This window comes from Legionella nigrisilvae (assembly GCF_977063395.2).
In genome coordinates, this window is record NZ_CDRUGZ020000027.1 from 634,388 (window position 1) to 749,730 (window position 115,343).

A 115,343-nucleotide genomic window follows, 5' to 3' on the forward strand; every position below is an offset into this window, starting at 1 on the left:
TTGGCATTTAACTTATCTTGCATGTAATTCACCAAAATACCATTTTCAATCAACGTAGTGCATTGTGAAGGAGTGCCCTCGTCATCAATAGTTATAGAACCACGTCTGTCTTTTAAAGTTCCGTCATCAACTACCGTAACTCCTGGAGCTGCAACTTGTTGTCCAATACGGCCAGAAAATGCCGATAATCCTTTACGATTGAAATCTCCTTCCAAACCGTGTCCTACAGCTTCATGTAATAAAACACCCGGCCAACCCGGGCCCAAAACCACTGGCATTGTCCCAGCTGGTGCAGGTTGTGCTCCCAGATTAATCAAGGCTTCGCGCACTGCCTCTCGAGCATAACTCAAGGCATTTTCTTTTTCATAAAAATAGGAATAAGGTACTCTCCCACCCCCACCAGAGCGTGCTGACTCCCTTCGTCCATTTTTGTCCTCTACAATAACGCTTACATTAATACTCACTAGGGGTCTGACATCAGCAATCATTTGGCCATTCATTCCAGCCACCATAACAACTTCATAGCAACCACTTAATGAAGCGTTAACCTGAATTACACGAGGATCAATACTACGCGCTTCTTTATCAATCGCTTCTAACAAAGCAATTTTTTCTTGCTTACTCATGCCTTCAATTGGATTTAAACCTTGATAACGACTTACAGCCGCTCCTTTTACTTGAATGGCTTGAATTGGTTTAGAACCAGTCAGTGCAATAGAACGGGCTGCATCAGCAGCTCGCAACATCGAAGGTAATAAAATATCATCACAATAAGCAAATCCTGTTTTATCACCGCTAACGGCGCGAATTCCTACGCCTCGATCTAAGGAGTAGCTCCCGCTTTTCACTACTGAATCTTCCAAATACCAAGATTCATAACTGCAACTTTGAAAATAAAGATCGGCATCATCAATATGATGATTCATCATTGTTTTGAATAATTTTTCTATACCCGTTTCATCCAGTGCTGCAGGAGCTAGTAAAATCTTTTTTGCTGTAGTAAGGGCTTCTGTCATTTAATTACCTTAATAAATAAAAATAGTGTCTCTTAGTTTTGCGATCAAAAAAATAGTATCTACCTATAAGTTTAATACATGATGATCGATACAGGGAAATTTTCGACGTATTTCCTTTTGGTTTTGTAAATCAATATCTGCTGTCACCACTCCGGTACCCGTTTCTTTTTGAGTGAGGATTTTCCCCCAAGGGTCAACAATCATGCTATGACCAAAAGTGGTTCGTCCATTTTCATGACGCCCTCCTTGATTTGCTGCTAAGACATAACATAAATTTTCAATGGCTCTGGCTCGCAATAATACCTCCCAGTGTGCAAGGCCGGTTAGAGCTGTAAAGGCAGAAGGAACCGTAAAGACTTGCGCTCCTTGCAACATTAGCTGCTGGTAGAGTTCAGGAAAACGTAGATCATAACAAACCGTTAATCCTATTTTTCCAACTGGAGTGTCAACAAGAGCCAGTTGGTGCCCGCGTTCAATGGACATTGACTCCTGATATGCTTCAGTTGGTGAGACGTTTACATCAAATAAATGAATCTTATCATAGCGTGCTACACATTTACCTTGATTATCATACACCAGGCAACTGGCACGTACTTTGGATCCTGAACTTTTAAGAGGAATAGTCCCCGCAATTACCCATAACCCTAATTTTTTTGCCAATTGACTGATTTTTTGTTGTATAGATCCCACGCCAAATCTTTCACCAACTTGCAATTTATCTTTTTCATGAAGTCCCATAAATGCAAAATTCTCAGGCAAGAGTACAAGTTCAGCTTGCTCTTCACGAGATTGAATCATTAATTGTTCGACTTGGTGTAAGTTATCAGCAACTCCTGCTGAGGAAACCATTTGTACTAATGCTGCTCGTGCCATAATAAATCCTAAAATTTATGACATCAAAAATGTCGAGATTTTCCGCGTATTCTGGTAACTGGACCCTAAAGGATCGCGATCATTAAGTTAAGAATTTTTTGTCATCCTGGGATCTATTCTTAAATTATCAATACGCCCTGCCCGTAATGGGTATCCACCTTAGAGGGGACGACAGATTTTCATAATTTAAGGGAATTGCCCTTAAGACAATGATCAGCCTACACACCTTACTCAAAATTTATTTATAATACTACTATAGTACTGTAGAACCTCAAAACAAAAATAATTCGTTTTAAACTTGAAATATGGGAAACTAACCCATAGATATGCTAGACTAAATATAAACATAGAGGAGCTCTAAACAATGAACCGAAATAATGTCACTATTCTGACGCGAAGTAATGAGTCTGCACTCTCAAGCAATAAGGTACTGCGTAATACTTATTTATTACTCGGTTTGACATTTTTGTTCAGTGCATTTATGGCCGTTTTATCTCTTACAAGCGGCGCACGACCAATGAATCCTCTCTTGATGATAGTTGGTGTTTATGGGTTAATGTTTTTGACTCAAGCATTACGAAATAGCGTTTGGGGACTCGTCAGCGTTTTTGCCTTCACGGGCTTTCTGGGTTATACCTTAGGTCCTGTGCTGAACTTTTATATCAGCCATTTTTCTAATGGTCCACAAATAATTGCAACCGCTCTAGGTGGTACTGGAATTATTTTCTTCGCACTCTCTGGTTATGCATTAACTACTAAGAAAGATTTTAGCTTCCTAGGTGGGTTTCTTTTTGTTGGTGTAATGGTTGCTTTATTGGCAATGATAGCAGGAATTTTCATTCAAATTCCGGCGCTCCAATTAGCCATTTCAGCCATTTTTATACTTATTTCTTCAGGATTAATTCTCATGCAAACAAGTGCAATTATCCATGAAGGTGAAACGAATTACATTTCCGCTACAGTAGGTCTTTTTGTATCAATTTATAACTTGTTCGTCAGCTTGCTTAATATACTAAGTGCATTTTCAGGCCGCGACTAGTTATCGTTCTCCTCTACCTAAATCCCGGTTCGTTTTTGCCGGGATTTTTTTTGGGTGTAAATATCCACTGGTGGATAGGCTACGTGTTCACCAGTGGGTATTTCCTGACGTTAGTACTCGTAGCGCTCTATTTAACTTTGTTGCCAAGTAGCTTTTGCCCTGAATAGTTCCGGTAAGTCATTTACAGTCTTTTTGACTTCTTGAGGAAGAGCAAACACATCTCGAGTTTTTTGATAATAAATCCCCAAAGGAACGGGATACTCAGGAAAAGATAGGGAAGCGAGTCGTATCGCCGCGGCGAAGCTAGTTGGGTCATGTCGATAAAGACCAGTTTCTTCTGCTGAAACACGAGCGAACTCTTCTGCTTTTACATTCAAAGCTTTCTCTTTTTGCGCACCATAAACTAAAGGTTGCCCTTCTTCTAATAGGACTGTGTTCTCGGCACGATTACTTTTCAGCGCAAACTCATCGAAAGCACCATGATTGAAAATATTACAATCTTGATAAATTTCAACAAAAGAACAGCCTTGGTGTTCCTGTGCTTTTTTTAATATTGAACCCAAATGAACGGGATCCTTATCTACTCCACGAGCTATAAAACTAGCCCCCGCTGCTAGGGCTAAAGTAAGCGGATTCACAGGTTCATTAACCACCCCTTTTGGCGAGGTTTTCGTTACTTGGCCCTTTTGTGATGTGGGAGAGAACTGTCCTTTAGTTAAACCATATACTTGATTATTAAATAATAAAATATTTACGTTTACATTACGTCGCAAAATATGGATCAGATGATTGCCTCCAATACTTAAAGCATCCCCATCTCCAGTAATGACCCAAACACACAGATCATCCCTTAACGCTTTTAACCCCGTTGCCACCGCAGTTGCTCGACCATGAATGGTATGAAAACCATACGTATTCATATAGTAAGGTAAGCGGCCCGCACAACCTATTCCGGAAATAAACACATGCTGTTCTGGTGGTAAGCCTAACTCAGGTAATATTTTTTGCAGAGCCATTAAAATTGCATAATCACCACAGCCTGGACACCAGCGAACCTCATTTGCATTGGCAAAATCTTCACGTTTATAGTTGTTGTTCATAGTTGGCTTCCGATTTTATAGTGTTCACCAGATGACTGACGGTAAATGGCTGTCCATTCGATTGACTGATTGCACGTGCATCAACCAAATAACTGGCACGAATAATTTGGCATAGTTGTCCAGAGTTTAATTCTGCGACGAATATCCTATCGTACTTTTTCAAAATAGAGCCTAAATCATTCGGCAAAGGATTCAGATGACGTAAATGCACGTAAGCAATCGCCAACCCTTCTGCCAAACATTGCTGCACCGCTGATTTTAAACTGCCATAGGTACTACCCCAGCCAATTAAAATGAGGGTTGCATTAGCATCCCCTTCAATTGTCAACGGGGCATACTCTTGTGCAATTCCATCGATTTTCTGCTGACGTAAATGAACCATTTTTTGGTGATTCTCAGCATCATAGCTTACCCGTCCCTCTTCACCTTGTTTTTCTAACCCCCCCAATTGGTGAATGTATCCTGGAGTACCGGGCTTATTCCAACTACGACTCAAAAACTCATCCCGAGTAAACGGTTTTGGAAAACGGTTAAATTCAACTTGAGGTAATTTTAAAGAAGATACATCTGGGATTTTCCACGGCTCAGCAGCATTTGCCAGATAAGCATCCAATAGAACAATTACTGGAGTCATGAATTTAATGGCTAAATAAAATGCTTCTAAAGTCGTATAAAAACAATCGGCTGCGGATTGTGCTGCTAGCACCGGCAAAGGCGCTTCACCATGACGTCCATAAAGTGCTTGTCGCAAGTCACTTTGACTTGTTTTGGTGGGTAAGCCCGTCGAAGCTCCAGCTCGTTGTACATCAAGCAAAACCAAAGGTAATTCAGCAACTACAGCCAAACCCAAACTTTCACTTTTTAGATCCAATCCAGGACCGGAGGTTGTAGTTAAAGCCAACCTTCCGCCATATGCAGCGCCAATACAAGCACAAATTGCAGCAATTTCATCTTCTGCTTGTAGAAGTTGTACTCCAAAATCAGATAAGCGGGCACATTCATGCAGGATTGCTGAAGAAGGAGTAATTGGATATCCCGAAACTAAGGTCGGTATTTGTGTCGACGTAGCAAGAGTTGCGAGTGCTAATCCCACTGCCTCAACCCCTGTAATTTGCCGATAATCCCCCACATCTCGATTCACTTCACCTAGCATATAACCGCGGCGAGTTAATTCTAAAGTCATTGCATAATTATATCCAGCCAATAACGCCAATTGATTGGCTTTAGCAACAACAGCGTTTGCTTTGAATTTTTTAGCTATAAACGACTCGCATGCAGTAGTGTGCAAATCAAATAACCACAAAACCAAACCCAAAACATAAAAATTTTTGGTTTTGGTGGCTTGCGGTTTAGTTAATTCCAGCGAAGACACGGCCTGTAGAGTCTGGGTGATTAAAGGAAATGAAACAATTTGATAATGTTCGGCACAATTGTCTAGAAAACTCTTATCCATTCCCGCCTTTTGCCAATCCTTTTCTTGATAACTGTCTTCATTAATAATCAACAAACCGCCTTGGTTCAGATGTTGCAAGGAGTTTTTTAATGCGGCTGGATTTAATGCAACAAGCACATCAAGCGACTCACCTGCGGTGAATATAGCATGCTCGGCCATCGCCAGTTGGAAACCAGAAACTCCCGCTACAGTACCCGCTGGCGCTCGAATTTCAGCAGGAAAATCAGGTAGGGTCCGCACATCTCGGCCGGTAAGTGCCGCGCTAATGGTGAGTTGTTCTCCCACCAATTGCACCCCATCGCCTGAGTCTCCGGTAATACGAATAACAATCACGTCAGATGTTGACATAAAGTCTTGCTTCCTGCATTAGTTGACGCATGTGTCTTACCGCCTCTTTCATACCACAAAATAAAGCTCGGGCAATAATCGCATGGCCTATGTTAAGTTCATGTAATTCTTTAATAGACGCTATAGGTTGCACATTATGATAATTGAGACCATGGCCGGCATTGACAATCAAATTTAAACTCGCTGCATATTCCGCAGCGTGTTGTATTCTCGATAATTCATACTGTTGCTGTTCCACATCAGTAGCATCAGCATAACAACCGGTGTGCAATTCAATAACAGGAGCACCAATATCTGCTGCAGCCTTGATCTGTTCACGATCTGGGTCAATAAATAAAGACACTTCACTACCCATAGATTGCAAACGTCGTACAGCAAGGTCTACTGATTTTTGGTGCAATATTACATCCAGTCCCCCTTCTGTTGTTAATTCCTCACGTTTTTCCGGGACCAAACACGTATGCTCGGGTGAAATTTCTTCAGCAAAATCAAGCATGGCATCCGTAACTGCCAATTCAAGATTCATTCGTGTTTGCAAAACTTCTTTGATCAAACGTACATCACGCGCTTGGATATGTCTTAGATCTTCTCTCATATGCAGAGTAATGCCATCCGCACCCGCTTCTTCTGCATCAATAGCCGCTTGAACAGGATCAGGATAACGGGTACCACGTGCTTGACGTACTGTAGCTATATGATCAATATTAACACCCAATAGTATTGGCTTATTCATTCTACACCTTACACATAAAATAAAGAGTATAAAGTCCATTCTGACCTAAACTCAAGTTGCTTAGAACATATATCTTCGTTACATCAGTTTAAGTCAGGAATATTTCCGTGAATTCATTCACCTGCTTTCCCAGTTCTTTTCACTCAGCAAGATACAAAGCCCTTGTTTTAATTTCGCGTCCACCCAGAAGATGATCGATTGCTTGACGCATAATTATTTTTGCTGATTTAAGGTAAGGAGCCTCATTTAAGTTATCTTGTGCCAAGGCAAGAATATGCGCACCTGAAATTCCTCTGCTGTCACGAATAAAACCTTCGCCAGCAACAAATTGATAATACGAATCAGGGACAATCAAATTTGTTGTTCGCGCTTCCTGGGTTAATGAAAAGGAATAACCACATGCATGCAGTAAAGTCCACTCAAAACGTCTTAATAACGCTTCAATGACTAATCGTTCCTTTGCTAATGTAAGGGCATTTAAAGTAAATAAATAAGCATCAAATAATGCCGAGTCAGAAGAATTGCGACTGAGGGCATAGTAAAGAATTTCGTTTAAATATAGACCTGCAAAAAGCGAGCTGCCTGTAAGCTGGAGTGATGGGGAAGTACTTTCAGTAGTTTGTACATAATATCGCTCACGACGTTCCGCAAGATTGATCCATAACGAAGTAAAAGGTTGTAACAGGGCTTGTTTTTTAGGGGTACGTCCGCCCTTATAAAGACATTGAATCACCCCAAGCTCGCGTGTAAAAAAACTGACTTGAGCACTGGTATCCCCAGACCATTTTTTGTGTAAAACCCAAGCTGCTATTGTCCTAGTTGTCATAACCTAATTGTTTTAATATACGCTCGTCATCCGACCAGCCTGATTTTACCTTACACCAGCACTGTAAGAATACTTTCTTACCTAATAGTTTTTCCATGTCCACGCGTGCATTCGTTGCCATTTCTTTTAGCTTTTGTCCCTTATCACCAATGATCATTCGTTTGTGATTATCTTTATCCACAAGAATCAATGCATGAATACGCACGAGAGTGCCTTCATCCTTAAAAGATTCAATATCTACGGTAACAGAATAAGGTAATTCTTGTCCGCAAAAGCGGAAAATTTTTTCCCGCAACAATTCCGCACATAAAAATTTTATAGGCCGATCAGTTAATTGATCATCTGGAAATAAATGAGGCCCCTCAGGCAAATAATTCTGTAATTTTTCTTGCAATTCATCCACCTGTACTCCTGTTTTTGCAGATATAGGGATGATTGCTGCAAATTCATGTTTTTGACTTATTTGTTCTATCCATGGTAACAACTGACTTTTATCATCAATTTTATCCACTTTATTTACCACTAAAACACAGGGTACTTTGGCTTGTTTTACTAAATTCAAAACGTATTCATCTTCGTCTTGCCAATGCGTTCCATCAACTAAAAAAGCAATCACATCCACATCACGCAATACACTAATCGCAGTTTTATTCATCATACGATTCATTGCTTTTTTACTTCCTTGGTGAATCCCAGGAGTATCTACATAAACAAATTGGTATTCACCTTCAGTACGTATCCCTAAGATACTATGCCGAGTTGTTTGTGGCTTTCTTGAGGTAATGCTCACTTTTTGCTGCATAATACAATTAAGAAGGGTTGATTTACCCACATTAGGCCTGCCAACTAAAGCGATATAACCACAATAACTAATCATTAAAATTTATTCCTGTTTATTTTTAAAACATTCTATCAGTCACACCATAAAATTTCCAGATTTGAAGCATTTCCACTTGATATTTCACTAAAAAACCAAGTATCCTGTGCAGTATGTGAACAACGGATAGTTCCAATGTCTTATTTTGTAACATCGAAAGGCCACACTCAGCTTATCGTTCCCTTAGCCATTACACCCTTTAGTCATCAAGCACTGCCAACCATAACAGGAAGCCTATTTAGTAACGAAGCAGGAGCTGTTTTATACGGTCATTACAATATGGAATATCTTCTTCCAGGAGGAGATAGACTGCGATTAATTGCCAATCATAATAAAAAAACAGTGCAGCTCATGTTATTTACCTATAAGTCAGAGGTGATCCAACTGCTTCCCGGCGATCGACCTTGTTCATTAGTAGCCAATGTTATTAGCAAAGTTCATCGTTACCGCGTACGTTCAGAAAGCTACAGCCAGCCCTTAAGTTCGGTACAAGAAAAAAAATTACAGCTTGCTAATGAATGCATTAATGCGTTAAAAAAATTATTAAAAACGGAGCGACGATTAGCGAGTCAGGATCATGAAGGTCAGGAAGCATTAAGAAAACAAGTGATTAAAATTATTGGCCACTGTTCCAATCAAAACCGTTTGTTAGCAATTTCCCCGCTGATATCTGAAGGCATCTTAGGAAACCTTCTTTACGAAGCCCATAAAACAGCCCAACATTACTCCTTCAATCGTGTCTATGCTGTATCACGCCTCGATCAAATGGATTTTAGTGATATCGTCAAAAAACAAGAAGCAAAACAACCATGCCTTGTCTGGGATAGCGAGCTCCACATAGGACACGATAGTAAAGATTTAGATGATGCATTAAAAGCTATTTGTTCCTATTACAAATTATCTCCGGCACCTGCATTGAGTAATATTCCTGCAAATCGAATTGCACAACTTGCAGCTTTTTTGAATAAATTATGGCGAGATGGCCAAGATTGGATCAATTATCTGGCAATAGATAAAAAACCAGAACACAAGACAGAAATACAACAACGATTAGATGGCCTAACCATAACAAAGATCACCCCCTACTATAGCTTACAAGGGTTTATACAAAAAGGTTACCTCGATTTACCAACCCTAATCCGCAAATATACTAAGAGCGAAAGCCAACCAATAATTGCTGATACCAAAAAAAAAGCAAAAAAAAGAATCAGTAAACTGCCCCATGGTAGTTGGATAATTATTGCTAAGGAAGAGCTTATCCTTATTAGACAAGAGAACAAAATAATGCAATTACGCTATTTTGTTCATGATGGACTTTTCTACCCCCTGCCCGAAGGACATGATCTATACACTTTAGGACAAATCAGTAAACGTCATCTCTACTTACCAGAACGTGTTAGCCTAAGACTTAATGCATTTATTTCGCGTATACCTCGGTTTTTCTATAAATTCTATAAAAGCATGCGTCACTTTATTATCCATGATCTGCGTGATGATTTTTTCAACCACATTCATAAAACCCACATCCCAAAATTAGATGGGTATAAAAAGGAAAGCAAAAATAGCAAATCAAGGGATTCTCTAAGCTCGGCATTGGAAAATAAAGGCCTATTAGCGAATGGCCAAACTTTAGAAGAGTTTATTAAAGAGCAGATTAGCAACAGTCCTTATATCATTGCCCGGCCCAATCATCCACCAAGTCCCCACTGTTATGACAATCCCTTTCATCGAATTTTAGAGATAATACGCCATATCGCCAGTTTTTTTATTGATGTGAGCGAGCAAAATCCATTGATCGGTACTTTAGCAATTGCCGCTTATGCTTACGGAGGTGGAGCAGTACTTGCTCCCGAGTTCCTTAAATCAATTTTAACTAAATTGCACTTACACGGTTTAATTGCGGGAATTGAACCGACACAAAAACTTGCTCACTGGATGAGTCATGGCACAATCTCTGAAGCCATTTCTGCATCGATGACTTATTGGCAAAGCGTCGTGGCGGGTGGAAATTTGGATAAATTTTTTGTGGAAGCATTCAAAATACTCAAAGAAGATCCGGCAGAAATTGCGATTATTGCCTCATTAGCACTTAGCCTTGGTTATGGTTTAACTAAAGTAATTCCTTCCTTGGGACGTGAAATGGGAGACTTTCCTTACACCAATTATGCCGCTTTAGGCGGAAAGGGTGGCGCAGCTATTTATGATACGATTATGCATCCTGGTGAGGATTGGTTTCTTGGCACCTGTAAATGGCTATTTAAGAGTGTTGTCACTTTAGGGAAGCTGAGTATCGCTCCTTTTTTTGAAGGTTACTATTATGGATTCTATAATGGTTTTCTTAAGGGGTGGCGAAAAAGTGGAATCCTTATTAAGAAAGTCAGCAAACAGGTTCTTGCAGCCTCTACTGATTTTATTTTAGCGCTTCTCACCATTCCAATTATCGAAGTCAGTGCTCTTTTTATTCATGTACCCTTTCGTGGTATTACAAATCTACTAACTAAAATGCTTGCTATTCTAGGAAATATCAGTGATATAGGAGCCTTATTCCTTTCCTTTGCAGCAAGACCACATTCAGATAATTTAATGGCTAATTTTAGATTATCACCACTTTATGGTTTCACTTGGCCATTTGGTCATTTTTCTGATAATCCATTGTTCAATTTCGGCATTAATGTGATTTGTGCTCTATGCATTCCACTATCACAATTAATAAAAAATCTTATTTTATTGCCTATTTTTGATTTTATTTCTTTCTCGGCTCGCATCGCATTTAGTATTTTAGACCCCATAACGCGTATTATTGCCTATTCTGTAGGTAATATTATCTGTGCTATTGGCGAAGTCTGGGATCATTCTTTTGGATTTTTGTTTAGCACGAGTGCAAAAGGAACCACCTCGATTTGCAACTGGATCGATGATCAAGCCAGTATGTTGAAACAAACTTTGTTATCATTTATAGAAAGTCAACGTGGTCATCTATATTATTGGGCATTTGCAAAAGAAGATTTAAAATTACACACAACCTTAGAGGATGAAAAATATTATTCCAGTGACCCTAGACGTTATGAATTAATTCCACATTCAAACAGCCACTGTTTATTACAAACGCTCTTGAGCAAAAGCAGTGAATCGCAATTTAGCGAAAAGCATTCTCAAACCATTTCTCATCATCCCCCTATATTGGCAGTAAAAAAATCGAAAAGTAATTCAGAAGGCTCTTTTCAAAATGAAACAATCAGCTATAGTATTTAGCATGCTCACTCTAGCACCACTCACTTCTGGTGATTTATTGAACTATTTTGTATATAATTATACTATGGTGCAACAGGATAAAGATCTATGTCGATTGCAAAAGATAACCTAACAGAATTCCTAACCTCAGATGAGTTCGCACTTATAAGTGAAAAACTGGATGCCTCCATACAATCTAAAATAACCAGTGGAGAGCTTACTTTTTCATCTAAGGACGCGGATCCTAATCCTTCTACCATTGATCTGAGCCAATTCGGTTTACATAATCCTGAAGATATAAAGATCTTCTTATTATCCCCTGCTGGAGAAACAGTAATTCATGAAATTGGTTCTGAGTTAGCTCATGAGCGAGCTATTGAAGAAGAGCGGCAACTTCAAATACAAGAAGACATCCTGATGGAGGAGCGGAAAAAAGGTTTTCTATTCCATCTGCTACTCTCAGAAGAGGCTGAAGCGCAAAAAGCTCAAAATGAGTTAATTGAGATGCAACAGGAGAAAGCTTTAAAACCCAGCGAGCAAACTCCTCAGAAGAAAAAGACCCCTGAGCAGAACAGTGCACTTAAGGATACTTTAGAGCGCTACGATAGCTCAATTAGAAGTTATCAAGAACAGCAAAAAAATCTTAAAACACAAGAAAAAGCCCTTAACGAAGAGTTAAATAGGCTTGAAGAAGAAAGTTTAGCCATTGAGGCAAAGCATACAACTTACAATAACGTTCTGAACGCCTATGATAAATCTGCCCCAACCTTCGAAAAAAATCCAGAAATGCTCGATAGAGAAATTAGCTCACTTGAAAGACAAATAGATAGATTGACGGAGCATGTATTTGAAGAATTAGATAAAGGCAATGAAAAAGAAGCGCGAAAGATATTGGATCAACAAAATGCATTGAACCTCCAACTAGCCAGCCTAAAGGACATAAAATCCAAAGTGGGGAATGAAAAAGTATTTTTTGACGCAGACTTAAATTCAGAAGGCGTTACTTATGACAAAGCATTGTTTGCTCTGCCTAAAGATCAAGCCCCGGGGCTTGTGAAGCACAACGGTGAATTTTATCTTCTTAATAAAGGAGAAAAGTGGGATGACGTCAAAAATGATTCATTCAAGTTAGCCGAAGCGCAAGCACGCTTTGAAAATGCAAAACCCGAGATAATGAGTGTAAAAAATGTAGTTCAACACGTAAAAAAACAAGAAGTCGAACAAAATGCTTCCCGAAAGGATGAAACCCGTTCAAAACTAGTGGTAAACAAAGCAGAACAATTAATGGTTAAAAACCATATTACTTCGATGCAAGCAGCTCGTGCCAATGCGAAACAAGCATTAACATCTTCTCCTGACTTAGCTATGCAGCCACCAGGGTCCACAATCACGGGTGCAAGTTATGGCTTAGGGGCTACATCCACTCCAACTGATACTCAATCTAAAATGTCGTCGACCCCAACTGCATCCCCACAACCAGTTTTTAATGCTGCTGCATTTGTTCAAACTATCAGTAATGAACCCAAACCTACATGGGGATTTATGTTTTCAAAAGTTAAAACAATACAAGATCCCAGAGCACAAAAAGAAGTAGATAAGTTTCTTACCGATGAAGCAAAGAAAAATTTACCAGAAGACAAAAAAAATGAATTGGATAAGTTTAATCCTGAAGCTCTAAAACGAAAACTTATGGGTATGTTGGAAAGAGCACCTGTTCCAGAGGTAGCAATGAATAGTTTCTTAAAACATATGGCCAAATTTGAAGAAGCTTATAAGCCCAATGTGACTTCAGAAGAAAGCCCAGTGGCGCAGCGTGATCAGACCCAACCCCTTTCTCCATTTAATACAACACCGAGCACTTAAACAATTTATCCTTGGCTTAGACTCCGAGAGTTCAAATTTAAATCCTCGGGGTCCAAGATCGCTTTCTTGAATAACTAATGAATTACCCTAATTTCTTCAAATAAGAATCGCAAATATACTTGCCAACACAAACTAACTCTTCTAACATTAAACTTTGTGACTTAACCAAAGTTTACTAAAAAAAGTACATCACCGTAGGACTCACCATGATCTTAGATAAGTTACTGGGAAAGCAATCTGTAATTATATCACTGGATGTAGACAATTTTTTGTTTGAACGGTTAGAACAAATTAAAGCAGCCGGTTTCGATTTAGTTGAAATTAATTCAACAGATCAAAAGTTATTAGCTCAGGCCGTCACCCGCTGCCCCTCCCTTAAAATCGGTGCCGGTGGTGTGATTGATACGCAACAACTTGAAAACTGCTATCAGGCAGGCGTACATTTTGCGACCAGCCCTGGGTATCTACCTGAAATTGCACAAACAGCCAATGTTTACTCCTTCAACTATTTGCCAGGGGTTGCAACAATTTCTGAAGCCATGGCAGTGATGAGTCTTGGACTCGGACACGTCCGTCCCTTCCCCGCTGACTTAGCTTTTTGTACACTATTGAATAAGTGTCTTCCTCACTTAAAACTATTTCCAGCGGAAATTGAATGGGAAGAAGCAGAACATTTTCTTAATTTACCCTCTGTAGCAGCGGTAAGTATACATGACCCTGATATAAAACAGCTCAATGCACTCACAACAAGTATTTTGGCTTAAGGTCGTGTTAGGAATTTAAATTTTATTTCATTATTGTACCGAGCCTAATTTTTCCTTAATGTTCCCAAGCCTATAATGGTGCTTAATCAAACTGATTATAGGCTTGGCATGATTGATACTGCTCTATTAGACCAAACAATAGCAACTCTCACTACCTATAACGGAAAAACTAAAATTGATCCTGCGTTTGACAATTACAAACAAGGCATAGAAAAAGCATTTATTGGTTTTATTCATCAATGCAAAACAATTCCTCTTGCACAGCAATTAGATTATATTACCAAAGAAATGAAAGAAAAAACCGGTAGGATGTCTACCGAAATTGAAAAAGCCAGCAACCAAAATCGTAGTTGGACTTTAATTTTTTCCCTAGCAGCTTTAGCACTCGAACGAAAACGAGATTTACCTCAAGATCATCCTGAAATTGCCCCTATTGATAAGCTCCTATCTGGGTTAAGCAATGGATGGGTCAATGGATTTGGTTCAATAGGATTCGGTTTAACACTTAATAATGAAGCTATTGATAATATTTTAAATGGATTAAAAAGCTGGATTCTAAAATATGATACCAATCGAGTGGAACCGTCCAAACATGATAATATTTTAGCACTTTATTCTTCTATAAGCGCACTTGAGGAAAAATTATTAGGTTCACGCCTAACCCCAAGCAGATTTAAGGAGGAAATGGGGTTCATAAAGGATCATTTGATTAGTAAATTTAACGAACTAAAAAACCGATTAGAAGTCAGAAAAAATACTGTTCCAGTACTTAACCCATCAAAGGAAATTCTTTCAGAAGAAGATAATTTATACACACAATTTAAGCAGGAATTAAACAGTTTAAAAATACAACAAGCTCAAATTCAACAAAATATCGAGAGCTTTCCGCAACAACATTTTAATCGAGTAGCTAAATTACACAAATTCTTAGAGAATGTGCCTTTGGAAAGAAACCAGGAACTCATGAGTCAATTTTGGAAGCACTATGATACCCCAGAAAAATTCAATCAACTTTTGTTCGATCTGGAGATACCGGAAAATGAAAAGGCTGGATGGAATGAATATTTTAAATACCAATATGGCTCTTATCGAGAACAAGTCACGGCAATATTATGGACAGGAAGGTGGGGGATTCCCCAATTTATGGGGGGCATACCAAGCCATACCATTTCTTTAGAATTGTTGTATAAAAAATGCGATGCGGTTTTACAACCACTTCGCATAATTCACTCTAAGCTTGAAAAGCAAAAATTAATTATGGAAGCTCCCGCCTCTTCTCAGCTCATTAACAATATAGAAGAAGAGTTAAAAAACTTGACGATATTAAAACCAGCTAGAATTGATTTCTTAGCAGATGAATACGTTAATGTTATAAAACATAGATCAACTAATACATTCGCTAAGATAAATACGGATATTGAGGAATTGAGCAAAGAGCTTGAAAAACAAAGGAAAATGGTTCAAAGCTTCAAAAGCATTCATGAAAAAATCCAACTATTGAAGAAGAACATGGATTGTTCGCACTTAGAAGGATTGTTTAGATTATATCTAAATGCAGCAAGTATTAAGTTGAACCAGACTTCTCAACCTTTACCCGTTGACTTGCCAATAGCTCTAAAAATCGCTACTTTGGAGCACTCTATAATTAGAGCGCAGTCAAATGTACTTGGACTTCAATTAAGTCTTAATCAAATAGCCCTGGCGTTTGATCATCAAAAATCGAATGTAATCGAACTGGTGTCCAAATTTATCCATGATAAAGAAAATACGTGTGGCCATATATTATTATCCATATTTTCCTCTTCTTATAAAACAATGTTTGATGAGTTGAAGGATGCTCTAAATGAAAAAACCCCTGATGAGTGTTTAAATAAAATGATAGGAGCATTGGGCATTACAAATGAACCAAAACAAGAAAAAGAAATTTCAACTCACTTTAAAGAACTTAAAAAAGAAGCCTTAAAAGTTTTAAGTGAGGATTACATAGAAGAAATACCAATGGTTAAACCCACATAGAATTTAATTAATTACTTTTATTAATTAATAAATCCAAAATAAAAAATCCAGCCCCAATACAAATCGCGCTATCTGCTATATTAAAAGTAGCAAAATGATGATGTTTGTAATATACATCTATAAAGTCAATGACATAACCATGGTAGGCTCTGTCGAACAAATTACCTATCGCCCCCCCTAAAATAAGACTTATTCCAGCCAAAAGTAACTTTGCCTGACTTGCAGTACGATATAACCAAATAGCTAGAATACCGCTCACAATTAAACTGAAACTGGCAAAAAACCATCGATGCCAATTTCCAGCGCCGCTTAAAAAACTAAATGCTGCGCCGGAGTTATAAGCCAAAGTAAGGTTAAACATTGGGAAAACAGCTAATGGTTTATAGGGTGTTAAAAAAAACTCCACCAAGTATTTACTTGCTTGATCACAAATAACTACAAAAAGACTCAATATAAACCATGGCCATTTTTTCATATAAATTGTCTCTTTTCCTCTTGCCCACTGATATTACTGACACAACGTAAACAGAGCTCAGGATGTTGCGCATCTTGTCCCACATCAGGTCGTCTATGCCAGCAACGAGCACATTTTTCATGGGCACTTGCTGAAACCGCAATCGCAAAACCATAGGCTGTGGCAGACAGCCCAGCAGGAGCTGAATCCATGGGTTGTACTGCTGCATCTGATGTAATTAATAAAAAGCGCAATTCCTCGCCCAAACGAGTCAGTTTAGGGAATACTTTGTTATCCGCATATAAAATTACCTCGGCAGCTAAAGCGGAACCGATTTCGCCCCTTTGACGTGTTTCTTCCAAAGCTTTATTAACTTCGTCGCGAATTACATGCAGTTCTTCCCAATCCGTCATGTTCACATCATCAATCTTTGGCCAAGCATCATACCAAAGCTCAGTAAAGACTGATTCTTGTTTATAACCTGGTATATAGCGGCTTATCTCCTCAGCTGTAAAGGATAATATGGGAGCTATCCAAAGAGTAAAGGCCCTAATAATGTGGTACATAGCAGTTTGACAAGACCGTCGGGCTTTGCTTTCTTTTGCGGTGGTATATTGTCTGTCCTTAATTAAATCCAGATAAAAGCTTCCCATATCTACCGCACAGAAATTATGAATCTTCTGATAAATAATATGGAATTGATAGTTTTCATAGGCTTCTATAATTTCATCTTGCAAGAGCTGAGTTCGTTTTAATGCCCATTTATCCAATTCCAGAAGATCTTTGACATGCACACAATCCTTGGTTGGATCAAAATCAAATAAATTCGCAAGCAAAAAGCGGGCCGTATTACGAATTCTGCGATAAGCATCTGCATTTCTCTTTATAATTTCATCTGAAATGCTCACTTCATGTCGATAATCTGTAGACGCCACCCATAAACGTAAAATATCAGCACCGTGTTGATTGACTAATTTATCTAAAGCAACATAGTTTCCTTTGGATTTAGAAAGCTTTTTACCTTCAGCATCTACGGTATATCCATGAGTCAATACGGTTTTATAAGGAGCCACACCATACATTGCTACGGAAGTGGTTAACGAAGAGTTAAACCAGCCGCGATGTTGATCCGAACCTTCAAAATAAATATCTGCAGGGAAAGCCAAAGCCTCATTTTGCTTTAGAACAGAAAAATGGGTTACTCCGGAGTCAAACCACACGTCCATAGTGTCATTAATTTTTTCATAAAACTCAGCATCCTTTCCAAGTAATTCTTTTATATCCATTTCGAACCAAGCATCGATCCCGGATTTTTCAATAAGCAAGGCTACTTTTTCGATAAGCTCTAATGTATCAGGATGCAATTCACGCGTCGAGCTATGTACAAATAAAGGCATAGGTGTACCCCATGCTCTTTGCCTTGATATACACCAATCAGGTCTATTTTCAACCATATTGCTAATTCGAGCCTTACCCCAATCAGGAACCCAAGTTACTTTATCGATTTCTTTGAGAATATGTTCTCTTAATTGGCTTTTATCCATAGAGATAAACCATTGAGGCGTGGCCAGGAAAATCATCGGTGATTTATGCCGCCAGCAATGGGGGTAACTATGTCTAATATTTTGTTTAGCTAAAAGCACACCATGTTCCGCTAAAGCATTCAAAATAGTATCATTAGCCTTTAAAACAGACAGTCCCGCAAACAGTTCTACATCATCAGCAAAACAACCATTTCCTTTAACTGGATTAATTAACGGCAAATTATAGGCTTTACCAACTAAGTAATCATCTGGTCCATGAGCAGGTGCTGTATGAACACTTCCAGTGCCGGATTCAGTAGTTACGTGCTCACCTAATACCACAGGGACAAAACGATTATATAAAGGATGTTTCAATTTCAAATGTTCAAATACCTTTCCTTTTACCGCGCCACGAACGGTATATTGCGTCATTCCATAACGAGCCATCGCTGATTCAACCAAATCAGTAGCAAGTATCCAATATGCATCACCCGTATCTACTAAAGAATAGTCGATTGCGGGATGCAAACATACCGCTTCATTAGCAGGTAAACTCCATGGGGTTGTTGTCCAAATAGGAAGGCCCAGTGGTTTTATTTCTGCCTTTCCTGGAAACAAATGAATAAACTCTTCAGGATTTACTGCAAAAAAAGTGACATCAATCGATGGAGAAGTTTTCTCATCATAGTCGACTTCCGCTTCCGCTAAAGCAGAACCACAATCAATACACCAATGTACCGGTTTAAAACCTTGTTGCAAATGACCGTTTTTAATCATTAGACCTAATGCACGAACAATATTGGCTTCATAGCGAAAATCCATAGTGACATAAGGATTATACCAATCACCAAAAACCCCAAGTCTTTGAAATTCATCGCGTTGAATATCAATTTGGCTCGCTGCATATTCACGGCATTTGGCACGAAACTCTCTAGCAGATACCTTATCCCCAACTCGGCCTATCTTTTTCTCTACATTAAGCTCAATAGGTAACCCGTGACAGTCCCATCCAGGAACAAAGGGTGCATCATACCCGCTAAGCGATTTGGATTTAACGATAATATCTTTAAGTATTTTATTTAAGGCATGACCGCAGTGTAAGTGACCATTCGCATAAGGAGGACCATCATGCAGAATGAAGCGCTTACTTCCGGAACGGGCTTTACGAATTTTTTCATATATTTTTTTTGCCTGCCAATCAGCCAAAACCTCAGGCTCTCGAGTAGCTAGACTTGCCTTCATCGGAAATGAAGTATTGGGAAGATTCAATGTATCTTTATATTCTGCCATAAGAAATTCGCTCTGCAAAATCGTTAAACTTTTGGTGACTATTCACCCCGTATCAGAATAGCTCTCATTTGATGCATGTTATATAAAAAACATTTTAAAAAAACCGCACATCATCATTGGGCCAAAATATTTTTTATTTAACCTGCACTAAATCTAAACTTAGCTTTGATATAGGAGTAGTTCATTACAATTCTTGAGGAATTCTTTCGCCACCGCAATATCATCATATATCTGCGCAATTAAAGCATCCACCGAAGTGAATTTAACCTCATCACGCAATTTGTGCAAGAAAAACACTTGCAATAATTCACCATAGATAGACTGATCAAAATCGAATAAATGCACTTCCAAAATATTCTTACTGCCATCTACTGTAGGACGGCGTCCCACATTAGCAACACCATATACTATTTGGTTAACAATTCGAACCTGAACTGCAAATACCCCCTGTAAAGGTAACGAGTATCGGTTCAGAGCCAGATTGGCAGTAGGGATTCCCCACTGACGCCCTCGTCCATCTCCATGTAATACACGCCCACAAATACTATAAGGTCTACCCAGGTATTTGGTAGCTGTATTCAACTCACCATGCTGTAATGCTGTTCTAATTCGAGTGGAGCTGATTCGGTTTTCATTAATACAAAAATTTGAATAAATATTCACATCGCAGGCATACTGAGAACTGAGCTCTTTCAATAAGCGCACATCACCTTCTCTATTTTTACCAAAACGAAAATCCTCACCTATGAGCAAATATTTTACATGGAGTGTAGAAAACAAATAGGTGCGTGCAAAATCAGTCGCAGATGTTTCCGCCAATACACTATTAAATTTTAAACAGTATACATAGTCAATCTGACATGAGCCTAAAACCTCTAATTTTTCTCTTAAACTGGAGAGTCGTGCAGGCGCTTTTTCCTGTTGGAAATATTCTCTAGGCTGTGGTTCAAATAGAATAAGAACTAAAGGTAACTTTAAGTCATTTGCTTTATTTCTTAAAGTCCTAATAAGATTTTGATGACCTAAATGCACGCCATCAAAGTTACCAATAGTAGCTACCACACCTTTATCAAAAGCAGAAAAATGTTGAATCCCGCGCAACAATTTCATAATAATTCAATCGTGTAACTCGAATGCAAGTAGTATACTTGTTTTCTGTCCAGTTGAGAAATTAAAAGATTGAAAAGAAAGTATTAGAATTCCCTGTAAATTTGGGGCAAACAAAGCGTAACCTAGGTTCCTAATGGAAATTATTCTCTGGATTCGCTTTGCTGCTCTGGTACTATTCTTATGATTTTTCTGGATGAATAGAGCGGACAATCAATACATCACATTGAGCTCCATGCAAAATTGAGTTTGCTGTTGACCCTAATAATAATGAAAGCCCATGTTTTCCATGACTTCCGGTAACAATCAAATCGATATGTCGCTCCTGCGCAACTCTTAAAATTTCATTTTTGGTGGAACCAAATTCAATAAATCGGTGTTTTGCATCTACCCCGAGCTTTTCACCCAATTCATTAAGTTCTTTTTCGGCTTGTTCACGAATGGATAATTCAACCTCAGCAAATCCGGCAAAACCTGGATATGCATATGCAGGAATGGGTTCTACGACATGAACTAATATCAAATCAGCGCCATTTTCATCGGCAATTTTTTTTGCTTTATGCGCTGCTATAACACCAACTTCGTCAAAGTCAGTAGCAAATAATACCCTCTTATACATCATTTTCTCCTTAAAATTCTGATGCCTACTTATAGACTAGCAGATTTAAAATTAATTGCATTACAAATAGGAGGGGTTTCATATCTTAAAGAACAGATATTAATGTATGTACTTTTCGGAAGGACGTGCTTTCGTTACCGACATACTTACGAATGACTCTAATGAAGTTTTTTCAAAAAGACAGGTTTAAGTTTTTAATTTATTTTGGCGTTTCTCGTAATCTAATATGCTCTTCAGCTTTAGCAATTGCTTTCCGAATTGCATTCGCTTCTTCTGATTGTTCTGGCGCCAGTTTTAATAAACGTTGCCAATAATTAATTGCATCCTCATAAGCATGACTCACAAAAGCATCCATCGCAAGCATGGCTAGTGCATCTGGCTGATTTGGATTATTTTTTAATAATCGACTAAATATTTCGGTAATTTGTTCGGTAAATTGTTGGTTATTCAGAACCCACAAGCTATGTGCATAATTGACGGCATATTGTTCATCATCTGGATAAAATTGATATGCTTTCGAAAAAGCCTCCACAGCGTTTTGCCGTTTATCTTGGCTATTATACAAACGTCCCAATAGATACCATCCTTTAGCACTCTTGGGAGTATCATCCAATTTTGCGCGTAATTTATCGATTAACTCTTGCGGGCTTTTAACTGATTCCAGCATTTTTTTAGCTTGTTCCTGAGAGTTCCGATGTTGAATGTATTTTTGCCATCCACCAAATCCACCCCAATAATAATATCCAGTAAATGCCACCAAAAATATAACCGGAACCAACAACAAACCCGTTATAAAATGACGCCTGAATGGATAAATTATAATCATACAGGCCAGTCCTGCTAGACCTGCTAATAATCCCAATAACCACCATTCATTCATAAGAAACTCACTAATTTTAAACAGTACCTGGGTTCGCGAGAGCCCAATCCCATGACTCACTAACCTAGTTCAAGTGAAGTATGCTTCTTCTCTCGGGTTCTAAAACAAGTTCGCCAAAAAATAACAAACCCAAATAATAAAAATAAAAAAGGTCCAAACCACAGTAAAAAAGTTACCGACTTAACAGGTGGTTTGAATAGGATAAAATCACCATAACGAGCAGTTAGGTAATCACTAATTTCACTATCACTCTTACCTTGTTTAACCATTTGATAAACTTGAGCACGCAGGTCTTTGGCTAATTCAGCATTGGAGTCAGCCAAGTCTTGATTTTGACAAACAAGGCACCGCAAATCTTTGAGTAGATGGTTAAACTGAGCTTCCTTTTGAGCTGAATCCAAAGGATAAGTGCTGTTTGCCCAAATAGATGAGCATAAAAAAAGTAACAATCCAAACAAAATTTTGTCTATTCTCATGATGTCTGATCCAATTGTTTTATCAAAGGTAAAACCTCTTTTAACCAGACTTCTTGAGTCAAAACTCCTGCATGTCGATAGCGAATGACTCCTTTCTTATCCACCACAAAAGTCTCCGGTGCCCCATAAACTCCCAAATCAATCGCAACCTTTCCATCTTGGTCCTGGATAATGAGCTTATAGGGATTTCCCCATTGCTCTAACCATCGGAGTGCATCATTTGCTTTGTCTTTATAATTTAACCCATAAATGGGTATTCCTTCACGCGCCAGTTGCAACATAAACACCTGCTCATCAATACAAGCCGCGCACCAACTGGCCCAAACATTTAACAAAAGTACCTGATCGCGTAATTGATTTGAATTAAAAAAGGAATTCGGATCCTGCAATTGGGGTAAACTAAACTCAGGCAATGCCTTACCCAGCTGAACTGAAGGTAGCTCGTGTGGGTTTAGAGATAAACCGCGCCAAAGGAAAACACATAGCAGCAAAAAAAGAGCAATTGGAATAACCTTCCATCCTATTTTTTTCATGCTTTTAACTCCTGTACAGCACCCACAATCGACTGTCTTTTTTGATAATATCGTCTGTCAGTCAATGCAAAAAAGCCACCCGCTAAAATCATGAATCCACCTGCCCAAATCCAGCGGATTAAAGGTTTATAATAGAGTCTTACCGACCATGAATCACTCGTTAATGGTTCACCGAGGGCAATGTAAATATCTCTAAAAGGTGTTACATCAATTGCCGATTCAGTCATAGGCATTTGCCCTATTGTGTACAGCCTTTTCTCAGGATAAATCATCTTCGTCCTACCTTGATAATTTATTTTAAATTGCGCTTTGGTTCCTTTATAGTTAGGGCCTGATAATGACTCTTGCTGCACAAACTCGATAGAATAACCTTGCAGGCTAACCTTTTTCCCTGGCTCCATTTGCACATCATCTTGCACGCCATAAGCTGTGGACACTGCTATACCAATTACCGTAGTAGCCACACCTAAATGCGCCAGAATCATTCCCCAATAAGCTTGCCCTACCTGAAATAAGCCACGCTCGTAAATCCGTTTGTAAGCCGCTTGAATCGTGCTTAAAATTACCCAGGAAGCCAGACATAAACCCATAAAGGCAGCAATGTCAAATTCTCTAGAAGTAGTAAGCAATAAAACGAAAGGAATTAAAACACTGAGAAATGCAGTTTTCCAAAGTTTCTTTAACACATCTCGCCAACGATCACTATTCCATCTTAAATGAATACCAATTCCCATCAATAACAAAAGAGGAATCATCAATGGAACAAAAACCGCATTAAAATAAGGAGCGCCTACAGATAATTTACCCAGTCCTAATCCTTCAACAAGCAGCGGATATACTGTTCCCATTAAAACAGTAAGCATAATTACCACTAAAAAAACGTTATTTAATAACAACGCACTTTCTCTCGAAAAAGGACTTGGGTTACTGCCTGACTGCAAATTTTGTGCTCTAAAGAGAAACAATAATAAAGATCCGCCAATAACAAATATTAAAAAACCTAAAATGTATAATCCACGCTGTGGATCTACAGCAAAGGCATGAACTGAGGTGAGAACACCGGAACGTACCAGAAAAGTACCAATTAAACTTAAAGAAAATGCTGCAATTGCCAACAACATAGTCCACGCTTTAAATTGTTGACGTTGCTCCGTAACTGCCAAAGAATGCAATAAAGCAGTTCCTACTAGCCAAGGCATAAACGAAGCATTCTCAACTGGGTCCCAAAACCACCACCCTCCCCAGCCTAATTCACGATAGGCCCACCAACTTCCTAAAGTAATCCCTGCAGTTAAACAACACCAGGCAGCTAGAGTCCAGGGCCTAGTCCATTTGGACCAACTGGTTTCTACCTTTCCAGCCCAAAGTGCTGCAATAGCAAAAGCAAAAGCAACTGAAAAACCAACATACCCCATATACAACATGGGTGGATGAAATAAAAATCCGGGGTCTTGTAACAGAGGGTTTAAATCACGGCCCTGAGTATCTAAAACTTGAAATTGACGTAAAAAAGGATTGGAGGTAGTTAGTAAAAACAAAATAAAACCTATACTAAGCCATCCAAGAACTACTAAAACGCGAGTCCGCATCGCCTTGTCGAGTCCTGTACTGCAAAAGGCTACAAGTAACATCCAAAAACTAAGAATGCCGACCCATAACAGCATAGACCCCTCATGCCCACCCCAAACAGCGCAAAGTTTGTAAAACCAAGGTAAGGAAATACTGGAATTACTAAGCACATAAATTACTGAAAAATCATTCTTTAAAAAACAAAGAGTAAGGAACAAATAAGACAAGGCAATAAAGAAAAACTGGGAAACCACATAAATGCCTGCAGCGTCCATCCAATTACTGCGTTTTAATTGCAACCCTGCAAGCGGAACCAATGCAAGCATTATGGAAGAAAGTAAAGCCAAAATTAAAGAAAAAACCCCTAATTCTGCAATCATGAGTGTACCTTTTTAGATAAAGCGGCTTTCACTTCCGGCGGCATATAATTTGCATCATGTTTCGCCAATACTTGTGAGGCACGAAAATGTTGATTATCAAGCAGCTGCCCTTCAGCAACTACTCCCTGCCCCTCTCGAAACAAATCAGGAAGAATTCCCATATAAGTTACGGTAATTGTTTGATCAAAATCAGTTATTTTAAACGTTACATTCAAACTATTTTTCGAACGGACGATGGAACCTTTCTCTACCATACCCCCTACTCGAATTGTATGTTGTTTTGGTGCTTCCCCTGCTACAACTTGGGTTGGAGCATAAAACAGGCTGATATTTTGCCTTAAAGCATATAGAACCAACGCCGCAGCAATGGATAAAATAGACAAGCTAAATGCGAGAATCATTATCTTGCGTCTGCGTACTGGAGTCATTTTTATCGCTTAAACCATTGTTGTAATTTTTGACGTGTTTGTTTTCCTTTCCATTTCATACCTAATAAATTCATTACTAAAACAACACAAACCAAACCATAAGCAGGCCAGACATAAATGGAATACCCCCCCATTGTCAACCATTCTAAAAATTGATTCATTTAACTTCCCCTTCAAACTGAACCTTGACCCAAGCTTGTCTTTTTTCCCTAATCAACAATTCTTGACGTGCTTTCTCTAAAATAATCCACAGACAATATAAAAAAAATCCAGCTATGGTTATCAATAAAGGATATAACATGCTCCCATCAATTTTAGGTTTAGCAAAAACTGATAAAGTAGATCCTTGGTGTAAGGTATTCCACCAATAAACGGAATAATGAATAATTGGTAAGTCAAGAATTCCAACTAAGGTTAAGATGGCAATAATTTTGTCACCATCTTCTTTGTTTTTAATAGCATAATGAGTTGCTAAAATCGCAGCATAAAGCAATAAAAGGATCAATTCAGACGTTAAACGAGCATCCCAAACCCACCAAGCGCCCCACATGGGTTTCCCCCAAATACTTCCGGTGACCAGCGCCAGAAAAGCCATACTAAGACCAATTTGGGCCACAATATTAATTAAAAGACCGGCGATTTTAATACGCCACACCAAAAGCAATACCGCTAAAAATCCCATCCAGGCGTAAAGCATCATGGACAAAAATGCACTGGGAACATGGACATAGATAATTCGAAATGCATCGCCTTGTTGATAATCAGGCGGTGTAAATACCAATCCCCAAATAATACCAACAAGTAACGTTACTAAAGCACCCACTGCTAAGATTGGAGTGAGACGTCCAGTAAAACTATAAAATAACTTAGGCGAAGCCAGTTGGTATAATAATTTCCACATAGGAATAATTGAAATCAAAAAAACCGGATTTTATCACGTATCCACCTATTCGCAAACACTTACGGTCTGTTTCCCTTTTGCTAGCTTGAGTCAAAATGGCTCGATTTGCGACTACCGAAGCGCAGCATACATAAAGTATGTGAGCATCGGAACGCAGAAAATCGGGACAGTTTAGGCAAACTACAGAGGTCTGTTTCCCTTTCGCTAGCTTGAGCCAAAATGGCTCGATTTGCGAGTACCGAAGCGCAGCATACATAAAGTATGTGAGCATCGGAACGCAGAAAATCGGGACAGTTTGGGCAAGCTAGTAGAAAGGGAAACAGACCTATTCAATGTGACTGATACGCATAACACCGGCTATTGCATAGGGTAAAAAACCCGTAGCCACCACAGACATTGCTAATAACAAGGCCAAATAGGCACTAATGGGCAGTCCTTGCATGGCAATATTTAAAGTTCCGCTTCCAAAAATAAGTAAGGGCAGGGTTAATGGTAATAAAATCAAAGCCATCAAAAGACCTTTTTGATTGACTCCAACACCAAAGGCAGCTGCCAAGGCACAAAGAAAAAGCAAAGCGGGGGTTCCACAAATAATAGTCAGCGCAAGAACTTCTGTTTCCCATGCGGTCAATGAAAACAATAAAGCAATTAAAGGGCATAAAACAAGTAAAGGGAGTAAATTGAATAACCAGTGCGCAATTATTTTTGCACTAACCAATAAAGGTAATGATTGACCGGATACAATCCATTGTTCAATTACACCATGCTCATAGTCTTGCTGAAATAAACGCTCTGCTGAGAGCAGTAACGACAAAAGTATTGCCATCCAAACCATACCAGGAGCTATTGTTCTAAGCAAGGTCACTTCTGGTTTCACGGTGAGAGGAAACATAAACAGAAAAATTAACAAAAATAAGCATGAATTGACTAAAAAACGAATTTGTCGTACTTGAATAAGCAGCTCACGCTTGCATTGGTTAGTAAATAAAGCAAAAGCTGAAATCATAAAGAATACTCCTCATAATCAGAGGAGCTGAGTGGTAATTGTTGGTGCGAAGTCAATATAACGGAACCACCCTGCTTCCGATGCGCGGCTATTTTATCCATAATTCTAACTATTGCCTTATCATCCAGTGCCACTAAAGGCTCATCGAGTAGCCACAATTTGACCTTTGAAAACCACAAGCGTAGCAATCCTGCTTGTCTACGCTGTCCTGCAGATAATAAACCACAGGGGGTATTAAGATGATGTTCCAGTTTAAAAATTGCAGCCAACTCTTCTAAAGAGATAAATTTATCTTTCTTCATACCAGGCAAAAAGGTGGAAGGATAATGAAGATCAAAAAAACAATTTTCTTTTAACGTCAAGTTAGGATTAATCCCTGTTTTGTGACCTACAAAACATACTTGGCGTTGATAAGCCGCTCGATCGTGATCAATATTTTGACCAAAAAATTGAATTTCACCGTAATGCGGATGATATAAACCGGCGATTAATTTCAATAAGGTCGTCTTACCAGCACCATTTCTCCCTCGTAGATGAATTAACCCACCTGATGGCAAATGAAAAGCTACCTTCTTTAAAAGAGGCTGCTCCTGGTAATCAAAATCAAGGTTAATCACATCGAGCATAGATAAATAATACACTTCATTGGTTGGTTTTAAGTAGCCTGGATGCTGCACAGCGGAACCGGAACATTTAGGTGACTCCTAAATTCCCGAGTTCCGCAATGCTGCACTGGGGGCTAAACTTTATAAAGAAATACTACTCGAACTAAAAAACAAAACAAGTTTTATTTCATTTGCAAAGATTGTTCAAACTCCAGATCGCTTTTTCGTTCAGCGACCATCTCTCTGAAAGCAATTACCGAAGAGGTGTCACGTCCTAAAATCCAAGTTGTAAACCCTTGGCTTGTAGCCAGAACCTCATATTCTTTCGTTTTAGTTAACCCCTCTATGGTTTGCTCCAAATTATCTAAGGTTGTTTTTTCAAGTTGTTTTTTAAAATTCAACAAAATTCGGCTTTTTAAATGATCACCTTTAAACTGTGTATAAATACCACCTAATTTCTCCCCTTTTGCCTCGAAGAAGTGATATCTATTTTCTGATCGATTATTTACTTGAGCCTCATAATGTGTACTTAACAAATTAAAATTAGGTCTAGTTAACTGCGATACGTTGTCAATTAAATCCGCGCAAATTGTATTTTGTTTTTCAGCTTGCTCGATAGCCGCTTTCGGAACATTTAAATCAATCAATGGAAAAATGTTAGGACCAAACATTCTGCCTAAATTCTCAGATCCCATCTGAGTAACTTCCTTTTTTTTGCTCACTTTGTTTAATAGTGTCAACAAGCAATAAGCAATTTTCTGATTGCTCTCTGATTTTCCTTTCAATATATATTTGATTACTTCTAGATAATTATCTTTTTGGTTTTTAGCTTCGTTTAAGGTATTAAATTGGACCGAACTAAACAAGGGCTCATCATGACCTTGTAACGCACCTAAACTTGATTTGAGTAGTTGGGCACATTCAGAAATAGACATTCCGGTGAAATCTGCTTTTCCTTCTTCTATTTCAGCAATTTTGGCCTTACGTTGTGGCTCTGTTAACGCGCCTACACGAAAAAGCCCGATAGGGAGAGCTTTTTCATTTTTTAACTCAGTATCTATTAGTTTGATTAGCTTTAAACTAGCATCCTGCAAGTGTTCAATTTTCTTTTGTCTTAATTTTGCATTGGATGGCATAATGTTATCTTCTCCTATTTTTAATGTTGTAGTGAACTAACTCTTGCGAACTCTCTTATTGAGAGCCATAATTTCGTTTTTATTTTTAAGGTTAATGATGGAATTTTTAGCACAATACGGTATGTTTCTTTTAAAATCAGTGACTGTAGTGATTGCCTTTCTCATAATATTTGCAGGTTTCTTTTCCCTGAGCCGCAAACCCAAACCTAAACTTGAAATAACATCCTTAAATAAGCAACATGAGCATATCATAAACATAATGAACAAAGAAGTGCTTGGCAAAAAAACACCCAAACCGAAAAAAAATAAAGAAGAACAACCCACTCTTTTTGTTCTTGATTTTCATGGGGACATGCGAGCCTCTCAGGTAGAACAACTTAGAGAAGAAATAACGGCAATTCTCTCCATTGCAAAAGCTGGGGACGAAGTTTTAGTTCGACTGGATAGCCCTGGCGGTGTAGTCAATAGCTACGGTTTGGCTGCCTCACAGCTCCAACGTATACGCGATCGAAATATTCCTTTGACTGTAAGTATTGATAAAATGGCTGCCAGTGGTGGGTATTTAATGTCCTGTGTAGCCAATAAAATTATTGCAGCACCTTTTGCGATTATAGGCTCTATAGGTGTAGTAGCCCAAATCCCTAATTTCCATCGATGGCTTAAAAAACATGATATTGATGTAGAATTGTTAACCGCTGGAGAATATAAACGTACCTTAACACTCTTCGGTGAAAATACTGAAAAAGGAAAGAAAAAAGCTCAGGATGATCTCGAAAAAATTCATGCGGCATTCAGAAATTACGTGGCTGCAAATCGAGAGCAACTTGATATCGACCAAGTTTCTACAGGAGAACATTGGCTAGCCAAAGATGCATTTGATCTGAAACTCGTCGATAAACTCTGCACTAGTGATGACTATATCATCGAAAAAATAGCGAACTATAAGGCATTTAAATTAACCGTGCCTCCCAAAGCGTCTCTAGCCAATAAATTACTTAAACCAGCAGCACGACTGATGCACCCTTGGGGATAAAAGAACCGCAGGGACATTTCTATATTAATGTTCTTGCTAATTCCCAGGGTTTAGATCTCCCGTGGTTTTTCATGTCATTCCCGCGAAGGCGGGAATCTATCTTTAAATTAATTCCTCACTGCATTTATGAAAATGCATTCCTTCCTGAGCGGGAATAAGAAAAAAGGGAAGATACCTCAGAAATAAGAACACCATACCCCAAGATTCGGCAGCAGGATTAGGAACTAAAAACCTTTAAGATTCAAAATACTGGATGAACTGCTGAATTTGAGATAATGGTATATAATTAACTTAGATTACATAAGGGAGTGCGCTATGAGTGACTTTAAATCAAAACTACCTGACCTCAAAGAATTAGCTTCAATGACAAGCAAGTTATTTACAGATATTAAAAAAAGTGTTGGTGAAATCGTTCAAACTTATAAAGAAAATAGAGCACAAGAAGCAGAGGATGCAGCAAAAGCAGAGCAAGCAAATGTAGAACCGGTTAAAGAAACTAAATCTAAAAAACCTGTTGAAGAACATGTACCTACAGATCCTACTCAAGTTGATCCTGTTCCACCGGTTAAATCTGCCCCATCGGTTGAACCTGTACCACCAGTTGAGCCTGAACCACCCATTGTAACTCCAAAAGAGTCCAAAACTGATGACACAAAACCGTAAGAAGTCTTACGGATCATAATCTTTCCTGGGTGAAGCGCAGCGAAACCCGGGAGATACCTATTTAATATCCAACTAATAATCACACCCAAATTTCTAAGGTCACCATCGTTTCAAACTCGTTCGGGCCGCGTCAATCCATATTTGCGCATTTTTTCTACCAAAGTAGTTCGCCTCATATTCAAATAACTCGCAGCATGTGCAACTACCCAATCTGACTCATTTAAGGCTTGGCTAATAAGAGCTAATTCAGTTTTCACTAGATGTTCTTTTAAGTCGATCCCCTCCGTACCCGAAATTTGCTCTTGACTCATTACGTCAAATAAGGCTTCTCGTTCAGAACTTGATGTATCAGATCCTGTTTGCGAAGGTTTATAGCCACCTCGTATCTTTTGTGGTAAATCCTCTTCACTCAAAATTCCTTTTGGATATAAAATAGTTAAACGCTCTACTAGATTAGCTAACTCCCTAATATTACCAGGCCAACTATACTGGCTTAAGGAAGCCATAGCATCGGGCATTAAGCGTACGCTAGGTCTGTTTTCGCTCTCAATACGAGAGATCAACTCATTAAATAATAATGGAATGTCCTCAGCTCGCTCTCTTAAAGGAGGCATTTCTATAGGAAAGACGTTAAGCCTATAAAATAAATCCTCTCTAAATTTTCCTTCTTTAATTGCTTCTTCCAAATTTCTATGCGTGGCAGCAATAATCCTTACATTTACATCAATACTTTTATTGGAGCCTACTCGTTCAAAACAACGCTCCTGTAATACTCGCAATAGTTTTACTTGCATAGGTAATGGCATATCACCTATTTCATCAAGGAATAAAGTACCACCATTTGCTAATTCAAATCGTCCTTGACGGGATGTAATCGCACCAGTAAACGCACCTTTCTCATGTCCGAATAATTCACTTTCAAGCAATTCTCCGGGAATGGCACCGCAGTTAATAGGAATAAATGGCCTAGTGGCTCGTGAGGATAGAGTATGGATATTACGTGCTACAACCTCTTTACCAGTTCCAGATTCTCCAAGAATTAGAACACTTGCTTCAGTATCAGATACTTGCTCTATTAATCTGCGAACATTACGAATACTGACACTATTACCTACGAGGCTGCGCAGTAAAGGATTTTTATGATTATTGAGTACAATCGATTTGACTGCTTCTTTTGCAATCTGGCATTGATGCAAAGACTCCATTATTTGAGCATAAGTAAATGGGAAGGGTTGGCAAGCAACAACATTACGTAAAAGGCACTGAGTATTATTCAATTTTTGACCCACAAGAATCACTGGAGCCTTGGGAAATCTATTCACCAAAGAATCCAGCTCATTTATAGTCTCCTGGATTGCTTCGCTAGCACCCAACAGAATAACATTAGGCTCAAAATCAGCAATTTGCCACTCACGGTACTTACTGACTTCAGTAGATTCACCGATAAAATCAAGTATTGTTCGCAGCGTGTTGCCGCGACGTTCATTATTATCAATGATAAAAACTATGTCATTAATACTCATAAACTTATCCTTAAGTTTTATAACCCCACCTATCATTCCTTCTCCTAAAAAGAGAAAGAGTTGAACAATTTACTATCGATAACACACAATCAATTTGAAAGCATTGCACTGATTCCCAAAACACAATTCCTGACTACCAATTGTTTTTGTAGCACTTACCTGACTTTCTTTCACAAAATACTTGGCGCGTATAAAACCCATACGGCTGCAAAAGGAATTAGCAGCTTGGGAACCACAACCTTGTTTTTGGTCATAACACCAATCCACTCGATATTCATTAAAACGAGGGACAGCAAAACTCTTTTCTCGATAATGATAGGGTTTTGGAGGGGTATGAGATAAGCCATTAGCGCAAACAATGGTCATAAAACCATTACATCGCCAACCTTTACATGTTGCGCTCGTTGAGAGGTAATGGGTTAATCCTATATTGTAAGCAATTTCATTATCGCTGGAATAATCGTAACCTAACATTTGGCAATAATGATCTGCTACCATCTTGCCACATTCCTTTCCATCCACCGTACAATAATCCAGCCGCTCTCCTAGATAAGTAGGATGCCAAAAATTTCGAAAAGCTTTATTGTGCTTTTCACTTATATTTGAATGAACCGAAAAGGAACAACATAAAAAAACTAAAAACATAAAGTAACGAAAATTGCTCATTAAAACAATCCTTTAGCGACTATCAAATCATGTTAGCCTATGACGCCAACAGGTACAAGAGTAACATAAGGCAAATCACTATTGATTTATTAAATGTAGCACATTTAAGTCCATTCATTTTTCAAATAGTGATTATTGTTGCTAGTTAATTGATCATTAACTTTCTAGAAGGATAATTGAATTCTTTGCATAATGACCCGTTCATGTGGGCGATTTATTACTTTACTCGTCGAAGCAGTTGCATAGGTATTAGCGGTTAAGCATCCAGGTGTGATAGGTGCATTTAATCCTCCTGTTGAGCAGCCTCCTAAAAAGTTAGTTTGATCATACTCGGTCATAATGACTATATTTCGGTTTAAAAACCAATTGATCCCTTTTCCCCAGGTATTAGCTCTTTGAACGGTTAATCTAGGATTAGCAAAGGTGTAATTAGTTTGCTCTCCTTCGGTAATAAAATAACTAAAAATATTATTATCCATTGCTAATTGAGACCATCTTGCTATTAATTGAAACGCACCCAATGCTCCTCCCCCCCTAGGGGAAAAATTGCGATTAGGTTTTAATGTCCCGAAGGTAAAAGGTTCTTAAGTCAAATTACATGCCACTTGAATCTCAGCGGAATTGTTTCTCACAGAAACGAATTGGGATTGGCATTAGGGAAAACCTGACCCTTAGACAAAGTTTGCTGAGTTTGTGTCCATTCCCCAAACAGACCAAAAGAACCGAGAAACCAAAAGGCTTGAGGATGCAGTCTTTTTCTGGAGCCATTTCTGTTTACATCCGCTTCATAAAAGAAAATTGGAAATAGTAGATAAGTGCAAAACACAAAATGAACTAATAGCCCACAGAAAGGGAATTTATTTGTACTAGATAATTTATTGGTTTTGACTTTACTATTCCATTTGAGATAGGCTTTAAGTGATAACCTAAGAAATTGTGAGCCTAAATAGGATTGTCACTATCAATAAATAAATGTTCTAACTCAAATTGAGAGGCAAGATGGTTACCCAAAGCCTGAATTCCATAACGTTCTGTAGCGTGATGACCGCAAGAATAATAATGAATACCTAACTCTTTTGCTTGATAATAAGTTCGCTCAGATATTTCTCCGCTGATATAGGCATCCACACCTAAACGGAATGCATCCTCGATAAAATCCTGGGCTCCTCCACTACACCAAGCAATATGGGTGATGGGTTTTTCACTACCTGCAATGAACAATGGAGCACGTCGCAATTTATTTGCTAAAAATTCAGTAAACTCTGCTTGCTTCATTGTGTGAGTTAATTTTCCTGACCACAGCAGATTATCAGTACCCCCTGCCCGGTGCATGTGAACAACATCGACTTCAAATAATTTGGCCAAACATGCATTATTTCCCAGATCAACATGGCAATCTAAAGGAAGATGATACGCAAATAGATTTAATTCATTACACAATAATTGATAAATCCGTCGACGCTTCATCCCTATAACTATGGGCGCTTCACCACGCCAAAAGTAACCATGATGAACCAACAAAGCATCTGCACCCCATGCAATTGCCTGAGAAATCGCATCTTCAGAAGCAGTTACCGCGGTACAAATTCGCTTAATTTGCTCTTTACCTTCAACCTGCATTCCATTGGGTGCGTAATCATTATATCGATCACAGCTCAAGAATTGATGCAGGTATAAAGATAGTTCTTCTTTGGTAATCACCGGTCAGAAACCCGCTTGATATCAGCGCCTAATAAGGATAGTTTTTCTTCTATACGCTCATAACCTCTATCCACGTGATAGATACGCTCAACTGAGGTTTCACCGTCTGCAACTAATCCAGCTAAAATCAAACTGGCAGAGGCACGTAAATCAGTTGCCATTACGGGAGCGCCGGTTAATCGCTCAACTCCATTAATTATGGCAGTATTTCCATTAAGTTGGATCTGCGCACCCATGCGTTGTAATTCTTGTACATGCATAAAACGATTTTCAAATATCGTTTCTACTATAGTTGAAGAACCATCAGCAACTGAGTTCATTGCCATGAATTGAGCCTGCATGTCCGTTGCAAAAGCGGGATATGGTGCGGTGGCAATATTTACTGCCCTAGGACGTTGGTTATGCATATTGAGACTTACCCAATCCTCACCTATTGTTAACTCTGCGCCAGCTTCTTCAAATTTACATAATTGCGATAATAAGGTATCAGGTCGAACTCGTTTCACGGTAACATGACCTCGAGTTAGAGCTCCTGCTGCAAGATAAGTTCCTGCCTCAATCCTGTCAGACATAACCGAATAAGTACCCCCAGAAAGAGACTCCACACCTTCAACTTCGATGATTGAGGTCCCTGCACCAGTAATTTTTGCCCCCATTTGAATCAAAAAATTGGCCAAATCAACCACTTCCGGCTCACGAGCCGCATTTTTAATAATTGTTGTTCCTTCAGCAAGGGTTGCAGCCATAAGAATATTTTCAGTACCCGTCACAGTGACTGTATCAAACAATAAACGTTTGCCTTGCAAACGACCACGTCGACAACGAGCATTGATATAACCATTTTTTACGGTAATATCGGCGCCCATAGTTTTCAATGCTTTTAAATGCAAATCGACCGGTCTTGTTCCGATAGCACAACCTCCGGGCAAAGACACGTCTGCTTTACCAAATCGAGCAAGTAACGGTCCCAATACTAAAATCGAAGCCCGCATAGTTTTTACTAGATCATAAGGAGCAACAAATTCATTTACTTGATTTGCATCAACTTGGACATTCATTTTTTCATCAACAATTAATTGAGCGCCTAATTGACCAAGTAACTCCATCATAGTAGTTATGTCTTTGAGGTGGGGAACATTGGAAATAGTGACATGATCTCTCGCAAGTAAGCTCGCCGCCATAATAGGTAAAGCAGCATTTTTTGCTCCTGAAATAACTACTTCACCATTTAATGCTTTGCCACCATTTATTAATAATTTATCCATTTTGCTTCCCCCATTCTTCTTTTGTCCACGTATTCATACTAATTGCATGAAGCTTTCCCGTGGTAATCAATTCTTTCAATTGTGCATAAACCCATTGCTGTCTGGCGACTTTGGACTTATTTAAAAAAACATCACTAACTACGGTTATCTGGTATTGATAACCATCCCCCCCCACTTTGATGTAATAAACATCATCAATGGTTTTAAATTTTTGTTCGATTTCTTCATTACTTATCATTAAAATTAGCTCACAAATTGAAATAAATACAACTTTTGGCATCAATTCTATCGGAGATAAAACAAACGCATCATCCGAGATTTAATTATCCAAATAAAAAAAGAAAAACCCGGGCTCTGGCTCAGACCGTCACCCAGGCTACAATTTATAATCCTAAAAAAGTAACCGCTTTTTAAAAATGGGCATTCCTATTGGAATAATTAAAAACTACACCGCCTCCAAAATGCCCTTTACGCCACAAAACTCTACTAAAGATTGAGTTTCGATAGGCATACCTATGATTTCAAAAAACTTGTTATTTTTTTTACATAGCTTTCTAGCTTCAATAAGTAGTGCTAAACCCGCACTATCACAATGTTTTACATCACTTAGATCCAAACTAAATCGGTCGGTTTTATTTTCCATCAAAGCCTGATAGAGCTTTGCTCGCACCGCAACCACTGACTTAAATGTCAAATCAACCCCAGGTTTAAAATTAACATTTTTCACAATTAGGAAGTCCTTTTAATTTGCTTTTTTTCCATTAACTTAATGACTTCGTCAATACTGGAGTTTTGTAATGCAGCGGCAAACTGGGAGCGGAAACTTTGCAACAGGCTTACCCCTTCAACGCTAAGATCATAGATCTTCCACTGACCATTTTTAGCTACAAGGCTATAAGACAATGGAATATTTTGGCCTTCTGCACGAATAATAATGCTGTTAACACGCAAAAATCGAGCGTTTAAAGAGCCTCTTAACGGTAAAAATTGTATGCTTTCATTAGTATATTGTGCTAAAGGACTGGAATAAGTACGAATAACTAAGCGTGTAAAGGCTTTAGAAAATTGCGCTCTTTGCGCATTTGTTGCCTTACTCCAAGCTTGTCTTCCTAAAACAGAACGTGACATACCTGCAACATCAACAATGGGTAGCAAATTGTTTTCTACAGCGCGATAAATAATACTGGGATTGCTTTTTAAGTTGTCCTTGTTCTCTTTTAGGGTAGCGATGATGTTGTTAGCAGTTTGCTCTAACATAGGTATAGGAGAGTTTTGTGATGCATTCATTATCGGAGATAAAATCACACTGACAACTAATAAAATTGTTTTTATTATTCTCATGTTCTGACCTTATTTTTTAATGTTAAATAATAGTTGACCAATTAAATTTTCAAGAATAATTGCTTCTTGAGTTTTTCCAATCACATCTCCATTTTGCAAATAAGGATGCTCTTTATTCTCGTCATCCTCAAAGCCTGGAACAATACTAATATAATTTGAACCAAGCAACCCCTCAGTCAAAATGCGTGCTGAAGCATCATCATAAGGTATTTTTTTATCGCTACGCAAACGCATAGTTACCTTTGCGTTCAGGTCTCCCGGCTGCAACTCAATATGAGTTACCTCACCAATCCTAACTCCTGCTACAGTAACAGGTGCCCGGACTTTCAAGCCTCCAATATCGGTAAAATCAGCAGTTACATCATAACTGTCATGAGATCCAAAACTAGAAAAATTACTTACTTTCATTGTCATGACCAGCAAAGCCAATATACCAAGCAACATAAATAGGCCAACACTAAAATCTACGTAACGTTGCTTACTCATTTACCAATCTCCAATCATCATTGCGGTCAACAAAAAATCAAGCCCTAATACAGCAAGCGATGAATAAACTACTGTTTTAGTCGTCGCTTGACTAATACCTTCTGCGGTAGGCACACATTCAAACCCCTGGAATACAGAAATCCAGGTTACAACAAAAGCAAAAACTAAACTTTTAATGATACCACTGAGTACGTCAATTCGGAAATCCACTGCTGCTTGCATATTTGACCAGAAACTTCCTGCATCCACTCCTAACCAATGAACACCAATAAAATAACCACCAAAAATGGCTACAGCAGAAAAAATTAATGCCAAAAGAGGTAAGGTAATAAAACCCGCTATAAAACGAGGATAAATAACTCTGCCTAAAGGATCAACTCCCATCATATCCATACTGGATAATTGTTCGGTGGCTTTCATCAAACCTATTTCGGCAGTTAGGGCAGAACCCGCACGTCCAGCAAACAACAATGCACTAATTACTGGACCAAGTTCTCTTGAAATACTTAAGGCTAATAATTGACCTAGTTGACTGGAAGCACCAAATTTTTGCAAGGTATTATAACCTTGAAGTCCTACTACCATTCCAATAAATAAGGCAGAAACAACAATGATCAAGCACGATAAAACACCAACAAAATGAATTTGATAGCGTAGCAAGGGCCAAAGTTTTGAAATTCCGGGCCGTCTGAACAACATAAAGAACAAAAATAAGCCTGAATTTCCCAAATTTTGCAAAACCCGGGAACTACGATTACCCATACGTGTAATGAACTCAAGCATCTAATAGCTCCTCTATATAGGCTCTGGCAGGATAATGAAAAGGAACAACCCCATCAGCTTCCCCATGCATAAATTGTCTAATCTGAGGTTCAGATGACTGAATGAGCTCATTCGGGGTTCCTTGACCAATGATTTTTGCACCAGAAATTAGGTATATATAATCTGCTATAGAACAAGTTTCTTCAACGTCATGTGAGACAATTATTGTTGTGGTATGCAACAATTCATTTAACCTTTTGATTAAACGAACCAACACCCCCAAAGAAATGGGGTCTTGCCCAGTAAATGGTTCATCGTACATCATAAGTTCAGGATCTAATGCTATAGTACGCGCTAAAGCAACTCGCCTGGCCATGCCACCGGACAACTGAGCAGGCATTAGGTTTGCAGCACCTCGTAATCCTACAGCTTCTAGTTTCATTAATACGATATCACGCAACATGGACTCATTAAGTTGAGTATGCTCCCGCAAAGGAAAAGCCACATTATCAAATACTGAAAGATGGGTAAATAAAGCAGAGCTTTGAAAAAGTAAGCCCATATTACGTCTCGCCTCATACAAAGCTTTGCGAGATAATTGATGCATGTTTTGACCATTGACATGGATGAAGCCACTGTCAGGACTTAGCTGAGCACCTATTAACTGCAATAAAGTTGTTTTTCCAGAACCACTAGGTCCCATAATTGCCGTAATCTTGCCACGCTGAACCCTCATATCAATACCATTAAAAATACAATGGCTTTCGCGAGTGAAGACTAAATTTTTTATTTCTACCCAATTTTCAGGCATGCTCTCTTTCCGATTTAGCCAAAAGTAGAAGTATACCTAAGATACTCTCCAAAATGCTAGGTTTTAAGCGACTTGATTTTTTGTTCACTGCGTTTTTTAAAGAGTGATACTGAGCAAGGTTTTGCAGGAAATCTTAAAAAATTTTGTTCGGAATGTCATTTTGCATTAGCCAAAGCTTTCCCACACTGGATCAATAAAAAAATTGGGGTATTTAATTCTATATATTCAAATATTTTTTTGTTAGAATGAAAAATTAACAAAAAACATCCAATTGCCTATGAATTTTTGTACCCTCGGACTGGCGGTCATTGAAACTGAAGCCCAAGCTGTCTTTGAGTTAACTCAGCGAATTGATAGCAGGTTTGAAAAAGCCTGTGAACTTCTGCTCTCCTGTAGTGGACGGATTGTAGTAACTGGGATGGGTAAGTCCGGTCATATAGCTAATAAAATCGCTGCAACTTTATCCAGTACAGGTAGCCCCTCTTTTTTTATGCACCCGGGCGAAGCAAGTCATGGGGATCTGGGAATGATTACCCGTCAAGATACCGTAATTGCCATTTCTCACTCGGGCAATACATTGGAATTGGTTACATTACTTCCTCTATTAAAAAGACTTGAAGTCCCTTTAATTGCCCTAACTGGAAATTCTGAATCAACTTTAGCAAAAGCAGCCGACGTCAACTTAGACGTTAGTATCAAGCAAGAAGCCTGTCCTCTTGGCCTCGCACCAACAACAAGCACCACTGTAGCCTTGGTAATGGGAGATGCACTAGCAATTGCCTTGCTGCAAGCCAGGGGCTTTAGTGAGGAAGACTTTGCTTTATCACACCCTGGCGGCTCATTGGGCAAACGACTTTTGCTACGTATTGACGAGCTCTGTCACCAAGGGGAACAGCTACCCCTTATTCATGAAAACGCAACCGTAAGTGAAGCGTTACTTGAAGTAACCGATAAAAAATTGGGTATGACTTGTGTGGTTGATAACAAAGGATATCTTGTTGGGGTTTATACCGATGGAGACATCCGACGCACTCTAACCCGTCAATATGATATTAATACCACACCAATAAAAGAAGTTATGACCCGTAATGCTCGTACTATTTCCAGAGGGATGCTTGCTGCGGAGGCTTTGACTATTATGCAAAAACACAGCATCACTTCATTAATTGTCATTGATGAAGAAAAACGACCTTCGGCTGTTCTTCATCTTCATGATTTATTAAAAGCGGGTGTTTTTTAAATGAATACATTAATTGAGCGAGCCAAGAATATTAAATGCCTTATCTGTGACTTAGATGGTGTTCTTACTGATGGTCTCTTATATATTGATAACCACTTTAATGAACAGAAAACATTCCATATTCATGACGGAGTGGGTTTAAAATTACTGATGACCGCTGGAATTGAGGTCGCCGTTATTACGGGTTCGCGGAATGCAGTAGTAGATCATAGAATGCAACAATTAGGAATTGTTCATTACTATAAGGATCAATTGGATAAACAAGAGACCTACAAGCAACTAAAAAGCAAATTAAATCTCCAGGATGAGCACTTTGCTTACATTGGTGATGATATTCCAGATGCACCAATTATGCAGCAAGTTGGGCTTAGTGTCGCAGTGGCCAATGCGGTACATCAAATTAAAGAAATTGCTATGTGGCAAACCACCCTATCAGGAGGCCGTGGAGCGGTACGGGAGTTATGTGAACTTATTTTAAAGGCACAGAATAAGATGGATTCAGCGATAGCAGGTTATCTAAAACAATGAATGCAACAAAACAACTTATATGGCTTTTTTTTACTTTAATTATCCTAGCCTGTTCCGGATGGTATTACAGCCACTCTACGGTTAAAATTCGATTAGATAGCGAGACTTTGGCAAATTCCGTAGACACTACTATTGTTAACGTTACAGTGCGCCAGTTTAATCCAGAAGGTACACTTGCTAATGTCCTCACCGCACCGTTCATGCAACATATTCAAAAAGGTAATGTCTATTTATTACAAAATCCTCATATTATTGTAAGCCAAGAAGAACAACCTCCCTGGGACATTAGCTCACTTAAAGCCAAATCATTTGAAGGGGGCAAACAAATTACTTTTACAGGGAACGTTGTAGTGCGTCAAAAAAAGGGAACGGAGGAAAGTACTTTAAAAACAGAAGAAGTTACCTACTTCCCTAAAGAAAAGAAAGCAAGTTCTGATTTGCTGGTAACCTATCAGCAACCAGGTAATATTGTACAATCAACTGGAATGAATGCTTATCTCGATGAAAAAAGAGTAGAATTACTGCATCAAGCAAGAGGAAGTTATGCTCCAGAGAATGGTTAACTATAGTTTACTCCTTTTTTTCTTGTTCTCATCTGCTGCCTATGCCTTGACGGAGGATAAAGAACAAGTAATGCATGTTATGGCAGACTCAGCTGACTTAAGCCAACAAGATCATAAAGGAACTTATACGGGCAATGTGGAATTAGTACAAGGAACAACAAATTTACATGCCGATAAAGCGGTGACTATTGGGAATGAAAAAAATCAACTGGTTGTTGCCATAGCCAATGGGACTAAAGAAAAACAGGCACACTATTGGACAATAACGGATCCTCAAAAACCTCCCGTACATGCTTATGCCGACACCATTCGATATTATCCCTTACGCCATTTAATTGAGCTAATAGGAAATGCCCGAGTAGAACAAGGAAAAAATTCCTTTTCTGCTGCAAAAATAAGTTATGATACGGTGAAACAACATGTTCTGTCTCAAGGTGATGACAGTAAAAGGATAGTTATTATTTATCACCCAGAAAAGAAATCATCATGAGTATACTGGAAGCCCGAAATCTTAAAAAATCCTTTAAATCGCGAACTGTGGTTAACGGCATCAGTATCCATATAAAAAAAGGTGAGTGCGTTGGTTTGTTGGGTCCCAATGGAGCAGGAAAAACAACGTGTTTTTATATGATCGTCGGTTTGCAGTCCTGTGATGAAGGTCAAATTTTTCTATCTGACCAGGATATAACACTATGTGCCATGCATCAAAGAGCCCGTCTAGGGATTAGCTATCTTCCCCAAGAAGCCTCAGTCTTTCGTAAATTAACTGTAGCAGAAAACATTATGGCCATTCTCGAACTGAGACCTGATTTAAATGAACAGGCACGAGAAGAAAAGCTCGATCTTCTGCTTCAAGAGTTTCATATCACACATCTGCATAAAAGCCTGGGTATGGCTCTATCTGGAGGAGAAAGACGACGTGTGGAGATTGCAAGAGCTCTGGCTATAGAGCCCTCCTTCATCCTTCTTGATGAACCTTTTGCTGGAGTGGACCCGATTTCGGTCATTGATATTAAAAAAATCATTCAACATTTATGTAATAAAGGTATTGGTGTTTTAATCACCGATCATAACGTAAGAGAGACTCTTGATATTTGCGAGCGTGCCTATATTGTCAGTCAAGGAAAAATATTATGTGAAGGAACCCCGGAGTTGATACTAGCCAACCAACAAGTCAGGGCCGTTTATTTAGGAGAAGATTTTACTTTATAAAAGAATAGACTGGATCTGCGCAGTGGATTCAGAATTTATAGTCAGTAGATGTCCGGTATCCTGCGCTGCACCCACATCACCAACCCATATTTAGATTTAACATGCTGCTCATTATCGATAATTATGATTCATTTACCTACAATCTTGTACAATATTTCCAATGCCTCAACCAAGAAGTATTAATTTATACCCATGATCAAATTAATATAAGTCAAATAAAAAAGCTTGCTCCTCAATACTTGGTCATCTCACCAGGGCCAAAAACGCCCAATGAGGCAGGCATTTCCATGGAAGCAATACGCACTTTTTATCGTACTATTCCTATTTTAGGTATTTGCCTTGGTCACCAAAGTATTGCTCAAGTTTTTGGTGGTCGAATAATAACCGCTCCACAAATAATGCATGGAAGAACGTCAACTATAGAACATAATCAACAAAGAATTTTTAAAAACATTCCGAACCCCTTCCAAGCAACACGTTATCATTCTTTGGCAGTTGAGAAACAAAGTCTTCCTGATTGTTTCTCTATTGACGCATGGACAAATGATACAATAATGGCAATTTCACATCGTCAATATCCTGTTTTTGGTCTACAATTCCATCCAGAAGCAATATTAAGCCAACATGGACTGCAATTATTAGAGAATTTCTTAAAATATGAAACCCAATCTTCTATTTGAGCACTTAATCGCGAAAAAAAATTTGAATCCGGAACAAATGCAATCAGTGATTCATGCATGTATGTCCGGTCGATATAATGAGGTACAGATCGCAACATTTTTAGCACTCATGCGCATGAAAGGTGAAACGACCGAAGAATTAATAGCTGCGGCTGAAGTCATGCAGCAATTAGCCCACCCCATCGACTTAGGGACCAATTTAATTGACATCGTTGGAACCGGTGGAGATGGGAAAAATACATTTAACGTCTCTACGGCCTGCAGCTTTGTAGTAGCCGCAGCAGGATTTCCAGTTGCGAAACACGGTAACCGCTCAGTTTCCAGCCGTAGTGGTAGTGCTGATTTATTAGAACAAGCCGGTTTTATATTAAGTCTTTCTGATCAACACATCCAAAGGTGTATTGAACAATGTTGTTTGGCATTCTTATTTGCGCCTCACTATCATCCCGCCATGCAACACGCACGTGTTGCACGTCAACAACTGGGGATTAGAACGTTGTTCAACTTACTTGGACCATTAATCAATCCTGCGCGAGTAAAAAGACAAGTAGTAGGTGTATTTTCAAAAGATTGGCAAAAACCTTTAGCTTCGGTACTGGCTCATATGGGAAGTGAGCGAGCTTTAGTTGTAAACTCTCAAGATGGATTAGATGAAATCAGTATTGCAGCCTCTACAGATGTACTTGAGTATCGAGAAGGTTCCTTTCATCACTGGATTATTAACCCAGAAGACTATGGAATCAAACATCACTCATTAGATGAAGTGATCGTTGATTCCCCCCTGCAAAGTTTAGAATTGATTCAAGGGGTGTTTTCCGGAAAACAAGGAGCCGCTCGCGACATGGTTTTATTAAATTCTGCCGCAGCAATTTACTGCGCTCAGGAACATATTTCTTTCATTCAGGCATTGGAACATGCCAAAGTCGTGATTGACAGCGGTAAAGCCAGCCAATGTTTCACTCAACTCAGCCAACTAACTCAAACTTTAAATAAAGAATCGCATCATGAATAGTGTGTTAGAACGTATTGCCCAACGAAAACAAGAAGAAGTAGCTCTTGCTAAAAAAAATAAGCCCTTAAATTTATTAGCAGAACAACCCTCTATGGAGCGCCGTGATTTCATCGCGGCTCTGAAAGATAAGAATGATCCAGCAATTATTGCAGAAATTAAACGCGCATCTCCAAGCAAAGGGTTGATCAGAGAAGATTTTAATGTAGAAGAGATTGCAACAATCTATGCACGACATGGTGCTCGGTGCCTTTCTGTGCTTACGGATATCGATTTTTTCCAGGGGCATCCTGATTATTTAGCTGTAGCAAAAAACCAGTGCAAACTACCTATTCTGCGAAAGGACTTTATTCTTGATTCGTATCAAATTTATGAAAGTCTGGCCTTAGGCGCAGATTGTATCTTACTCATAGTTGCTTTACTTGATGATATTCAGTTAATGGATTTTTGCCAGCTAGCACATGAGTTGGGGCTTTCCGTACTTGTAGAAAGTCATAACAAAGAAGAGCTGGAGCGCGCTTTACGTTTACCTACTCCACTAATAGGTATTAATAATCGCAGTCTTCATACTTTTAAGACAGACATCCAACTCAGTATTCAATTAAAACAATATATCCCCCAAGATAAAATAACCATTACGGAAAGCGGCATTAACTCACCTATAGACATACATTTAATGCAAGCTCATGGAATTAATACCTTTCTCATTGGGGAAAGCTTAATGAGGGCCAAGGATATAGGCAAAGCTTTGGATCAACTGATAAAAGGGGATTAACTAGGAGGGCTAACCTGAAGACTACCTCGATATCCTCTACAATTTGAATAGGTCTCGTTTTATTGTTTAGTTTCGGTCAAATAAAGCCCCCTGCTTTAAATTGACCTTCCATATGAACAATTGCGAGACAACTACTCCCAGTTTGGTTCGGAAGGTTGTGATGGTTCAGGTTCAGGTAATCCAGGATCATCCGGCTCATAAGGATCCGGTTCTTTTGGATATTCGTCAGGCTGATCAGGATACTCATAAGGCTCTGGTATTTCATGTTCGTTTTTCAAGATAACATCCTTATATTTGTAAGATTTATCAAATTATAGCAAAAGGAAAAAAAATGAAAGTAGCTGTAATCACCGGTGCTGCGAATGGAATTGGCTTAGCGTTAAGCCAAGTCCATCTACAACAAGGTAATACTGTAGTAATGGTAGATAAAGATAGCATAAAACTCAAACAAGAAGCCGAACGACTATTATCTCTCTTCCCGGAACAAATTTTGTCAATATCTTGTGATGTAACCCAAGCTAATGAAGTAGCACAATTGGCCAAACAAGTTGAGGCGAAATTAAGGCGTATCGATTGGCTCTACAATAATGCAGGAATTATAGGCCCATTAGAGCCTATTTGGGATTTGAATCCAGAACAAATCCAGCGGGTGATGGACGTGAACTTACATGGAATGATTCATATGATTCAGGCTTTTATTCCTTTCTTGTTTGAGCAACCCTTTCATTCACATATTATCAATATAGCGAGCTTATATGCATTATGTACCGGTTCACAAACAGCGTGTTACTCCATGTCAAAACATGCGGTACTTGCTTTATCTGAATCATTATATTTTGATCTGATACGTATGAAAAAGCCAGTGGATGTTTCTATCGTTTTTCCTTCATTTACAGATACATCCCTTTTATCCCATACAACAAATGCAAACTCCTCTTTACATGAAGCATTAAAATCTCTTTTGTCACATTCACGCCCTGCTATTGATATTGCAGAACATATCGTACAGGAGGTAGATGATAAGAAATTTTATATATTCCCCGATAAAGAAGTAAAAGGATATTGTGATGATCGAACCAAGGCTATGATTCTTCAAGATAAACCACATGTAACTAATATTGAAAAGTTAATGTCTGCGCTAATTAAACGGCAGGAATCCAGGAATTAATCGTTCTATCCAAGCGAGATCTCCTTCCATGTCAGGAGATCCTGTTTGGAGGTAGGTTCTTTGAATTACGGTAGATTAATAAGATACGTTCCAATCTACCTTAGATCGTTTACCTTCCAGGGGAAACTTTGCTCAATTAGTTTATTCGTATAGACTCCCGGATAAAGGGATGGCCTTCACCCGGGATGAGATATTAAGCTTCTAACATATCCAATAGTTCACGACGAAACTTATGATAATCCACTTCTACAGCATGTCGTATATGAGATTTAAACCGATAATGAGGTTTATTCATTTCTTGAAGTGTCTTTTCATGCAATTTATCAGGTCGTTTTAAAGTGCCCATAATAATGCGTGCCGCGATTTTTGACTGATAATCAGCTAGCGGCCAAATACATCCTTGAGGCTGGCACAAACCGATAAAATAAAGATTATCATAGTCTGGATGCATCATTTTTCTATAAAGTGGGATTTTGGTGGAATTACTAAAGTCAGCAATACCCTTATCGAGGAAAGGAAAACTTATTTTATAGCCTGTGGCAAAAATCACCGTATCAAATTCTTCAGATTCACCATTTGTAAAATGAACTCGACTCCCCTCGAAATGAGTAATTCCTGGACGAGGGAACACTTCTCCATGGCGAATAAAATAAAGTAACTCTGAATTAATAGTAGGATGGATTTCTAAAGGCCCGCAGTCAGGAGTCATTAATTTATATTTGGCATATCGCCCTTGCAAAATACGAGCACAAAAACTCAAAAACTTCTGTCTTAACCAGGAAGGCATCCATCTAATTTTGGCTACCGCTGCATCAGTGGGTTTGCCAAATACAAATTTAGGAAAAATATGATAGCCTCTGCGCATACTAATACACATTTGCGAAGAGACGCGTGCCACCTCTACTGCAATATCACACGCAGAATTACCGCCACCAACAACCAAAACGCGTTGATCTTTAAACGCAGAGGCTTTCTTATATTGATGTGAATGCAGCAGTTGGCCCGAGAATTCCCCTGGATATTCTGGCATAAACGGATCCCAATGATGGCCATTAGCAACTAATAAATAATCAAAAAATTCTTCATGAGTTCCCTGTTCATTTTCAAATACTACTTTCCATTGACGCTGACTAGTATGTTCTACCTTCAAAACATTCGTGTTAAAACGAATATATTTAGTTAAATCAAAATGATCCGCATAGCTTTTAAAATAATCTAAAACCAAGGTATGCGATGGATAATCAGGATAATGCGCTGGCATAGGAAAATCTTCGAATTCTGACCAACGCTTTGAACTAATAATATGAGTCGTTTCATAGACACTGGAATGATCGTTTCGTTCATCATATACCCAGTTACCACCAATTTGATTGTTCTTTTCAAATACCGTGATATCGGTTACACCCTCTTCTTGCAAATTTTTAATCGCAGCAAGACCGCTTGGACCGGCTCCAATTATGCATACACGAGAACAATTTTCTTTACCCTTTTTCTTGATTTGCATTACTCAACACCTTTTTTACTTCTTCCATTATCATTGCTTGCACAACGGGATCTTTATCAATAGTGAAATGATTCACTTCGATGCCTTTTAACGTAGTCACGTTAATGTTGTCAATACGTGTTTGCTCTGGATTTACTGCTCTAAGTTTTAAACCACTAAACATGGGTACATATCCAGGCTTATAAAAATTCATTGCATGCTTCACATTGGGTGGAACAATGGTTTGAGATACTGCATCCACAGTGACCAATAAATCCACAGGAATACCCATTTTGTCCAGATTGCGAGCAACTTTAATCTGCTCATTAGCACCTAAAGAATGTCCCACCAGAACAATAGGCCTGTGCTGTTGATGCTTTTGGTAATAGGTAGCTATAGAACGTGTTACATTACCAGCGTTGTACCACATATCACTAGGTGCGGGTATGTTGCATTCTTCAATAACAGTATCGCTCAGTGTTCTCATTCCAGTACTAAAAAGCCCAAGTCCACCTAACATAGTGTGTACTTCACCATGATAAGGTTGCGACTTACTCACTTTCACGGTTTTTGATGTGGTTTTCCCATTATTTTGAGTTTCGGATTTATGAAACACAGATTGAGCGATCTTTGGTATTGGTCTTTTTTCAGAAGCTCTACCTCCTGATAAGTCGACACAGCCCGACATACTTATAGTTATAAGTAAAAACAAAAATGAGCTGAAAACACCTAATTTTCTATTTTGGAATGAGTTCATTTTATTTTTATTCTTAATTTTTAATGCGAGGATCATAGCTTATTCTTAGAAGGTTTGCCAAGATAGGGTTTAAATGAAGTTAAATTCTTTCACTACTATATGTAAGATATTAATTTTGATACTCTGTAGGTCATGAATGCTTAAAATTTATCTTTGTTTATTATTTATGGAGCATGTATAAATTGATCGTGGAAAAAAGAAATTCAATTCTTACTGTCAGCCAACTTAATCGACAGGTTAAATGCTATCTTGAAAATGAACTGGGTGTTGTTCATGTTGAAGGGGAAATCTCTAATTTAAGTAAGCCGGGATCGGGACATTTTTATTTTACCCTGAAGGATCATCAGGCGCAAATTCGTGCTGTTTTCTTTAAAAGTCGTCAAACCAATGGACTTGCAAACAAATTATGCGACGGCCAACATATAGTTGCCAGTGGACGATTAAGCCTTTATGAAGCACGCGGTGATTATCAATTAATTGTAGAGCTAATTACTGAAGCGGGGTTGGGAGCACTCTACCAACGTTTTGAAGAATTGAAAAACAAACTTGCCAGTGAAGGTTTGTTTGATTCAGTAAAGAAAAAACTCATTCCGGCCATGCCTCGCGCCATTGGCATTATCACGTCAACGTCGGGAGCTGCGATTCGGGATATATTATCTACTCTATCGCGACGTTTCCCATTAGCCGAAGTCTTTATCTATCCAAGCGAAGTTCAGGGTGCCGGCGCAGCACAACAACTGATTAACGCATTAAAACGTGCCAATATAGAAAAACGATGCGATGTGCTTTTGCTTGCGCGAGGAGGCGGAAGTATTGAAGACTTGTGGGCATTTAATGAGGAGAGGCTGGCACGAACTATTGCAAACAGCACAATTCCTATTGTATCTGGGATTGGCCATGAAACAGATTTTACCATTGCCGATTTTGTAGCTGATTACAGAGCAGAAACCCCGACTGCAGCCGCTGCAGCAGTGACCCCCGACTGTATTGAGCTGTTTAAATTATTAAACCATTCCATCTCTCGTTTATCTGCGGCAATGCACCGTTTTTTACAAAAATACCAAGTTAGATTGCATCACTTAATCGATAAAATATCCTCACCACAAAAAGCAATTTCCAGTTATTGGCAAACCACTGATTACTTGGAACGGCAATTGATTGCCTGCATGCGATCATACATCAAACAGAAAACACATCAACTCCACATGTGCATCAATCATTTACACGTCCAAAATCCCAAAAACCAAATTAATCAAACAAAGATGGTTTTACAAAAAATCTTAGCTCAATTAATTCAGCACATGCAAAATAAGATCAGCCAACTTCAATATCAATTTAGAACTCAATTATCTACCTTGCATGCAGTTAGCCCCTTGGCTACACTGGATAGAGGTTATGCTATTGCTACCAAAGAAAATAAAGTATTGTTTTCGCACCAACAAGTACATCTTGGCGATACAATCGATATACGCTTGGCACAAGGGAGTTTGACTTGTGATATTACCCAAATACATGAGTAAAAAATGCTTGAAGAATTAAACAATAGCCTTTACTTGATTATTACCCAAACTAAAAATAACATTCCCATCCTAGAAATTATTTTGGTGATTCCATGGCTTTTTTTCTTTGTGAGTAAGATCTATAGAAACATCTTATTGCTGGGCATTATTCCAAGACATCTCCGTGGCTTGCCTGGTATTATATTTGCCCCTCTTCTGCACTCAAATTTCAATCATATATTTTTTAACTCGATTCCCTTGGTCGTTTTAAGTAATTTCATTTTAATAAATGGGCTTAACTACTTTCTTGTCGTTACCGTAATGATAACTGTTTTAAGTGGAATTGCCATATGGTGTTTCGCTAAACCTGGTTTACATATAGGTGCTAGTGGACTAATCACTGGATATTGGGGTTTTTTAGTTAGTAATATCTATCAGACCGCTACATTAACAACCATAATCCTGGGCATAATTAGTCTCTATTATTTTGCAGGTATATTCTTTGGTATTTTTCCTCGAGATAAAGGCGTATCCTGGGAAGCACATTTATTTGGTCTATTAGCAGGTTTAGCTACTAGTTATTTATTTGTACTTTATCCTAATGTTCTACAAACAATTCAAGTTCCGACTAATAGTTTTTAGAAATATTGGGTTAATTAACTCATTAATTCTTAAATGCTGAATTTCGCGTCCCAAAACGCAGATAATCAGCACAGCTTGAGTAATATAGTAGAAATTTAAACAAACCCTATGTTATTCTAAAAAGAAAAATAATTCGAGAAATCAAGATGCAGTCACTTAAATCTCTTTTTTGTATCGGTATATTAAGTTTTCTTATTTCACCAGCATATTCGCAATCCCAATATATTTCCGGTTGCTGTGGTCAAATGGGAGGAGTAAGCTATTGTGATTCATCAGCAGGCCGTCTTGTTTGTAAAAATGGTTTTTACTCTACATGTTATTGCACCCCACACGCAGTCATGGATTTACAATTATTTCGTGGTTGCTGCTTATGGAAAGGCGGCGTCGTTTCAACCTACAGCGTGACAGGATACGTTGTATGCAATGATGGCTCAATTTCAGAAGAATGTTCTTTACGACCCGAAGAGAAAATTGCAGCTTGGTAGGTATCCAATATATACTTCGGAGCTTATTCTCATGCTGCGAAGTATCGTTTTTCAGGACCCGATATGCTTGAGCACATACAATTCACCCTCACCCGTTTAAAGCAACAAAAACCCTTAATACTTTGCCTTACTAATTACGTTACTATGGATTTTATGGCAAATAGCCTTTTGGCTTTGGGTGCTGCACCCCTCATGTCCGAATCTCAAGTCGAGATTGAAGAACTGATTGATTTAAGTCAAGCTGTATATATTAATATCGGAACTTTGAATGATTCATTTATGGAGAGAGCTCGATTTGCAGCCAACATTGCAAACTCAATAGATAAACCCCTAATTCTCGATCCTGTAGGTGCAGGAGCGAGCAAACTTCGAACATCTGCTGCAATGGAGTTATTTCCTTATGCTCAAGTGATCCGAGGGAATGCGAGTGAAATCATTTCATTAGCTGGTTCAAATGGAAGCACTAAAGGAGTCGAAAGCTCAGATCCTGTAACTAAAGCAATTCAGAGCGCCCATATGCTGGCAAAATCAAAAAAAACAATTGTAATCAGTGGCCCTCAAGATTTTATAACTAACGGAGTGGATGAGATTTTACTTCCATTTGGTTCAAACCTTATGTCCCTGATTACAGGGATGGGTTGCACTATGACTGCTGTCCTGAGTGCCTTTGTTGCTTGCGAAGCAAACCATTTTCACGCTGCAGTTCAAGCAACTGCATATTTTGGCTTGTGTGGACAATTGGCTCATGAACAAGCCAAACGCCCTGCTACATTCAAAGAAGTGTTTATTAATAATTTATTCGATCCCGACTGGATTTTAATGTCAAAAACTGTACAAGAGTCTAGTCATGCAATATAAAGCTTTATCTATAGCAGGTTTTGATGGTTCAGGTGGAGCCGGAATTCAGGCTGATTTAAAAACATTTTCGGCATTAGGCTGCTATGGGATGACGGTACTTACCGCTTTGCCGGTACAAAATACGTGCGGAGTGAGAAACTGTTACCCTATTCCATTGAAGGCAATAGAAGATCAGCTGAACGCTATATTTGACGATATTAAACCGGACAGTATAAAAATAGGGATGCTCTTCAACACGGAAATTATTGAATTAGTGTCATCGTTCCTAAAAAAAAATGCTCTGGATATTCCTATTGTTATTGATCCTGTAACTGTTGCTAAAAGTGGTGATCCATTATTACTACCCGAAGCAGTGAACTCTTTAATCACCCAACTGGTACCACTAGCTACTTTGATTACCCCTAACCTTCCAGAAGCTTTTACTTTCACCGGCCTAAATGCATCATCTGAAATAGAAATGAAGTATATTGGTCAAAAGCTGCTTGAGTTTGGCCCCAAATACGTTTTACTTAAAGGGGGACATCTTTTGCATTCAGTTGAATCGAATGATTTATTAATAGGTGCAAACGGAGACATTCATTGGTTTGCGAGCCCAAGAATTAACTCTAAAAATACTCACGGAACTGGGTGCACCCTATCTGCAGCCATAACAGCCTGTCTTGCCCAAAAAATTGATTTAATTAAAGCGTGCGATATCGCAAAAAACTATTTATTTAATGCCATACAAGCGGCAAAAGAACATTCTGTGGGCTTTGGAAATGGACCCGTTCATCATTTTTACCATCTCTGGCCTATTCAATTATTAGATAATTAAAAGTACAAAGCCGCAACCAGGCATTATTGCTAGAGGTTCGGTTTCGCTTCGCTGCACCAGGCTAAAATCGGAGTTCGTGCTGAGGTTATTTGTACTCATGCGCCTGATCGATTATTGCCTTTTGATTTTCTATGATTTCACCAAAACATAATGCACTGAAAAGAATTAACAAGTAACCTATTGTTGAATAACAAAATATAGTATCTGAGAACGATAAAACACAAAAAGAAACCAATAACCCTAAAAGAATGGGCTTCATTTGGTTAAGCCTGAAGGCAGTTAAAAACAAGGTTCCTATGAAAAAAAGAAACAGAATAATACCTACTAATCCCAGTTCTGCAAGAGTTAACCAATATTGACCATGAGGCTCATTAAGCTTTTTTCCCCAAGCAGGAATAGGCTGATCTTTCTGAAAGCTATATTGAAAACCTCCAGTGCCCACACCTATAAGTGGATTTTTTTCAAATAAAGATTGCGCATATTGATGAAATTGAATTCTAAAACCTAAAGAGGTATCTGCTTGGTTGTGTTTCAGAAGCTTGATATCTGTAATCATTAAATGAACTCCATTTTGCATCACAGGGCTCAAAGTATAAGCTAAACTAATTGCAGCGATAAATCCCAAAATTCCTACCAAAGCCTTTTTAAAGGGAAGTTTTTGCACTATTAGTAAAGACATTAAAACACCATAAATAATGTAACCTGTTCTCCCTGGATTAAGAAAAAATGTCTGATAAGTTCCTAAGATAATCATAAACAGATAAAAAATCCGTAATCCTTTACTCATATTCTGCTGTAATACTAAGATGCCAGCAAAATAAACACCTAGGGCTACCATAAATCCAGTAATAATGTGGTTATAAAATACATCAGCAGGATCTGTGGAATGAAATGTTATTAAATGTTTTGACTTTAGCACTGATATAATACACGTCAATATCATCGTTAATATATAGCTATTTAAAACCCATAATCTAGTCTGTGGTTTAATAAACCCTACGGCAAATACAGGCAGGAAAATTAACTTAGAATATTTATCGATAATGTTGTACTGTAAGGCGTACGGTGCTTCAGACCACAAACAGGCGATAATGACAAAAAGAAATAAACCAATAGCGGCACGAGCCCATAATGTATTAAAAGCATAATACATATATTGTCTGTAGTAAGGCGCTAGCAAAAGAGCCACTATACTAACTACCACTAAAATGGACTTGATGCTGACACTTATTGGGATAAAAAATGCTAACAAAACAAGAAGCGTTGGTATCAATAAATTGTTTTTTTCTTCTAGCAAGCTCAGTCTCAAATTAATTCCTCTGTGCTTTTTGGCAATTGGTCTATATTGCTATCTTGATACAATTGTTTAATACCACGATAAAAAGTACCTTGTGCATTAAACACTGCAAATAAAAAACCTATTCTGCCATCTAAAAAACCACGTTGCAAGATATAACATCTGAAAAACATCCATGTTGTACTGGCTACTGTTTTGCTGAAACTGGATTTTCTCTTATTTAAGATGTATGTTTTCGCGCTATAAGATGAATATTTATTCATCTTATATAAGACATGACTTACATCTTTAAATGAGTGGTGCATAATGACATTTTTGATTTTACCAATTCGTGTACTCTCGGGTAGTACTATTTTTTCATGCACAATGTCATTACTGAAATAGGCGTTTTCCCGTTTAAAAAGGCGAACGTGACGTTTAGGACTAGAAGAGTATTTTAAGGGTTGATTATAGAAATACATTTGAATTGCAATTCTAAAAGCATCGGCTGTATTTGAGGACATGGCTGCCTTGATTTCTTGCTGCAACTCCTCGCTGACAGATTCATCAGCATCAAGATTTAACACCCAATCGCCTGTAGCTTTAGATAATGCTCTTTGCTTTTGAGCACCATAGCCTGGCCAGTCGGTAGAGAAAACATGCTCCGTATATTCTTTGGCAATGGCAACTGTTTTATCAGTACTTCCCGAATCCAGTACAACTACTTCATCAGCAAATCGTACGGATTCGAGACATCTTCTGATATTTCTCTCTTCATTTTTAGTTATTATTATTACAGTCAATGTCATCTAAAAAACGCCCTCTCTATGATCATGACTGACAAAATGTAACTTACCGTCTTTAACTTTTAAGGTGACGTGACCACCATGCATTAACTTACCGAATAAAAGTTCATCAGCGAGAGGTTTTTTTACATTCTCTTGGATCAATCGTGCCATGGGTCGAGCGCCCATTACTTTGTCGTAACCGTGCTCAATAAGCCATTCACGTGCCATTTTATCGACGTTAAAAGTGACACCTTTATGACTTAATTGTTCATCCAACTCCATAATAAATTTATCGACAACTAAACCAATGGTCACTGAATCCAATGGAGCAAAATTAATAATTGCATCGAGCCTATTTCTAAATTCGGGACTAAATTGTTTCTTGATCACTTCAAGCCCGTCATTGCTATTATCCTGTTGGGAGAATCCAATGGAGTTCCGTACTATCTCTCCAGCACCGGCATTAGAGGTCATTACCAGAATAATATGTCTAAAATCGGCTTGACGTCCATTAGTATCCGTTAAAGTACCATGATCCATAATTTGCAACAGCAAATTAAATACATCTGGATGGGCCTTTTCTATTTCATCAAGCAACAATACTGCATGAGGGTTTTTAGTAACTGCTTCGGTCAGCAAACCGCCTTGATCATAACCAACATATCCTGGGGGAGCACCAATCAGACGAGAAACAGTATGTTTTTCCATGTATTCAGACATATCAAAACGTAGCAATTCAATTCCTAAAACGTTAGCCAATTGTCTGGTTACTTCTGTTTTTCCAACCCCTGTTGGTCCAGCAAATAAGAAACAACCCACGGGTTTTTGTGGATCTCTAAGGCCAGAGCGACCTAATTTAATTGCAGAGGCTAACGCAGTGATCGCCTGATCTTGTCCATAAACTAAGAGTTTCAAATCGCGTTCTAAATTCCGTAAAGTATCTTTATCACGAGCAGAAACTTTCTTGATAGGTATGCGTGCAATTTTCGCAACAACACTCTCAATTTCGGTCACACTTATAATTTTTTTGCGTTTGCTCGCCGTTAATAAATTCTGGTAAGCACCTGCCTCGTCAACCACGTCAATTGCTTTATCCGGTAAAAATCGATCATTGATGTATTTCGCAGATAATTCAGCAGCTGCTTTCAGTGCAGGAATAGTGAATTTTACTCCATGATGTTCTTCTAATCGTCCTTTCAATCCCTTCAATATTTCAAACGTTTCGTCAATTGTAGGTTCAGGAATATCAATTTTTTGGAAACGTCTTGCTAAAGCTCTATCTTTCTCAAAAATACCTCGGTATTCTTGGTACGTTGTAGAACCTATACATTTCAGCTCGCCGTTTGCCAATAGGGGTTTAATTAAATTAGAGGCATCCATAACCCCACCGGATGCAGCTCCGGCACCAATAATTGTATGAATTTCATCAATAAACAGTACTGCCCCATCTTGTTGACCTAATTGTTTTAACACTGCTTTCAATCGTTTTTCAAAATCACCCCGATATTTGGTTCCAGCAAGTAATGCCCCTAAATCCAGAGAATAAACAATACAATCCCGGATGGCGTCAGGTATTTCCCCATCTACAATACGTCGAGCGAGGCCTTCTGCAATCGCAGTTTTACCCACTCCCGCTTCACCTACCAGCAAGGGATTATTTTTTCTACGTCGACATAATACCTGAATAGTACGTTGTACTTCTTCATGACGTCCAATCAAGGGATCAATTTTTCCTTGTTTCGCACGTCGGTTGAGGTTCGTACAATAGCTTTCCAAAGGTGACTCATTTCCCTCTGATGAACTCATATCATCTTCCATAGAGTTCATATTTTCATGCATATCATTGTTTTGATACTTAGAAACACCATGAGAAATATAATTAATTACATCAAGTCGCGTAATGTTCTCACGTCGTAAAAAATATACTGCTTGGCTTTCTTGTTCACTAAAAATTGCTGCTAATACGTTAGCGCCAGTTACTTCGGTTTTGCCAGCAGATTGGACGTGAAATACTGCACGTTGTAACACACGTTGAAAGCCAAGTGTAGGTTGTGTTTCTCTATCCAATTCGTCTTCAGGAATTCTAGGAGTTGTTTCGTCAATGAACTCAATTAAATCGCGACGTAATGCTTCAATATTTGCATCACATGCTTGTAATACACTTCCAGCCGCTGGATTATCAAGCAATGACAACAACAAATGCTCTACGGTCATAAATTCATGACGCTTCTCTTTTGCTTCCTTGAACGCTAAATTCAAGGTGAATTCAAGTTCTTTATTTAACATTGTCGTTGCTCCTCTTCAGCCCACAGCAAATTACTCGGGTTCCATGCTGGATAGCAATGGGTGCTGATTCATTCTGGCGTATTCATTTACCAGTGCTACTTTTGTTTCTGCTATATCTCGTGTAAATACCCCACACACGCCTTTTCCTTGGATATGAACCTGTAACATCACCTGAACAGCGATTTCTTCACTTAAGTGAAAAAAATGCTTCAGTACCTCTACTACAAAATCCATAGGTGTATAATCATCATTGAGCAATACTACTTTGTACTTTCTAGGCACTCTGATTTCCGTGCTCAACTCAGGTTCAGCGACTTTATGCCTAACAATTTCCTCTAGATTTTGCCCGCTCATAACATACAACCTCTATACTATTTTTATAGACTCCCTACGCACTTTTGGCCAGTAAAATCATCTATTTTTAATGAAAAAATTAGTCTTTGAAATAATCAAAAACATATTGATTAGATAACATTCATTAAAGGTATAAATTGTAGATGGCACAAAAGTAGCCTTGGTGAAAATACAAAAAAGGGATAATACCAATTTTATTGTATTCCACTAAGGCTCAAATTTATCCATACGATTTACATATGTTTAATTATTTCATCTCCAAAACCAGAGCTACTAACCAAAGTTGCACCGTTCATACCACGCTCAAAATCATAGGTGACTGTTTTAGCTGCAATGGCACCTTGCATGCCTTTGATTATTAAATCAGCAGCTTCATTCCATCCCATGTGACGCAACATCATTTCGGCAGATAGAATAATTGACCCGGGGTTAACTTTATTCTTGCCCGCATATTTTGGTGCCGTGCCATGGGTTGCTTCAAATACAGCAACGTCATCGCTTATATTTGCCCCTGGAGCAATACCGATACCACCTACTTGAGCAGCTAAAGCATCAGAAATATAATCACCATTTAAATTAAGCGTAGCAATTACGCTGTAATCTTCCGGTCTTAAAAGAATTTGTTGCAAGAACGCGTCGGCAATTACATCATTTATAATGATTTGCTTACCTGTCTTAGGATTCTTGAATTCCATCCAAGGACCCCCTTCATATTCTTTAGCACCAAAAACATCACGTGCCACTTGGTAACCCCAATCTTTAAAGGCCCCTTCGGTAAATTTCATGATATTACCTTTGTGAACCAAAGTAACTGTTTGGCGATCATTATCAATGGCATATTGGATTGCAGCTCTTACCAAGCGTGTAGTTCCTTCTTTAGAAACAGGTTTTATACCTATACCACAGTGCTCTGGAAAACGAATTTTTTTAACACCCATATCCTTTCGTAAGAATTCAATCACTTGCTTAGCTTCTGGGGAATCAGCCTTCCATTCAATACCCGCATAAATGTCCTCAGAGTTTTCTCTAAAAATAACCATATCGGTTTTCTCAGGCTCTTTGAGTGGACTTGGGACGCCGTCAAAATAACGAATGGGTCGCAAACAAGTGTAAAGATCCATTTCTTGGCGAATAGCAACGTTTAGTGAACGAATTCCGCCTCCAACTGGAGTAGTCAGGGGACCTTTAATCGAAACAACATATTTTTTCATCGCATCTAAAGTTTCTTTAGGTAACCATTGATCGGAACCATAAACTTCAGTTGCTTTTTCTCCTGCATATACTTCCATCCAGGCAATTTTTCTCTTATCGCCGTATGCCTTTGCAACCGCAGCATCAACAACACGAATCATTGGTGGAGTTACGTCCACACCAATACCATCTCCTTCAATGAAAGGAATAATGGGATTATTAGGTACACGAAGTGACAGATCAGCAGCAACTGTTATAGCCTCACCCTGTGAAGGCACTTTGATTTTATCGTAGGTCATTGACAACTCCGTAAAATTAGAGAAAAGGCAATGATAGCATGTGATAACTTGGAATCCCAAGTACCATTTCTATTTAATTAGCATGTCTTGAATGTTTACTATGCATGTTGCAACATTTTGATCTGTTCAACAAGTTGATCGTATCCTGCTTCGACATTGATATAATCATTTTTTGCCAAATAGATGGATAATGATCCATCATCTGTTGCGGAAGGTTTTTGTAAAATTCCATTATAACCTTTGCTTTTTAAACGAAGGAAATCATTAATTTTGGTGACTAAATAAAAATTACGGAAATAATTTTCGGGGATCATATGTATCGCCTGCGCATCTTTTTCTAACGTGTTTCCGGGTAAATAATCTTTAAGTGAATAAGTTGAATTATTATGAACCGCTACTACTTTACCTTTTGGAAGTAACTGCTTGATTTTAGTGGCCAACTTATTTACTTCTTGATGCGCCCGTGAATTATATTGACCGAACTGTGAGAGCGTTTTTTTGATTCCATTGTCAGTAAAAATCCGATTCGGATCAAATTCAAAACGTTGGTTGTTTAAATGAAAGACTACATTGCGACCGCCAGAATGTACTAAAGTAATAAGACTTCCTCCATCTTTCTGAACCACTGCCTGAGCCGCTTTTAAAGCGGTTTGTTCATTATGATGCAAGTGTATAAAAGTCTTACCTCTTCCAACAATGTGCTTAATTTCTACTTTTTCATCTCCAACCATGACAATATGACTCATGGCATAGGTACATTGACAAAAAAGGAGAGAAATTAAGATTGAATATTTCATAAACAATTTTCACCATAAAGTATAATTTTTGCGTTATTGTACAAGAATTAACCTATTAAAACAATGAATTTAGAATTGCTCATAATAGAAAAAGACCCTACTATACACGCACTTAAGCTTTTTTATATCATACTTAATGCCAGAAATTATACTGTTCAATAAACCCTATGGGGTTGTTAGCCAATTCTCCGGTGAAGCTCCGGAACATACATTAGCTGCTTTCATTAACAAACCTGATTTTTACGCAGCAGGAAGGTTAGATAAGAACAGCGAAGGCCTATTATTATTAACGAATAACGGTACGCTGCAATATCAGTTAACTCACCCCAAATTCAATAAAAGAAAATATTATTGGGTTCAGGTAGAAGGCATCCCTGATGAAATGGATTTAGTTCCGCTGAAAAAAGGTTTAGTACTCAAAGATATTAGCTTTTTACCTGCCGAAGTTAAAATCATTGATGAGCCTCTATTATGGCCACGTAATCCCCCTATTCGCTTTCGTAAAAACATCCCTACAAGCTGGTTGGAAATTATTTTAAAAGAAGGAAAAAATCATCAGGTTCGTAGAATGACTGCTGCTATTGGGTTCCCTACCTTAAGATTGGTTCGCCATAGAATAGGTAATTGGAGCTTAGAGAATTTACAGCCTGGGGAATATAGAACAATACATCACCTATAACCAAACCCTTCATCCCGAGTAAAACCAGGGCCCTTTCATCTTAGTACTGTGATACAGAATGAAGGTTCTTCGCAACGATTGGATGAAGTTTAACGATATACCAAGCGTTTCAACAAAGTATCTTCACCAAGGAGGCGGATCCATGGCCAGATAAACATGCCCACTAAAGCACTCGCTACAGGCATGAACAAACTATAGTTGAAACCAAGTAGGGCCGTAGTTAAAGATATAATTGATTGATATAAAAGGCAAAAAAATCCAATTAAAAATATTTGCTGCATCATAGAGAAGAATTGGAATCGTCTGGATTTGCTGGAAGCAATCCAAGTAACTAAAAGCAAGGCAAACGAGTGTTCTCCAATTACCGTTGCTAATAGAACATCCAATAATAATCCCACAAACAATAAGGTGGTCAATCGAAAATTGCCCGGTAAAAAATATTCTATATAAAGCACGAGTAATAGAACCCAAGGAGGCCTAAAAGCAGAGATTAATTCAGGCATAGGTAATATTGACAATAGAAGAGCCACAATAAATCCCAAGCATAACCGTATGCGAAGATTTCTCATCACATAGTCTCCTTAGCATTTAAACGTTCATTAATTTGCGTATTTAATTGCTCTTGCTCCGCATCTTGCCAGATCAGTAACACCAGCCGATTACGATTAAGTAAGGCAACAGGTTTTACTTTCACCTTAACAAAATCTTCACCAGGAATGCTATTCACCTCTTCTACACGCCCTACAGGATATCCTTCAGGGAAATGCCTGTCCAAGCCTGAGGTCACCAATACATCGCCTGGGTGGATCGAGGAGGTTTTCGGTAAATTAATTAAAGATAATTTCTCTATGTCATTCGTTCCCACAAGAATCGCACGTTCTCCAGTACGATTATTTCGTACCGGGACAGCACTCTTGGAGTCAGAAATAAGTAAGACTGTACTGGTTATAGGACCTACATCAACAATTTGCCCCATAACGCCTTTGGCATCTAAAACGGGTTGCCCAACGTAGGCACCATCACGTTTTCCTTTATTTAAGATAACGACCTGACGTGAATTACTCGTATCAACAGCAAGAATTTGGGCAGCCATTGCACTCATATCTGCTTTTGATGAAGTGAGAAGTAACTCTTTCAGTTGAGAGTTTTCTTTTTGAATGATAATTAATTTTTGTAATTCGGCCTCCAGCATGGTCTGCTGATACCGTAACTGCATGTTTTCGGCTATTAAAGCTTTTTTCGCACTAACCAGAGACTGTACCCAACCAATAACGCGAACAGGATAATCTACTGCATATTGCAAAGGAGCAACAACAAAGGAAAAACCACTCCGCACATTATCTAAATAACGATAATGATAATCTGAAAACATCAAAAAAACAGAAAAGACAAGCGCGAGCACAAATCCAATAGAACTGTACCCGCGCCTACTAAATAATCTGTTATACGTATTATTCTGTTGAGAGGAAATCACCGCCGCGCAAATCCATGGTTTCTAAAGCTTTACCACCACCACGTGCTACGCAGGTCAGCGGATCTTCAGCAATTAATACAGGTAAACCGGTTTCTTCCATGAGCAAAGTATCTATGTTTTTCAACAGAGCCCCGCCTCCGGTTAAAACCATACCTCGTTCAGCAATATCAGCAGCCAACTCAGGTGGAGCTAATTCCAACGCAGCTCTCACTGCGCCAACAATACCTGATAAGGGCTCTTGAAGAGCTTCTAAAATTTCTGCACTGGTAAGGATGAAACTACGAGGAACTCCTTCAGCCAGGTTTCTTCCTCGGACTTCTATTTCAAACAAATCACGACTTGGAAATGCGGAGCCAATTTCATGTTTAATACGCTCTGCGGTGGTTTCACCAATAAGGGTTCCATAGTTTCGACGTACATAAGATACAATCGCATCATCAAACTTATCACCACCTATACGAACGGATTGGTGGTAAACAATTCCACTTAAGGAAATAATCGCAACTTCGGTTGTACCGCCACCTATATCGACAACCATAGAGCCACTGGCTTCCTCAACCGGCATTCCAGACCCTAAAGCAGCAGCCATAGGTTCTTCAATCAAAAATACTTCACGAGCACCAGCACCCATTGCAGATTCACGAATCGCACGACGTTCAACTTGGGTCGAACCACAGGGAACACAAACCAAAACACGAGGACTTGGACGTAAAAATTTGTTTTCATGAACTTTATGAATGAAATGCTGCAGCATTTTTTCAGTAACAAAAAAGTCAGCGATCACACCATCTTTCATTGGTCTAATCGCATTTATGTTTCCTGGGGTTCTTCCCAACATACGCTTCGCTTCAAGACCTACTGCCGCAACGCGCTTTTGTCCTGATTCATTACGTAAAGCCACTACAGAGGGTTCATTTAGAACAATCCCTTTATCTCTCACATAAATCAATGTATTAGCTGTTCCCAAATCAATTGATAAATCATTGGAGAACACGCCCCTTAATTTTCTGAACATAAGCTGCACTATCCCGTTCTTTTTTTTGCGCTACTTTATACTAAATTTGGATAAAAATCGACAGTTCTTACACAACAATTTAAAATTAAAGAGTGAATTTTTATACATGAAGAGAGTTTTCAATTTTGGTAAGCATCGGAATCAAAAATAAGTAGCTTTTGATACTATTATGCATCAACAATCACAAATTATTTTTAAAATTATACGCTTAAAATGAGTCAAAATTTCCCATATGCTCTAATTTTGTTAAATTAAAAAATATTCTGAAATCAATTTGATTATATTAAATATTCCTTTATGGTTCAATTTCCAATTAAAAATATATTTTGTAATCAAATTGATTATATAATACACTACCATTCCCAAAATAGATAATCTTAACTTGAGGTTTTAATTTATTATGCCCAGCAGCTTACAATCAAATGAATTATCACAATGGACTCAAGGCGAACCGGATCTAATAGCTAAACTTCTTTTCAATCTTTTTTGTTTTTTAAAAGAAGCAACCAATAAAGGAAAAGATACTCCTGAATATAAAAAGATAATGGACAACATTGCTAATTTTATAAGCCTGAGAGGAGATCAGCGACTTCATATCCCCCAGCCAGGCAAAGCCGCAATTGATGCATCAGCGCTGTTGGGTGCTTATTTACGCTTAGGAATAAAATTGAACGACAAGCCGATTGTTGAGTTGAGTGAGGAACAAATCGACATAGTTCATACTTTTGTTAAACCATTAATTCCTGAAGGTTTTACACCTCAAAAATTTTTTGACAGTCTCGAGGGTACTCCATCTCAAAAACATAAAAAAATATTACATCTTCTACTATTTAAAGACATTGCTCCCCAACGTCCAAAAGAGTTATTCGAAGGTAAGTATGCAGACAAAGTAAATAACCTCCTTGATTCAATCCTTAATTTAGCTGACTTCATGCGAACCCCTTTTAGTGTATTACCCGAAGAGGAAAGAGCAGCTGTAGCTGAAGCAAAGAGAACAGGTAAAGGACAAGCGCAGACATCTGGGATAGATTTGCAATGGACCTCGATGTGCAAAGCAATTGAGCAAAGTCTGCAAGATATTATCAATTTAAAAAAGAGTAAAGCAAAACAAGCCCTAATATTCAGTGATGAAATAAGAGCATCATTAGAACAATGTAGAAAATGTTTTGGAATAGCTAATGCCCGTTACGAAGTTGTGAAAGAATTTGCCAAGGAAGCAAAAAGGCATGAAGAAGTCCTTAATGAGACTTTTCAAAATCTTGGTTTCCCGCAAGGAAATCAAGAGAAAATCAATCAATATATTCGTGATTTTAGAAAAAGTTTGATGGAGAAAGAGCCTCAAAGAGCCGAAGCCTTGCAAGACATGCCCCTCACTCAACTTATCAATGTTTATCACGCACAATGGCAAGCCGTTTTAGATAAAATTAGAAAAGAATTATCTGCTTCTCAGGAAGAATTACAACAGACAAATCAAACCCTAAAACAAACAACGCTCACTTTAGAGGAATCTAATAAACAGCTAGAACTGTTAAAGCAAGAACACGCGAAGCTTGAGCATGACGCTGATGAAACGAGCAAAAAGCTTGAGCAACAGAAACTTGAACTTATACGATTACAAAAAGTTGAATCATCGTCTCAAGAACTCATTGAGCAGCAAAAAAAGGAAATAGAAAAAACCCGTAGCACTGTTCAACAAAACAGCAGAACTTTAGAAGAGTTGAAGAAACAATTACAGATTGTTCAAAACGAAAATAACGAATTAAAAAGAAACATTAATTCTGCACAAAAACACGAGCAAACTATCGTTGAACTTACAAAACAGTTAGAAACCTTACAGCACGAAAACATTTCATTACAACAACAACTCAAGATAGTGGAACAAACTACCATACCATCTAGTGAAGTTGTATCCGAGACAGCCGCGCTTAAATCTGAGTTGGAGTTTTTACGAAAAGAAAATAGCTTACTTAAGCGAGTTGAAAAAGGGAAACAAATCCAAGAACCTGAAACTGATGTGATTGATCTTAAACCTCAGTTAGAATCTTTGCGGCAAGAGAACGCTCAACTCAAGGAATTATTACTTAAAAAACAACCAATACCCGAACCAGAACGTTTAAATCAGCCCGTTGAATTACCTGCTGATAATATAAAACCTGATCTGTTAATCGCTCTTGGAAGATTGCGTCTAAATAAAACAGATACAAGCAAAATAAAACAAGAAATAATGAGCTGTAACGAAAAAGAAAGTTTAGCAAAGATAGTCACTGAAATTAAACGCTTGGAAAAGATTAATGAATTTATAGAAACAGTAAATAAAGGGATTTTAGAGAGAGCGGGTTTCTTTTCTTCTGATCCACATAAGAAAATTGAGGCAATTGAAACAGCGTTCCAACAGCTGTCTATTGAAGACAAAAATAAATTAGCTACTTTGACTGAAATTGAAATAAATAATGAGTTGAGCAAAGAAAAAGATAAAGAAAGTGATATCGGGAAACTTCTTAAAGCCATTCAGCATAAAAGAGGGTTTATTCCGATTCGATCAGCAACGAGCTTTACATTCTTTAAGAGCGAAATAAGTCATTTAAAACATGATTTAGATGAAATTAACACACCAATACAGACACTCTAAATCACGTTCTTCACTTGTGTGTCACTGTTGTAATTAATTAATACTTACAACAGCGACATAAAAGTGTTCCACTTAATTTATATAATTCTTATTCTATTTTATTAATAACAAACACTTGATTTAATTTATCACGATTCAATGTCACAAAATGTTGGCCTAAGCCCTTCACATCAGCCAGCTCTTCCAAAGACTTAAAACCATGATGACTTTTACGATATGCGATAATCGCTTCAGCTCGCTTTTTTCCTATGCCTTTAACTGAACCGGTAAGCATTGATAAATCAGCTGTGTTGAGATCAATTTTATGAATTACTACAGGGGTTTTTTTTTTGACTGAGATTTCTTTAGTGACAACTGCATGAGTAGAGCAAGTAACTACAGATAATGACAAAACAGTAGCAATAAATTTTGCTTTCATAATTTTCTCCTAATTGTTGGACTAAGTGGCTCGTTCCAGAGCCGGCAAAAGTATCCCAAGATTTGTACTTTATGTCGAGAGTTTTTTAATTTTTTTTGCTTTAAGTTCAATACGTAACAAAATTTGGATGAAATTTTCTGCTCGTTTCAATAGATTAAATAGCATGAGTTTTAGATCAAGAAGTATTATCTCTCATCACTTGCTTTACCCATTCTGCGGGAATCTTCTTCCGAGAGAAGGTAGAATTTATCAAAATTATAATATATAACCCCCTCTTTAATGGAGAGGGTTAACTTGAGGAAATGCTTAGCTTAACAAATACATTACCTTACATGATAAAGTACATATGCCACCGATGCAGTTAATTTTCTCACCATATCTAAGTGCAAGAATTCATTAGGACCATGAGCATTGGAATGAGGGCCCAAAACTCCGGTAATCATAAATTGAGCATCTGGGAATTTCTTACCTAACATCCCCATGAAAGGAATAGTACCCCCTTCTCCCAAATAAGCAGCTGGCTTTCCATAGTAAGCCATTGAAGCCGCATCGGCCGCTTGTTCTAACCAAGAAGCAAGTTGAGGCGCATTCCACCCCTGTGAACCATCTCCGATATTAAAACTCACTTTAGCTTGATACGGTGGTTCTTTAGTTAATACATCGTGCATCACTGTTGCTGCAAGTCTAGGGTTTACTAAAGGGGGCAAACGCATAGATAATTTTAGTGCAGTTTTTGGTCGTAAAACATTGCCTGCGTTCTCTATAGAAGGAAATCCATCAGCTCCGGTGACAGTTAACGCAGGTCTCCATGTCCGATTTAGAATCAATTGAGTCTTATTCTTCGTTAACGGCTCAACTCCTTCATGCAAGGGAAATTCTGCATAAACAGACTCTCCTAATACTTGAGCACACTGGTCTGCTTGTTTTATTCGTTCTTCGGGAATATCACAATACAACTCGGATAGTTTTATTTCTCCTGAAATCTCATCCTCAATACGACTAATTAATTGCCGAGCGACGCGAAAACTGTCTGCTACGATACCGCTTGCAGCACCTGAATGAACACCCTCATGGATGAGCTCAACGGATAACTCACCGACTAAGTTTCCTCGTAATGAGGTAGTCATCCACAATTGCTCGTAGTTCCCAGCTCCTGAATCAAGGCAGATCACTAACTTGGGTTTGCCAATCCGATCATTTAATTGCTCGATATAATAAGGCAGATCATAACTACCACTCTCTTCACACGCTTCGATAATCAAAACACAACGCGGGATGGGTAATCCTTGATTCTGCAAAGCACAAATTGCAGTTAATGAGGCATAGGCAGCATAACCATCATCTGCCGCTCCCCGACCATATAAACGCCCATCTTTTAACACAGGTTTCCACGGGTGCAAATCTTCATTCCATCCAGACATTTCCGGCTGTTTATCGAGATGACCATACAACAAAACGGTTTCATCAATTTCGCCAGGGATTTCAATAAAAATTAATGGAGTACGCCCCTCCAGTCTCATAATCTCCAGCATCATTCCTTTAGGAGCATGAGACTTACACCAATCAGCAATATGAGAAACTGCCTTGTCCATAAAACCATGTTCCTGCCATTTAGGATCAAAGTGAGGTGATTTATTAGGAATTTTTATGTAATCACATAAACTAGGGATAATTTCTTGTTCCCATTGATGACAAACGAATTCATACAGTGCTTGCGGATTGAACATGAACTTGCTCCTCGATAATAGCTACGAGTTGGTCTGTAGCGGACTTAATATTTAATTCATTGATTTTATTATTAATATCCCTTTTATTATTCTCCAGTTCATGTAAAGTTTGTAGTAAAATATCCGTATTCAAAGCGCTATCTTCAATCACAAGACTAATGCCTATTTTTTGAAAATAACGAGCATTTTGAATTTGATCTCCTCGGCTGACCTCAGCGGGTAAAGGAATTAAGATATGCGGTTTTCCAAGAGCTAAAATTTCATAAAGAGAATTAGCACCAGCTCGCGAAATTATAACTGATGCTGCAGCAAATAAATCAGCTAATTCTTCGTTAGCATATTCAAACTGCTTGTAGTTCTTAAGGTTAACTAAAGAAGCCTCTAGTTTTCCTTTTCCACATATATGAATAACTTGATATTCCCTGGTCAATTGGGGTAACGCCTTACGAATACTCCGATTAATAGATCCTGCTCCTAAACTGCCTCCTATAACTAATAGACAGGGTTTCTCTGCATGAAACCCACAAAGCTCACGTCCATGGTCGCTATTACCGACAAATAACTGCTTGCGGATTGGGGTTCCTGTTACTTCTATTTTATCTTGTTTTTTAAAATGCTTTTTTCCTGCCGCAAAAGTTAAACAAATTTTATTCACGAAAGGAAAACACAAACGATTTGCCAGTCCCGGACTCATATCGGACTCATGAGCCACCACCGGAATTCGATTTAACCAAGCACCTAGTACAACCGGAAATGCAACAAAACCACCCTTTGAAAAAACTACATCCGGTTTTAATTTATTAAGCAAGAAAAAAGATTGCACAATACCAAATACGATCTTAAAAGGATCGAATAAGTTTTTTAGACTTAAATACCGACGTAATTTGCCACTGCTTATGCCATAAAATGGTATTTTAAGAGGTTCTATCATTTGCTTTTCAATTCCATGAGCAGAACCTATATAAGCAATTTCCCAACCTTTATTGCTGAATTCGTGTATTAATGCCAGGTTAGGTGCCACATGCCCTGCTGTACCTCCTCCGGTAAAAACTATCATTGGCATCATAAAATATTCCTAATAAGTAAGCTTAAGTCTATAGCCTGGATTGATTTAGTAATTGCACCTACAGAAATGAAATCCACCCCTAATTGGCTAATTGTAGCAATATTTTCTAGGGTAACTCCTCCAGACACTTCTAAAGCACAACATTTGGGCTGATTTATTTTAATCGCCTCTTCAAGCATATGATGATTAAAATTATCCAGCATAATTCTATCAGGGCGAGCACCAATTGCTTCACGTAACTCATCCAGAGTTTCAACTTCCACTTCAACTAATACATTTTTATAATTTTTTCTTGCCAATGCAACGGCTTGTGCCACCGAACCACAGGCTTTGATGTGATTTTCTTTAATTAAAATAGCATCATAAAGCCCCATACGGTGATTGAAGCCACCTCCGCAAGTCACCGCATATTTTTGTGCTGCTCTTAATCCAGGAAGTGTTTTCCGGGTATCGAGTAATCGAGTCTGTGTACCACGAAGCTGTTGCGCATAATGATAGGTTTGGGTAGCCGTAGCAGACAGCGTTTGTAGAAAATTCAAGGCAGTACGCTCTCCAGTTAAGACGCTTCGTGCTGGGCCATATAACCTACATAAAGTAGTCGGAGCCTCTAACCATTCTCCTTCAGTAACTTGCCACTCTAGTTTGACTTGATTATCAAGTTGATTAAATACTTCATTCACCCAACGTTGGCCGCATACAACCATAGCTTCTCGGGAGATAATTTCTGCTTCAGCTCGAAGATCAGCGGATAATAAAGTTGCAGTAATATCTCCATCACCTACATCTTCGTGTAAAGCACGGGTCACCTCTGTCTCTATCTGTAAAGAAGTTTTACTCATGTAATTTTCCTGTCTTTCTGAGCGTAACGTATTTTTAATAAAAGAGGAGCAATAAATGTCGTCACCATGACCATTAAAACAATTGCTGAAAATAAATCATCAGAAATAACACCTAAAGTTCGACCAATCGAAGCGAAAACTAACCCGACTTCACCGCGGGGTAGCATGCCGATACCAATTAGTAGACGATCATTTGAGGAGCGCGCGCCATATCCACTCACTAGCTTGCCAATCACTGCTGCAATGGTTAAACCTGTGGCCAAAACAATTACATTTAAGTGATAAAAACTCTCTAATTTCACTTGGATGCCAATTACCACAAAAAACATAGGAGCTAAGATAGACTCTAAGGGCGATAATAAATGATAAATACTCCGATTTTCTTGTTGGCTTAAAGGTACGCCATCAAAATAGTCATCATGAAGAAGGACTCCGGCAGTGAATGCCCCAATAATTGTGGCAAGTTCAAGCACTGAAGCTAACCAAGAAAGAGTCATGATGAACAAGAAGGAAATGAATAATTTTGCTTCCCAAGGCTCGAGAAAACGAAAAAAATGAATCGCCTTGCGTAAAACAATGGGACCTAAAAATAAGCTGCCTGAAAAAAAGAGCATTGCGCTTACGATAATACGCAATACAATCATAAGATCTACTACCCCACTAATCACTAAGGAGCTGACGACAGCTAAAATAATTAGGCCCAAGACATCATCTAACATTGCCGCACCCAATATAGTCCTTGCTTCTTTAGTGCGTAATTTTTTCATTTCGGTAAGCACCCGTGCAGTAATTCCGATACTGGTTGCACTCAAGGTCGCCGCAATGAATAAATCGGATTGGTAGGAGGCATCGGGCATCAATAAATAAACGGTACCAAATCCTAAAAACATTGGGGCAATCACACCAATCAAAGCAACAATAAGCGAATCGCGACCTGTATGTTTCATTTCCTCTAGCGAGCTTTCCAACCCCACCATAAATAGCAGAAAAATAACCCCATATCTTGAAAAAATATCAACTATATAAGCAATTTTGAGATAATCGGAACCATGCGGTCCACTCAAAGCACCTACAACTTGCTGTGCATAATTTGGGTTAGGAATAACCGAACTAACTGCCTGATTTAATGGCACTCCATGAAGTATTTCCTTAACGGCATCAAAAATTGAGGAACCTTCTCGTAATAAAATTGCTAAGGGGGATCCGTAATAATAGAATAAATTTCCAATAAGAATTCCTATGAGCAATTCCCCAAGTACGCTAGGCTGATTGATGCGTCTTGCCGTATAACGGCCAATAATTGCAAAGAAAAAAATAGTAGTAACGCCGAGTAAAACAAATGCAACCGGATCAGCATGGCTAGCCTCAGGAGAAGCAAAAGCAATAACAGGGATTATTCCTGCAATTAGAAGCAACCATTTTAAAACTTGCATTAATATTTTATACCTCGCTAAAGCTATGATAATTAGACTGGAGTAGAAGACCTCTTTACAAATTTAAGATCACTGTTCCATACACGTAATGAGGCTTCTATTCTGCAGCTTAGGCCACAAATTTTGATTGCTTAAACTGCGAATAGGTTTTTTTGTGCTCAGGCTTCTCAGTTACATTGACTTCCACCCAATTCTATTGCTTTGCCAAAAATAAACATGTTTCTAAAACTGAATCTGGGTTAAGTGAAACGCTTTCTATCCCTTCTTTCATTAACCATTGAGCAAAGTCTTGATGATCCGAGGGACCTTGTCCACAGATGCCTATATATTTGTTAGCCTTTTTACATGCAGTAATTGCCATATGCAAAAGAAGCTTCACTGCTTCATTACGTTCATCAAATTGAGCTGCGATTAATCCTGAATCCCTATCTAATCCTAAGGTCAACTGCGTTAAATCATTAGAACCTATAGAAAACCCATCAAAATGCTCTAAGAATTCTTTAGCTAATAATGCATTGGAAGGTAATTCGCACATCATAATCACCCGTAACCCATGCTTACCTCGCTCAAGTCCATGTTGCTTCAAAACTTGAATTACATTAGCCGCCTCATCTACTGTTCGTACGAATGGAATCATGACTTCTACGTTAGTTAAACCCATATCTTCGCGAACCCGTCGTACGGCTTTACATTCCAAAGCAAAACATTCTGCAAATGACTCAGAAACATATCGTGATGCACCTCTAAAACCCAACATTGGATTTTCTTCATGCGGCTCATATAAATTTCCACCGACAAGATTTGCATATTCATTTGATTTAAAGTCTGACAATCTTACAATGACTGGTTTTGGATAAAACGCAGCAGCAATCGTTGCGATTCCTTCCTTCAAGCGCTCAATATAGTATTCAACGGGAGAATTATAAGCTGCTGTTTTTTCAGTAATGAATTGCTTTAATTCCTTATCTTCCAATTGATCAAAATCAAGTAAGGCACGGGGATGGATCCCAATCGTATTGGAAATTAAAAATTCCAAACGCGCCAAACCTACTCCTGAGTTAGGTATGGATTGAAATGTAAAGGCTCTTTCAGGGTTACCTACATTCAACATAATTTTCATTGGCAATTCAGGCATGGTGTCTACATCAAGACGTGCTTGTTCGTATGGCAACAATCCTTCATAAACGTAGCCGTTATCTCCCTCCGCACAGCTGACCGTAACCTCATCACCGTCACGTATCGTTTTCGTGGCATCCCCACAGCCCACTACGGCCGGAATACCCAATTCACGAGCAATAATAGCCGCATGACATGTTCTACCACCACGATTAGTCACAATAGCGGCAGCACGTTTCATTACGGGTTCCCAATCAGGATCCGTCATATCGGAAATCAACACATCACCAGGTTGCACCCGATCCATTTCATTTACATCTTTAATAATTCTTGCCTTACCTTGGCCTATACGTTGTCCGATACTTCGTCCTTCAGCCAACACTTTACCTTTTTGTTGTAAGGTATAGCGCTCCAATATTTGTTTATTGTCTCGGCTTTTAACGGTTTCCGGACGAGCTTGCAAAATATATAATTGACCATTTAAACCATCTTTTGCCCACTCTATATCCATCGGTCTACCATAATGTTTTTCAATAATTATGGCTTGATGAGCTAAAAGCTCTACTTCACTTTGCGTTAAAGAAAACAGTAATCTCTCTTTCGGATCAACCTCTACGGTTTTAACTCGTTCTGGCTTGCTGAGATCATCATTGTAGATCATTTTTAGAGCTTTACTTCCGAGATTTCTTCGAATAACCGCAGGTCTTCCTGCTAGGATACCTGGTTTATGTACGTAATACTCATCAGGATTGACTGCTCCTTGGACAACCATCTCTCCCAAACCATAAGAAGATGTAATAAATACCACTTGATCAAAACCAGACTCAGTATCCATAGTAAACATCACACCACTTACAGCCATATCACTGCGAATCATTTGTTGAATACCCGCGGATAAAGCTACTTCATGGTGAGCAAACTGATGGTGAGTACGATAAGTAATCGCTCTATCGTTAAAAAGTGATGCGAAAACATGTTTTATCGAGAGCAAAACTTGATCAATTCCTTTGACGTTTAAAAAAGTTTCTTGTTGACCCGCAAATGATGCATCCGGTAAATCTTCAGCTGTGGCTGATGAGCGAACGGCTACACTGAAATTATCATGGCCGATGGACTGTGACAGCTGGTCATAAGCCTCTCGAACAGCACGTTCAAAATCAGGGGTAAATGGTGTATTAACAATCATTTCTCTGATTTCTTTCCCAATAACCGCTAATTGCTGTACATTGTCTGCATCTAAAGAAGCCAATTTTGCATAGATTTTTTTATCTAAATTATCTTGAGACAGAAATTCTCTGAACGAATCCGCAGTAGTCGCAAATCCACCCGGAACAGATACGCCTGCTGAGGATAAATGACTGATCATCTCTCCAAGGGAAGCATTTTTTCCACCAACCTGCTCTAGGTCATGCATGCCAAGATGTGCTAAATCAATAATATGTGTTTTGACCGTCATAACTACCCCAAGTCCATAAAATGATAATCATTTTACTTAAAATGTGGGGCTATGGGAAATAGAAACTTTAGTTACCCGAAACATTAGTACTCATATCCCAGAATAAAGTAGTTTTTAAGCTACTCCTGAGCATGAGTACCGATATTTGAATGAGATTATGCATTACATGCAATTAATGCTTGGGAAAATTCTTTATGGAAATTGGCGTTACCTAAAAGTTTAATAATACCGCCCTTACGCAACTTTTCCTCTACCAGGGGATTAGCCCCACTTAAAATGACTCTCACATTACGTTCCTGCAAATCTTCAATAATTTCTTCTAAAGTTTGTAACCCCGTAACATCCATAAAGGGAACCCAGCGCATTCTAATAATTAAAGTTTTAGGATCGGTATGAGTTACAGCTAAAGCATGTTGGAATGCTTCCGCTGCTCCAAAGAAAAAAGGCCCTTCTACAGCATAAACCAATACCCCATCGGGTAAGGTTTCTATATTTTGGCGTGCCAATTCATGTGCTAATTCTTCCTGAGTCATTTGCTGCACCTCAACACTGGTCGCCATTCCCCGTATGAAGTGTAATATAGCTATAATTACGCCAATATTTACTGCGACTACCAAATCCACAAACACTGTAAGGAAAAAGGTAACCAACAAAATCACTACATCAGCTTTTGGAGCACACTTAATTAATTTAATGAAATGTTTTACTTCACTCATATTCCAAGCCACCACAAATAAAACTGCGGCCAATACGGTAAGTGGGATATTCACGGCCAAAGGAGCTAGAAAAAGAATAATTAAAATTAAAGTGAGCGCATGGATGATACCCGCTAAAGGGCTATTACCCCCATTACGAATGTTTGTCGCAGTACGTGCAATCGCTCCGGTTGCTGCGAATCCTCCAAACAAGGGTGCAAAAATATTTGCAATTCCCTGGCCGAGTAACTCCCGATTGGAATTGTGTTTTGTACCGGCCATCCCATCCGCTACAACTGCTGATAAAAGCGACTCTATAGCACCAAGCATCGCGATAGTAAACGCTGGGCCAATCAACTCAATCACTCGATCGATTGTCAAGTTGGGTAATTTAAATTCAGGTAGGCCTTGAGGTATCCCACCAAATAAGGAACCTATAGTCGCAACTCCAGAAAAATGACAAACCGATTGCAATCCTGTCACAATTAATAGAGCCACGAGAGGACCTGGAACACGCTTCAGTCCAGGAATTTTATTTGCAAAAATGACGGTGAAGAGTGAAAAAAAGCCTAAAATGGTTGTAGTTGTATTAAGCTGAGGGAGAGTCTGTATTAAATACCATAATTTTTCATGAAAATGACCGCTTCCTCCTGAAGGAAGACCAAAAAAGTAATGCCATTGCCCTACCCAGATGACTACGCCAATACCTGCCGTAAAACCAATAATCACTGGAGCAGGTATAAACTTGATAATGCCTCCCAGACGAGCAAGGCCAAAAAATAACAACATGAACCCGGCGAGTATCGTTGAAATTTGTAAGCCAGAAACTCCATACTTCGCTGTGATACCTGACAGCACTACAATAAAAGCTCCGGTTGGGCCAGCGATTTGTAACCGGCTTCCTCCCATAATAGAAACAATCAAACCAGCAATAATTGCTGTATAAATCCCTTGTTCTGGTCTCACACCCGAAGCAATAGCAAATGCCATTGCTAAAGGCAAAGCGACAACCCCTACGATAATTCCGGAGATAATATTTTGGAGCCAATACTTCTTCTGAAACAAGCCTGCTTGATAGGATTCAATGATTGTTTTCATGAAATGCCGTGATTCATTTTTAAAAATGAAATCATTATACACAATCATATTAAAAAAATATCAATTTCTGATAAAATTCCTCACTTTAATTCACATCTGCTCGCGCATCTAATATTATATGTGCTTTACCATTAGGGCTAGCTACTTATGACTCTTACTGCTTTAAATGCGATCTCTCCAATCGACGGGCGTTATATTAATAAAACACGGGCTTTGAGTCCTTATTTTAGTGAATTCGCCTTAATTTATTATCGCCTGACTGTAGAAATCCGCTGGCTTGAATCTTTAGCAGCTAATCAAGCTATTACCGAGGTCCCCCCATTAGATCAAAAGACTAAACAGTTCCTCAATAATCTGATTACCAATTTTGATGAGGATGAAGCTCTTAAAATTAAGGAATTTGAGCGACAGACAAATCATGATGTGAAAGCAATTGAATATTATTTAAAAGACAAATTCCAACATCATGCTACTTTGAAGGCCATTACTGCCTTTATTCATTTCGCATGCACTTCAGAAGACATCAATAATTTAGCTTATGCATTAATGGTAAAACAGGCCATTGCCCAGGTCATTCAACCTACCCTTGCTGAAATTATGGGTGGCATTACGCTGCTTGGTAAGCAACATGCTGATGTGCCTATGTTATCCAGAACCCATGGCCAACCAGCAACTCCCACAACCATGGGCAAGGAGTTAGTCAATTTTGTCGCTCGACTCAAAAGACCCCAACAGCAATTATGTGAAGTCTTGATTCCTGGTAAATTCAATGGTGCTGTTGGTAACTATAACGCCCATACTATTGCTTATCCCGAGGTAGATTGGCGAAAACATTGTGCTAACTTTGTTACATCACTGGGTTTATCTTTCAATGCTTATACGACCCAAATTGAGCCACATGACGGTTTGGCAGAAGTATCACAAATTATGGTGCGTATTAACAATATATTGCTCGACTATACTCAAGACATTTGGAGTTATATTTCTCTTGGCTACTTTAAACAAAAAACTGTAGCTGAAGAAGTGGGATCCTCCACCATGCCTCATAAAGTTAATCCCATTGACTTTGAAAATGCAGAAGGAAATTTAGGGATGGCCAATGCTCTATTTATTCATTTTGCCAATAAGCTTACTCAATCACGATTACAACGAGATTTATCAGATTCTACTGTATTGCGTAATATAGGGATGGCGTTTTCTTATAGCCTAATTGCCTACTTATCTCTAGCAAAAGGCAATGATAAATTACAAATAAATAAACGTGCTTTACAAGAGGATTTAAAGGCAAATTGGGAAGTATTGGCAGAAGCAGTACAAACCATGATGCGACGTTATAATTTGCCTGATGCATATGAACAATTAAAATCGTTAACCCGTGGCCATGGAATTGATGAGCAAAGTCTCAAACAATTCATTCAAGAGTTAGCAATACCTGAAAAAGCCAAAGAGCAATTACTAAAACTTACCCCAGAGAACTATACGGGCCTAGCAACCCAGTTAGTAAAGGCCTTTTTATGAGTAATATGCTCTCCCAACAAGGGCAAACCTTTGAATTTGATGTCCTTGTTATGGGTACAGGGCTGGCAGGACTGCAATATTGTTTACAGCTTATCAGCCTGCAACCCCGATTAAAAATTGCTCTGATCAGTAAGGCTGAAGCGATTGAGTGTAACAGTCGCTATGCTCAAGGTGGAATTGCTGCTGTTTTTTCTGCAGAAGACTCCTTAGAATCACACATTTCGGATACTTTGGTAGCCGGCGATGGATTGTGTTATTTACCCGCAGTTGAATTCATAATTCGACAAGGTCCCGACATGATAAAACAACTGGGCCAGTATAATGTCCACTTTAAACAAGACAACAAAGGAAGTTTTCATCTTGCAAAAGAAGGCGGGCATTCACACCGACGTATTTTTAATTGCGGTGATCAAACCGGTTTATCGATTACGCAAACAATGAATCAGTTGGCAAAACAACAGCCCCAAATTCATTTTTTTGAGCATCACGTCGCTGTAAACCTAATTACTTATTACCATCCCCATCGTACCGACATTCAAGGAGAGATTTTAGGAGCTTATGTTCTGGATTGTGCCGCAAATCGAATTCATACTTTTTTAGCCAACTGTGTGGTGTTAGCAACAGGCGGTGCAGGTAAAACCTACCGGTATACGACCAATCCCATGGTTGCGACCGGAGATGGCGTGGCGATGGCATATCGAGCTGGGGCTCGTGTTGGGAATATGGAATTTTACCAATTCCACCCTACTCTTCTGCATCATCATACTTTAAATAATTTCCTCATCTCAGAAGCGGTACGCGGAGAAGGTGCTTTCCTTAAAAACGCTGAAACAGGCGAACGATTCATGAAACGTTATGCTCCAGAGCAAATGGAGCTGTCAACACGTGATGTAGTCGCACGTGCTATTTTTAGTGAGATTGAACGCAGTCAAATGGGATATGTTTATCTTGATATTACCCATCAGTCCAAAGAATTCTTAAAAAAACGTTTTCCACAAATTTATGCGACATTATTATCCATTGGCATTGATATGAGCCAAGATATGATTCCGGTTGTCCCCGCGGCCCATTATCAGTGTGGGGGTGTACTAACAGACATTGATGGACGTACTGATTTAAAACGACTTTACGCCATTGGCGAAGTTGCTTTTACAGGGTTACATGGCGCCAATCGTCTCGCAAGTAATTCGTTGCTCGAAGCATTAGTCATGGGATCCAATGCAGCTCGGTGTACTTTAAAAGATATTTCTGCTCCTTGGAAATACTCGGAACATATTCCAAATTGGAGCGCGCCCAGTGAAGTCAACGCCAGACGTGCCAGCCAAATCAATGCACAGTGGCGTGGCCTAAGAGGAGAAATGACTTCTTATGCGGGCATTGTGCGAACAGAGGCAGGACTTGAAGATCTACTACAATTAATAATGAAGCGTAAAAAAATAATTGAAGAATATTATTGGAAGCATTCCATCACTCGAGATTTTATTGAGCTAAGAAATATTATTCTCAATGCTGAATTAATTGTAAGGGCAGCTCTAGCAAGACGAGAATCACGTGGGGGACACTTTCGTGAAGATTATCCGAATAAAAAAGCCGAGGCACAAGAAAGCATTGCTAAACTTGGTCTGATGGATACTTCACCAGAATAATAAATTAGCCTGGGTAGCGAAAGTATAACCAAGCTACAATATACTTAAGAGATCAGTTTAAATTGAATTGAGGCCAATAGATGTTTAAAAACTCCACACTTTACAAACCTGAAGCCACATTAATGCACATCAGAAATGATATGAGCATTTGTCAGAGTGACTACCCAATTGACTGGTATCAAGAAGAGTTTATTCCATATGCCCAGGAATACCAAGCTCTTCCAGATCGAAAACTTACGACCGTTTTAGCATGGATGACTCCTTATCTTAAAAAAGCTCAGGATCATTTTGGTGAGCGATTACTCCTTTTAGCTCATTATTACATGGGTGGGGATATTGTTCGCCTGGTTGAACAATTTGGAGGACTTATCGGTGACTCCTATCAATTAGCTTTGATGGCAGCGGAACACCCGGAAAAATCCGTCATCATTGAATCTGCAGTGCATTTCATGGCGGAATCAATTAGTATTTTGGCGAATAAAAACCAACACGTTTATATCACCAATCCTAAGTCCGGTTGCACAATGGAAATGCTTGCCAAAGATTTCATGGTTGAACCTGCTTTCCTTGATTTGAATGAGCGGTATGGTTCCGAAAATATTTTACCGGTTTGCTATATGAACACATCAGGTCGAGTCAAGGCGTTGACTGGTGCTCAAGGTGGAGCCGTTTGCACAAGTTCCAACGTAAAAAAAATATTTCAATGGGCACTAAAACAAAATAAAAAGATTCTTTTTATTCCGGATCAACATATGGGTGAAAACGTCGCCTATTGGTTAGGGATAAAAAATCTTGCCTATTGGCCGGGTGGAACTGCTGGAGCTCAATATTCACTTGCGAATCAAGATTCAAAAACTTTAAAACAGTTTGATGAAGCACAGTTAATATTATTCGCAAGCCAATGCGCCGTGCATACCCATTATCAACCCGAAATGTGCGATTATTGGCATAATCAAGGATACACCACAATCGTTCATCCAGAATGCCGAAACTCCGTAATTAAAATAGCACAACACTCAGGTTCCACAGCGTTCATCTGGGATTATGTAGTTCATGATCGCGCCAAAACCAAACGTTATGCTATTGGTACCGAAAATCACATGGTAGAAAATCTAAAACAACACTGTAAAAGTTTGAATATAGACGTAGTTAACTTAGCGGAAGCCCCTAACAAAGAAAATGAAAAAGGAATAGGTTGTGGCTGCGCTACGATGTCACGCAACGACCCCCCGCATCTGGTTGCACTGGTCGATTTACTTAGACAAGGAAAAACCATGTCTTATAATGAAGTTAAAGCTGGTGATGTAGTCAATGAATTTACCGGAAGTAGAAACAGATTGCCTGAACAGGATCAGCAATGGGTTATCAATAATGCTAAAAAGTCCCTCCAAATGATGATCGATATCACTGAGGATCGTATTTAAGCCTCTAAAATATAATTGGATTAATTTTAAGCCCGGATGTTCGATCCGGGCTACAATTATCCCACTAATAGCCGAGTGATAAATGCTTAATGACAAGCACAAGAAGGTGATTGTACACCGTCCTTACATCTTAAATAACCTGTAGATGTATCACATTGAGCTACTCCTCCATGTTTTGAACAACAGCCTTTAGCACTTGTAGTTGTTGTGGTAGTTGATTTAGTTTTAGTAGCGGGTGTAGTAGTTGATTTTCCACCCCACCAGCTTTTTGATTTCGTTGTTGTCGTTGTAGTGGTTGCTGGAGCTGTTTTTTTAATGGTACGGGATTTTATAGTAGTTGTACTCTTGGTTTTCTTACACTTACACGAGGGAGAAGCGGTACCATCCTTACACATCTGGACTCCAGTAGTACCATTACAAGAAGCAACTCCCCCATGACCTGAACAACAAGCAGCATAGGCTCCAATCACTGGACTGCTCATTAAAAAAAGAACTGCTATAAATCGATTTGCCCATCTTGAAGCTAAATTAGCATTTTTCATTTGCAAACTCCATTTCAGTAAATGACATTAAATAATATAGACCATATTTATTAAAGCCATGATATTGAATGGAACTTCAGAAAACTTAAAAACTTGCAAAATCATATGAAGGTCTAGCTCATGTTGTATAAAATTGGCATTGCTCTAATCCTTGCGTACAGACGAAGCCTCCCATGGTATCAATCCAATTATAGTCAAGACGCGATGGAATTTTGGTACGCACTTGCCACCAAATTGAGTAATCGCCTGCTGAATTTCTATAAGTGCAAACCACTCCTTGACCATATCCAGCAATTAAAATATTTGCCCGTAGGAAATAAGTATCTTTATCCCCCTGTGGGCGATTAGGTGAATAGGGATTCTCTTCCCAAGGAGGTGGAGGAATACCCCATTTTAAAGATGTGCTTTGTGGATCTGGGCAATTCACTGCATAACTAAGAGTCATCAGCTGTGCAAGAAAAAAACTAAAAATAATAAAATGATATCTCTTCACAAATCCCTCTTTAATCCTTCGTTATTTTTTAAATAATATATACAAAAATCCATTGTGAGAATTTATTTCTTTGTTATAATGGCCGCTCAAATGCCTGGGTGGCGGAATTGGTAGACGCGCCGGATTCAAAATCCGGTGGTGGTGACACCGTGTGGGTTCGAGTCCCACCCTAGGTACCATAATTTATTCTCTTATTATTCCCTCTCTTATTAAAATTTTTCATAATAAATTCATAAAGACATCGCATCCTCAAGCCTAATTGTATTCATCTAAATTTCGTATTCACTTAACTTTAATCCCTCTTCCTAATATTACATTTAGATAATTTAAATTAATTGTTCTATATTTAACCTTATAGGTGAATGTTTAATCGTTAAAAGGAATAGGTGATCATTATGAATAAAAAGGTATCGAGCGACTATGAAGCGCTTCTAAAGCATGTAACTCAAAGTAAAAATATGGATCTCCCTCTTACAATTACACAAAAAGAGGCAGAGGCCATTTTACATGTCGTTCATGACGTGGGCGGAGAACCCGATGGTCCACTTGATAAATCGGAACATAAAACTGCTTTCTGGGAAAAAAGTACTCATTGTGTTGCAGAGTGTTTGGCTTGGCGTGGACATTGGTGTTCTGAAGAAAGACGTCGTCGGGAGAATGATTTGGGTGAAACCATATATTTCGCCACCCCTTACTATGCACGTTGGTTGTTGGCTATAGCAAAGATGCTAATTGAAAAAGGTTTGATTACTCCAGATGAGTTAATTCAGAAAATGGATGTAATCCGTCGACGGGAGGGATATATCAAATGAATAAATTTAAGATTGGTGATCGTGTCATTGTTAAAGATTTACCCTCATTATTTCATACACGGACACAGGGTTATACCCGCAACCATATAGGTGAAGTTGTTATGTTAAGACCAGATTGGGTTATTCCTGAGGATGAAGCCTGGGGACGAGAAGATGGTCGAGCTGAACCTTTTTATATGGTTCGATTTAAACTTGCTGATTTATGGTCAGATTATACAGGAGAGCCAATTGATACCTTAGAAACAGAGTTTTCTGAGCGTTGGCTTGACTTTCCACCAGACAAATAAATCAGGATAACTTAAAGAGAGGATGCTATGAGCAAGCAACATGAACATGAGCATGAGCATGATAAAATCGAAGAGAACGATGAAGCTTATGAATTTACTGTTTTAGAGGCTACTATTAGAGAATTAGCCATTGAAAAAGGGTTATTTTCGGCCGAAGATTATCGTCGATTTATGGAATGGCATGATGATATGGAGTCCTCCAAAGGCGGAGCACGAGTTGTGGCGCGTGCCTGGGTCGATCCGGAATTTAAAAAGCGACTGCTCGCAGATGGCGTAGCGGCCTGTAAAGAGTTGGGCATTGATTGGCTTAGACCAACTGGTTCTGGTACTCCCAGTGATTATACTTATTTCGTTGTCTATGAAAATACACCAAAATTGCATAATACAATGGTTTGCACCTTGTGTTCTTGCTACCCGAGGCCTGTATTAGGGTTTGCACCAGCTTGGTATGAACGGCCTAATTATAGACGCCGCTTAGTTCGATGGCCACGAGAGGTGTTGGCTGAATTCGGTACTATAATTCCGCCTGATGTAGAAGTGCGTGTGCATGATTCGAATCAGAAATCGCGCTTTATGATGTTACCTTTGCGACCTAAAGGCACGGAAGATTGGAGTGAAGAAAAATTAGCAACAATCGTGACTCGAGATACGATGATAGGAGTATCCATTCCTCGTATTGATTGGACATCATCATCAACTCCAGGAAAATAACCACATGATTGAAAAATGTCGTGAGGATTTATTATCCCTACTTTACGCCGCGGGCCAGGGACATATCGATATAATAAAACGGTTTATTAAATCGGGTATGGACATTAATCAAGCTGGAAAAAATGGCATGAGCGCATTAATGGTCGCGGCGGAATATGGCCAATCTGATGTTGTAGCCGCCCTTTTAGAAGCAGGAGTAAACATAGATCAAAGTAATCATACTGGGCATACCGCTTTGATGTTTGCCGCAGAATACGGTCACGAAGACGTTGTAAACCAGTTATTAAAAGCTCGAGCTGACGCTTCACTGACTAATTATAATGGCGCAACTGCTCTAAGTCTTGCCAAAAAATATGAACATTTTACGGTAGTTAACCTATTATCAAAGCAAGATGGTATTTCCGATGAGACGTACACAGCAAATTGAACTGCTTTAACTGGGGATGATGCTGTTGTTCACTTATGTTTATGCCGATGGTGGATATCAGGATAATGCGGATGCGAATGCTTCATAAGCGGATGCACATGAGCATGAATGTGAGGCTCCTTACCGTCCCATGGGAAATCATGACTATGCTGGTGGTGTTCATCATGGAGATGAGAATGGGTATGAGCAAGCGTTTCATGCGTGTGTATATGTTGATGGTGTTCCGAGAGATGCAACCAAACACCAATGACAATTAGCACCATTGCAATCCAAAAAGAAATTGAGGTAGCCTCATGAAAAAATACAATTGCAATAAGTGCGCCGATAAATGGTGCGGTAGAAAAATAAGCTCCGGTTCTTCCAGTACCAAGCTCACGTATAGCAAGCACGAATAAAACCAGGCTGGCTCCGTAACCAATAAAACCAGTTAACAAGGCATAACTCATAATTACGTAATCGGGTAATTTTATTCCCCAGGAAAGAGATATAGCGACAATTACAATTCCCGAAACGAGTCCTTTAATTCCCGCTATGAAAAAAGGGTCCCCAGCAGAAATTTTTTGAGTCAAATTATTGTCTATAGCCCAAAATAAGCATGCACCTGCGATGCAAATAAAGCCAAATATATTTTCTGGAGTCAGAGTGCCATGAGGGACAGATAATAAAATACCTCCGGCGACAATTAAAAACATACCAAGCACAATACGCTTTGTTGTATGTTCTTTAAAAATAAACCAAGCAATCAAAGCAGTAAAAACTGCTTCCAAATTCAAAAGTAAGGATGCACTTGCTGCATTTATTTGTTGCAAACCCTCCATTAATAAAATGGGACCCAGTACTCCGCCACAAATCATCGTACCTAATAACCAAAACCAATCGCCTTTTACCAGACCAGAAGGGCTAAAGCCCCGATCTTTGATCACGCGGATTATAATTAATCCTGAACCACTACCAATGTAAAGTAACCCAGCCAACAATATAGGAGAAATTTGACCAACAAGATATTTTGCGAATGGAGTACTTGCACCAAAAAATAGGGCCGCGACCAGTACGGCTAAGGTTGGAGAAGTAGCAGCAAACCTAAACAATAGATTCGTGCTATTTTTTAAGTAACGATTCAATTTTAGATACCTGTACATGGGTCATTGAATAAGTAAGAAATAAATATCGCATATTTTTTATTATGTTTCCTTATAATCAGGGGTTACTAAAATTATAGCAACATTCCTTATTTACAAGATGGCAGAATAGGGCAAGGATTTCATTGTGAACGAGCTTCCTACTATTTGGGATTAGCTTGGTTTGATTTTAATAGCCACTATAGAAAGCAGTCGCATTTATTTATAAATACTAACTTGACAATGTTGTGCTAATTTTATTACACCATGCCATAGTACGGCCAATAATCTAAATTATCACTGGACTTCTCTTATCGCGTTCAGTGTATTGCGACCAGACTAAAAAATACATGCAATTAACTTATTATTGTATTGGATTTAATTGGCCTTCTTTCTCTACAGTGTTTAGGTCTTGTCGGATTTCTTTAGTTTGATTTTTGATCAAAATCAAAAAAGGGATAAACGCTAAAGCAAATAAAATAGAAAGTTCATACAAACCAACCCACCCTATCGCCATTTGAATGCTTGCAGCAACAGGTCCAGAAATAATACGGGGTATTGTTGATAAAGCCACAAGCATCGAAAATTGAGTTCCAGTATATTGCTTATTCACTAAGCGCATGAATAAAGCAACTAGAGCTGTAGAGCCCATTCCTGCTGCGAAATTGTCAAAAAATACTGCAATGGCCAGTAAGGTAACGTTCTTCCCTACCATGGCCAATACAAGAAATAGCACATTGGTTAATGCTTGTAATAAGCCAAAAAAAAGTAAGGAACGATATAACGAACAACGTATTAATAAAAAGCCCGCCCCCAAACCTCCAAGCAAAATGGCTCCAACCCCTAACATTTTATTGATGTAGCCAATGGTCTCTAAAGAAAAACCAAGCCCTTGGATTAAGAAAGGCATAACAATCCCACTTGTAGTGGTTGTAAATGCTTCACCCATCTTATAACAAAAAATAAACAGCAAAAGAGGAATTATGCCGGGACGTAGAAGCAATTCCTTAAGCGGAGCGATAAAAGACATACCAAAATTATTCTTTTCTTTGGTTTCAAGACTCGGTTCTTTACTAAAGACCACAGCAAACATGCCCGCAATCATCAGAATACCCATAAATCGATAGGTTAAAGCCCAACCGAGCTTCTGCGCCATAATCAAGGCCAAACCACCCGATAACAATAACGCAATCCGGTACCCTAATACTGCTAAAGAAGCTCCTAACCCATGTTCACTAACGGGTAAATATTCAGCTCGATGTGCATCGATCGCAATATCTTGAGTAGCAGAAAAGCAAGCTAAAACTAAAGCAATTAACGCCATCAATTTAGGGTATTGTTCGGGGGTAAACCAGGCGATTAAGTTAAATCCAAGAAGCAATAAACATTGCATACTTATAATCCAACTCCGCCTTTTACCCATGCTGAATAAAGAATAGCGATCGAGAATAGGTCCCCAAAAAATTCGATAAGCATAGGGTAAACTAATTAGACTTAATGTTCCGGTAGCAAGGACTGACATTCCACTGTATGCAAACCATGCCTGTAAGGTACTACTGACTAATGCCATCGGTAAGCCAGAGGAAAAACCTAAAATGAAAATAATAAATAGGCGTTTATTCACATGCAGATCTCTTAAAGGCAGTAGAATTTTTATCTAAAAGAAAAATCCTACTCCCATTTTTAAGGAGTAGGATACAATAAGGAAGGAAATCCCTTCTACATTGATTAGGCTTTTTTCACAGAGATTAAATGAATTTTGAAAATTAAAGTTTCATTTGGACCTATAGGACCACCTACACTACGTGGGCCGTAGGCTAAGTCTGAAGGTACATAAATTTCCCATGTAGAACCAGCAGGCATCAATTGTAATGCTTCTGTCCAACCAGGAATTACTTGTGATACTTGGAATGTAGCAGGTTTACCTGATTTCTCAGTGCTATCAAATACAGTACCGTCAATTAAAGTACCTGTGTATTCGACAGTTACTGTATCAGATTTACTAGGCTTGTTACCTGTACCTGCTTCAATAACTTTATATTGCAAACCACTAGGCAATACAACTACACCAGATTTTGACTTGTTAGTTGACAAAAAAGCGTCGCCTTTAGATTTGTTCTCTTCAGCTTTCTTGTTAAATTCTGCGCTGCGTTTTGCCATCAGATCTTTCTGAAATTTATTCAGAACATCTTTCATTTGTTGTTCGGTCAAAATCAATTGGGCACCAGACATACCATCTTGCATTCCTTTAGCCAATGCTTCCGGATTAATATCAATACCTTGATTTTTGAAGTTTTTTCCTAAATCAGCACCAATACTATAAGATAATTTATCCTTATCCGTAACAAGCGATGTAGCATCAGTAGCAGCCATTGCAGTAGACATTGCCAGCCCCATAATGGCCGCAGTGACCAATTTCATCTTCATAAAGAATCCCCTTGTAGTCTTTCTATTGTGCATATCTTCTCAATTTTTATATTGAAGACATTGCATTCTAACTAAAATGCATCATAATTCTGCCTAAAATTACATGAAATTACCAGCATTTGTATACGATTAATTGTAACTATATTATAAAGTACATCGCATTAGAAACTCTTAATACATTTCTCCGATGTCGATTTCAGTCGCTGCAAAAATATATGACAAATTATAAAGTCAATAGTTAACTATAATTAAAATAGACAAATAATTAAGATCCCTCTACACTTTGCACTAATTGTAACTAGAGATGAACACATGAACATCAGTGTATTTGATTTATTTTCCATTGGAATTGGCCCATCAAGTTCTCATACTGTAGGTCCAATGCTTGCAGCTAATGCCTTTTTAAAATTACTTGAAGACCGACAACTCATGAATGAGGTTCAACGAGTAAAAATAGAACTCTATGGTTCACTTGCTTTAACCGGAAAAGGCCATGGTACCGATAAGGCGATTTTAAATGGGTTGGAAAATAAAACACCCGAGACTGTAGCTCCAGAATCTATGGTGCCTCGTATGCACGAAATACTTAGTTCTCATACGCTTAACCTAGCAGATAAAAAGAACATTAATTTTAACGAAGCTACTGATTTTCTCTTTTTACAAAAAGAGCTCTTACCCAAACATTCAAATGGCATGCGTTTCTCAGCCTTTGACGCTCACGATAATGTATTAATTGAACAAGTTTATTATTCAATTGGTGGTGGTTTTATCACTACGGAAGAAGATTTTTCCAAAGCCACTGAAGATACGAATCCACCTCCTTACCCTTTTTCTACAGCCACCCAACTGTTAGAACTTTGCCAAAAAAATAACTTGAGTATTGCTGAATTAATGCTTCTCAATGAAAAAACATGGCGTAGCGTAGATGAAATCCATTCCGGTATTTTAGCCATTGCCAAAGTAATGGATGATTGCATTACCAATGGATGCCAACACGAAGGGATCTTGCCAGGAGGGCTTAATTTAAAAAGACGTGCTCCTGATTTATATAAAAAGCTTATGAACGAAAAAGGAGTGAAGAGCGTTTTCGAACAATCTGATATCATGAATTGGTTAAATCTTTATGCCATGGCTGTGAATGAAGAAAATGCGGCCGGTGGCCGTATTGTTACTGCGCCGACCAATGGTGCCGCAGGTATTATTCCTGCCGTACTTAAATATTGCCAACGCGCCCATGATAAAATGAGCCATGAGGATATTTATACCTATTTTCTTACTGCGGCTGCGATAGGCATACTTTATAAAAAGGGTGCATCCATTTCAGGTGCTGAAGTAGGATGTCAAGGTGAAGTGGGCGTTGCTTCTTCTATGGCTGCAGCAGGTCTTACTGCTGTTCTTGGTGGCACTGTAGCTCAAGTAGAAAATGCTGCAGAAATTGCAATGGAGCATCATTTAGGTATGACCTGTGATCCAGTATTAGGTTTAGTACAAATCCCTTGCATCGAACGAAACGCTATGGGTGCTGTAAAAGCCGTGAATGCAACACGAATGGCTCTCATTGGTGATGGTCAACATCAAATTTCTTTGGATAAAGTAATCAAAACTATGAAACAAACTGGAATGGACATGCAAAGTATTTATAAGGAAACTTCTATGGGAGGCTTAGCAGTTAATTTGCCAGAGTGCTAAGAATAACTTAGATGGCATTGATCGCTGTCTTGTTTTATTAATTTTTCTAAACCGGATATACGATGTCTCTGTATTCCTTCATTGATCTGTTGAACATCCTCTGAGGAACTCAATAAAGAGGATGTTTCACTCACGGCTCCTACCACCTTTTCCATTTTCTTATTGACCCTTAGGTTTCTGTACTGCTCTTGGTCTAGGCGGTCTCTAACAAAAAATAGATTTCTATCAATAGATCCCCATGCAGTTTCTTCTTTACTGTTTACAATTTCATCTCTAAATTCAGAGTCTCGAACTTCGCGTTCTAGATCGCTAGTTGATTGTTTCATGCGTAAAAGTCGAACGGGTAAAGAACTAACAACGAGATTAAACTGATATATACTATCAAGCTCATCCTCCATATAACAACAAGACATAGACGTACGAAATTTATTCAACGTGTCAACAGCGGCGCGTATTTTTTCTTGTTGTTGATGAGAGTCCATATAATCATAAATTGGACAGTAACTCTCTTGATTGGATAGCATCGAAATACTATCGGTAACAAAATAGGCACAGATACGACCTTTGATTTGCAAAATATCTGTAGGGATATAAACCTTTAACGCGCATCCTTCACTTAAAATACCAAATTTCATTTTACTGCTTAATAAGCTCGTTAAAACAAGCGATTGATCGAAGCCCAATGGATCACAAATCAAAATATCCAATGTCGGACGACTCGTGATTCTCTTAAAATTAAACTCTAAAAAAGACCAATGATTTAATTGTTCACTTCCATCCCATTTTGAAATTGCGATTTGAAATTTTAGGTCGCTTTTGCAATATTCAATCATATGTTCAATAAGTTCATGTAACAAATCTATTTCATCGGTGCTGATTGCGAATGCTTTAAAGTTTCCCCTTTTTTTCACTCGCTTCATTTCTTTTAAATATAAGAAAAAAGCCATAAGGTCTACTGATATGTTGGCGGGGTTGTCGCATAGGGCAAGTAATTTTTTAATTTCTGAGATGCTTTTCATGACGAACACCATTGAAATTTTATGAATCTATTAATCTAAATGAGATTAATAAAAATCAAAATGATTTAGTGAGCAAAACAAAATTATTTAATTTCATTTGCTTGATACTTGTGTTTTATGCTTTACCATGAGCCATCTCGCTCTTTTTTAGATCATGGTAAAATAATGAAATTACTGCTCGCGAGTGGATGAGTGAAGAGGGAGAATTTAATCTTATTTTTAAAACTCAAAAAAATTAGCACAAAGCTAAACAGGACAGCACGTTTAATCAAAATATTGACTCCTCAAGATAAATGGTTTGACAACAAACGCGCAAGAGCTAAGGAATAATGTGAACAATGCTATGGAAATTGCATACGAATAAGATACAGAGCTCACCCAAAAAGAGCGAGGTGATCTAGAAAGTCCCAGTTTCGGTTTCTAATTAAATCTAAAATAAAGACTTGAAACAAGTTTTCTCAAGTCTATATTTCTAAATACTATTGCATTTAGCTATAGCCTTGGTGAAGCGAAGCAGAAGCCGGGGAATGTTTCTACCAGGAAATTACGGTTCCGCTTCTAAGGCTACACCATAGTATCAATTAACGAAAATCCACCCCTCAGGGTGCTCTTTAGAAAAAAATAAATCACTCATTGCGAAACCTACAACTGCCGCAAGTGTATCATTAAAATAAACCAAGGGAACTTGCTCTCTCAACCATGGGGGAACCCCCCACTCTTGGAATAATTTTTTTAGCCGTTTGGTCTGCCCATGCCAAAAAAACTCTTCTCCTCCTTGCCTAAAACGGACAAATATTTTGGTATTAGCAGGTATTACTAATCCCTGGCTGCTTTTTTTTGCCAGTAAATTAATGCCAGTATTAGGTAGGATTAAGGGTAAGGGAAATGCAGACCATTCAACGCAGGAAGTTAAAGTGCTCACATTTTTTTTATCTAAATATAAATACTTCTGATAACGACGGATGATCACTTCCCCCCAACTCACTTCAGGAGCTGCATCTTGACTGGCAAAAATTACTTCATCAATCAAACGTCGAAAAGTGGCAGCTGAAGGGAGTTGGACTTGATTATTCTTCAACCACACTCTTAGCACATTTGCAATACGGTCCCGACTGAATTGATGTAATGGGGTGAGCAATAAAAAATCCCTTTCTAATGCCTCTTGGCTTTCTTCTACGACCATATCTTGCGCTGCAAGTACCTCTAGGTTACGTTTTGCCTGTTGGCAATGAAGCGCCGTTCTTGCAATATTACCCACAACTCCAGGCCATTTTTGTTGCAACTCAGGTATAATTTGTTGACGGAGGTAATTGCGAGAATAGCTAATATCTTGGTTACTCTCATCGTCAATCCAGCTTAATTGATGTAACGCAGCATAATGCTGCAATTGCTCACGAGAATGGCTTAAAAAAGGTCTGGCAATCGCTCCTACTTCAAGTTGACTAAAATCAGTCATAGCAGCCAAACCGTCAATTCCGGCTCCGCGAAAAAGTTGTAAAAGTACTGTTTCTGCCTGATCGTCGAGATGATGTCCTAAAATCAAGCAATCTTGTGCTGCCATTAATGAAGAAAAAACCGCATAACGTGCAATACGTGCACCCTCTTCAACATTTGCAGAACGATCAAATTGAACTGACTGGGTAATGAAAGGAATTCCCAAATCATGACAAAACTGCTCGCAGTGAACTTGCCAAAGAGAGGCCTTGGCATTAATACCATGATTCACATGCACTGCGACTAATTTGGTCAGTAAAGTGGGGTGGGAAGCAAGAGCATGCAAGAGCACTGTTGAATCAAGCCCACCACTAAAACCCACAACTAATTTATTAAAATGACTCAGGCGAGAACACCACTCGGCACTTAATAAAGGTTTAATCACTTGCTCCCATTGCCATGAATTTTTGATATCGTTTTTCGACTAGCTGATCTAAAGATAATTTCTTTAAGTTGCGTAACTCACTCACTAAAAGATCCTTTAATCGAGCAGCCATCTCATCCACATTACGATGAGCGCCACCTAGCGGTTCAGGCACTACGAGATCAATTAATTTATTTTCGAAAATTTTATCTGCAGTTATTCTCATTGCACGTGCAGCTTCACTTGCTTTGGATGCATCCTTCCATAGAATTGACGCACAACCCTCGGGAGAAATTACTGAATAAATGCCAAACTGGAGCATTAAAATACGATCTCCAACCCCAATCGCTAATGCACCTCCAGATCCTGCTTCTCCTGTAACCACACAAATGATGGGTGTCTTAAGACGTGACATAACAAATAGATTACGGGCAATTGCTTCAGATTGATTGCGTTCCTCGGCACCGATCCCTGGGTATGCTCCGGCGGTATCGATGAAAGTAAAAACAGGCAATTTGAATTTTTCAGCCATATTCATCAAGCGTAGAGCCTTTCGATACTCTTCTGGACGCGCCATACCAAAATTACGGTACACTTTTTCTTTAGTACGTTTACCTTTCTGATGACCAAGGACCATTACAGGTTCACCATTTAAACGCGCCAAGCCCCCAATAATTGCAGGAGCTGAAGAACAGCTCCTGTCTCCATGGAGTTCCTGGAAATCAGTAAAAATACGTTCGATATAATCTGTTGTTTGTGGCCTTAGCGGATGTCTTGCCATTTGTGCCACTTGCCAAGGTTCTAAGTTTGAAAAAACTTGTGAAGTTAGCTCAGAACATTTTGCTTGAAGTCGCGCTATTTCATCACTTAAATTCACTTCGTTATCATGACCTATCATGCGAAGTGCTTCAATTTTTTGATTCAACTCTTCGATGGGTTGCTCAAAATCCAAAAATTGTCGGCTCATTGAATACTCTTTGGTGAATTAAATATCATGGTATATGATAACCTTAACCGACAATTGATGCCAGATTCAAACAAAGCATATGATCATTACTGGATTCAACCCTTTAAATACAGAAAACTGCGTCTTAAACGAAGCTCGAATTGACCTTTGGCAATTTTCTTTAACACATGAACTAAGAAATGCATATGAATTTTTAAATCGAGATGAGCAAGCGCGTGCCGAACGATTTTATTTTAGTAGACACAAACGCCGTTTTTCTACTGCTAGAGCAACTATGAGAATCATCTTAGCAAAATATCTAAATATTCCAGCGGAACATTTGGAATTTACCTATAATGATCACGGTAAGCCCGAGGTAATTAATGCAACAAAGTTGCAATTTAATATCAGCCATACTGGCGATTTGGCATTACTGGCAGTGGGAAAGAACTTCCCCATGGGTGTGGACATAGAACAATACTCCGCTCGGCCTTATGAAGGGATCGCAAAAAATTTATTTTCTGATCAAGAATATGAAGAGTTTATTAAAGTTCCACCTGCTCTAAAACCTGCCATTTTCTTTCATGTTTGGGCCCAAAAAGAAGCATTTATTAAAGCGTGTGGCTTAGGTCTTTCATACCCAACCAAACATTTTAGTGTTCCCATCTCTATGCCAACCAAACAATTGGTAGATGATCCCTTACATAACATAACTTGGCAATTACGCTCTTTTATGCCTGAAGTTGCCTGCAGTGGCGCATTATGCCATCACCCTACAGTAAGAGAAATCAGACATGGATTTATTCATCTACAAGAAAATAACACTTTAATTTTTTAGGTTTAAACCAATGTACTTCACTTCTTCACAACTCAATTTATTACAGTTGCTTGGCGACGGAAACTGCCATAGTGGTTCTGAATTGGGAGCAACTATAGGTATCACCCGCTCGGCAATATGGAAACAAATTAATCAATTAATTGCGGCAGGAATTCCTATAAAAAGAATAAGACATCAAGGATATCAACTCACTAGCCCTCTGCTTTTATTAAATAAAGAACACATTACGGAGCACCTTGAGTTACAAAAAAAAATGCCTCCATACAATGTACATGTGGTTACTTCTATTGATTCTACAAATCGCTATCTTAAAGATTTGCCTCCTACAAATACTGTAGATATTTGTTGTGCTGAAATTCAAACTCAAGGGAGAGGTCGGTTTGGCCGCCACTGGCACTCGCCATTTGGCGAAAATATTTATTGCTCAAGTCGTTGGAATCTCAATTACGATTTGACCAAACTTTCAGGGTTAAGTTTGGTGACCAGTTTGGCAATAGCAGCAACGCTCAATGAATTAGATATCTCATCGAATATCAAAATTAAATGGCCAAATGATATTTTGTGGTTCCATAAAAAGTTATGCGGTAGCTTGATTGAAATATTGGCAGAATCCAATGGTAGTATTCAAGTTATCATCGGTATTGGTTTAAATGTTAATACGGATACACAAAACCACCCTCTTCCAGAGAAACCCTGGTGCTCCTTATATGAAATAACCCAACAATACTTTGATCGTAATATTCTCATTGCAAAGCTGATTATCAATTTGGAACGTTATTTGAATAAATTTATTCACCATGACCTAAACTATTTTATGGATGAATGGAATAAATCGGATTATTTGTTTGGAAAAAATATAAAAGTCACACAATCTTTAGACACACTATCTGGAGTTGCTTGTGGAATTAATCCATTAGGACAATTAATACTGCAAGATGAAGGAGGAACTATGCATTTTCTTTCTTCAGGAGATACATCACTTCATGAAAAATGATATGGAATTATTAAATGTGAGGATATAAATAAAAATTAAGGGTTCGTCCCGAGCATTTTTACATGCTCGGAACTGGATGAACTGCGAGGAAATCGATTTATACTGCTTCTTCAGACTCGTCTGATTGTTTTTCTTGTTGTATGCGTAAATAAATTTCTTCACGATGTACAGATACATCTTTAGGTGCATTAATACCTAAGCGAACTTGGTTACCTTTCACACCTAACACGGTAATATTAACATCATCACCAATAATTAAGGTTTCACCGATGCGCCGAGTCAAAATTAACATAAAAATCTCCCTAACAAAGCAGCTATCTATTCCTCCACAGAACGCTATCCATGGTATTCTTGATAGCCAAAAAAGACTAAGACAAAAAAATACTTGCTATACGAATTTAATTTTACACTGTGATTATTAACAGAGTATTAAGAAAACGGGTAAATTATCTCTTTTTACACGGTTTCGTGCAAAAATTTTTTCTCTAACTTCCCTTAAAACCAATTAAATTAGTAAATTGAAGATTAATTGCATACATACGTGTGACCCATTTATTTTAGATATATAAAGGATTATCCCTCAAACAAAAATAATATTAGGGTCTATTTTGAGCGAAAAAGAGCAAAATATAATCTGAAAAAATGATTGTCTGTAAGTCCGAAAAAACGAATTAATTAATTTTTCCTTGATGACCAGTCGCAAATTTCCTTCATTTAGGGATATACTTACCAAACATTATTAAACGGGAAATTTTGCATGTCCTTGAAGGCCATGTACAACGACATCGCTGAACACTATGCTATGGCTAATCGTTTTGGTGCAATTAGCCAGAGTCACCAAGTCGCAATTGAACAAATGAAGCGCTTTTATTTGGGAATGAAACCTCATTATAAAATTCTTGATTTGGGGGTTGGTGATGGTGCGTTTCTAAAAAAACTGCAACAAATTATGCCGCAGGCAGAATTCACTGGAATTGATGTATCTGCAGAGATGTTAAAACATGCTAGTGAAACATTACCCCTCATCACCATAGAAGGTAGTGCTGCACAAGCCAGTAAATTCTTACCACCCCATAGCCAAGATTTAATTTTGGCTCATTTTATTAATGCTTATATTCCGATTAAAGTTTTATTTAACGAAGCCAAACTACTTACTCGAGCAAATGGTCATTTTTCAATGATTACCACAACCTATGATTCATTTCCTGTCGCTCAACAACGTCTAGCAGAATTTATTACAGAGGACTCCATATTAAGCAGTGTTGTGGGTCATTATTATAAATCTATTGTAAAAAATACCACAGTGGCTGCGAATAATAATGAATTGATGCACGCATTCAAGCACCACCAATTTGAAGTCATCGCTCATCAACGTCTAGAAATACCCATAACATTAAACACGATTGATGAATTAGCCCTTTTCGGTATAGAGGGAACATGGTTTCTTAATACTTTATCCATAAGAATGCTGCCAAAAATTTTTTTGATTCAAAGACTTAAGCGTCTATTTAGCAAAATATTCACTTTTCCTTATCACGATACTCACATAATTGATGTCGTTCTTGCTAGAAAATGATAATCTGATAATTATCTTTGGGTAGTGAGGTAGGAAAAATGATTTCTCAAGAAGTGAAGAATTATTTACCTGAATTGGCTCTCCGACAAAAACAAGCCAATAACATCATATTTATTACCTTCTGGAGCCAATTCTCTGTCTATGCACTGAACACCATCTTAGTTTTGTTTTTAACCCGCCCTGTATGGTCTCAAGGTCTAGGGTATAGCCAAGCCAAAGCCTATGCTTTTATTGGAGTAGCCCATGCCATGGGTTATTTGATGCCCATGTTAGGTGGGTATATGGCTGACACGGTAGTGGGAATTAGGAGATCCATACTTCTTGGAAGTATCTTATTAGCGCTTGCCTATTTACTGATTATGCTTAGTGGCTACACAGTCAGTTCTCTAGGAGATACTTTTTTTATTGCTGCATATGCATTTATTCCTGCCACTAACTCTCTTTTAATGGGAACTTCTTCAAGCATGGTCTCGCATATTTATTCAGATGATGCCATTAAGGCAAAATCAGCGATGACATACTACTACATAGCAATTAATGTGGGCGCACTGTTAGCTACTTTAATAGCCCCACTACTCTTTGAAAGTCGCTATGGACCGCTTTCTATTCTGACTTTGACTTTCGTAGGAAAATCGATTGCTGCTTTAAATTTTGCTAAGCGCTATTCCATTTATGAAAATGTCATTTGGGGTAAAGACCAATCTAAATTTTCCAAGTCAGGCATAGTTCGTTTAATTGCTTATATAGCCACTATCTATACTCTCACTTTATTTGCCTATTCTCATGTTTACATTGCCAGCACAATTATCGCCACCGGATGTGGTATAGGAATTGTATGGTTTTTAAGAAAAACGTTAACTCTTCATGGTATTGTTCGTGACAAACAAATGGTTGCGTTGCTACTCATTGTTGAAGCCGTTGTTTTTTTTGTTATTTATAACCAAATGAATAGCACATTAATTTTATTTGCTGAAAATAATTCCGACCATAATTTATTTGGTTTAACCGTTTCACCAGCTCATTATCAAATATTAAATCCACTACTTATCTTAGCTATTGGCAGTCAACTACCGCGTTTCTATAAAATATTTCCACACTTTACCATTCCCTATCAATTTGCAGCAGGTACGGCGCTTGCAGGAATTGCACTTTTAGTGATGTCCTGCGCGGCTTCGACAACCACCACCGGCATAATTAATGGCAACTATATTGCTTTAACCTATATCCTCATTTCTATTGCAGAATTATGGGTCAGTGCGATCGGCTTAAGCATGGTAGGTTTATATTGTGATAAACACTCAATTGCCTTTGCCATGGGTGTGTGGTACCTCGCCAGTTCTTTAGCACATGCTATATCGGGAAGAATTGCTGCATGGGTAGCTATTCCTAATACCATCCATTCACCTATTGAAAGTCTTCCTTATTATCAAAACTATTATTTGGTTCTAGGTCTCTGTGCTATGGGACTAGGTATTATGATGTATCTTTTCGCCTATGTTTTGCAAAAAATAATGAAAAAACGCGGCGTGATTTTAGGTTAGAGTGCAGAGCAGCTATTAAACGATTCAAATATATCCTTCAGGTGCCAAGCAGAAGCTTGGCGCTCTACACAAAACAGAGTCCTCTTATAGTCTTCCTATGCATTTAACATTTATTTAAATAAATACCTCCTCTGTTTTTACTATAAAAATATAAAGATAGGCTTGCTTGTTAAGTACGTAATTCGTACCATGCTTTTTTTAACTAGAGTGCATTCATATGAAGATTTATTTTCGAGATATTACATTCGAGGGACATCCACTAGTTTGGGAATTGAATGAAAAAACCAATCAAGCCACATGCTTATTGTATTGCATCAAAAAGGACAATGAAGTTCAATTTTTACCTAAAATGTCTCTTGAACTATTTAAGAAATTTTCGGGAATTACCCATGACAAGGGTGAAATTATAATTAAAGACGTTAAAACTTTCGGCCAGCCCTACCAAAGCGTCGATCATCTTTACGAAATAAAGGATAAAATCACTGCCCCTAAAGCCACTATTACAAGACAAAAAAGTTCTTTTTTCCTGCAACAAAAAAATAAGTTGCAAGACGAAGCTTCCACTTCTAAACCTCTCAAACGCAGCTTAAGTTTAAGCAATACAAACCACCCTCTTTTTACGCATATTACTTTGGATGAATTGATAAAAAATGATGAATCTACGTGTGCTTTATGGGGTGATACTGTTGCTTATGAGAATTATTTTGAAAAAAAGACCAGCACTGACGCTAAAGCTCGAGGCGCAAAATTCTTAAAGTCTTCAATGGCATTCAATGTTATGGTGCAGTATGAAAAAAATCGTCATCTTTATCCTTTAAAATCAAAAGTGATTAAAGAAATACGTGCTTTATTAGAGGTGCTTGATCCAATCTATACAAATTGGTATTCGGACAAAAATGTTCAGGTGAACAGAGAGTGGATTTTTCATTATTTTCAAAATGCAGTATTAGAAGCGATGCTCAATGGTAATCTCAATAACAAGCCGACAGAGTTTGAAACCAAAGAACCACCAAAATTGAATGCGGCACTACGAAAATATGCAATAGAAAAAGCTCGCTCTTTGCGTGCCGAATTAATGTTAATGAAGTTTAATATATTAATTAACCCAGAATTACCTCCTGAGCTTGCACTGAGTGAGAAAGAAGTACACACTCTAACCGAAATCACTTCCTTACGCGAATTTGTACTCAAACAGCCTAAAGAAATCCTAGAAGGCATAAGTGCACAATTAAATAAGATTGCTCAATTGATTATTGAGTCGGGAATGGTTGAAGAATCCTATACGGAATTAAGCACACAATTAAATGATTCATTAAGTATTGATGCACCTGTGATCATGAATTTTCATTCATTCAAAACACTGATACAAACTCTCTTGGAGCAGCAACTAACCAGTAGTAGCAGTAAAAAAGAATTAAAAATTGAAAAAGAATTAATACCTGAAATTGTTACTCAAGTAACCATAGAAACAATAACCCAAATCTCTAAAATTCTTAACTCAACACATGGTCAATATATCGCTCAATTATACAAGATAGATAGAAATTTTTACTTATGTAAGGAGTGGGCTGATAAATTAGCTGTTGAATTGGCAGATGTTAAACTCAAGCATCCTAAAGATGAGAAAAAAGTAATGGCTTATAGTCAGATGATTGCTAATAAAGTTGTGGGTTTCTTGCAACATCAATTGCAAAAATATCAACCTCCTCAAGATGAAAACTCAAACACCGACTCTTTGTCCATTAAGTTATAAAGAAATTTACTTTTATAAACACATGGAACCTGGGAAAAATTCTTTTCCCGGGTTTCAACTCCACCCGAGCAAAATATGGAGTTAATTATCTAAACCTAAATTATCTTGTTTAAATATTCGGTCTGCTCGATAACTTGAACGCACTAAAGGCCCGGAAGCTACTTCAAAAAAGCCTTTCTTTAATCCTATCTGCCTCAATTCAGCAAAGGTTTCGGGAGTCACGTACCGCGCAATGGGTAAATGATTTCTTGTTGGTTGCAAATATTGCCCCAGCGTAAGAATATCTACATTATGGACACGCAAGTCATCCATTGTCTGGATAACTTCTTCATCCGTTTCACCTAAACCTAGCATCAAGCTAGTTTTGGTCAAAACGTCAGGTCTGTAGCGTTTAGCAAATGAAAGAACATTTAATGTTTGTGCATATCCGGCTCTATTGTCTCGTACTGGATGAGTCAAACGTTCTACTGTTTCAACATTTTGTGCAAATACATCGACACCACTATCCAATAATACGGCAATATCTTTTTCTACTCCTTGAAAATCAGGAGTTAATGCTTCCACTTTAGTTTTAGGAGAGCGTCGTTTAATCGCACGGATAGTTTGCGCATAATGATGGGCGCCACCATCTGATAAATCATCTCTGTTTACGGAAGTTAACACGACATAATCTAAATTCATTAAGGCAACTGTATTGGCTGTATTTTCTGGTTCTTGCAAATCCAACCAACCATGAGGATTCCCAGTGTCTACTGCGCAAAAACGACAGGCGCGTGTGCACACAGCTCCCATTAACATAATTGTAGCAGTACCATGCGACCAACATTCAGCAATATTAGGACACTTTGCTTCCTCGCAAACAGTCGCTAAACGATGTTTTTGCACCTGCTCTTTTACTTGATGATATTCAGGAGTAGTATGATTTACCACGCGCAGCCATTTAGGTTTCGGTAAACGCTCATAGATTAGCCCTGTTGGTTTTACTCCGTCTTTAATTGCTGTTACCCCGTGAGATGTTTTATATTTTTTTCCACTCTCTACGACCACGGGAATATTAATGGGCTTGCTCATGTTATCACCTGAAAAACAAAGGTAGTGCTCAGCTTCTTCTTCTGAAGGGTCGAATTGGCGCATCTTGTACGCAAATCCAACCATTCGAGTAAACATTCGAATGGGAACCAGAGCTATTACAAACAAAGAAAGATGATAATCCCAAATCATCTAACTAAGATCAAGTCAAATTTAAAAAGTTACCAATAATCATTAAGATAAATAAAAGCACAATTGAGATTCCCAAATTCGACAATACGAAGGGATAGACCACTAAACTAACAGCGATAGCAAGCAAAAATAATAACCCAATAGTGGCTAGTCTTGTTCTTAAAGCGGCAAAGCGTTTGATCCGGCACAAGAGAAAATAAATAAGTAAAATCAGGAGTAGAGGTAGTATGTATACTCCTTGATACAGCAATTGATACATACTGGCTTGCCCACTGGGTAAATGCTGATCATTCAACCATTGTTCAAAGATTGTAGACCAATTCATCACACAGGTTTGCTGATATATAGTAGTAATTAGCCCTAGGAAAAAGGCTAATACAAAATACAAAGTTTTAGGATGCTGTTTTTTATAATATTGCCTAACAAAGTAAATAGTCATCAAGCCTAATAGTACTGCGGGTATACGCATCCAGGGCAACAATTCAAAAAAAGCACTGGGGTACACTTGTTGAAAATAGTGGACTATAGCTACAGAAGAGGCAAACAAAAATGCTGCAGTAATCTGACTTTTCCTTTGTGTCTCAATTAAAAGAAAAGCTAGAAATCCTGCAAAACAAAAAAAAGCGCAAGGAGCAAAGGAGTCCATAAGCGCAATGGTAGTTGTAAATTGAAGCCTTGACGGTTTTTCTACTATTCCTGTAATAAATCGATTTGCATTGGCCAAATGACGCAAAGTATTAACCGTTTCAATAGTTAATTCACCTTTATGTTCAATTTGCTTCTTACAATAGTTAATCGCTTGCAACAAATCTTTTCCAGTGGTATCTGCTGAAGCAAAACCAACCCAACGCGAATTACAAAAAAAGATTGATGGAACAGCAAAATCGTCCATTTGCTGTGCGCTCAATAATTGATAAAAACGACCTAATGAGTCTTTATCCTGATTAATATAATATCGTTGAACCTGTAAATCCGGATATTTTTTTTCCATTTCATGGAAAAAAGCATCAGCCTTTTGACAGTGGGGACAGGTGGTCGACAGAAACATTTCTACCTTTATGATCGCTTTATGATCTGTGATCGAATACCATGTGGGCAAAGGTTGAGCAGCCCACCCTGTAGCGCAAACAATAAAGAGCATTATGAGCAATTTGAAAGCAATTTTCATAGGATTCGTAGGTGCATTAAAAGGATACTATATCATCCTAAAAAACTCTGTTAATAGGTATGAATGTAATTTTCTAATTGTTCTATCACTCTAGCCTTATCTTCTAATAGATGATAAAGCAAATCACCTATTGATAAAATAGCGACCAACTCATCATTTTCATCACGAATTAACACATGTCTTCTTTTAGTGGCGGTCATAGCTTGCATTGCTTTTTCTACAACATCGTTAGGGCTAAGTATCGTTATATCTCTATGCACCACATCGTCAACCGTTCCTGTGTCGAGATTAATGCATTTGTGCAAGCAAGAACGAACTATGTCTCGCTCACTTACGATACCTACTAATTGATTGTCGTTATCTACTACAACTAAGGCACCGATATCTAATTCCGTCATCATATTAATGCATTTTCTTACAGAATCTTCTGGATGGATAAAAATAATTTTTCGCTTCGGTACTGGTAAGGCATTATGGATTAGGTCAGCCATTTTATTCTCCATTTGAACATACTTAACCTATTTTATAAATATAGTACAAATGGAGAGCTTTAAAGACTATTGTCGGACAATTATATGATTTTCTACACCACGTACACCAGGTACCTGACGCGCTATTTGTTCTGCAGTATCACTAAGTCTTATTTTTTTAACGTATCCAGTTAAAATTACAACATCTTGTCTTGTTTGAACATGCACTTGCGACACAGCAAGATCATCATTACGCATTAAAGCTTCTTGTACAGTTTGTGTTAAATCTGCGCCTGGAGTAGCCATAGGTGAAAACGACCTAAATATATTAGGAGTTGCTTGGTTCGACTGACAACCAACCAAAGAAAATAAAACAAAAACCACCAAGATATTTAGTACGTACTTTTGCATAAAGGTCTCCAATATTAATTCATAACGGTACTGTGATACTTCATGTAGTTGTTAACATCTAGCTAAAGTTCTCAGCAACAAGAAACCATTGCTCAAACTAAACAAAGTCAACCTAGAAAAGAGTCCTGAAGTACAGGATTACAACTCATGACAACATCCAGAAGTATGTGGATAGTATGTACTTTAACTGATTAATATACAAATAAATATCCAAGAGACTATACAATTTTATAACAAAACGGTGATGAAAAACTGAAACCATGTAAAAATGTTTAGATGGTTGCGCATAATAGAAAAACAGTCACATAAAATATAAGAAATAAAAGAGTCAACTAAGCTCTGACTTTAAAGTAAACGCATCCGATATTGCCAAACTAGGAAAAAGCTCATTGTGGATTGCCTGACATGATTGACTAGTGAGACAATTGAGTTGTGGTTGAGCACACCACCTAAAATAGATAAAACATTACCTAACGCGCCGGGAAAATATGTGTTACAAAAATGAATGATATTTAAATTGAGTAAACAAATATGGATAAAGACTATTATAAAATAATGGGAGTAAGTGAGGATGCCTCTGATAAAGACATTAAGATGGCATATCGAAAATTGGCTCGGAAATATCATCCTGATATAAGTAAAGAGCCAAACGCAGAAGAGCGCTTTAAAGAAATGGGAGAAGCCTACGAGGTTTTAAGAGACCCAGTGAAAAAAGCAGAGTATGATAATTATCGAAGAAATAAAGCGTTTCATCAGCAAGGAGGATCAACGCATTGGCGACCGGAAGAATCCGAACATTACTACAGTGGCCAATTTAATGAGGACTTATTTGAAAATTTATTCGGGCATTCTCGCTATCGCCAGCAACCGATGGCCGGACAAGATTATCATGGAAAAATAAATATCAGCCTGGAAAATGCATTTAAAGGAACGGTGACAAACATACAAATTCCTATGACAAACGGATCAGAAGTCACCATGCAAACCCTAAAAGTGAAAATACCTCCAGGAGTCAAATCGGGCCAACAAATTCGGCTTGCAGGACAAGGAGCCCCAGGAATTCATGGGGGCCCACGCGGTGATATTTATTTAACGATACAAATTGAGAAACATCCACTCTTTGATCTTATGGATGGTGATATCTACCTCACACTCCCTATTACTCCATGGGAGGCGGCGTTGGGTGCAACTGTGGTCGTTCCTACATTAGGAGGAAAAATCGATTTAAAAATTCCTCCTGGCTCTCAAGGGGGGCAAAAGTTAAGACTTAAAAATCGTGGGTTACCTGGTAAAACACCTGGACACCAATACGTACTTTTAAAAATTATTACCCCACCAGCAACCACTGAAGCTGCTACAGAGCTCTATAAAAAAATGGAGCAAGTAATGCCTTTTAATCCACGTGACAAAATGGGAGTATAAGCATGAAACAAGACAATACAATTATTGGCGTGCTTATCGAAGAAACGATGACCATATCATTTGATGAAGTATGTCAAAAATATCAGATACCTGAAGAATTGTTACATGAAATGGTTGAGTACGGTTTATTTTCTACAGAAACCACAAAAACAGAGCACCTGGAGTTAAATCCGAACGATCTCCGAAAAATTGAGTCGGCATTTCGCCTCCACCAGGATTTGGGAATTAATCTTCCGGGGGTAGCCCTTGCACTGGACTTAATAGAAAAAATAGATCAATTAAACGAAGAGCTTAACATTTTACGTAAACATTTTTGATTGCTTGATTGATAGTATTAGCCAGTAGCCTGGTTGGAACCAGGTTACTGGCTCAATCAATAACGTTTTTTTAGTTATAGATTTAACTCCCTAATCTAACTAGTTTTTCTGTAATTTTATGTTTTTTATGTCTAAAGTAAAAAAATTCCTCGAGCACATATTGCTACACATTGTGATATGGTAATACAATGGCAAAAGGATACCTTTTAATTAAGCAAAACCTATGCGCCCTTTGTTTATAATTTTAATTGTTTCCCTGGTCGTTTTACAGCATAAGCTGTGGCTGGGCGATGGAAATTTAATTCAATGGCAAAATCTTGAAAAAAAACTGGTTGTTCACGAACAAGAAAACAATAAACTGGCAACACGAAATCGAGCGCTTGAAGCAGATATTAGAGAATTAAAAGGTGGCGAGCAAGCTCTGGAAGAACAAGCACGCTATGAACTTGGAATGGTAAAAGGGACAGAAGTCTATTATCAATTTGTAGACTGATCATTCTCCGTTAAGCACTTAGTAATTCAAGATATTCAGGTGGTTGTTTGTCCCAAAGACTTAGCACAAATCCCCCTCCTCCAGAACCTGTCGGTTTTACAGCCAAGGCTCCTTCAGCAGTTAATCGATTCATATGTTGCTGCAAACTCTCGCTAACTAAGTTCCATTGATAAAAACAATCTGCCGCCTTATTAATTGCTTGCGCTAAAGAAGGGATTGCATCTGTTCCCCCCAGTTCTAAAGCATTTCTAGCTTCCTCAACTGCTACAACCATTTGTGCATCGATTTGCTCAGCTAATGTAGGATTTTTAGTCCATAAATCCTGGACCTGATGAATACAATGTGAGGTAATTCCGATTTGCTTACAGGAAGATAAAAAAAATTGAGGACGAATTTTTTGCTGAAGTGGTATAATTTTTCCCAATTTGAAATAAACCCCTCCCTCAGTAGCGACGCCTGCAACATCGAGCCCACTACTTTTTCCATGGAACAAATGTTCTAGTTCTTTTGCAAAATCATTACATTGACTTTGTTCTATCATTTTTTGCGCACAAAACCAGCGACTCATTGCCACACAAAGAGCTGCTGAAGCTCCCATTCCGGCTCCTACAGGAATTGTGCTATCTAAATGAAAATAACCACCTAATTGATTTAAAGAACGTCCCAATAATTGCATGCCATGTTCCAATACACTCCAAAACAAAAGCTGCATATCAGCACCACTAGTTCCCGTATAATCTGCCCCTAAAGAAGTTGCATTAACAGAATAAGTTAAGGTTAACTTTTTTTCCTTGATCGGAAATACAAGAGCTGGATGTCCCCGTACTACAGCATGTTCACCTGCTAAAATCCATTTGCCAAACGTTGTGGTTTCAAAATCACAGAACATCATAATTGCCTATTAAATAATCACGTTTAAATTCACGTGCCAATTCTGATTGGTTAGAACGATACAACAAATGAATATTTGGTCCTGCATCCATAGTCACTATAGGTCCATCGCCTTTTTTATGCCAAAAATTCTCTAAATGACGCAATAAATCAATGCAATTTTCAGTCATGTAGGAAAAAGGTTGCTCGCACGTATTAAATAACCGGTGCATATCTTGAAATTCACGCCAACAGATTTGGTAGGCCGAAGTCCAATCTTGGCTCATCAAGGCGTCTAATAAAAGTTTTAAGTTCTCTTTTGCTCTTTGACTACGTGTTTCATAAAAAGGACTACTCTTTACTCGTTGATGTGCTTCACTGGAGGGAACTTCCTTTTTCTTACTGCTAATAATCACCCCTTGATAAATTAACTCTGGGTAAGGCAAATCTACTGCTTTAACTTCATGATCATCCCATAGAGCCCAGGGAGAATAAAAAGAGCGACAGGATGATCCTGAGCCTAAACGGCTTAATTGTGCTTGTTCATCAACAGACGGCGTGGGTTTATTAGTTAATTCGCTCAAAGCGATCACAGCACAGCGAGTTAATGCCGCGAAGCTCGAAGCAGAGCTCGCCATTCCACTACTGTGAGGAAAATTATTACAAGACTGTACTAAGAACCCACCATCATAGCCAAAATATGCTTTTATGCGAGCGAGATGATCAAGAAACCTTTTCTGTCCTTCTGCAGAAAGAACAAAATTGTCAATTCCGCCAGGTATAAGCAATGGTTCCCAAATGTCTTTTTTCGAACTTGCTTTTTCAAGTCGAACTGTGCTTTTAAGTTCATTTAACGTATAAGACAAAGAAGGATTATCAGGACTATTAGAACTATCATCCTTTTTTCCCATATATTTGATCAAAGCAATATTAGCTGGGGCATGAGCTAGCCAATACATAATTTCTCCTTGGGATCCGTAAACTATTTCAATAGAGCCAGGTAAAGGCCTATAAGCGGTAACTCAAGAAATTTTCAATAGAAAAACCCGGGTTACGGTGTGCCTCACCCAGGCTACAAATACAAATTCTGAGTTACATTTTCATTTAATTATATTGTACGTAATTTTGAATTAGCCAATTGTGCTGTTGGGGTACCAGGATAAGCTCGTACAACTTGTTGTAGAAACTTCTTAGCCTCTTGTTTGTCACCTCGTTCAGCGTAGGCATAGCCAACTTTTAACATGCTCGCAGCCGATTTACTTGAAGTGGGAAATTGTTGTAGTACAGCGTTAAAATGCTCTATGGCTTGAGAATAATCTTTTTTAACTAAGTAAAGCTCGCCTAGCCAATATTGTGCATTAGCAGTGTAACCACCTCTTGGATATTTTTGTACGAATAAATTCATTGCACTCAAAGCATCATCATATCGTTTATTTTTTACCAATTCATATGCAGCTAAATAGCTAATTTGTTCATCAGCAGGGTTTGCTCTGGAAGCAGTAGATACAGGTACGGTAACAGGCGTAGTAACCGCTTTATTTGCTTGAACATCAGGAGCAGATACAGTTTTCTTAGGCGCAACGGGTTCCTTAGAGCCTACTGAAAGATCCAATGAAGGTTTATTTGAAGAGGCTTTCGCAGAAGTGGTCCCACTTAAACGTGAATCCAAATCCTTATAAAAAGCGACTTGCTGTTGCTGTAATAACTTCAAATCATGAGCCTGTACTTCTAATTGTCCACGTAGTTCTTGGATTTCTTGTTGTAAACTTTGGATTTTGTCAATCAGCTTGGCACTATCAGTAATATTATTATTTGAATCATTTGCTTGATCATCTTTAGCAAGCGCAGGTTCATCATCGGTTTGAGAATGATCTATTGTGTAATTCTCGTTACGAGCGATTTCAAACTGACCATTATCAATTTGTGGTTCATCGTACTTAGGGCCAACAGACGTTTCATACGCCTGTTGGTCAATCATTGCAAAATTTTCACTGTCATCAACCACAGGTGCCACGGACCAACTGGTCAAAGGTAGCAGAAAAATAAAACCTGTAGCGATAAGGTGTTTTTTGCAATTTATCATCTTGTTGCCTCATAAGTAAATTCAACGCGTCGATTTTGTGCATGTGACGCATCATCATGTCCTAAATTAATTGGACGCTCTTTACCGTAACTCACAACACGCATTTGTTGTCTATTAACACCGGCCATACGTAAAATGTCAGCTACAGTATTTGCGCGACGCTCACCAAGAGCTACGTTATATTCACGACTACCTCGTTCGTCAGTATGTCCAGCAATTAACACACGAGCACCTGGATGAGTCTTCAAGTATTCTGCCTGAGCATTGACGGAGGGTAAATACTTGGGAGCTAAGTTACTATCATCATAAGAGAACAGGTACAATTGATTATGAGGTGCCTTGGTTGTATAAGATTCACCTGGTTCTTGACCCGCAAAATGAGTGAACTGTCCTAAACCTTGAGCAGAAGCTTCGGCATCAGTAACTCCTACGCCATCTGCACTACCTGGTGTTTTGGAGCACGCAGCAACTAAAACAACACTCGCTACAAGCAGACCTAATTTACATAATGATCCGGCTTTCATCCTCAATCTCCTCGTTCTTTTTATTATTAACAAATTTCAAAGTTCCCATATAGGGTTCATGGGGCCACATTGTACAATTCTTTTTATTTTTTGGCTACACTAACTAATTAAACCAATTTCATCTTAATTCATGACCAGGTGCAGCGTATGAATCTTCTAGCTTGCTAAAAGCCGCCTGCTTTATCCTAAGGTCCGTCCCTGTTCGCGGTCTTCTCCAGAAGATCTGCCTAAAACATTGACTAAGCGGGCAGCATGGGAGTGGAACCCGGTCTTGAGAACTTTTTGTTCAAAACTTGGATTCCATTATACTAACCAGATTACGACGTAATTTACTGGAAACGAATCGATTAATGTTCAATATGAGATACTACAAAATGTGCTAAGATCGCAGTAAATTGTTGTGTTGCTCTATTGGCTGCGATTACACCTCCGTAAGGTGTATCACTAGGGCATGGAATTTGTAAATTGATAATTTTTGAAGCCAGTACTTTGTTATCACTTACATGGGTTAAAACCATTTTGGCTGAAAACTCCAGGACACTTGGTTTTTTAAGAAAATTCTGTTCAAGCGCCAACAATTGGGTATCTAATCGGTAATTTACACCTAAGGTATAGGCATTCGATGTAACCGCTTTAAATAGGTTGGTTCGTTGCAAGCTTTGCAGGATTAAAGGATAAAGCATATCTGCGGGTGGATTTACCCATGCATTTTTTGCAAACGGTTCCAATTCATAAGGTTTTTTACTGTAGAGCATTTGCTCTGTTTGATATCCGGCAGCGGCATCCGGTGGCGTAACCAATAAAGTAATAGGCATCGGTTCTTTCACCAACTGTTTCGAACTGTATGCATTCAATTGATACTGATTTTTTACAGAGACTTTAACAGGTGAGCATGCACTTAGTAATGCTGTACTCAAGCCCACGAGAAACACGGTCAACTTTTTCATCTTTATTCTCCAGGCCCAGGTTTTGGCGGTTTAGTTCCACGAATAACCACAGCAGGGTTTTGGCGCATTTCACTACTTACCTTTTCCAAGTTTGCAGAAATTGCATTCAATCTTCGTAATAAGATGACCGCTGGTGGGAGCGCTTCTTCAGAAATTTTATCAATAGCATTTTTTCCTGTACCCATAGTTTTTGATACACTGTTCCCAGCTTTACTCAAACTTTCCGCCATTGTATTAAATTTAGCTATTCCTACTCTTAACTCCTCAAGCATATGCGGGAAATCACGACTTGTTTTGGCAAGATTATCCATTAAAACATTAACATTCTTCCCGTTACTTGCAAGATCTTTAGAAAAATGATCAATATTAGTTAAGATATGCCGTACATGTTTTGCATTTTCTTCATTAAATATGCGTTTTGCTTCAGTACTTACAGAGTCTACGTCCTCGGACACCCTTTTTAAAATACCATCCAATTGAGTAAAAACAGAAGGTTTTGAAGGAATAACTGGATAGGGCTCACCTGGCATTTTTTGAATTGGGGTCAGATCAGAAGTGCTTGCGCTCAAACCAATATAGGTGACGCCAGTGATCCCTTGAGAATTTAACGTGGCGTATGTACTTGTTGTAATAGGTGTCCCTTCTTCGATATCCAACAAGATTTCAACTTGTCTTGGATCGCTTTGATTTAATTTTATTTCTTTTACATGCCCCACTTGTACTCCATTGTATTTCACAGGAGCATCCTGAGTCAGGCCAGATGCCGCTTCATGCATGAAAACGGTATAAGTAATATATTTTTTTTGATTAAAACCAACAGATAACCACAGCATTGTAGCTACTAAACCTACCAGCAATATAAGTACGACTACACCGACGATCGTGTAATTGGTTTTCGCTTCCAAGTATTCTGTCTCCAGTTACGCTTAGTGCCTTTCATACAATTAATGTTGGGAGGCTCTAGATTACATTTTACTGAAATAACCAGCAATTATTTTATTCTTATTTTTCATTAAATCATTAATCGGCTCAACACTTAAAATTTTTCCATCACCAATAAAGGCCACGCGATCTGTCGTCCGCTTTAAAGATTCTATATCATGACTCACCATGACTATAGTAAGTTTTAAAGAATCTCTTAAAAAAATAATCAATTCATCGAAAAGCCTAGCACTAAGTGGGTCTAATCCTGTGGTCGGCTCATCTAAAAACAACAATTCCGGATCCATTGCGATGGCACGTGCAGCTGCTGCCCTTCTTTGCATTCCCCCACTCAATTCTGATGGCAATTTGCCTGCGGCTTCTTTAGGTAACCCCACTAAAGCAATTTTTAACAAAGCCAATTCATACATGAATTGAGTATCAAGACTAGTGAATTCTCGCATAGGAAACATAACGTTTTCTATTACATTCATGGATGAAAATAATGCGCTATGCTGAAAAAGCATCCCCCAGCGACGCCGAAGCAAGAATGATTGCTCCATATCGAGATGACTAATGTCTTGGCCAAATATTTTAATGGTACCGGCTGTAGGCTTCAGTAACATGAGTAGACTACGTAATATGGTTGTTTTTCCGCTTCCTGAACCACCAATAATGGCTAAAATTTCGCCTTTTTCCACAGTCAAATTTACATCAGAGTGTACCCATTGACCACCGAGGCAATTCTTCAGTCCTTTAATTTCGATAATGGGTTCACTCATTTATAAATGCATCCGACTGTAAATGACTGAATAAATCGCGTCAGCAATTATTATTAAAAATAATGCTTGCACTACGCTTTTGGTAGTTTGGCTCCCAATATTTTTTTCCGTACCGGCCTCAACTCTGAATCCCTGAAAACAACCAACTAGCGCAATCAACATTGCAAAAGCGGGTGCTTTATATAAACCTAAATTCAATTGTGAAAGTCCCACAGAATCTTTCAATCGTTGCAAGAAATCGATGAAGGTAATGCCCAGCATGTTATTAGCCATTATCATTGCACCTAAAATACTAAAAACATCAGACCAAAAAATCAATAAAGGGAATGCGAGCAATAAGCCAATAACTTTAGGAAGGACTAATAATTCCGTGGGAGAAAGTCCCATAGTTAAAAGTGCATCCACTTCTTCATTCAGTTTCATACTGCCAATTTGTGCCGTAAATGCAGAACTTGTACGCCCAGCAACAATAATAGCTGTAATCAAAGGCGCAAATTCCCGAAAAATAGCCATCCCTGATAAATAAGCAATGAAGCTGTTCGCTCCATAAGTTTGTAATTGCAATCCCATTTGATAGGCCAAAACGACACCAATTAAAAAAGAAAGCAAAGCAAGGATGGGTAAAGCAGTAACACCCGTAGCATGTACATTTGCGATTATGCTTGGTAATTGAAATCGTCGCCAATTACCAAATGCTTCGAATAATTTAGTAGCCAAATCACCTATTAAAGCGACAAAACCATCTGCTTGTCGGAATTTATTCTCTGATTCTTTACCTAATTGATAAAGTAGATTTTTTTTATCGGGGACAGGAATATGATAATCTAAAACATCTTTTTTTGATTTAATTAAATCAATGAGTTGTTGTTGGGTTTCGCTAAAATCAGACAGCTGAACTTGATTTCCTCGTTGTTCGAGCAGGTCAATGCATTTAATTAAAGTTAAAGCGCCTGCACTATCAAAATCACTGATGCTTTCGCCGTTAATAATCACTTTTTGTTTTTTGGGTAATTCCTGTTCTTGGAACTGTGATAATAAATTCCCAATTCTCAAAACAGACCAGTGACCTGTACAGTGAACTCTGGCAAGTTCCTTATCGAACGTGATTTGCGCGCTGTTTTGTACCATAGTCATATTTATTGAGAAATAGCTTCAAGAATAATAGAAATATTCAGGAAGAGCAAAAACAATAAAACATGGTAACACAATAATATATTATTGGGGAGGTAAAAAAGGAACCTGAGTCAAGGTAATTAACTCAGGTAATTATTGTTAGAAATTAAACTATGCCTTTAGAGAACTAATTGAATTATTTAGTTCGGTAACTTTCTTGCCTCCATCAGCAAGAGGTTTAAACAGTGATAATTTAGGCAAATGCACTGAGGAACCTGCGCGATCCAATCCGGTATTAATAAGATTCACGAGATCATCCAAAAATTTTTCCCACCATCCACGATGTGTCCTTAATGTTTTTACAGAGCTTTTCTCATCGCCTAGAACCTCTTGGCTTTTTGATTTAAAAGTAACTAAATCACCATCATGGAGATATGTGTCTTTTAAGGCATTTATTTGGTTATAAATACTTTTTGCGGCTTGTGCAGCTTGTTGATATTTATATGCTTCTTTAAAATTGTTTTGTTGTTTATATTTTTTTGCTTTTGCTTCATATATGCCCAACTTAGTATAAATAGCCTTTAATTTTACATCAACATCAAAAAGCTGAATTTTTCGTTGCCTCAGGATTCTATTATCAACATTAGTTTCTTTGGCCAACTTATTATCACCTAAAATTTTTTTATGTCGCTGATGATCTTCTGAAATTAAAAATGTAACGGCTTTTTTATTGTCATCTGCTATGCTAGATTTCTCTTTTTCTATTTTCATCCCTTGTAAATTGCCTTTAAGTGGCGATTTAGTCTGAGTTGAGACCAGAGCTCCTCCTTTATCTTTCTCGAGAGAAACCTCGATTTTATGCTCATTCAGTTGAGGAGGATGTTTTTTTCCAGGCTCTGCTAATGAAGTCGTATTTAGACTTGAATTTTCTTCTACGACAGCAGATACCACTACAGGTTGATCACTACTTGTTGGAATGGTTTCAATTCGAACCTCTGGTGCGAACCGTTTTCTTAAATTCTTGATCAATTCATCGATTTCTGCATCCAGTTTTTTGATCTCTCCTTGGTGGAAAACAGTCAAATTTGTAGTACTTCTGCCCTTCTGTTTATCATTAAATTTCTTTAGAAATCCCTCCAAAGCTACAAGAGAGTTGCATTTTTTCAATTGCCCGATAAGTGTTTCCCTTATGCTTTTTGCCCAGGTAAACGACTCCATTTCTCTCGATTTCCCCATAACTTCTCCAACAGTTGAATCTAATTAAGTGCGCTTAATTTACACTTCATGCCAAAAAAACACCAGGGGAATTCAATAAAAAAAGGAGCAATTATAGAAAGTTACGTTATCTTAAACAAAAATTTCTATTGTTTCACAAAATAAATTACTTCTTCAGGAACAGACCAACTGCATGAGGTGATCATGTACCCAAGAGCCTAAAAACAAAATCCAATATAAGCTACGATTTTCGAGTAGTTTGCGGTCCTATTTTATGATAAAATTGCTTTTATTTTTTTCAAGACACTTAATTCAGGTATGCAAGAAAATTACAGCCAATTTGAACAACGCAAACATGGCATTACAAAAACTTGCGTTAATGCCGGCTACTCAAAGGAGAAAGCATGCCTTTAACTTCTAATACTGATGAGCTATTCCGTGGATTTTCTAAACTTTCTAGAGAAGAACGTTTTAAGCGCTTGTTAGCCTTAGGGGCAATCACCTCTGAAGACATTGCATTTCTTAAAAATGGAGGCATAAAGGATTTAAATTTAGCAGATAAACTGATTGAAAACGTCATTGGTTATTTTCAATTACCTTTAGGTGTAGCAACTAATTTTAACATTAACGGCCAAGACTATGTGATTCCAATGGCTGTTGAAGAAACTTCAATTATTGCCGCCCTATCAAAATCTGCCAAATGGATTAGACAATGTGGCGAAATAAAGACCTGGGTTCAAGGTGAGTGCATTATAGGTCAAATTCAATTAGCCAACGTAAAAGATTTCTCTAAATTTTCACAAATTTTCCATGAAAACCGTGCTTATCTCATCAGTAAAGCCAATAAAGATGTTGCTGAAAACATGGTAAAACGCGGCGGTGGCGTCATGGATTTGCAATTACGCCAACTCAAAAGAGAAGATAATCAAGATATGGCTGTCATTCACTTGACCATGAATAGCTGTGATGCCATGGGTGCCAACATTATTAATCAAGTTCTTGAATATTTGAAAACACCTATAGAGCAGTTAACTGGTGAAGAAGTCACTATGTGTATTTTATCCAATTTGAATGATCAAAAGTTAACAACCGCTCAAGTCACGATCCATACCATCGACCCAGTACTTGGTCAAAAACTGCAAGAAGCATCCCTTTTTGCAGAAATGGATCCTTATCGAGCCGCTACCCACAATAAAGGGGTAATGAATGGCATCGATCCTGTTTTGATTGCAACAGGTAATGACTGGCGTGCAGTAGAGGCTGGAGTACATGCTTATGCGGCTCGTGATGGCCAATATAGAGCAATTACCCGTTGGCGTTATCATGATGGAATACTTACTGGACAACTCACAGCTCCAATTATTGTAGGAACTATAGGGGGTGTTACTTCACTGCACCCTACTGCAAAAATGTGTTTACGAATGATGAATATTTCTTCAGCGAATGAATTAGCTCAAGTCATTGCGGCTGTAGGCCTAGTCCAAAATCTAGGTGCAATTAAAGCCTTATGTACTGAAGGCATTATTCAGGGCCATATGAAATTACATATTGATAATTTGCTCTTGGCTGCAGGAGCCAATGAAAATGAAATGCCTGTACTCAAAGAACATTTACAAAAATGGCTGGATTTGCATAAAAGAATTAGCCTTAACAATGCCCATGATTTACTGGCCAAAATCAGACAAACACCAATTGCCGTATGAAATGGTTAATCCCAGCAAAAACTTTTCTATTAGGTGAATATGCTGCCGTAGCTCAAGCTTCAGCATTTCTCATCACCACTGCCCCCTGCTTCGAGCTTACGTTTACAAAACAAGAAAATCACTCGGGAATTCACCCAGAATCTCCAGCTGGGCTTTGGTGGCAGCAACAACACTTAGAACAAAATCTTGTATGGAAGGATCCTTATGCAGGCCGAGGTGGTTTAGGAGCCTCGAGTGCACAATTTTTGGCAAGCTATTTAGCAGGTTGTTTCATAAAAAACACTATACCCAATTTAGACCAGATGCTTAAGGCATACTATGCATCATCATGGGCTGGGAAAGGATTAAGGCCAAGTGGTTATGACGTAATGGCACAATCTCAACAAGGCTGCGTTTACATTAATAAGCAACACAATAT

Annotated in this window: 114 protein-coding genes and 1 tRNA gene (2 of these 115 running past the window's edge); 42 read left to right on the top strand and 73 right to left on the bottom strand. The window is 38.4% G+C overall.

The window, feature by feature from the left end; translation table 11 throughout:
• Both tldD and ACWTE2_RS20080 read right to left on the bottom strand, forming a co-directional pair.
• A protein-coding gene (gene tldD / locus ACWTE2_RS20075) for a metalloprotease TldD (RefSeq protein ID WP_182391009.1) crosses the window boundary here: on the bottom strand, nt 1-1,016 show its 5' portion. 427 nt of this gene lie to the left of the window's left edge; the window shows 1,016 of its 1,443 coding nt (coding positions 1-1,016); its start codon is at nt 1,014-1,016; its stop codon lies off the left edge, out of view.
• Nucleotides 1,017-1,079: 63 nt separating this feature from the next.
• Complete coding sequence (locus ACWTE2_RS20080; RefSeq protein WP_454784067.1) at nt 1,080-1,889, bottom strand: carbon-nitrogen hydrolase family protein; 810 nt, start codon at nt 1,887-1,889, stop codon at nt 1,080-1,082.
• Between the two features lie 364 nt (nt 1,890-2,253).
• Between ACWTE2_RS20080 and ACWTE2_RS20085 the strand changes: the two genes are divergently transcribed.
• Nucleotides 2,254-2,928 carry a Bax inhibitor-1/YccA family protein gene (locus ACWTE2_RS20085; RefSeq protein ID WP_454784068.1) on the top strand — a complete coding sequence of 225 codons (675 nt, stop codon included), beginning with the start codon at nt 2,254-2,256 and terminating at the stop codon, nt 2,926-2,928.
• A gap of 131 nt (nt 2,929-3,059) precedes the next feature.
• Here ACWTE2_RS20085 and ACWTE2_RS20090 read toward each other — a convergent pair whose 3' ends face one another.
• The 5 genes from ACWTE2_RS20090 to era form a co-directional block, all read right to left on the bottom strand.
• Nucleotides 3,060-4,028 carry a 2-oxoacid:ferredoxin oxidoreductase subunit beta gene (locus tag ACWTE2_RS20090; protein ID WP_454784069.1) on the bottom strand — a complete coding sequence of 323 codons (969 nt, stop codon included), beginning with the start codon at nt 4,026-4,028 and terminating at the stop codon, nt 3,060-3,062.
• A complete protein-coding gene (locus ACWTE2_RS20095; protein WP_454784070.1) occupies nt 4,012-5,829 on the bottom strand; it encodes a 2-oxoacid:acceptor oxidoreductase subunit alpha in 1,818 nt (605 codons plus the stop codon). Before ACWTE2_RS20095 ends, ACWTE2_RS20090 begins: the two co-directional genes overlap by 17 nt.
• Nucleotides 5,816-6,562, bottom strand: coding sequence for a pyridoxine 5'-phosphate synthase (gene pdxJ, locus ACWTE2_RS20100; protein WP_454784071.1), 747 nt, complete (start codon nt 6,560-6,562; stop codon nt 5,816-5,818). The genes ACWTE2_RS20095 and pdxJ overlap by 14 nt, the downstream gene beginning before the upstream one ends.
• A gap of 139 nt (nt 6,563-6,701) precedes the next feature.
• Entirely contained in the window at nt 6,702-7,388 is a 687-nt protein-coding gene (gene recO / locus ACWTE2_RS20105; protein WP_182391015.1) for a DNA repair protein RecO, read from the bottom strand.
• The gene (gene era / locus ACWTE2_RS20110; protein ID WP_182391016.1) at nt 7,378-8,265 is read right to left on the bottom strand and encodes a GTPase Era; all 888 of its coding nucleotides are present in this window, start codon (nt 8,263-8,265) and stop codon (nt 7,378-7,380) included. The genes recO and era overlap by 11 nt, the downstream gene beginning before the upstream one ends.
• A 135-nt stretch (nt 8,266-8,400) precedes the next feature.
• On the opposite strand from era, the gene ACWTE2_RS20115 reads away from it, so the two are divergent.
• The 4 genes from ACWTE2_RS20115 (at nt 8,401) to ACWTE2_RS20130 (ending at nt 16,139) form a co-directional block, all read left to right on the top strand.
• Complete coding sequence (locus ACWTE2_RS20115) at nt 8,401-11,517, top strand: hypothetical protein (protein WP_454784072.1); 3,117 nt, start codon at nt 8,401-8,403, stop codon at nt 11,515-11,517.
• 87 nt (nt 11,518-11,604) lie between these two features.
• Nucleotides 11,605-13,359: a hypothetical protein gene (locus ACWTE2_RS20120; RefSeq protein ID WP_454784073.1), complete on the top strand. Its 1,755-nt coding sequence runs from the start codon at nt 11,605-11,607 to the stop codon at nt 13,357-13,359.
• Between the two features lie 206 nt (nt 13,360-13,565).
• The gene (locus ACWTE2_RS20125; protein ID WP_182391019.1) at nt 13,566-14,123 is read left to right on the top strand and encodes a bifunctional 4-hydroxy-2-oxoglutarate aldolase/2-dehydro-3-deoxy-phosphogluconate aldolase; all 558 of its coding nucleotides are present in this window, start codon (nt 13,566-13,568) and stop codon (nt 14,121-14,123) included.
• Nucleotides 14,124-14,231: 108 nt separating this feature from the next.
• Nucleotides 14,232-16,139 carry a hypothetical protein gene (locus tag ACWTE2_RS20130; RefSeq protein ID WP_454784074.1) on the top strand — a complete coding sequence of 636 codons (1,908 nt, stop codon included), beginning with the start codon at nt 14,232-14,234 and terminating at the stop codon, nt 16,137-16,139.
• 7 nt (nt 16,140-16,146) lie between these two features.
• Here ACWTE2_RS20130 and lspA read toward each other — a convergent pair whose 3' ends face one another.
• From lspA to ACWTE2_RS20200, 14 genes are all read right to left on the bottom strand, one after another.
• Complete coding sequence (gene lspA / locus ACWTE2_RS20135; protein ID WP_454784075.1) at nt 16,147-16,614, bottom strand: signal peptidase II; 468 nt, start codon at nt 16,612-16,614, stop codon at nt 16,147-16,149.
• Entirely contained in the window at nt 16,611-19,406 is a 2,796-nt protein-coding gene (gene ileS / locus ACWTE2_RS20140) for an isoleucine--tRNA ligase (RefSeq protein ID WP_454784076.1), read from the bottom strand. The genes lspA and ileS overlap by 4 nt, the downstream gene beginning before the upstream one ends.
• A 159-nt stretch (nt 19,407-19,565) precedes the next feature.
• On the bottom strand, nt 19,566-20,516 hold the full coding sequence (gene ribF / locus ACWTE2_RS20145) for a bifunctional riboflavin kinase/FAD synthetase (RefSeq protein ID WP_454784077.1): 951 nt from the start codon (nt 20,514-20,516) through the stop codon (nt 19,566-19,568).
• 178 nt (nt 20,517-20,694) lie between these two features.
• Nucleotides 20,695-21,132, bottom strand: coding sequence for a universal stress protein (locus ACWTE2_RS20150; protein WP_454784434.1), 438 nt, complete (start codon nt 21,130-21,132; stop codon nt 20,695-20,697).
• Nucleotides 21,133-21,331: 199 nt separating this feature from the next.
• Nucleotides 21,332-22,012, bottom strand: coding sequence for a tetratricopeptide repeat protein (locus ACWTE2_RS20155; protein ID WP_454784078.1), 681 nt, complete (start codon nt 22,010-22,012; stop codon nt 21,332-21,334).
• Between the two features lie 59 nt (nt 22,013-22,071).
• Nucleotides 22,072-22,488, bottom strand: coding sequence for a cytochrome c-type biogenesis protein (locus ACWTE2_RS20160; RefSeq protein ID WP_454784079.1), 417 nt, complete (start codon nt 22,486-22,488; stop codon nt 22,072-22,074).
• The gene (locus tag ACWTE2_RS20165) at nt 22,485-23,021 is read right to left on the bottom strand and encodes a DsbE family thiol:disulfide interchange protein (protein WP_454784080.1); all 537 of its coding nucleotides are present in this window, start codon (nt 23,019-23,021) and stop codon (nt 22,485-22,487) included. Before ACWTE2_RS20165 ends, ACWTE2_RS20160 begins: the two co-directional genes overlap by 4 nt.
• Nucleotides 23,018-24,970 (bottom strand): heme lyase CcmF/NrfE family subunit, encoded by a 1,953-nt coding sequence (locus ACWTE2_RS20170; RefSeq protein ID WP_454784081.1) that lies wholly within the window; start codon nt 24,968-24,970, stop codon nt 23,018-23,020. The genes ACWTE2_RS20165 and ACWTE2_RS20170 overlap by 4 nt, the downstream gene beginning before the upstream one ends.
• A complete protein-coding gene (gene ccmE / locus ACWTE2_RS20175) occupies nt 24,967-25,398 on the bottom strand; it encodes a cytochrome c maturation protein CcmE (RefSeq protein ID WP_454784082.1) in 432 nt (143 codons plus the stop codon). The genes ACWTE2_RS20170 and ccmE overlap by 4 nt, the downstream gene beginning before the upstream one ends.
• A 2-nt stretch (nt 25,399-25,400) precedes the next feature.
• Nucleotides 25,401-25,559: a heme exporter protein CcmD gene (ccmD, locus tag ACWTE2_RS20180; RefSeq protein ID WP_454784083.1), complete on the bottom strand. Its 159-nt coding sequence runs from the start codon at nt 25,557-25,559 to the stop codon at nt 25,401-25,403.
• Nucleotides 25,556-26,299, bottom strand: a complete 744-nt coding sequence (gene ccmC / locus ACWTE2_RS20185) for a heme ABC transporter permease CcmC (RefSeq protein ID WP_454784084.1) — start codon at nt 26,297-26,299, stop codon at nt 25,556-25,558. Before ccmC ends, ccmD begins: the two co-directional genes overlap by 4 nt.
• A gap of 325 nt (nt 26,300-26,624) precedes the next feature.
• Entirely contained in the window at nt 26,625-27,305 is a 681-nt protein-coding gene (ccmB, locus tag ACWTE2_RS20190) for a heme exporter protein CcmB (RefSeq protein ID WP_454784085.1), read from the bottom strand.
• Nucleotides 27,302-27,931 carry a heme ABC exporter ATP-binding protein CcmA gene (gene ccmA, locus ACWTE2_RS20195; protein WP_454784435.1) on the bottom strand — a complete coding sequence of 210 codons (630 nt, stop codon included), beginning with the start codon at nt 27,929-27,931 and terminating at the stop codon, nt 27,302-27,304. Before ccmA ends, ccmB begins: the two co-directional genes overlap by 4 nt.
• A gap of 161 nt (nt 27,932-28,092) precedes the next feature.
• Nucleotides 28,093-29,046 carry a RhoGAP domain-containing protein gene (locus tag ACWTE2_RS20200; protein WP_454784086.1) on the bottom strand — a complete coding sequence of 318 codons (954 nt, stop codon included), beginning with the start codon at nt 29,044-29,046 and terminating at the stop codon, nt 28,093-28,095.
• A gap of 97 nt (nt 29,047-29,143) precedes the next feature.
• On the opposite strand from ACWTE2_RS20200, the gene sohB reads away from it, so the two are divergent.
• The gene (gene sohB / locus ACWTE2_RS20205; RefSeq protein ID WP_182393678.1) at nt 29,144-30,079 is read left to right on the top strand and encodes a protease SohB; all 936 of its coding nucleotides are present in this window, start codon (nt 29,144-29,146) and stop codon (nt 30,077-30,079) included.
• Nucleotides 30,080-30,394: 315 nt separating this feature from the next.
• Nucleotides 30,395-30,742, top strand: a complete 348-nt coding sequence (locus ACWTE2_RS20210; protein ID WP_454784087.1) for a hypothetical protein — start codon at nt 30,395-30,397, stop codon at nt 30,740-30,742.
• 110 nt (nt 30,743-30,852) lie between these two features.
• Here the strand turns inward: ACWTE2_RS20210 and ACWTE2_RS20215 are convergent, their stop codons facing one another.
• The 11 genes from ACWTE2_RS20215 to ACWTE2_RS20265 all read right to left on the bottom strand — a co-directional run bounded on the left by ACWTE2_RS20215 (nt 30,853) and on the right by ACWTE2_RS20265 (nt 39,297).
• On the bottom strand, nt 30,853-32,265 hold the full coding sequence (locus ACWTE2_RS20215) for a sigma-54 dependent transcriptional regulator (RefSeq protein ID WP_454784088.1): 1,413 nt from the start codon (nt 32,263-32,265) through the stop codon (nt 30,853-30,855).
• 72 nt (nt 32,266-32,337) lie between these two features.
• Nucleotides 32,338-32,931 (bottom strand): hypothetical protein, encoded by a 594-nt coding sequence (locus ACWTE2_RS20220; protein WP_454784089.1) that lies wholly within the window; start codon nt 32,929-32,931, stop codon nt 32,338-32,340.
• A 164-nt stretch (nt 32,932-33,095) separates the two neighbouring features.
• Nucleotides 33,096-33,452 (bottom strand): hypothetical protein, encoded by a 357-nt coding sequence (locus ACWTE2_RS20225; RefSeq protein ID WP_454784090.1) that lies wholly within the window; start codon nt 33,450-33,452, stop codon nt 33,096-33,098.
• A 421-nt stretch (nt 33,453-33,873) separates the two neighbouring features.
• Nucleotides 33,874-34,632, bottom strand: coding sequence for a Nif3-like dinuclear metal center hexameric protein (locus tag ACWTE2_RS20230; RefSeq protein WP_182391038.1), 759 nt, complete (start codon nt 34,630-34,632; stop codon nt 33,874-33,876).
• Nucleotides 34,629-35,897 carry a UDP-N-acetylglucosamine 1-carboxyvinyltransferase gene (gene murA, locus ACWTE2_RS20235; protein WP_454784091.1) on the bottom strand — a complete coding sequence of 423 codons (1,269 nt, stop codon included), beginning with the start codon at nt 35,895-35,897 and terminating at the stop codon, nt 34,629-34,631. Before murA ends, ACWTE2_RS20230 begins: the two co-directional genes overlap by 4 nt.
• Complete coding sequence (locus ACWTE2_RS20240; protein ID WP_454784092.1) at nt 35,890-36,135, bottom strand: BolA family protein; 246 nt, start codon at nt 36,133-36,135, stop codon at nt 35,890-35,892. The genes murA and ACWTE2_RS20240 overlap by 8 nt, the downstream gene beginning before the upstream one ends.
• A 207-nt stretch (nt 36,136-36,342) precedes the next feature.
• Nucleotides 36,343-36,624: an STAS domain-containing protein gene (locus ACWTE2_RS20245; protein WP_182391041.1), complete on the bottom strand. Its 282-nt coding sequence runs from the start codon at nt 36,622-36,624 to the stop codon at nt 36,343-36,345.
• A gap of 2 nt (nt 36,625-36,626) precedes the next feature.
• On the bottom strand, nt 36,627-37,238 hold the full coding sequence (locus ACWTE2_RS20250) for an MlaC/ttg2D family ABC transporter substrate-binding protein (protein ID WP_182391042.1): 612 nt from the start codon (nt 37,236-37,238) through the stop codon (nt 36,627-36,629).
• Nucleotides 37,239-37,247: 9 nt separating this feature from the next.
• Nucleotides 37,248-37,724: an outer membrane lipid asymmetry maintenance protein MlaD gene (gene mlaD / locus ACWTE2_RS20255; protein WP_182391043.1), complete on the bottom strand. Its 477-nt coding sequence runs from the start codon at nt 37,722-37,724 to the stop codon at nt 37,248-37,250.
• Nucleotides 37,725-38,507: a lipid asymmetry maintenance ABC transporter permease subunit MlaE gene (gene mlaE, locus ACWTE2_RS20260; RefSeq protein ID WP_110143469.1), complete on the bottom strand. Its 783-nt coding sequence runs from the start codon at nt 38,505-38,507 to the stop codon at nt 37,725-37,727. It abuts the gene before it with no gap.
• Entirely contained in the window at nt 38,500-39,297 is a 798-nt protein-coding gene (locus ACWTE2_RS20265) for an ATP-binding cassette domain-containing protein (protein ID WP_454784093.1), read from the bottom strand. The genes mlaE and ACWTE2_RS20265 overlap by 8 nt, the downstream gene beginning before the upstream one ends.
• A 277-nt stretch (nt 39,298-39,574) precedes the next feature.
• On the opposite strand from ACWTE2_RS20265, the gene ACWTE2_RS20270 reads away from it, so the two are divergent.
• From ACWTE2_RS20270 to trpC, 8 genes are all read left to right on the top strand, one after another.
• Nucleotides 39,575-40,537 carry a KpsF/GutQ family sugar-phosphate isomerase gene (locus tag ACWTE2_RS20270; RefSeq protein WP_182391045.1) on the top strand — a complete coding sequence of 321 codons (963 nt, stop codon included), beginning with the start codon at nt 39,575-39,577 and terminating at the stop codon, nt 40,535-40,537.
• On the top strand, nt 40,538-41,065 hold the full coding sequence (locus tag ACWTE2_RS20275) for a KdsC family phosphatase (RefSeq protein ID WP_182391046.1): 528 nt from the start codon (nt 40,538-40,540) through the stop codon (nt 41,063-41,065).
• A complete protein-coding gene (lptC, locus tag ACWTE2_RS20280) occupies nt 41,062-41,628 on the top strand; it encodes an LPS export ABC transporter periplasmic protein LptC (RefSeq protein ID WP_454784094.1) in 567 nt (188 codons plus the stop codon). Before ACWTE2_RS20275 ends, lptC begins: the two co-directional genes overlap by 4 nt.
• Nucleotides 41,609-42,118 (top strand): lipopolysaccharide transport periplasmic protein LptA, encoded by a 510-nt coding sequence (lptA, locus tag ACWTE2_RS20285; RefSeq protein WP_182391048.1) that lies wholly within the window; start codon nt 41,609-41,611, stop codon nt 42,116-42,118. The genes lptC and lptA overlap by 20 nt, the downstream gene beginning before the upstream one ends.
• A complete protein-coding gene (gene lptB / locus ACWTE2_RS20290; protein ID WP_182391049.1) occupies nt 42,115-42,840 on the top strand; it encodes an LPS export ABC transporter ATP-binding protein in 726 nt (241 codons plus the stop codon). The genes lptA and lptB overlap by 4 nt, the downstream gene beginning before the upstream one ends.
• A gap of 101 nt (nt 42,841-42,941) precedes the next feature.
• On the top strand, nt 42,942-43,520 hold the full coding sequence (locus ACWTE2_RS20295) for an anthranilate synthase component II (RefSeq protein ID WP_454784095.1): 579 nt from the start codon (nt 42,942-42,944) through the stop codon (nt 43,518-43,520).
• Complete coding sequence (trpD, locus tag ACWTE2_RS20300; protein ID WP_454784096.1) at nt 43,498-44,532, top strand: anthranilate phosphoribosyltransferase; 1,035 nt, start codon at nt 43,498-43,500, stop codon at nt 44,530-44,532. The genes ACWTE2_RS20295 and trpD overlap by 23 nt, the downstream gene beginning before the upstream one ends.
• Nucleotides 44,525-45,304, top strand: coding sequence for an indole-3-glycerol phosphate synthase TrpC (gene trpC / locus ACWTE2_RS20305; RefSeq protein WP_454784097.1), 780 nt, complete (start codon nt 44,525-44,527; stop codon nt 45,302-45,304). The genes trpD and trpC overlap by 8 nt, the downstream gene beginning before the upstream one ends.
• A gap of 131 nt (nt 45,305-45,435) precedes the next feature.
• On the opposite strand, the gene ACWTE2_RS20310 is transcribed toward trpC, so the two are convergent.
• The gene (locus ACWTE2_RS20310; RefSeq protein WP_454784098.1) at nt 45,436-45,582 is read right to left on the bottom strand and encodes a hypothetical protein; all 147 of its coding nucleotides are present in this window, start codon (nt 45,580-45,582) and stop codon (nt 45,436-45,438) included.
• 53 nt (nt 45,583-45,635) lie between these two features.
• On the opposite strand from ACWTE2_RS20310, the gene ACWTE2_RS20315 reads away from it, so the two are divergent.
• Nucleotides 45,636-46,472, top strand: a complete 837-nt coding sequence (locus ACWTE2_RS20315) for an SDR family NAD(P)-dependent oxidoreductase (RefSeq protein ID WP_454784099.1) — start codon at nt 45,636-45,638, stop codon at nt 46,470-46,472.
• 193 nt (nt 46,473-46,665) lie between these two features.
• On the opposite strand, the gene ACWTE2_RS20320 is transcribed toward ACWTE2_RS20315, so the two are convergent.
• Nucleotides 46,666-47,976 carry a flavin-containing monooxygenase gene (locus tag ACWTE2_RS20320; RefSeq protein ID WP_182391055.1) on the bottom strand — a complete coding sequence of 437 codons (1,311 nt, stop codon included), beginning with the start codon at nt 47,974-47,976 and terminating at the stop codon, nt 46,666-46,668.
• Nucleotides 47,954-48,712 (bottom strand): thioesterase domain-containing protein, encoded by a 759-nt coding sequence (locus ACWTE2_RS20325; RefSeq protein ID WP_182393679.1) that lies wholly within the window; start codon nt 48,710-48,712, stop codon nt 47,954-47,956. Before ACWTE2_RS20325 ends, ACWTE2_RS20320 begins: the two co-directional genes overlap by 23 nt.
• Before the next feature lie 173 nt (nt 48,713-48,885).
• Between ACWTE2_RS20325 and xseA the strand changes: the two genes are divergently transcribed.
• From xseA to thiD, 5 genes are all read left to right on the top strand, one after another.
• A complete protein-coding gene (gene xseA, locus ACWTE2_RS20330; protein WP_454784100.1) occupies nt 48,886-50,232 on the top strand; it encodes an exodeoxyribonuclease VII large subunit in 1,347 nt (448 codons plus the stop codon).
• 3 nt (nt 50,233-50,235) lie between these two features.
• Nucleotides 50,236-50,853, top strand: coding sequence for a rhomboid family intramembrane serine protease (locus ACWTE2_RS20335; protein WP_454784101.1), 618 nt, complete (start codon nt 50,236-50,238; stop codon nt 50,851-50,853).
• A 146-nt stretch (nt 50,854-50,999) separates the two neighbouring features.
• Nucleotides 51,000-51,338, top strand: a complete 339-nt coding sequence (locus tag ACWTE2_RS20340; RefSeq protein WP_454784102.1) for a neurogenic locus notch — start codon at nt 51,000-51,002, stop codon at nt 51,336-51,338.
• Between the two features lie 63 nt (nt 51,339-51,401).
• Nucleotides 51,402-52,196, top strand: a complete 795-nt coding sequence (gene thiM, locus ACWTE2_RS20345) for a hydroxyethylthiazole kinase (protein ID WP_454784103.1) — start codon at nt 51,402-51,404, stop codon at nt 52,194-52,196.
• Nucleotides 52,186-53,010 carry a bifunctional hydroxymethylpyrimidine kinase/phosphomethylpyrimidine kinase gene (gene thiD / locus ACWTE2_RS20350; RefSeq protein ID WP_182391059.1) on the top strand — a complete coding sequence of 275 codons (825 nt, stop codon included), beginning with the start codon at nt 52,186-52,188 and terminating at the stop codon, nt 53,008-53,010. The genes thiM and thiD overlap by 11 nt, the downstream gene beginning before the upstream one ends.
• A gap of 85 nt (nt 53,011-53,095) precedes the next feature.
• On the opposite strand, the gene ACWTE2_RS20355 is transcribed toward thiD, so the two are convergent.
• The 6 genes from ACWTE2_RS20355 to ACWTE2_RS20380 form a co-directional block, all read right to left on the bottom strand.
• Entirely contained in the window at nt 53,096-54,319 is a 1,224-nt protein-coding gene (locus tag ACWTE2_RS20355) for an O-antigen ligase family protein (protein ID WP_454784104.1), read from the bottom strand.
• Nucleotides 54,316-55,095, bottom strand: coding sequence for a glycosyltransferase family 2 protein (locus ACWTE2_RS20360; RefSeq protein WP_454784105.1), 780 nt, complete (start codon nt 55,093-55,095; stop codon nt 54,316-54,318). Before ACWTE2_RS20360 ends, ACWTE2_RS20355 begins: the two co-directional genes overlap by 4 nt.
• Nucleotides 55,096-57,360, bottom strand: a complete 2,265-nt coding sequence (clpA, locus tag ACWTE2_RS20365) for an ATP-dependent Clp protease ATP-binding subunit ClpA (protein WP_454784106.1) — start codon at nt 57,358-57,360, stop codon at nt 55,096-55,098.
• Nucleotides 57,361-57,390: 30 nt separating this feature from the next.
• Nucleotides 57,391-57,714: an ATP-dependent Clp protease adapter ClpS gene (gene clpS, locus ACWTE2_RS20370; RefSeq protein WP_182391063.1), complete on the bottom strand. Its 324-nt coding sequence runs from the start codon at nt 57,712-57,714 to the stop codon at nt 57,391-57,393.
• A 233-nt stretch (nt 57,715-57,947) separates the two neighbouring features.
• Nucleotides 57,948-59,204, bottom strand: a complete 1,257-nt coding sequence (gene icd / locus ACWTE2_RS20375; RefSeq protein WP_182391064.1) for an NADP-dependent isocitrate dehydrogenase — start codon at nt 59,202-59,204, stop codon at nt 57,948-57,950.
• A 98-nt stretch (nt 59,205-59,302) separates the two neighbouring features.
• The gene (locus ACWTE2_RS20380; protein WP_182391065.1) at nt 59,303-60,001 is read right to left on the bottom strand and encodes a protein tyrosine phosphatase; all 699 of its coding nucleotides are present in this window, start codon (nt 59,999-60,001) and stop codon (nt 59,303-59,305) included.
• 136 nt (nt 60,002-60,137) lie between these two features.
• Here ACWTE2_RS20380 and ACWTE2_RS20385 point away from each other — a divergent pair, with 136 nt between their 5' ends.
• Complete coding sequence (locus ACWTE2_RS20385) at nt 60,138-60,680, top strand: pseudouridine synthase (RefSeq protein WP_454784107.1); 543 nt, start codon at nt 60,138-60,140, stop codon at nt 60,678-60,680.
• Between the two features lie 89 nt (nt 60,681-60,769).
• Here the strand turns inward: ACWTE2_RS20385 and mreD are convergent, their stop codons facing one another.
• The 3 genes from mreD to ACWTE2_RS20400 are packed head-to-tail and all read right to left on the bottom strand — an operon-like array spanning nt 60,770 to nt 63,169.
• Nucleotides 60,770-61,249: a rod shape-determining protein MreD gene (gene mreD / locus ACWTE2_RS20390; RefSeq protein ID WP_182391067.1), complete on the bottom strand. Its 480-nt coding sequence runs from the start codon at nt 61,247-61,249 to the stop codon at nt 60,770-60,772.
• On the bottom strand, nt 61,249-62,154 hold the full coding sequence (gene mreC / locus ACWTE2_RS20395) for a rod shape-determining protein MreC (RefSeq protein ID WP_182391068.1): 906 nt from the start codon (nt 62,152-62,154) through the stop codon (nt 61,249-61,251). The genes mreD and mreC overlap by 1 nt, the downstream gene beginning before the upstream one ends.
• Entirely contained in the window at nt 62,132-63,169 is a 1,038-nt protein-coding gene (locus ACWTE2_RS20400) for a rod shape-determining protein (RefSeq protein WP_003636696.1), read from the bottom strand. The genes mreC and ACWTE2_RS20400 overlap by 23 nt, the downstream gene beginning before the upstream one ends.
• A 400-nt stretch (nt 63,170-63,569) precedes the next feature.
• Here ACWTE2_RS20400 and ACWTE2_RS20405 point away from each other — a divergent pair, with 400 nt between their 5' ends.
• Nucleotides 63,570-65,798 carry a CCDC158 family protein gene (locus ACWTE2_RS20405; protein ID WP_454784108.1) on the top strand — a complete coding sequence of 743 codons (2,229 nt, stop codon included), beginning with the start codon at nt 63,570-63,572 and terminating at the stop codon, nt 65,796-65,798.
• 88 nt (nt 65,799-65,886) lie between these two features.
• On the opposite strand, the gene ACWTE2_RS20410 is transcribed toward ACWTE2_RS20405, so the two are convergent.
• From ACWTE2_RS20410 to ACWTE2_RS20440, 7 genes are all read right to left on the bottom strand, one after another.
• On the bottom strand, nt 65,887-66,216 hold the full coding sequence (locus tag ACWTE2_RS20410; protein WP_454784109.1) for a ComEA family DNA-binding protein: 330 nt from the start codon (nt 66,214-66,216) through the stop codon (nt 65,887-65,889).
• A 323-nt stretch (nt 66,217-66,539) separates the two neighbouring features.
• Nucleotides 66,540-67,943 carry a M20 family metallopeptidase gene (locus ACWTE2_RS20415; protein ID WP_454784110.1) on the bottom strand — a complete coding sequence of 468 codons (1,404 nt, stop codon included), beginning with the start codon at nt 67,941-67,943 and terminating at the stop codon, nt 66,540-66,542.
• Complete coding sequence (locus ACWTE2_RS20420) at nt 67,918-69,009, bottom strand: undecaprenyldiphospho-muramoylpentapeptide beta-N-acetylglucosaminyltransferase (protein ID WP_454784111.1); 1,092 nt, start codon at nt 69,007-69,009, stop codon at nt 67,918-67,920. The genes ACWTE2_RS20415 and ACWTE2_RS20420 overlap by 26 nt, the downstream gene beginning before the upstream one ends.
• Nucleotides 69,006-69,848, bottom strand: coding sequence for a carboxylating nicotinate-nucleotide diphosphorylase (nadC, locus tag ACWTE2_RS20425; RefSeq protein ID WP_182391073.1), 843 nt, complete (start codon nt 69,846-69,848; stop codon nt 69,006-69,008). Before nadC ends, ACWTE2_RS20420 begins: the two co-directional genes overlap by 4 nt.
• Complete coding sequence (locus tag ACWTE2_RS20430; RefSeq protein WP_454784112.1) at nt 69,845-71,281, bottom strand: cation:proton antiporter; 1,437 nt, start codon at nt 71,279-71,281, stop codon at nt 69,845-69,847. Before ACWTE2_RS20430 ends, nadC begins: the two co-directional genes overlap by 4 nt.
• 193 nt (nt 71,282-71,474) lie before the next feature.
• Entirely contained in the window at nt 71,475-73,853 is a 2,379-nt protein-coding gene (ppsA, locus tag ACWTE2_RS20435) for a phosphoenolpyruvate synthase (RefSeq protein WP_454784113.1), read from the bottom strand.
• Nucleotides 73,854-74,008: 155 nt separating this feature from the next.
• Nucleotides 74,009-75,646, bottom strand: coding sequence for a SulP family inorganic anion transporter (locus tag ACWTE2_RS20440; protein ID WP_454784114.1), 1,638 nt, complete (start codon nt 75,644-75,646; stop codon nt 74,009-74,011).
• A gap of 147 nt (nt 75,647-75,793) precedes the next feature.
• Here ACWTE2_RS20440 and purB point away from each other — a divergent pair, with 147 nt between their 5' ends.
• From purB to nadA, 3 genes are all read left to right on the top strand, one after another.
• On the top strand, nt 75,794-77,164 hold the full coding sequence (gene purB / locus ACWTE2_RS20445) for an adenylosuccinate lyase (protein ID WP_454784115.1): 1,371 nt from the start codon (nt 75,794-75,796) through the stop codon (nt 77,162-77,164).
• On the top strand, nt 77,161-78,810 hold the full coding sequence (gene nadB, locus ACWTE2_RS20450) for an L-aspartate oxidase (protein WP_454784116.1): 1,650 nt from the start codon (nt 77,161-77,163) through the stop codon (nt 78,808-78,810). The genes purB and nadB overlap by 4 nt, the downstream gene beginning before the upstream one ends.
• Before the next feature lie 80 nt (nt 78,811-78,890).
• Nucleotides 78,891-80,234: a quinolinate synthase NadA gene (nadA, locus tag ACWTE2_RS20455; RefSeq protein WP_454784117.1), complete on the top strand. Its 1,344-nt coding sequence runs from the start codon at nt 78,891-78,893 to the stop codon at nt 80,232-80,234.
• An 86-nt stretch (nt 80,235-80,320) separates the two neighbouring features.
• Here the strand turns inward: nadA and ACWTE2_RS20460 are convergent, their stop codons facing one another.
• Both ACWTE2_RS20460 and ACWTE2_RS20465 read right to left on the bottom strand, forming a co-directional pair.
• A complete protein-coding gene (locus ACWTE2_RS20460; protein WP_454784118.1) occupies nt 80,321-80,776 on the bottom strand; it encodes a hypothetical protein in 456 nt (151 codons plus the stop codon).
• A 118-nt stretch (nt 80,777-80,894) separates the two neighbouring features.
• Nucleotides 80,895-81,221, bottom strand: coding sequence for a DUF3757 domain-containing protein (locus tag ACWTE2_RS20465; RefSeq protein ID WP_454784436.1), 327 nt, complete (start codon nt 81,219-81,221; stop codon nt 80,895-80,897).
• A 140-nt stretch (nt 81,222-81,361) separates the two neighbouring features.
• Here ACWTE2_RS20465 and ACWTE2_RS20470 point away from each other — a divergent pair.
• The 5 genes from ACWTE2_RS20470 (at nt 81,362) to ACWTE2_RS20490 (ending at nt 83,506) form a co-directional block, all read left to right on the top strand.
• Nucleotides 81,362-81,448, top strand: a tRNA-Leu gene (locus ACWTE2_RS20470).
• Nucleotides 81,449-81,664: 216 nt separating this feature from the next.
• Nucleotides 81,665-82,081 carry an SH3-like domain-containing protein gene (locus tag ACWTE2_RS20475; protein WP_182391081.1) on the top strand — a complete coding sequence of 139 codons (417 nt, stop codon included), beginning with the start codon at nt 81,665-81,667 and terminating at the stop codon, nt 82,079-82,081.
• The gene (locus ACWTE2_RS20480; protein ID WP_182391082.1) at nt 82,078-82,368 is read left to right on the top strand and encodes an SH3-like domain-containing protein; all 291 of its coding nucleotides are present in this window, start codon (nt 82,078-82,080) and stop codon (nt 82,366-82,368) included. The genes ACWTE2_RS20475 and ACWTE2_RS20480 overlap by 4 nt, the downstream gene beginning before the upstream one ends.
• Nucleotides 82,369-82,395: 27 nt before the next feature.
• Nucleotides 82,396-83,079, top strand: a complete 684-nt coding sequence (gene scnC / locus ACWTE2_RS20485) for a thiocyanate hydrolase subunit gamma (RefSeq protein ID WP_182391083.1) — start codon at nt 82,396-82,398, stop codon at nt 83,077-83,079.
• A gap of 4 nt (nt 83,080-83,083) precedes the next feature.
• Nucleotides 83,084-83,506 carry an ankyrin repeat domain-containing protein gene (locus ACWTE2_RS20490; protein ID WP_454784119.1) on the top strand — a complete coding sequence of 141 codons (423 nt, stop codon included), beginning with the start codon at nt 83,084-83,086 and terminating at the stop codon, nt 83,504-83,506.
• Between the two features lie 29 nt (nt 83,507-83,535).
• Here the strand turns inward: ACWTE2_RS20490 and ACWTE2_RS20495 are convergent, their stop codons facing one another.
• The 3 genes from ACWTE2_RS20495 to bamJ form a co-directional block, all read right to left on the bottom strand.
• A complete protein-coding gene (locus ACWTE2_RS20495) occupies nt 83,536-84,627 on the bottom strand; it encodes a DMT family transporter (RefSeq protein ID WP_454784120.1) in 1,092 nt (363 codons plus the stop codon).
• Nucleotides 84,628-84,988: 361 nt separating this feature from the next.
• Nucleotides 84,989-86,248, bottom strand: coding sequence for an AmpG family muropeptide MFS transporter (locus ACWTE2_RS20500; RefSeq protein WP_454784121.1), 1,260 nt, complete (start codon nt 86,246-86,248; stop codon nt 84,989-84,991).
• A 104-nt stretch (nt 86,249-86,352) separates the two neighbouring features.
• Nucleotides 86,353-87,051: a BamJ family beta-barrel-assembly machinery protein gene (gene bamJ, locus ACWTE2_RS20505; protein ID WP_182391087.1), complete on the bottom strand. Its 699-nt coding sequence runs from the start codon at nt 87,049-87,051 to the stop codon at nt 86,353-86,355.
• 312 nt (nt 87,052-87,363) lie between these two features.
• Between bamJ and ACWTE2_RS20510 the strand changes: the two genes are divergently transcribed.
• Nucleotides 87,364-88,740 carry an L-serine ammonia-lyase gene (locus ACWTE2_RS20510; protein WP_454784122.1) on the top strand — a complete coding sequence of 459 codons (1,377 nt, stop codon included), beginning with the start codon at nt 87,364-87,366 and terminating at the stop codon, nt 88,738-88,740.
• On the opposite strand, the gene ACWTE2_RS20515 is transcribed toward ACWTE2_RS20510, so the two are convergent.
• From ACWTE2_RS20515 to ACWTE2_RS20525, 3 genes are all read right to left on the bottom strand, one after another.
• The gene (locus ACWTE2_RS20515; RefSeq protein ID WP_454784123.1) at nt 88,737-89,759 is read right to left on the bottom strand and encodes a hypothetical protein; all 1,023 of its coding nucleotides are present in this window, start codon (nt 89,757-89,759) and stop codon (nt 88,737-88,739) included. The genes ACWTE2_RS20510 and ACWTE2_RS20515 overlap by 4 nt on opposite strands.
• A gap of 577 nt (nt 89,760-90,336) precedes the next feature.
• Nucleotides 90,337-91,638: a tRNA lysidine(34) synthetase TilS gene (gene tilS, locus ACWTE2_RS20520; protein WP_454784124.1), complete on the bottom strand. Its 1,302-nt coding sequence runs from the start codon at nt 91,636-91,638 to the stop codon at nt 90,337-90,339.
• A complete protein-coding gene (locus ACWTE2_RS20525; protein ID WP_182391091.1) occupies nt 91,631-92,584 on the bottom strand; it encodes an acetyl-CoA carboxylase carboxyltransferase subunit alpha in 954 nt (317 codons plus the stop codon). Before ACWTE2_RS20525 ends, tilS begins: the two co-directional genes overlap by 8 nt.
• Before the next feature lie 79 nt (nt 92,585-92,663).
• Between ACWTE2_RS20525 and ACWTE2_RS20530 the strand changes: the two genes are divergently transcribed.
• On the top strand, nt 92,664-93,401 hold the full coding sequence (locus tag ACWTE2_RS20530) for a 4'-phosphopantetheinyl transferase family protein (protein WP_454784125.1): 738 nt from the start codon (nt 92,664-92,666) through the stop codon (nt 93,399-93,401).
• Between the two features lie 10 nt (nt 93,402-93,411).
• Entirely contained in the window at nt 93,412-94,395 is a 984-nt protein-coding gene (locus ACWTE2_RS20535; RefSeq protein WP_454784126.1) for a biotin--[acetyl-CoA-carboxylase] ligase, read from the top strand.
• Between the two features lie 97 nt (nt 94,396-94,492).
• On the opposite strand, the gene csrA is transcribed toward ACWTE2_RS20535, so the two are convergent.
• On the bottom strand, nt 94,493-94,687 hold the full coding sequence (gene csrA / locus ACWTE2_RS20540) for a carbon storage regulator CsrA (protein ID WP_010654169.1): 195 nt from the start codon (nt 94,685-94,687) through the stop codon (nt 94,493-94,495).
• A 465-nt stretch (nt 94,688-95,152) separates the two neighbouring features.
• On the opposite strand from csrA, the gene ACWTE2_RS20545 reads away from it, so the two are divergent.
• The 3 genes from ACWTE2_RS20545 (at nt 95,153) to ACWTE2_RS20555 (ending at nt 99,265) form a co-directional block, all read left to right on the top strand.
• Complete coding sequence (locus ACWTE2_RS20545; RefSeq protein WP_454784127.1) at nt 95,153-95,971, top strand: class I SAM-dependent methyltransferase; 819 nt, start codon at nt 95,153-95,155, stop codon at nt 95,969-95,971.
• A gap of 38 nt (nt 95,972-96,009) precedes the next feature.
• Nucleotides 96,010-97,512: a peptide MFS transporter gene (locus ACWTE2_RS20550; protein ID WP_454784128.1), complete on the top strand. Its 1,503-nt coding sequence runs from the start codon at nt 96,010-96,012 to the stop codon at nt 97,510-97,512.
• Nucleotides 97,513-97,729: 217 nt separating this feature from the next.
• Nucleotides 97,730-99,265, top strand: a complete 1,536-nt coding sequence (locus ACWTE2_RS20555; RefSeq protein WP_454784129.1) for a hypothetical protein — start codon at nt 97,730-97,732, stop codon at nt 99,263-99,265.
• Nucleotides 99,266-99,346: 81 nt separating this feature from the next.
• On the opposite strand, the gene lipA is transcribed toward ACWTE2_RS20555, so the two are convergent.
• The 4 genes from lipA to ACWTE2_RS20575 all read right to left on the bottom strand — a co-directional run bounded on the left by lipA (nt 99,347) and on the right by ACWTE2_RS20575 (nt 102,535).
• A complete protein-coding gene (gene lipA, locus ACWTE2_RS20560; RefSeq protein WP_182393682.1) occupies nt 99,347-100,336 on the bottom strand; it encodes a lipoyl synthase in 990 nt (329 codons plus the stop codon).
• 160 nt (nt 100,337-100,496) lie between these two features.
• Complete coding sequence (locus ACWTE2_RS20565; protein ID WP_454784130.1) at nt 100,497-101,654, bottom strand: thioredoxin family protein; 1,158 nt, start codon at nt 101,652-101,654, stop codon at nt 100,497-100,499.
• 50 nt (nt 101,655-101,704) lie between these two features.
• Nucleotides 101,705-102,145, bottom strand: a complete 441-nt coding sequence (locus ACWTE2_RS20570; RefSeq protein WP_454784131.1) for a CBS domain-containing protein — start codon at nt 102,143-102,145, stop codon at nt 101,705-101,707.
• Nucleotides 102,146-102,211: 66 nt separating this feature from the next.
• On the bottom strand, nt 102,212-102,535 hold the full coding sequence (locus ACWTE2_RS20575; protein ID WP_454784132.1) for a BON domain-containing protein: 324 nt from the start codon (nt 102,533-102,535) through the stop codon (nt 102,212-102,214).
• Between the two features lie 531 nt (nt 102,536-103,066).
• Between ACWTE2_RS20575 and ACWTE2_RS20580 the strand changes: the two genes are divergently transcribed.
• From ACWTE2_RS20580 to ftsB, 3 genes are all read left to right on the top strand, one after another.
• Nucleotides 103,067-103,957, top strand: coding sequence for a DnaJ C-terminal domain-containing protein (locus ACWTE2_RS20580; RefSeq protein ID WP_454784133.1), 891 nt, complete (start codon nt 103,067-103,069; stop codon nt 103,955-103,957).
• A 2-nt stretch (nt 103,958-103,959) separates the two neighbouring features.
• Complete coding sequence (locus tag ACWTE2_RS20585) at nt 103,960-104,274, top strand: chaperone modulator CbpM (protein ID WP_454784134.1); 315 nt, start codon at nt 103,960-103,962, stop codon at nt 104,272-104,274.
• 223 nt (nt 104,275-104,497) lie between these two features.
• Nucleotides 104,498-104,767 (top strand): cell division protein FtsB, encoded by a 270-nt coding sequence (gene ftsB / locus ACWTE2_RS20590; protein WP_182391102.1) that lies wholly within the window; start codon nt 104,498-104,500, stop codon nt 104,765-104,767.
• Between the two features lie 10 nt (nt 104,768-104,777).
• Here ftsB and ACWTE2_RS20595 read toward each other — a convergent pair whose 3' ends face one another.
• The 9 genes from ACWTE2_RS20595 to ACWTE2_RS20635 all read right to left on the bottom strand — a co-directional run bounded on the left by ACWTE2_RS20595 (nt 104,778) and on the right by ACWTE2_RS20635 (nt 113,243).
• The gene (locus tag ACWTE2_RS20595; protein ID WP_454784437.1) at nt 104,778-105,656 is read right to left on the bottom strand and encodes a mevalonate kinase family protein; all 879 of its coding nucleotides are present in this window, start codon (nt 105,654-105,656) and stop codon (nt 104,778-104,780) included.
• Entirely contained in the window at nt 105,646-106,596 is a 951-nt protein-coding gene (locus ACWTE2_RS20600; protein WP_454784135.1) for a diphosphomevalonate decarboxylase, read from the bottom strand. Before ACWTE2_RS20600 ends, ACWTE2_RS20595 begins: the two co-directional genes overlap by 11 nt.
• Nucleotides 106,597-106,745: 149 nt before the next feature.
• Nucleotides 106,746-107,720: a tol-pal system protein YbgF gene (gene ybgF / locus ACWTE2_RS20605; protein ID WP_454784136.1), complete on the bottom strand. Its 975-nt coding sequence runs from the start codon at nt 107,718-107,720 to the stop codon at nt 106,746-106,748.
• Nucleotides 107,717-108,244: a peptidoglycan-associated lipoprotein Pal gene (gene pal / locus ACWTE2_RS20610; protein ID WP_454784137.1), complete on the bottom strand. Its 528-nt coding sequence runs from the start codon at nt 108,242-108,244 to the stop codon at nt 107,717-107,719. The genes ybgF and pal overlap by 4 nt, the downstream gene beginning before the upstream one ends.
• Nucleotides 108,245-108,591: 347 nt before the next feature.
• A complete protein-coding gene (locus tag ACWTE2_RS20615) occupies nt 108,592-109,191 on the bottom strand; it encodes an ABC-type transport auxiliary lipoprotein family protein (protein WP_454784138.1) in 600 nt (199 codons plus the stop codon).
• Between the two features lie 2 nt (nt 109,192-109,193).
• A complete protein-coding gene (locus ACWTE2_RS20620) occupies nt 109,194-110,096 on the bottom strand; it encodes an MlaD family protein (RefSeq protein WP_454784139.1) in 903 nt (300 codons plus the stop codon).
• Nucleotides 110,097-110,156: 60 nt separating this feature from the next.
• Nucleotides 110,157-110,894 (bottom strand): ABC transporter ATP-binding protein, encoded by a 738-nt coding sequence (locus ACWTE2_RS20625; RefSeq protein WP_454784140.1) that lies wholly within the window; start codon nt 110,892-110,894, stop codon nt 110,157-110,159.
• Entirely contained in the window at nt 110,895-112,022 is a 1,128-nt protein-coding gene (locus ACWTE2_RS20630) for an MlaE family ABC transporter permease (RefSeq protein WP_454784141.1), read from the bottom strand. It abuts the gene before it with no gap.
• 156 nt (nt 112,023-112,178) lie between these two features.
• A complete protein-coding gene (locus ACWTE2_RS20635) occupies nt 112,179-113,243 on the bottom strand; it encodes a hypothetical protein (RefSeq protein WP_454784142.1) in 1,065 nt (354 codons plus the stop codon).
• Nucleotides 113,244-113,626: 383 nt separating this feature from the next.
• Between ACWTE2_RS20635 and ACWTE2_RS20640 the strand changes: the two genes are divergently transcribed.
• Together ACWTE2_RS20640 and ACWTE2_RS20645 are read left to right on the top strand one after the other, a co-directional pair.
• Nucleotides 113,627-114,925, top strand: a complete 1,299-nt coding sequence (locus ACWTE2_RS20640) for a hydroxymethylglutaryl-CoA reductase, degradative (RefSeq protein ID WP_454784143.1) — start codon at nt 113,627-113,629, stop codon at nt 114,923-114,925.
• Nucleotides 114,922-115,343, top strand: the 5' end (the start) of a protein-coding gene (locus ACWTE2_RS20645) for a hypothetical protein (RefSeq protein ID WP_454784144.1). It continues 439 nt past the right edge of the window; 422 of the gene's 861 nt are visible here — the first part of the coding sequence; it begins with the start codon at nt 114,922-114,924; the stop codon falls past the right edge of the window. The genes ACWTE2_RS20640 and ACWTE2_RS20645 overlap by 4 nt, the downstream gene beginning before the upstream one ends.

Coding starts and splice junctions, on each gene's coding strand:
- ileS (WP_454784076.1), bottom strand. CDS start 19,406: ATGGCAGAATATAAAGATACATTGAATCTTCCCAATACTTCATTTCCG.
- ppsA (WP_454784113.1), bottom strand. CDS start 73,853: ATGACGGTCAAAACACATATTATTGATTTAGCACATCTTGGCATGCAT.
- ACWTE2_RS20475 (WP_182391081.1), top strand. CDS start 81,665: ATGAATAAAAAGGTATCGAGCGACTATGAAGCGCTTCTAAAGCATGTA.
- pal (WP_454784137.1), bottom strand. CDS start 108,244: ATGAAAGCCGGATCATTATGTAAATTAGGTCTGCTTGTAGCGAGTGTT.
- ACWTE2_RS20150 (WP_454784434.1), bottom strand. CDS start 21,132: ATGTATAAGAGGGTATTATTTGCTACTGACTTTGACGAAGTTGGTGTT.
- ACWTE2_RS20565 (WP_454784130.1), bottom strand. CDS start 101,654: ATGAAAATTGCTTTCAAATTGCTCATAATGCTCTTTATTGTTTGCGCT.
- thiM (WP_454784103.1), top strand. CDS start 51,402: ATGCTTGAGCACATACAATTCACCCTCACCCGTTTAAAGCAACAAAAA.
- ACWTE2_RS20240 (WP_454784092.1), bottom strand. CDS start 36,135: ATGATAAGTAATGAAGAAATCGAACAAAAATTTAAAACCATTGATGAT.
- ACWTE2_RS20570 (WP_454784131.1), bottom strand. CDS start 102,145: ATGGCTGACCTAATCCATAATGCCTTACCAGTACCGAAGCGAAAAATT.
- ccmD (WP_454784083.1), bottom strand. CDS start 25,559: ATGAATCAATTTTTAGAATGGTTGACAATGGGGGGGTATTCCATTTAT.
- ACWTE2_RS20250 (WP_182391042.1), bottom strand. CDS start 37,238: ATGAGAATAATAAAAACAATTTTATTAGTTGTCAGTGTGATTTTATCT.
- ACWTE2_RS20125 (WP_182391019.1), top strand. CDS start 13,566: ATGATCTTAGATAAGTTACTGGGAAAGCAATCTGTAATTATATCACTG.
- ACWTE2_RS20400 (WP_003636696.1), bottom strand. CDS start 63,169: ATGTTCAGAAAATTAAGGGGCGTGTTCTCCAATGATTTATCAATTGAT.
- ACWTE2_RS20210 (WP_454784087.1), top strand. CDS start 30,395: ATGAGTGACTTTAAATCAAAACTACCTGACCTCAAAGAATTAGCTTCA.
- ACWTE2_RS20265 (WP_454784093.1), bottom strand. CDS start 39,297: ATGCCTGAAAATTGGGTAGAAATAAAAAATTTAGTCTTCACTCGCGAA.
- ACWTE2_RS20595 (WP_454784437.1), bottom strand. CDS start 105,656: ATGTTCTGTGATTTTGAAACCACAACGTTTGGCAAATGGATTTTAGCA.
- ACWTE2_RS20295 (WP_454784095.1), top strand. CDS start 42,942: ATGCTGCTCATTATCGATAATTATGATTCATTTACCTACAATCTTGTA.
- recO (WP_182391015.1), bottom strand. CDS start 7,388: ATGACAACTAGGACAATAGCAGCTTGGGTTTTACACAAAAAATGGTCT.
- ACWTE2_RS20530 (WP_454784125.1), top strand. CDS start 92,664: ATGATCATTACTGGATTCAACCCTTTAAATACAGAAAACTGCGTCTTA.
- ccmE (WP_454784082.1), bottom strand. CDS start 25,398: ATGACTCCAGTACGCAGACGCAAGATAATGATTCTCGCATTTAGCTTG.
- ACWTE2_RS20420 (WP_454784111.1), bottom strand. CDS start 69,009: ATGATGCCAATGATAGTTTTTACCGGAGGAGGTACAGCAGGGCATGTG.
- ACWTE2_RS20340 (WP_454784102.1), top strand. CDS start 51,000: ATGCAGTCACTTAAATCTCTTTTTTGTATCGGTATATTAAGTTTTCTT.
- lptB (WP_182391049.1), top strand. CDS start 42,115: ATGAGTATACTGGAAGCCCGAAATCTTAAAAAATCCTTTAAATCGCGA.
- mreD (WP_182391067.1), bottom strand. CDS start 61,249: ATGAGAAATCTTCGCATACGGTTATGCTTGGGATTTATTGTGGCTCTT.
- clpA (WP_454784106.1), bottom strand. CDS start 57,360: ATGTTAAATAAAGAACTTGAATTCACCTTGAATTTAGCGTTCAAGGAA.
- ACWTE2_RS20480 (WP_182391082.1), top strand. CDS start 82,078: ATGAATAAATTTAAGATTGGTGATCGTGTCATTGTTAAAGATTTACCC.
- ACWTE2_RS20405 (WP_454784108.1), top strand. CDS start 63,570: ATGCCCAGCAGCTTACAATCAAATGAATTATCACAATGGACTCAAGGC.
- ACWTE2_RS20085 (WP_454784068.1), top strand. CDS start 2,254: ATGAACCGAAATAATGTCACTATTCTGACGCGAAGTAATGAGTCTGCA.
- ACWTE2_RS20585 (WP_454784134.1), top strand. CDS start 103,960: ATGAAACAAGACAATACAATTATTGGCGTGCTTATCGAAGAAACGATG.
- ccmB (WP_454784085.1), bottom strand. CDS start 27,305: ATGATTTCAGCTTTTGCTTTATTTACTAACCAATGCAAGCGTGAGCTG.
- ACWTE2_RS20130 (WP_454784074.1), top strand. CDS start 14,232: ATGATTGATACTGCTCTATTAGACCAAACAATAGCAACTCTCACTACC.
- lptA (WP_182391048.1), top strand. CDS start 41,609: ATGCTCCAGAGAATGGTTAACTATAGTTTACTCCTTTTTTTCTTGTTC.
- ACWTE2_RS20510 (WP_454784122.1), top strand. CDS start 87,364: ATGAACATCAGTGTATTTGATTTATTTTCCATTGGAATTGGCCCATCA.
- bamJ (WP_182391087.1), bottom strand. CDS start 87,051: ATGAAGATGAAATTGGTCACTGCGGCCATTATGGGGCTGGCAATGTCT.
- ftsB (WP_182391102.1), top strand. CDS start 104,498: ATGCGCCCTTTGTTTATAATTTTAATTGTTTCCCTGGTCGTTTTACAG.
- sohB (WP_182393678.1), top strand. CDS start 29,144: ATGGAATTTTTAGCACAATACGGTATGTTTCTTTTAAAATCAGTGACT.
- ACWTE2_RS20550 (WP_454784128.1), top strand. CDS start 96,010: ATGATTTCTCAAGAAGTGAAGAATTATTTACCTGAATTGGCTCTCCGA.
- ACWTE2_RS20385 (WP_454784107.1), top strand. CDS start 60,138: ATGCCAGAAATTATACTGTTCAATAAACCCTATGGGGTTGTTAGCCAA.
- ACWTE2_RS20170 (WP_454784081.1), bottom strand. CDS start 24,970: ATGATTGCAGAATTAGGGGTTTTTTCTTTAATTTTGGCTTTACTTTCT.
- ACWTE2_RS20160 (WP_454784079.1), bottom strand. CDS start 22,488: ATGAGAATAGACAAAATTTTGTTTGGATTGTTACTTTTTTTATGCTCA.
- nadB (WP_454784116.1), top strand. CDS start 77,161: ATGAGTAATATGCTCTCCCAACAAGGGCAAACCTTTGAATTTGATGTC.
- ACWTE2_RS20525 (WP_182391091.1), bottom strand. CDS start 92,584: ATGAGCCGACAATTTTTGGATTTTGAGCAACCCATCGAAGAGTTGAAT.
- ACWTE2_RS20315 (WP_454784099.1), top strand. CDS start 45,636: ATGAAAGTAGCTGTAATCACCGGTGCTGCGAATGGAATTGGCTTAGCG.
- ACWTE2_RS20360 (WP_454784105.1), bottom strand. CDS start 55,095: ATGACATTGACTGTAATAATAATAACTAAAAATGAAGAGAGAAATATC.
- ACWTE2_RS20320 (WP_182391055.1), bottom strand. CDS start 47,976: ATGCAAATCAAGAAAAAGGGTAAAGAAAATTGTTCTCGTGTATGCATA.
- lptC (WP_454784094.1), top strand. CDS start 41,062: ATGAATGCAACAAAACAACTTATATGGCTTTTTTTTACTTTAATTATC.
- ACWTE2_RS20465 (WP_454784436.1), bottom strand. CDS start 81,221: ATGACTCTTAGTTATGCAGTGAATTGCCCAGATCCACAAAGCACATCT.
- murA (WP_454784091.1), bottom strand. CDS start 35,897: ATGGATAAATTATTAATAAATGGTGGCAAAGCATTAAATGGTGAAGTA.
- ACWTE2_RS20440 (WP_454784114.1), bottom strand. CDS start 75,646: ATGAAAACAATCATTGAATCCTATCAAGCAGGCTTGTTTCAGAAGAAG.
- ccmC (WP_454784084.1), bottom strand. CDS start 26,299: ATGTGGAAATTATTATACCAACTGGCTTCGCCTAAGTTATTTTATAGT.
- ACWTE2_RS20155 (WP_454784078.1), bottom strand. CDS start 22,012: ATGAATGAATGGTGGTTATTGGGATTATTAGCAGGTCTAGCAGGACTG.
- icd (WP_182391064.1), bottom strand. CDS start 59,204: ATGACCTACGATAAAATCAAAGTGCCTTCACAGGGTGAGGCTATAACA.
- ACWTE2_RS20640 (WP_454784143.1), top strand. CDS start 113,627: ATGCCTTTAACTTCTAATACTGATGAGCTATTCCGTGGATTTTCTAAA.
- ACWTE2_RS20625 (WP_454784140.1), bottom strand. CDS start 110,894: ATGAGTGAACCCATTATCGAAATTAAAGGACTGAAGAATTGCCTCGGT.
- ACWTE2_RS20095 (WP_454784070.1), bottom strand. CDS start 5,829: ATGTCAACATCTGACGTGATTGTTATTCGTATTACCGGAGACTCAGGC.
- ACWTE2_RS20275 (WP_182391046.1), top strand. CDS start 40,538: ATGAATACATTAATTGAGCGAGCCAAGAATATTAAATGCCTTATCTGT.
- mlaE (WP_110143469.1), bottom strand. CDS start 38,507: ATGCTTGAGTTCATTACACGTATGGGTAATCGTAGTTCCCGGGTTTTG.
- ACWTE2_RS20490 (WP_454784119.1), top strand. CDS start 83,084: ATGATTGAAAAATGTCGTGAGGATTTATTATCCCTACTTTACGCCGCG.
- ACWTE2_RS20535 (WP_454784126.1), top strand. CDS start 93,412: ATGTACTTCACTTCTTCACAACTCAATTTATTACAGTTGCTTGGCGAC.
- nadA (WP_454784117.1), top strand. CDS start 78,891: ATGTTTAAAAACTCCACACTTTACAAACCTGAAGCCACATTAATGCAC.
- scnC (WP_182391083.1), top strand. CDS start 82,396: ATGAGCAAGCAACATGAACATGAGCATGAGCATGATAAAATCGAAGAG.
- ACWTE2_RS20325 (WP_182393679.1), bottom strand. CDS start 48,712: ATGAACTCATTCCAAAATAGAAAATTAGGTGTTTTCAGCTCATTTTTG.
- trpC (WP_454784097.1), top strand. CDS start 44,525: ATGAATAGTGTGTTAGAACGTATTGCCCAACGAAAACAAGAAGAAGTA.
- ACWTE2_RS20630 (WP_454784141.1), bottom strand. CDS start 112,022: ATGGTACAAAACAGCGCGCAAATCACGTTCGATAAGGAACTTGCCAGA.
- ACWTE2_RS20600 (WP_454784135.1), bottom strand. CDS start 106,596: ATGTATTGGCTAGCTCATGCCCCAGCTAATATTGCTTTGATCAAATAT.
- csrA (WP_010654169.1), bottom strand. CDS start 94,687: ATGTTAATTTTGACTCGGCGCATCGGTGAAACCTTAATTATTGGTGAT.
- ACWTE2_RS20580 (WP_454784133.1), top strand. CDS start 103,067: ATGGATAAAGACTATTATAAAATAATGGGAGTAAGTGAGGATGCCTCT.
- thiD (WP_182391059.1), top strand. CDS start 52,186: ATGCAATATAAAGCTTTATCTATAGCAGGTTTTGATGGTTCAGGTGGA.
- ACWTE2_RS20215 (WP_454784088.1), bottom strand. CDS start 32,265: ATGAGTATTAATGACATAGTTTTTATCATTGATAATAATGAACGTCGC.
- ACWTE2_RS20220 (WP_454784089.1), bottom strand. CDS start 32,931: ATGAGCAATTTTCGTTACTTTATGTTTTTAGTTTTTTTATGTTGTTCC.
- ACWTE2_RS20410 (WP_454784109.1), bottom strand. CDS start 66,216: ATGAAAGCAAAATTTATTGCTACTGTTTTGTCATTATCTGTAGTTACT.
- lipA (WP_182393682.1), bottom strand. CDS start 100,336: ATGAGCAAGCCCATTAATATTCCCGTGGTCGTAGAGAGTGGAAAAAAA.
- ybgF (WP_454784136.1), bottom strand. CDS start 107,720: ATGATAAATTGCAAAAAACACCTTATCGCTACAGGTTTTATTTTTCTG.
- era (WP_182391016.1), bottom strand. CDS start 8,265: ATGATTAGTTATTGTGGTTATATCGCTTTAGTTGGCAGGCCTAATGTG.
- ACWTE2_RS20415 (WP_454784110.1), bottom strand. CDS start 67,943: ATGTTCAATCCGCAAGCACTGTATGAATTCGTTTGTCATCAATGGGAA.
- ACWTE2_RS20115 (WP_454784072.1), top strand. CDS start 8,401: ATGTCTTATTTTGTAACATCGAAAGGCCACACTCAGCTTATCGTTCCC.
- xseA (WP_454784100.1), top strand. CDS start 48,886: ATGTATAAATTGATCGTGGAAAAAAGAAATTCAATTCTTACTGTCAGC.
- ACWTE2_RS20635 (WP_454784142.1), bottom strand. CDS start 113,243: ATGGGGAAATCGAGAGAAATGGAGTCGTTTACCTGGGCAAAAAGCATA.
- purB (WP_454784115.1), top strand. CDS start 75,794: ATGACTCTTACTGCTTTAAATGCGATCTCTCCAATCGACGGGCGTTAT.
- ACWTE2_RS20380 (WP_182391065.1), bottom strand. CDS start 60,001: ATGAAATATTCAATCTTAATTTCTCTCCTTTTTTGTCAATGTACCTAT.
- ACWTE2_RS20090 (WP_454784069.1), bottom strand. CDS start 4,028: ATGAACAACAACTATAAACGTGAAGATTTTGCCAATGCAAATGAGGTT.
- ACWTE2_RS20430 (WP_454784112.1), bottom strand. CDS start 71,281: ATGCAAGTTTTAAAATGGTTGCTTCTAATTGCAGGAATAATCCCTGTT.
- ACWTE2_RS20460 (WP_454784118.1), bottom strand. CDS start 80,776: ATGAAAAATGCTAATTTAGCTTCAAGATGGGCAAATCGATTTATAGCA.
- ACWTE2_RS20555 (WP_454784129.1), top strand. CDS start 97,730: ATGAAGATTTATTTTCGAGATATTACATTCGAGGGACATCCACTAGTT.
- mlaD (WP_182391043.1), bottom strand. CDS start 37,724: ATGAGTAAGCAACGTTACGTAGATTTTAGTGTTGGCCTATTTATGTTG.
- ACWTE2_RS20165 (WP_454784080.1), bottom strand. CDS start 23,021: ATGAAAAAAATAGGATGGAAGGTTATTCCAATTGCTCTTTTTTTGCTG.
- lspA (WP_454784075.1), bottom strand. CDS start 16,614: ATGAAAAAATGGCCATGGTTTATATTGAGTCTTTTTGTAGTTATTTGT.
- ribF (WP_454784077.1), bottom strand. CDS start 20,516: ATGAAATTGTTGCGCGGGATTCAACATTTTTCTGCTTTTGATAAAGGT.
- ccmA (WP_454784435.1), bottom strand. CDS start 27,931: ATGCTCGATGTGATTAACCTTGATTTTGATTACCAGGAGCAGCCTCTT.
- ACWTE2_RS20515 (WP_454784123.1), bottom strand. CDS start 89,759: ATGAAAAGCATCTCAGAAATTAAAAAATTACTTGCCCTATGCGACAAC.
- ACWTE2_RS20545 (WP_454784127.1), top strand. CDS start 95,153: ATGTCCTTGAAGGCCATGTACAACGACATCGCTGAACACTATGCTATG.
- ACWTE2_RS20575 (WP_454784132.1), bottom strand. CDS start 102,535: ATGCAAAAGTACGTACTAAATATCTTGGTGGTTTTTGTTTTATTTTCT.
- ACWTE2_RS20615 (WP_454784138.1), bottom strand. CDS start 109,191: ATGAAAAAGTTGACCGTGTTTCTCGTGGGCTTGAGTACAGCATTACTA.
- ACWTE2_RS20120 (WP_454784073.1), top strand. CDS start 11,605: ATGTCGATTGCAAAAGATAACCTAACAGAATTCCTAACCTCAGATGAG.
- trpD (WP_454784096.1), top strand. CDS start 43,498: ATGAAACCCAATCTTCTATTTGAGCACTTAATCGCGAAAAAAAATTTG.
- ACWTE2_RS20270 (WP_182391045.1), top strand. CDS start 39,575: ATGAATTTTTGTACCCTCGGACTGGCGGTCATTGAAACTGAAGCCCAA.
- ACWTE2_RS20200 (WP_454784086.1), bottom strand. CDS start 29,046: ATGCCATCCAATGCAAAATTAAGACAAAAGAAAATTGAACACTTGCAG.
- nadC (WP_182391073.1), bottom strand. CDS start 69,848: ATGAGTAAAACTTCTTTACAGATAGAGACAGAGGTGACCCGTGCTTTA.
- ACWTE2_RS20080 (WP_454784067.1), bottom strand. CDS start 1,889: ATGGCACGAGCAGCATTAGTACAAATGGTTTCCTCAGCAGGAGTTGCT.
- pdxJ (WP_454784071.1), bottom strand. CDS start 6,562: ATGAATAAGCCAATACTATTGGGTGTTAATATTGATCATATAGCTACA.
- clpS (WP_182391063.1), bottom strand. CDS start 57,714: ATGAGCGGGCAAAATCTAGAGGAAATTGTTAGGCATAAAGTCGCTGAA.
- ACWTE2_RS20335 (WP_454784101.1), top strand. CDS start 50,236: ATGCTTGAAGAATTAAACAATAGCCTTTACTTGATTATTACCCAAACT.